We start from the raw sequence: 115,343 nt of genomic DNA, 5'->3' as shown, positions 1-115,343 counted from the left end.
AATAAAAAAGGTAACTAAACCTTATTTCTATTTATTTCACGGAGTATATTTCACTTAGCAAATTAGGCCGAAGGCATATTTCTATTTGTTCCACTCAGTATTTCAACACAGCCATATTTCAACTGTATTTCATATAGAAGTTTTCAATTAAATCACTTTGATATCTGAGAGAATACATAAAACATCTCCGAAGCAATCTGAAGGCTTCTTTCATCGTAGCGGGCCGCTTCTTCTGCTGTACCGTCAAAAGCTTTTGGATCTTCATACCGAACAGGAATTCTGGCTTCTGTTCCGGGGATAAAAGGACAATTTTCATCCGCATGGGAGCAGGTCATGACTGCTGCAAATTTGGGAGAGGCATTGATAGGGTCATCAAAAACTTTGGAAAAAGCAATGATGGGTTCTAAGTCTTCGGCAAAATATATCGAATAAGTAGGGTTTTCCGTTCCTTCCTGATTGACCCTAAAACCGGAACGCCTGATAGAAGCAACAGCCCGCTCATTAAAGGCCGTTACTTCGACACCGCCTGAAAAAGAACTGATCGGAATGTCATGATATGTAGCAGCCACTTTTCCCCAAATCTGTGAAAACTGGCTTCTCCTGCTGTTGTGGGTGCAGATAAAATTCAGGTTCACAGGCTCTTTTTTGTTCAGTTTCTGCTGAATGTATTTTATCAATTCCTGAAGAACATGCTTTCTTTCATCAGGGATTTCTAGCGTAAGGGCCTTATCAATACCGGATAAGACTTCAGGATAAAATGTAACCATAAAAGGAATGAAATAATTGGAATAGAATGCAAAAGGAAAATAACAGGTCAGAAATGCGCATAAATTTGATTTAGCAGCAACCTGATCCAGGTTCACAGGCATTGGCTGTGGCTAGGTTTGCCAAAGAAACCCTGACTTTAGCTTTGGAGGCAGGTCCGCAACAGGCTGCGGCTTTTTCTTCAGGAGTAGTGGCCCTGTCTTTCGCCTTGCAGGTCGTTTGGTCTGGGGTCAGCTGGACAATCAAGGCATTTCCTGTGTCTTTGATGTCATGTATCGGCAATACAGCTGTTGGAAATGAGCTATTGCCGTACTCAAATTTGATCTCAGTATCAGGATAAGTAGCCCTCACTTTGTTAACCACTTCAAAAATCTTTAACGCTTTTTTTGAATCGACCTGATGATCTGGCTCAGGAATTTCATTTTCCCATAATTGCACATGGACTTCCGTCCATTGATTTCTGATGCCACCACAATCCACCGTGTCATAGCTGACGTTTTTGATTTCGGTGATGTGGTAATCTGTCCGGACAAACTGACCGGTTTGATACTCAAAGAAAAGGGCTTTTTCTGAGTTGTCCTGTAAGATTTGGGTAAATGCTGATGTTTTCATGTTTTTTCTAGTGTAGGCGTCGAGACGCCATGTTTTTATGGTTTTGCTAACCTTTTAGGTCTTCGGGAAGGTTTCAATTAGATTCCCTCCTGCTTAAAACCGTCGAGGTTTTTTGAAACCTCAAGGGTTTCAGCATTTTCAACAACAATCTTTACCGGCGATTTTTGGAAAGCCGGCGAAGAGGGATGAAAACTGTTGCTGAACTTCCACCCATTTGGTAGGATCAATGCAATAGCAGACTGAAACCCCCTCAATGCTGCCTTTGATCAACCCGATTTCCTTAAGCTCACGGAGGTGCTGTGAAATGGTGGCCTGAGCCAAACCCAACTCCTGAACCAAGTCCCCGTTGATGCAGGTAGTGGATTGGATCAAATATTCAAGAATGGCAATCCTTGCAGGGTGGGCAAACACTTTTGCGGCTTTGGCCAGTTCATTTTGCTTTTCTGTGAAGAGATCTGATTTGGTTACTCCCATGGGTTTACATCATTTGTTTGAAATGAGCTAATTTCATTAATCTACCAAGTAAGCTAGCCCAATTTCGGCTGAGTGAAATACTATATTGCAATATTACGATAAATATACCCGCTAGTCAAGAAAGATTTGCAAAAAGGTCAAAAAAAATTCCCATGGTCACTGACCATGGGAATTGAATCCATTTAAATTTGGTAAGTATCTTTTGCTTAATTCCTTTGGATCACCCCTTCCTCCGCCATTCTATCAATGACCACCTTGGCAAATTCCGCAGAAAATTTTTCTAGAGACCTTGGATTTAGGGTTTTGGACTGGGCAGACCAGACCAATAATTCTGAACCCACATCATACATGTTAATTTCAATAAAATACCTGCGGTCATTGACCATATGGCCCGGAGTCATCATCATGCCATGGTTCATGCCCCAAAATCCTCCAAAATTAGCGCCCATGCCCCAACCCGGTCCCATCATAGGTCCGCCCATCATCATCGGACCACCCATCATTGCTCCTGGAATGTAACGCTGTTCATCCTGTACATCCACCAAAGTCATGGTCAAAATGCCATCGTGTCCATTGCTGCCAATGACCCGCATCATTTCATTTTTGTCCAAATCGGTACTCATCCAAAAATTAGGACGAATGGTGGCATTGCTGGTTTGTGAAGCGACCCCCTTAGTTCTTAACTTTTGTTGCACATCGTCTTCGACAGCCTGTCTTTTTCCGACATCTCCAATGATTGCTGCAACGTAAACGTTGGAATAACCGCCTTGATCCTTGTCAGGACTGGTCCAGGATCGGGTAATTTTGGTAGATGGAGAACAGGAAGCTGCCAAGATGATGATGGCCAAGATCATAGATTTTTTCATATTAAGCTTATTTGTTAAGTACTTTTTATTAGTTGATTTGAAAAAAAGTGGCACTCCTAAACGATATTAAAATTTGGTCCATAAAAATATCAAAAACAGAGAGTATTATCTAAAATATTTGAAAAAGATTGCGAATTCATATTGAATTCATCATTGAAACTTTCAATTTATTTTGATGCTAGCAGTTTAAAAATTTTAAATCTTAAAATGGAACAGGTAGAAACCTTTTTGTGTATTGCCTTGAATTTATTCAAGTTAGTGGGTTGAAAGAGATTTCAATCTTTTGGTTGGTTTGAAAATAGATTTAGCACATATAGTGTATAGTTCAAACGGATTACATACGGAGTTAATACCGATTATATACGGATTTAATAATTTGATATTAAGCTTCCAGTCAAAATAATGATTATGATGTATCTAAAGAAAAGTGCAATTATGCCTAGGCATCCAGCAGGATTTATTAAAATTCAAGGTCAGTAAATTTTGGAAAAGAAAATATTTTAGCTTCCATGTAAATCCATCGCGGTACTACCCGAAATTTACAACCCAATTAGAAATTTATGCTTACTTTATCAACTTAAGAATCATAAAATGAACATTGCATTTCAAATTTTAAATTCTTGGGAAGAAAATGCTGAAGCTTGGATACAGGCTTTGGAAAAATCCGATATACTTTCCAGGAAAATCACCAATCAGGCCATTTTAGTTGCCATACAATCGCATCTTTCAGCTTCAGTGCTAGATCTAGGTTGTGGTGAAGGATGGTTATGCAGGGCTTTGATGGAGTCAGGTTATGATGCTTACGGAGTTGACGCTACGGCAAAACTAATAGAAACAGCCAAAAAGAAAGGCAACAAAGGGTCATTTGCACGCCTTACTTTTCAAGAATTGACCGAATGGTTTCATTCAAAATTGGAATCGGAACTACTTGGAAATCTTGCTAAAAGTCCAAAGGACGGGGCAGTTTTTAATTTTTGTCTATACGAAAAAGAAGGACTTAAAGAACTTCTGATGGCTGCTGCCAAGTTGATAAAACCCAAAGGAAAAATATTGATCCAAACCATCCATCCTTTCACCATGCAATTGTTGGAATTGCCCTACCAAAGCCAATGGATGGAGGATGCCTGGATAGGATTAAAGGGAGAGTTCAGAAATGGGCATCCTTGGTATTTTAGAACGTTTGAAGATTGGATATCCGAGTTTACCACTTCGGGACTCAAGGTAGAAAACATCTATGAACCAACCGCTCCAATGGCCAAAAATCCTTCAAGTGTGATATTTGTTTTAAGTATGTAGTCCTGTATTGTTGGTTGAAAAAGTGAAACTGAGATCGTTATTTTAGACCTGCTCTTCCAAAAACCTTTTGCATGCAAGTACCTAAAACATCATTGAAGAAATTTAAGTTGGTATATTTGAGTTGATTTGTGCTAAACAAACCGGGTCTTTTTCTTACACCATTGACATTTTCCAACATCTTCAAAATTGAATCTACTCTATGAACCAAGAAACAAAATTCCTTTACCAGTATCTAAACAATGCATCTCCAACCGGATTTGAAGCGTCTGGGCAACAGATTTGGCTGGATTACATCAAACCTTTTGTAGACAACTATTTTACAGATAATTATGGAACTGCAGTAGGCGTCATCAATCCCGACGCCCCTTACAAAGTGGTCATCGAAGCCCACGCGGATGAAATCAGCTGGTTTGTGAATTACATCACACCAGAAGGGTACATTTATGTTTGTAGGAATGGAGGATCCGATCACATGATTGCACCCTCCATGCGGGTGAATATCCATACCGATAAAAAAATTGTCCAAGGGGTATTTGGTTGGCCGGCCATTCATGTGCGTGATAAAGCCAAAGAAGAAGCACCAAAACTGGAGAACATCTTTATTGATGTAGGGGCCAGAACCAAAGAAGAAGTGGAAGAGATGGGTATCCATGTGGGTTGCGTAGTGACTTTTCAGGATGAACTCTTGGATCTGAACGGAAAATTTTACTCGGGAAGGGCTTTGGATAACCGAATAGGAGGGTACATGATTGCAGAAGTGGCCAGGCAGCTGAAAGAAGAAAAAGTGGAATTGCCTTTTTGCCTCTACATCGTCAATGCGGTCCAAGAGGAAATCGGCTTGCGCGGCGCGGAAATGATCGCTGCCAAAATTAAACCGAACCTGGCCATCATCACAGACGTCTGTCATGATACCACTGCCCCGATGTACAACAAGATCAATAGTGGCGAACAAATTGCCGGTAAAGGACCTGTGTTAACCTATGGTGCCTCTGTGCACAAAAAACTACTGGATCTGATCATTGAATCTGCCAAGAAGAGAGATATTGCATTTCAGCGGTCTGCAGCTTCCAGGACCACGGGAACCGATACGGATGCCTTCGCCTATTCCAATGAAGGAGTTCCTTCTGCCTTGATTTCTTTGCCGTTGAAGTACATGCACACCACGGTGGAGACTGCAAGTAAAGAGGATATCAATCAGGTAATTGCCCTCATCAAAGGGTTTTTGATTGATTTTCAACCGGATTACGATTTTAAATACATCAGTTGATCCTGCTTATTTCAGGCGGTATTAGATGCGCTAAGGTTTCGGAAGCTGTTGAATTTCCGGCTATTCTTCGCTGAGTTCCCAATGTGCAGGAAACCGCCTGATTTCCAAGAGGTTTTCAGGGATCAATAGGTTCTTCGCTGCTTCTTGAATGCTTTCTGTTGTGACCGCATCGATTCTTTCCCTAGCGCTTAGCAGGGTTTCCAGTGGCCTTTCATTGCTGACAGCTGCGGAAAGTTGTGCGTTCCAAAATTGGTTTCTTTTCAGGTTTTCTTCTAATGCAATCCTTTTCGATTCCCGAACCTTTGCAAGGTCAGCTTCTGTAGGCCCATTTTCTTGGATTTTATGGATTTCAGCCCATGCCGCTGCGATGAGTTTATCCACATTTTCTGGACTGCATGGAAAAGATACCGAAAAGCTGAACCTGTGACTCGGTACAGTTGAGAGGCCTCCTGAAGCACCTACGCCATATACCCCTCCAATTTCTTCCCGTAAGCTTTCTATCAATTTGATGGTGAGAATTTCTCCCAAAAATGAAATGGGTTGCACTTTATTTATATCATAATCTTCATCTCCGGTAAAAAGAAGGATGACTTGACTTTTTTCGTCCGTGCCCACCAAAATGTTTTCTGTCAAACCAACAGGGGGTCTGATTCCTAGGTCCTTGAATGCTGCCTTCTGAGTTGGATCGCCCGGTAAACTCCCCAGATACCTTTCAAATAAGGGTATGGCCGATTCCAGATCTATGTTGCCCGTAAAATTGAATACAAAATCTGCTGCATTGCTGAATCGTTCCCGGTATATTTCAAGGCCTCTGTCTATGTCTATCAATTCTAACTTTTTGGGGTCATAAATACCTTTTCCTCTCACATGATCTTGGCTGATGATTTGATTTAAGGCCATGGAAAATTGGTAATCCGGATTGCTCAGGGCACTTTCCATCTGGCTTTTAGAATTGCTCAGGTAAACTTCAAACAGCTCCTCATCCTTGCGTGGAGCAGTGAAGTAGAGGTGGATCAGTTGAAGGGCCATCTCTAAGTTTTCAGGTGAAGTACTTCCGGAAATGTTTTGCTCGTAAAGCCCTATGTTTGGAGTGACAAAAACGTTTTTGCCCACCAGGATTTTCCGGATATCAGAAGGGGAATAATTTCCAGTTCCCATCACATTGACCATTACTCCTGCATAACTTGCCGAGAAATGGTCCTCATCTGGATAGATGGATGCACCTCCTTTGGCGCTTCCAGAGAAGACAATCTCATCATTTTTAAAATCAGTTGGTTTCAGGTGGATGGTTAGGCCGTTCTCGAAAGTTATGGAAGTGACCTCGATTTCATCATGAAACCTGCTTTCTTGTACCTTGCCGGCAGCAGGCCAATGGTGCATCAGCACATCATCCAGCAATTTATCGGTAAAAGGTTCCAAGCTAATTTCTTTCACCTGGTCCATTAAGGCCAAAATTTCATTTTCACTTGGCAAAAATGGTTTTTCACTTTCGGGAGCAGTGATGATGACCACTCGATTTTCCTCAGTTACCAATTCTTTTCCAAGTTGGTTGATTTCCTCAAGTTGAATATCTGGTATAAGTTGCTCATAGAGCAAATGGCGGTATTTTTCTCCTCCGGCAAAAGTACCGTTGAGAAAATGGGAAACATACCTGCTGACCAAAGATTGGGATTCTGTTTTTTCCATTTCTTTGAAGCCCCTCTCTGCGCTGTTGAGCAGAGCGCGTTGCACCCGTTCCAGTTCGCTAGATGAAAACCCATGTTGCAGCACCCTTTCATTTTCTACCAACAAAGACCTTAAGGCATCCATGGTATTTTGAGTGGATACAGCCCCGAAAGTGGTGTAATAATCCAAGGTTCTGACAAAATTTCCATATCGGGCCCCTGCATATATAAATGGAGCATCGGGTTTTTGCCTAAGGTCATCCAGTCGCTGGGTGAGCATACCCCCATACATGGTCCGGATCAGCCGGTCCCTGTAACTTTTGACCGAATGATCCTTAATGGGTTTATGTTTGTAATATACCTGCACCTGAATACCCGGTGACTCTAGGTCAGTAACTATACTGACAAGTGTTTTTTGGTGCGTTGGAAAGGGGAATTCCTTTCTTTCTCTAGGCTGTTCCGGATTTTCAAGTTCAGCAAAATTCTGAACAACCATATCTTCCAAATCCTCCACCGAAACATTTCCAATGGCAACAATTGCCATGTTGTCGGGTCTATACCATTCCCGGTAAAAACGGCGCAGACTTTCATGATCGAAGTTTCGGATCAAATCCATGTCTCCAATTGGCAATCTTTCTGCATATTGGCTTTGATAAAACAGCTGGGGGAGGTACTCATCGCGCATGCGTTGGTCGGTTCCCTGCCCGGTGCGCCACTCCTCCACAATGATGTCCCTTTCGGCATCTATGTCTTCTGCCAGCATGGAAACCCCAGCTGCCCAATCTCTTAACACCAGAAAACCGGTTTCAATTTTTTCAGGGTTCTCAATTGGGATGGGCAGTTTATAGACTGTTTCATCGAAGCTCGTGTAGGCATTCAGGTCACTGCCAAATTTTACACCAATGGATTGTAGATAGGAAATGAGTTCGTTTTTTTCGAAATGGGTGGAGCCATTGAAGGCCATGTGTTCAGTAAAATGGGCCAGCCCTAACTGGTCTTCATCTTCCAAAACAGAGCCCGCATTGATGACCAACCTGAGTTCCAGTTTATTTTCAGGCTTGGGGTTATGCTGCAGGTAGTAGACAAGACCATTGGCCAACTGTCCAATTTTGACCCGGTCATCTATTGGCAATGGGTCATCTAAGGCAAATTGGCCAAAGACAATAAAGGGATGGTAGAGAGAAAGAAGCAGAAATAGGGTAAAGTATTTTTTCACAGCATGAGCGATTTTCGATGCTTCCAATTTAGGTGCATTATTCCAATTGGCAAAAGAATGCGCAGTTATATCCAAGATGTTGGGATTAATCGTGTTATGCCAATATAGATGGCCTATTTATGTTGTAACTTTGTGATCGATTCTTTTCTTGTAGCCTAACCAAAAATTTTCTACACACGTTTTGAATTACATCCAGTTTTTGCGGCAAAACCGAATCATGGTGCTATTTGGGATCATGATGACTGCTTTGTCCAGTTTTGGGCAGACCTTTTTATTGGCCTTGTATGTGCCTTTTCTGATGGAGGAATTTACCCTTTCCAATGGGTTGATTTCTACCTTCTACGGCGTGGCTACCATTGTCAGTGCGGCTGTTTTGCCAAAATTGGGGAAATTGATTGATACTGTACCATTGAAGCAATTTACCCTTGCTACCACAGCACTATTTGTAATTTCCTTGCTTTTTTTCAGTTTTTCCCAGGCATGGTGGTATGTACCTATTGCTTTTTTTGGGTTGAGGTTAGCGGGTCAGGGGCTTTTTTCGCACATTTCCATCACTTCCATGTCTCGCTATTTTGAGGCAAACAGGGGGAAGGCCATCAGTTTGGCCAGTTTGGGTCACCCCTTAGGGCAGGCCATCCTGCCAGCCTTGATTTTGATTGTGATCGGGAAAATTGGTTGGAGGGAATCACTATGGCTCAATGCAGCACTGGTTTCCGTGATTGTTACCTTATTTACCATTTTTGTCCTTCAGCCTAAACATCTGGTGATGGAAAAAAGTACAAAGCCAGAGGCAGGGGACGGTGGTGGAGGTTTGGATAAGATGAGGCAAAGGGATATCCTGAAATCAAAAGCTTTTTGGTTGCTTGCTCCCAATATTTTTTTCATTCCTTTCGCCATTACGGGTTTGTTTTTTTATCAGTTTCCGATTGTGGAGTTTAAAGGTTGGAATGAAGGGGTGATTGCAGGTGGATTGACAGCCTATGCTTTAGCAAGTTCACTCAGTATCCTTACCTCTGGCCCAATGATAGACAAATATAGTGCGAAGACCTTTTTTCCCTTCTATCTAATACCCTATTTTATGGCGCTTTTGGTTATTTGGTTGGTCCCTCAATCTTGGGGGATGTATTTGTATATGGTGTTGATGGGATTATCGGTCGGGTTTGGAAGCGCTACTGTGGCTGCACTTCAGGTTGAATTTTTCGGCAAGAAATACATTGGGACTGTTCGAAGCCTGTTTACCTCTATCATGGTTTTGAGTTCCGCGGTCGGCCCGGCTTTGTTTGGGGTGATCTTGGATGCTGGACTGGGATTTGATACGGTTTTTCCAGTTACTTTGGTGATGTTGCTATTGGTGATTCTGCAATCATTTAGAGCCATTCCGAGGCATTCCAGAGCCAAATGGAAGTACAAATTCAGGAGATCGAGGAAACAATAGAAAGGGTTTGGGATGAAGGCTGGAATAGGTTTTTTCCTTGACTTAAACATGGAAGTTTAATCCTTCCAAAGCTGGGTAAAATAAAGTTGAAGCAATTTCCAAAACACCCATTGCTCATCCTTTTTTCATCCTCAAAAGGATAACCGCTGCTGATACAATGGTCAGGATGGCGATGGTCGAAATGGATGCCTCAATGCCCAATGCATCAGCTATCAATCCAGTAAGAATGGCGCCAATGGCATACCCCATATCCCTCCAAAGTCTGAAAACTCCTACTGAATTTGCCCTGTCTTTAGGATGTGTGTTTTCTGCCACAGTTGCCAAAAATGTGGGATAAACCATGGCTGTTCCCAATCCCAAAATAGCTGAAAGCACAATGTAATGGATAAGGGATTCTGCCCATGGGAACCATAACAATGCAATGCCTTGCAATGCCATTCCCATGAACAACAGCATTTTTTTGGAATACAGATCAGCCATTTTTCCGGTAAAGAGCTGTCCAAATCCCCATACCGCCGGGTATACAGCCGTCACGACACCGATGGCCTCTAAGGTAAACCCTTTGCTGGCCAACAAAATAGGGAATAAGCCCTAAGCCATACCGTCATTCAGATTGTTGACCAATCCTGCCTGAGTGACAGCACCTAGATTGGGATGTTTCCAGGTGGTTTCCCAGAAGATGTTTTTGAGTATGGGTGTATCCGAAAAACTATTTTCAGCAGCAACATGCTTTCTGGTATCTTTGATCAAGAAAATACTGCCCAACAAACCCAAAACCTCAAGTCCGATTCCAAGAATAAATGGGTAAGGCCTCAAGCCATATTCTGCTGCAATATATCCAGTCAGAAAAGCCACTCCTGCCACCGCCAGATATCCGGCAAATTCATTCAGCCCCATGGCAAAACCCCGTTGCTTTTCGCCAACCAGGTCAATTTTCATCACCACCGTACTGCTCCAGGCCAAACCCTGATTGATTCCCAATAACACATTGGCAGCTACTATCCAGTCCCAAGATGGTGCAAACATCAATACAAAAGGCACAGGAAGACCAAATAGCCAACCGATGACCAGCAGATTTTTCCGACCCAATTTATTGGCAAATGCACCTGCAAAATAATTCGTAATGGCTTTGACAATCCCAAAAACAATGATAAATGAAAGAATAGCAGTCTTGGCAGCAATGGCAAATTCCACCTCTGCAATCTGAGGCAGAATACTCCTTTCCAATCCGACCATGCCCCCCACGAAGGCATTTATGATCACCAAAAGGGTAAATTGCTTCCAGTTTTCTTTTAATCCTAATTCTATTATTTCCATCAATAATAAATCTGAACACAAAATTCAGCATTTGAGAAAGGGAATCCTTTTACATATGTTAAAAAGGACTGGCGACCTTAACTTTTGAGGTCTTTTTTGAGAGCTCGAAGGTTTTTAGTTGGTTATGCGTTTAAAATTCCTACCCCCTGATGAGAATAAAAGACCTTCGGGATTTGTGGAAACCCCAAAGGCCGGGCGTCAATACTTGGCCCTAATTCTACTGAGACTAACCTGAGTAATGCCCAAATAGGAAGCGATATGTTTGAGTGGAACGCGCTGTAAAAGGTCAGGCGAATTTTTAATCAGGTCATTGTACCTTTCCTCGGCGGTATGAAACTGGATGTTTTCTATTCTATGGACAGTTTCCACATAGGCCGCTTCAAAGATTTTTCTGAAAAGCCGCTCAATCTCCGGAAATTGATCATACAGATCAAAAAGTGCAGGGGAAGCGATTCCGATAAATTCCGAATCTTCGAGGGTTTGTATCCCTTTTTTGCTTGGTTTACCTGTAAAAAGACTTTCCACCCTGGCGATCAACGAATTTTCCAAAGCAAATGACTCCGTGATGTCTACCCCTTTTTTGTAGTAATATACCCGGCATAATCCTTTTCTGACAAAGTAAATCGTCCGGCAGGTGTGCCCAATTGATTGCAGGTCTTTGTTTTTGGGGATTTGGACAGTTGAACAAATTGATGCCATCCTATCCTTGGAATCCGAAGATAGGTTTTGAAATGTCTCAAAGTATTGAAAAAGGGGTTGTAAGTTTGTATGAAAAGGAGCCTCAGGATTCATCTTCTCAGTATTTGTTTCTTTTTAAATATACTTCGAAAAAAAATCAAATCCACCCCGCCCCCAAAGCCACCGAAATCACAATCAGCATGATGGCAACAGTGACCTGTAAAAATTTCAAGGTCACTTTTTTCAATAGCTTATTGCCCAAATAAGCCCCTGCTATTGCAGAAAGGGTGGCAATCGTAACAAGTTGGATATTGTCAATGAGGTCCGTTTGGGCAAAGCGGGTCGCGTAGACACTCAATCTGGTAAAATCCACAAAGGTCGACACCACCACAGCTGTTCCTATAAAAGCCTCTTTGGACAATCCGGCCTTGATCAGAAATGCGGAACGCAAAGCGCCTTGATTCCCGGAAAGCCCTCCAAAAAATCCGCTCAAGGCGCCACCTATCGGGAGTTTTTCTTTGCCGAAGGTTAGGTTTTGGAAATAGGGAATCAAATCCATCGATGCAAAAATGATAAGCAAGATCGAAATGATAAATTTCACAGGCTCTACTTCAAAGCTTCTTCCAAACATTTCATAACTGAAGAGTGGCTCTAAATCAGTGATATTCAGCAAGACCCAAGAACCCGCAAATGCAGCAATCACAGCCGGAATCCCAAATCGGATCAAAACCTGCTTGTCCCCATTCCTTCCGACCAGAAAAAGCTTGAAAATATTATTGAAGAAATGCACCACCCCGGTCAGGGCTATGGCCAAGTCTACCGGAAAGAAAATCATAAAAACCGGCGTCAATATCGTCCCCAAGCCAAATCCCGAAAAGAAAGTCAGGATGGCGACCAGGAATGCGGTAAGGGAGATGATGAATATTTCCATAGTAATATGGTTTAACCTTTGGGGTCTTTTTTTGACCCCGAAGGTTTTTTAGATTCCAAATATAATCCAGCAACCGCATCCTTACCCGAACATTACAAGCAAAAATTGAATCGACTGAATATATTTAAAAATATCAACCCAAAAATCCGGATTAAATGTAAAAATATTTGCACAGGTACAAATACAAAAAAGCATAACTACTTGTCATAAATTGAAGATTTATTACAGAAGGCAGGATCATCATAAGAGTGATTGACATTAATTATCTTTCCCGAATTTGTCAACAGCAACCCGGTTCTGAGCAAGAGATGAACAAAAAGTTTATTATTTTTCTTTGATCCGGGAATTTCCTGCTTGGAAAATGCCTTCTGCTTTGCAATCTCATCAAAAGTTACCCCCCTCTTTGTTACAAAACATCTTGAATGTTTCTTTCAAAACCATGATTAGACCACACAGACACTTTTGGTTCTATGTAATCTTTCCAATAATCATCCTATCACTTTATCTTCTTCCAAAATAATCTTAAATGCAGGATCATCATCCGTATAGTTGATATTGATGATTTTTTCTGCTTTTTCCAGGAGGACCCTACTGCTGCTGTTCAGGTGTTTGATATAGACCGTTTTTCCTAACTTGTGATACCTCTCTGTCACTTTGTGGACGGCGTCAATACCCGAATGATCTACAATTCTACTTTCTGCAAAATCAATCACGATTTCCTCAGGGTCATGGATGGGATCAAATTTCTGCCCGAAAGTCATGGCTGATGCAAAGAACAAAGGGCCGAAGATTTCATAATGCTTTACCCCATTTTCATCCATAAATTTCCTTGCCCGGATCATTTTGGCATTTTGCCAGGCAAATACCAATGCGGAAATGATCACCCCAATCAACACTGCTAAGGCAAGATTGTGGAGGAATACTGTCACCAAGGTTACGGTCACCATCACCAATACATCATGGAAAGGGACTTTTCTGAACACTTTCAATGAAGCCCACTCGAATGTGCCAATGGCCACCATAAACATCAGCCCTACCAAGGCGGCCATAGGTACCATTTCTATGTAACTCGATAAGAAAAGGATGAACATCAGCAAGCCCACAGCAGCGACTATACCTGAAAGCCTGTTTCGACCTCCTGCATTTACGTTGATCAAAGACTGCCCGATCATCGCACAACCACCCATACCGCCAAAAAAACCTGTGGTCAGATTGGCCACTCCCTGAGCAACGCACTCTTTGTTTCCATGGCCTCGGGTTTCAGTGATTTCGTCGATCAAGGTCAAAGTCAACAGGCTTTCTATCAAACCTACTCCGGCCATAATGGCCGAATAGGGAAGGATGATCATAAAAGTTTCCCAATTCATTGGAACCATGGGAAGGTGGAATTCCGGCAATCCACCACTGATGGAAGCCAAATCACCGACGGTCCTTGTATCAATACCTCCAAAAATAACGATTAGGGAAATAGTCAGAATAGCTACCAAAGCGGAAGGTACTGCAGTGGTGATTTTTGGCAAGAATTTGATGATCACCATCGTCAGCACAACAAATCCAATCATGATGTAGAGGGGACTTCCTGTCATCCATGCTACACCACCGGCTGCTGTGGTAAATTTAAACTGGTCAAATTGTGCCATGGCAATGACAATAGCCAAGCCATTGACAAAGCCGAACATCACCGGATGCGGTACCAGCCGGATCAATTTGCCCAATTTCAGAACTCCAACCAATATTTGGATCAATCCCATTAGGACCACTGCGGCAAAAAGATATTCTACACCATGAGAGACTACCAAAGCCACAATTACCACGGCAATCGCACCCGTAGCACCTGAAATCATACCCGGCCTTCCTCCTAAAATGGAGGTGATCAGACCAATGATAAAAGCAGTGTACAGACCAACCAAAGGACTTACCCCTGCGATCAAAGAAAAAGCAACCGCTTCAGGCACCAAGGCCAGCGCTACGGTAAGACCCGATAAAACCTCATCCTTTATATTGGCCTGAGTAGGTTTGAACAGCCGGTAAATCATCTGCGTCATAGTACTGTATTTGAATGATAAATGTGTTGATATTGTATTTTCTTTCCGAAAGTGGAAGCAGTTATAGCGCGTTAGGGGAGACGGAAGGCTTAAGTATTATCATTGAAAGGAACCCCTCATTCAGCTTCCAAAATTATTAAAAATTATAAATAAATCAGAATAATAGTTTAATAAATGCTGGATTTAATTGAAAAATTGAAATTTTTAATACCTGAAAACGATTGAAAAGGTATAAAATTCCAAAAATTTGAAGTTTATATTTTAGTTGATTTTGCAAAAAAAAGCGCCTAATGGATCAGAAAGAGCAAGCGCATTTAAGAAAGATCATGGTAGACAAAATTGCATCTTTAGAAGAAGAATGGACTGATTTAAAATCAATGAGTAAACCTCAAGGCTTTGATTCTGCGATAGGTAGAAAAAGCCGAATGGACCATATCAACAAAAAATCAATCAATGAGCACAAATGTAAAAATCGAATAAAAGATCACGGGGCTTAAAAATTGGCTTTCAAATTTGGGATCCAGAGATTTTGGAAAATGTATTGGTTGTCGCCATAAAATCAACCGCAACCGACTGATATTTTTACCCAAAAGTAATTTTTGTATAATTTGTGTGGGAAAGGTTTGATTTTTCTTATGTAAAAACGATTATCAGCATAAGTGACATTCATTCCGTAAGGGTGCTTTATTTGGTTTTAAATCAAACTAAAAAATAAACCCAAAGCCAAATTCCAATCTATTTCCCTCCTCAAGAGCAAAAATGCCTTCATTGAGGTTTTTTCTGAATTGATAATTGGTTTTCAATACGATATTTTCCTTGGTATTGAAGTTGAGACCCAAAGTCCAAATCCTCAAGTTGTTTTGCACCAAGGCAAAAGGGAATGGAAGGCAAGTAGGACAGGTAGGAGGTATAAGCCGATCATCAAGCCTCAGGTGGGTATTCAGTCTTTCATACCTTACAAAAACCGGTAATTTAAATTCACCTGTATTATGTAGAAATCCTTCTGAAGCAGTTTTTCTTTTCTTGAAATAAGAAAGCAGGTCATGTCCCAACTCAAAAAGATAGCCCATAGTCCTGTCACCCATAATTTGCCGAATTCCTTGTTCAGTACCAGTCAGGGCCGCAATTTCCTGTGTTTCATGGAGTGCACCATAAGTGCCCACTGTCACAAACCTCCAATTGCCTTTTTCATATTTGGCATAACCTGTTCCTATCCGCACAGGAGCCTTGACTTCCTGTGGGCCTTCATTGCCGATGATGGTTTGTTCCTGACCAGAATTTCCAAAGAAACCTGAAATACTCAGGTTAAGGTTATCGATTCCGGAGTAATTGAGTTGTGGGGTAAAGGAAAGGGTTTTGGGCAATCCCCAGGTAATGACCCTGCCCTGACGGATCCAGCTGCCACTCAAGTATTCTGCCGCATTCAATCCCTGGGATACTCCAAGCGCATAGCTAAGGTCTTCAGTGATTGTCCCATAAAACATGGCGCCAAATTCGATCCAGGTGGTCGGTGTTATCAATCTTTCCACCTCGGATCTATTCACGGAATAAAACATGATGGGTTCGTCATTGTTGTTGACATAACCGATCGGTAAAGGAAAATATCCGACCCGTGCTTTGAAAGAATCATGAACCAAAAAATCGACAAATGCCTCAAACAAGAATTCGGTTTTACTTTCATTGTTTCCGTCATGAAGGTATTCAATCTGCAATTCCGAGTTCCAGATGATCTTGTCTGTGATCCGATAACCAAAAAAAGTAGCAAACCTATAAAGGTTGGTGTAGTATAGTTCCAGGTCCCCTGATTCCGTATTTTTAGGACCCCGATAATTGACAAAAGAAGCTTCTCCAAAGCCAGAAATAGAATATCTTCGGTCAGAAAAGAAAATTTTGGAGGCAGCTAGGGCTAATCCAGGTTGCTGCTTGTATTTTAATTTTTCTACTGCAACTTTTTCCTCGGGTATCGTGTCATGGGAAGACTGGGATTTAGCCGGAGCAAAAAATATTAAACTGAATTGTAAAGTTAAAAGATACTTAAAATGTAGAGGCATCGGAAATGACCTTTTGAGGTTATTTGGTTGCTGAATTTTTCAAAGTCAATCGAAGATGGATAGTAAAATTATGTTAATTTACATAACTATGGAAGGAAGATTTGATAAATGGATATTTCCGAACCTTGAAATAAATCAGTTATCTACCCCTACATTCGAAAACAAAAAAATGACGTTTTAGGGGTTTGAAAAAGTAATGGAACTGTTTGTTTATAAAATAATTCGTTTTTTTAATCAATCTGCATACAATGGTGGACACTGAAGATTCATAAAAAAAAGCGGGACTTACTTAATAACTTATTTTGTCTATTTTTGAATGAGCTTCACACTTTATAGGATCTCCCCCGGTTTAAATCCCATGTGTGAAACATAGCTTGATTTAAAAATGTTGTTCACTTGACTTTATGTACCGGATATTTTGGATTTTAGATCAAATTTCTAATTCTAAATTGTCAGATGCTTTAGATTTAATTTGAAAATCATAAAAGATGAAAAATATTTTGATCACAGGAGGCTCGGGTTTAGTGGGCCAAGTCATCACCCAAACCTTGGAAAGGAATGGATATCAAGTGGCTTGGTTGAGCCGCAACCCGGAAGAATATGACCAAAAAGCCTTTAAATGGGACATAGCTAACAATTATCTGGATCAAGCTGCATTAGATTGGGCCGATGGCATTATCCATTTGGCAGGAGCAGGGGTAGCGGATGAACGTTGGACTGAGGAAAGAAAAAAGACCATCCTTGAAAGTAGAACCCAGTCCACCCAATTGATTTTCGATCAGCTGAGAACAATTGAGCGAAGACCATCTGCTTTTGTTTCAGCAAGCGCCATCGGGATATATGGCTTTGACACAGGTGATGATTTGGTGAATGAGGCCTCTGATCCAGGTGATGATTTTTTGGCGGGTGTGGTCAAAGCCTGGGAAAAATCAGTGGATCAAATCAATACTTTGGGAATACGGACAGTAAAACTTAGGATTGGTATCGTACTTTCCAAAGATGGGGGTGCATTGAAAGAAATGCTTAAACCACCTGTAGCCGCTCCATTGGGTTCTGGGAATCAATACATGAGTTGGATCCATATCCAAGACCTTGCAGACCTATTCGTATTCGCTTTGGAAAATCAACACATGAGTGGAGTCTTCAATGCAGTGGGTCCTAAACCTGTCTCGAATAGTGTCCTCACTAAGGCAGCAGCCGAGGCAAAAGGAAAAATATACATTGGTATCCCCGTGCCTTCCTTTGCTTTGAAGATGGCTTTGGGAGAATTGGCCAATGTGGTGATAGGGGGCAATCGGGTCTCCCATGATAAAATAAAGAGTGCTGGCTTCAAATTTCATTTTACTACCATTGAGGCAGCAGTCAAAGATATTTTTAGGTAAATTCAGGTAAAATTAAAGCCTTTTTTTCCTTCCTACGAAAAACCATAATAATGTTCCGATCAATGGCAACAGTACAACTATAACAATCCAGATCAGTTTATTTTTGCTGTCACGAAATTCACATCGAATCACATCCACCAATGTAAAAAAGTAGATGAGGGTGCCAATTAAGCCTAATCCAAACATAAATAGGAATTTAAATTTTGGAAATCTTTTGTTCCTTGCTTAAAACCCAATAAATGATGGGCCCCAAAACCTGGGCAAACAAAACGATCAGAATCCAAATAATTTTCATTTTTTCATCTTTAAATTCTGACTGGATGATATCTACTAGGGTAAATACCCAAAAAGTGAAATATACAATTCCGAAGAAAACAAATAGCCAAGTCCCAAAATTATTGATAAAAAGCAGGTACATGATTTTTCGGTTTAGATTGTTTATTTTTGGACAGCTCAATCAGTATTAAACCTGCTTGCAGCTATAAGTTGGAGAAATTGATCTGTTTTCTTAAAGGTGAATTCTTGAAATTCTATCTAGCTTGTTCCCAACGAAACCCATATTGCTTCTTTGGTTTAAATAGTTCTTTTCAATCAGGTATTTCAACCATTTAAACGAAATTAATTAATTTATCGCGTACATATGCGCTTATTTGAAAAATAATCAAAGTTTACCATGCTGCTACTCAGAATATTGAAGAAGTATTTGTTTTTACATTGTTTTCTGCTGGCTTTTGGGGTGCAAGCCCAAGTGGGCCTGGATTATTTTCTTCCACCAGGGTATACTTATGATGAAGCCATTCCTACCCCTGCGTCCATACTGGGTTATGAAGTGGGAGAGTGGCATGTGAGCTATGACCAACTAGTCAGCTACATGAAAACTTTGGCAGATGCCTCAGATAGAATTACGCTTGAAATCCACGGGCAAAGTTATGAAAAGCGGCCTTTGATGATGTTGACGATCACAGCGCCATCCAACTTTTCAAGGCTAGAGGAAATAAAAACCGAACGAAGCCGATTGCGAACTGGAGTTGGTAATATTGATATCCAAAACATGCCGATTGTGATGTACATGGGATATTCTGTCCATGGCAATGAGCCCAGTGGTGTCAATGCTTCCCTGCTGGCCGCTTACCATTTTGCCGCAGCCAATGAGGTCCTTGATGACCTTAAGGACATGGTGATCATCATGGAACCAGGTATCAACCCTGATGGCATCAACCGGTTTGCCTCATGGGTAAATACCCACAAAAGCTACCACATGAACGGTGACCCCAACAACCGGGAGTTCAACGAAGCATGGCCAAGGGGAAGGACCAACCATTATTGGTTTGATCTCAACCGGGATTGGATGCCTGTGCAGCACCCAGAGTCTAGAGGAAGAATTGCAAAAATACAAGAATGGAAACCCAATATTGTCTTGGATTTCCATGAAATGGGGACCAACAGCACCTATTTTTTCCAGCCTGGGATTCCTAGCAGGAGCCATCCTCTAACTCCCAAAAGAAATTTTGAGCTAACTGAAAAAATCGCTCAATTTCATGCCAAACACTTGGATCGGATAGGTTCTCTTTATTATACCCAAGAAAGTTTTGATGATTTTTATTACGGGAAAGGATCCACTTATCCTGATGTTCAGGGTGCGGTGGGGATTCTTTTCGAACAGGCATCATCCAGAGGCCATCTGCAGGAAAGCATTTATGGACCCTTAAGTTTTCCATTTACCATTAGAAATCAGTTTACCGGTTCCCTTTCTTCATTTGAGGCAGCCAAAGAAATGCGGGTGGAAATGAACCAATACATGCTGGATTTTTACAAAGAATCAAAATCTGAGGCAGATGCCGACAACAACAAAGCTTATATATTTGGTGCCAGGAATGACAAAGCAAGAGCTTTTCATCTGGCTGAGATGATATTGCACCATGAAATTCTTGTTTATAGCCTGAAGGAAAACATCACGGTAAACAGTGTGGAATTTGATGCAGATCATGCTTTTATAGTGCCAGCAAACCAGCCCCAATACCGTTTGATCAAAGGAATGTTTGAAACCAGAACAGATTTTCAGGACAGCCTTTTCTACGATGTTTCCGCATGGACTCTTCCCATGGCTTTCAACTTGGATTACATGGCCCTAAACAGCCGTATTTTAAATTTAGCCAAGGTGGAAGAGGTGGAAAAAGGATTGGAAATGCATGAGGGAACATTGATAGGTGATCCTGGGGCTTACTCTTATGCATTTAACTGGCAGGAGTATTATGCGCCTAAAGCAGCCTACAAATTATTGGACAAGGGGTATATGGTCCGGGTAAGTCACAAGGATTTTAATTCTCCTGAGGGGAAGGGATTTTCCATGGGAAGTATCATTGTGGACAAAGGGCAGGCAGAGGTGAGTGACCAAGTCTTCTTTGGCGATTTAAAAGAGGTGGCCAGACAATCTGGAGTGGATATCCACGCCATTAGCAGTGGCTACACCTCTGGAATAAATTTAGGATCCCCCAGCATCAGCGTGTTGGAAAAACCTTCCCTGGCCTTATTGGTGGATGGTGGTGTTTACAGCAATGAGGCTGGAGAAATCTGGCATTTGCTGGATCAGCGCTTTGAGATGCCGATCACCTTGTTGCCTGTCGACAGAATCAATGCTGCAGACTTAAAACGCTACAATGTTATTGTGATGTCCAATGGGAATTACAACAGTTTGGGAAATGGGGAAACCGAGAAAATCAAATCATGGGTAAGAGAAGGCGGCACCTTGATTGCCAGAGGTAATGCGATGACCTGGTTGGATAAAAACGAAATCGGCAAATTCAAATTCAAAGAGGAGCCGGAGAAAACCGGTGGTAGCCAGAAGCCATATGAAGAATATGCCAATGCTACCGGAGCCAAGGTCACTGGTGGTGCCATTTTTAATGCACGTTTGGATCTGACACACCCCATCGGTTATGGTTATACCAAGCCTGAGATGTTTACTTTCCGAAGTAGCAATCAATTTCTGCTCCCCTCAGAAAATCCCTATGCGAACCCTATGATGTATACGTCCAATCCCTTGGCCAGTGGCTATGTGCATCCCAGCAATCTGGAGCAGATGAAAGAAACCGGTGCGATACAGATTTCCGCTTTGGGCCGGGGGAAGGTAATTGGGTTTGTTGATAATCCCAATTTCCGGGCTTTCTGGTTTGGTACCAATAAATTGTTTATGAACGCCATATTTTTTGGCCAAACCATAACCGCTGGAACCGCAAGGTGATCAAGTGAAATGAATTGAATGGAATATATAGCAAAAGGTGGATAAACGCTTAGTTGCTTTTTGTAAAAATCAAAAAACATATAGGTGGCTCAAGAATTCAGAAGTCAACTAAAATTAGCAGACAGAAAAAAGCATCTTGTATTTCCATTTTTGCTTTGTAAATCAGACGCTGAAAAATGTTTGTTTTTCTGATTCTATATGGTTAGAATTGTTTAGAAATCATGGGTTTAGGTAGCATTTTATTCCCAATATAATGTTAATCTTTCATGAAGATTTGGATATTAAAACGAGCATCTGAACCCATCAGTTTTTTCTTACCGTCAGAAAAACTAAATTTGTGAAAAATTCAAAGTACCCCATGATCCAAAAATTGTTCCCTCTGGACAAGAATTACATCTTGCGTCAAGCGCAGTCTGCCATGCAGGAGGATTTGTTGGATTTGATGGCTTTTGAATTGAAACGGTCTTATACGATTTTTTACAATCCATTGCGCCTGATGGATGAGACCTATGCCCAGATACTGGATACCATGGAATTTCCTAGGGAGCGTGCAAGGATGATATATCAGCAATTGGCAGGCATCTACCGCTTTATATACGGCTCCAATCAGCTCGAATTGCTTTTTGATGGAAGGAGCCATTTCGAAAAATTCCAGGAAGATTGGAGAAAACACTTTTTAATTTGGATCCGTGAGCTGGGGCAGCATGAGTCATACGTCAAAACGATGTTGCGGATGACTTTGCTTTTTGATTCTGAACCCAGAGCGGAATGGTCCGAAAACAGGTGCAAAGCTTTTATCAACGCCCATTTCGACCTACAGGTGGTCAAAAGAAATGGGGAATTGAAGTTGAAGTCGGCCTAGTAGGCAAGTGCTTTATTGTCTTAATCCTTTGACTGATCCATCACTTTATTAATTGTTATGCATTTATTTCAGTTGAGGTAATCCCCTACTATTTGCTTGATGGGTTGCTATTTTTTTCAATATATGGATTGCCGTTTCCATTTATCAAAATGTTCCTTTTCTGCCACCTCAATTTAATTATCTTTGCCCCCGTATAAATAAGTTGAATGATGATTACAAAGCGAAATTTAAGCTTACCCACTGGGATTTTAATTTTGTTGATGCTATGCTGCACTGCTGTTCTGGCTCAGAAAAAGATCAGCATGGAAGATGTGTTCAAAAACGGAGCCTTCAGCCAGAAGACCATTTCAGGCATCAACTGGATGAATGATGGGCGTTACTATTCCACCCTGATCACGGATGGCAATGGCCCAAAAGTGGTCAAAATGAACATTTCAACCGGACAGCAGGAGGCTATATTGGTGGATGGTGCCAAGTTGGAGATCAATTTTACCGAATATGCCTTTAACCAAGAGGAAACCAAAGCGCTGATCGGGTCGCAAAAAGAAAGCATTTACCGCAGGTCTTCCAAAGGCGTTTTTCATGTAGTGGATCTCAATAGCGGTAACTCACAGGTACTGATGAACGGGGAGAAAATCTCCTATGCCACTTTGTCTCCTGATAATTTAAAAGTGGCATTTGTTCAAAACAATGATCTGTATTTTACAGACCTAGCTTCCAATCAGGTCACCCGTGTAACCTATGATGGGGAATTCAACAAAATCATCAATGGTGCGGCCGACTGGGTGTATGAAGAAGAGTTTTCCATGGCGCAGGCATTTTCATGGTCCCCGGATGGAAAAAAACTCGCTTTTATCCGATTTGATGAAACAGAAGTGCCGGTGTACAACATGCAGGTATGGAGAGGACTCTACCCGGAGGATTACAGGTTTAAATATCCTAAGGCAGGTGAAAAGAATTCCGAAGTGAGCATCCATGTATTTGATCTTCTCGGAAAGAAAACGGTGCAAATAGAGACAGGCAGTGAAAAGGATATTTACCTACCCAGAATATACTGGACAGGTGATGCCGGTACTTTGGCTTTTATCAAGCTCAACCGACTTCAGAATCAAATGGATCTTTATTACGCCAATACCAACAGTGGAAGAAGCAGATTGGTGCTGGCTGAAAAATCCGAGACCTATGTAGATTTGGATTATAATGACAATTTACATTTTCTGGAAGGGAACAAGGGTTTTATTCGTACCAGTGAACAGGATGGTTTCAAACACATTTACCACCATGATCAGCAGGGGAAATTGATCAGTCAAGTCACTTCTGGAAATTGGGAAGTCACGGAATTGGTCGGGGTAGATGAAAACAAAAAGGACATCTATTTTATCTCGACTGAGGTTTCAACGTTAGACCGGAATCTCTTTGTCATCAATTTCAATGGGAGGGGTAAAAAAAACCTGACCAGCCAGCCTGGCACCCACCGAATTAACATGAGTCCTGATTTCAAGTATTTTATAGACAACCATTCCACAGCCAATACCCCGCTAGAAGTCACTTTAAAGGAATCGGATGGCAAACTGGTCAAAGTGCTGGAAAACAACCGGGAACTCAAAGAAAGGGTCAGTCGAATGGCATTTTCGCCAAAAGAATTTTTTGAGTTCAAAACCCAAAGCAATGTTTCCTTAAACGCATACATGATAAAACCTCCTCAATTTGATGCAGGGAAAAAATATCCAGTGCTCATGTACGTGTATGGAGGGCCAGGTTCGCAAAACGTTACCAACAGTTGGGGTAGCTTAAGGGATTTTTGGCACCAACATTTGGCCTCAGAGGGATACATTGTGGTTTGTGTGGACAATAGAGGTACAGGCGGGAAAGGACGTGATTTTAAACATGGCACTTATGCCAACCTGGGGAAGCTAGAGACAGAAGATCAAATGGCAGGTGCCCGGCATTTAGCCACCTTACCTTTTGTAGACAGCAAGCGCATCGGTATCTGGGGCTGGTCTTATGGGGGTTACATGTCTTCTTTGGCCTTGATGCTCGGACATGATTTGTTCAAAACTGCGATCGCAGTCGCGCCGGTTACCAATTGGCGCTTTTATGACACCATCTACACAGAGCGATACCTCAAAACACCGCAATTGAACCCTTCCGGTTATGATGATTACAGTCCTATTACCCATGTCAATAAATTGAAGGGCAATTATCTCCTTATTCATGGTACCGGAGACGATAATGTACATTTCCAAAACAGTGTGGATTTGGTCGATGCGTTGATTCGGGCAGACAAGCAGTTTGAAACTTTTTACTACCCCAACAGAAATCATGGGATCTATGGAGGAAATACTACTTGGCATTTGTATCATATGATGACCGATTATATCAAAAGAAACCTATAAATCCCGACAACAATTATGGATCACAACAGGTAATTATGTTTTCGGTTTGCCTTCTTCCTGCATTTTTTGATAGACAACCTGAGTGGGTAGCCAATGGCTCCTTAATCCCATAACAATGAGCAGTTGGGCAAGGATATAGGTACCCATGATCATGATACCTCCATCCTGTATGGGCTGGAAAAACAGATTGAGTGCCAAAATTCCATCGGAAATATAAAAAAGGCTTGCACCGACCATGACTTGCCAAAAACTGGATGTATTGGTTCTTTTGAATCGCTCTCTCGCGGTAGTTACCATGGTCAGAATGACAATGATGTAAAGGATGACCGGAATTTTCATTTGCTGCAGATTATTTCGAATCAAGAAATAAACGAAAGCCGCCGGAATATAAAAGACAAGGTTGTAAAAAAACAATTTGATAAAATTAACTCCCTTCAAAATATTGGTCTGGGCCTGGCAAATTTTAAAGGCAATGATGTAACAGATATGTGCCATAAAGAAAGCTCCTAATCCATAAAGAAATAAATTGGGAAAAAGGAGTAAAATATCACCCATCAAAGAAAACAAAAGTGCAGCTAAAATACTTTTTCTCAGGGTGGTGTTCTGAATCGGGGAGGAATTGAAATAGAAATAACTGATCAGTGTAATTAGGATCAAAGGCTTGGTCAAGTAGCGCCAATTTTCTATTTGCTGGGCAATCAATAACATGTCTGCAATTCCTGCAATCAGATATGCATAGAGCCAATATATTCCTTTTTTAGCCATCTCTAACGGTTGCAATGATAGTGAAACCTAAATATAACCCATTTATGGTGTCAAATGAGCATATCTCAAGGATGCAAAAGGACTTAATATTACGGTAATGATTTCTTAACATCAATTAAATGATTCTGATTTAATTTGGCCATTACCATTAAAAAACGCAAAAAACATCCTTTATCCTTCAAAAAAGAAGGGATAAAAAAATTTAATTCCAAAGTCAATGTTAACAAATTGTTAAGTATTATTGTGAAGAAATGTTAAAACTTAACAATTACAAAAAAAAATTCTTGCATATCTCCTATACATTTGCGTCAAGGAAAAAGATAAAACCAACAAACAAATCTTAATATTCCAACAAAAACTAAAATTATGAGGCAACTATTACAAAAAGGAATGCTTGCGTTGAGTTTACTTGTCCTTCTGGCAAGTGGAGCTTTTGCGCAAGGGGTGACAACGGCCAGTTTGCAGGGCAATGTAACTGACCCATCAGGGGAAACCCTCCCTGGTGCGAATGTGGTAGCCATACACGTACCATCAGGTACCAGATATGGAAGTGTGACCAATATGGACGGTCGGTTTGTGATACCGAATGTAAGGGTGGGTGGCCCTTATTCAGTAACAATAACTTTCGTAGGGTTTGAAGACAGAACTTATGAAGGTATTACACTTTCTTTAGGCCAGAATTTTACCATTAATGCAGTTCTTTCTGACGGTTTGGAACTTGAAGCCGTAGAAATAAGTGCTTCCAAAGATGCGGTCATGAATTCAGACCGTACTGGTGCTGCAACCAACCTTTCCAATGAAAGGATCAATAATTTGCCTACTATCAGCCGGGGAATCAATGATTTTACCAGGATGACACCCCAGTCCAACGGGACTTCTTTTGCTGGTCGGGACAACCGATTCAACAATTATACCATAGATGGAAACATCTACAACAACAACTTCGGATTAGGTTCGGACCAATTTGCTGGTGGCAATCCACTGTCTTTGGATGCCATTGAAGAAGTTCAGATTAACTTGGCTCCATTTGATGTAAGACAAAATGGATTTACAGGTGGTAATGTGAATGCCATCACCCGATCAGGAACCAATGAATTTTCCGGTTCAGTGTATTACCTCACCAGAAATCAGGATTATCAGGGAAGCCGAATAGGCGACAATGATCTTTCTGCACAGGAGTTTGATTCCAAAATCTTTGGTGTAAGAGTAGGTGGACCTATCATCAAGAACAAAGTGTTCTTTTTTGCGAGTGTGGAAAGTGAACAATCCACTAGACCGGGTCAGCAAAATTTAGCGGCAAGACCTGGACTTACCGGTGATAACGTGACCAGGGTACCTGCATCAGAACTGGATGATATCCGCAACAATCTGATCAACCTTTACGATTATGATCCAGGAGCCTACGAGGGCTATGGTTTTGGAACGGATGTCTTGAGATTGAACTTCAGGGTGGATTTTAATTTGAGCGACAGAAGTAAACTTGCCCTAAGGTACAACCAATATACCAGTCAAGATGATTCCTTTATCAATGGCAGCAGTACATCAGGTGCGCTTCCGGGCGGATTTGGAAACCGTTCTTCCTTGAATTCCATGCACTTTTCAAATACCAATTATACTGTGGATCAATTGACTCAATCCGTTGTTGCGGAACTTACTACAAGGATCAGCAATACCGCCACCAACAGTTTGAACATAGGATTCACCAACTTTGTCCAGGAGAGGGGAATACCAGGAGGCCAAAACTTCCCGATGATCGAGGTTATAGAAGGTGGTCAATATTACACTGCGATGGGTAACGAATTGTTTTCTATTGCCAATCAGGTTAAAAACAGAACCTTCAATATCACCAACAATTTCACTTATTTCAAGGGCAAGCATACCTACACAGCAGGCTTGAACCTGGAATATATGGAGTTTGAAAACGCTTTCAATAGGTTTTTCAATGGGGTTTATCGGTATGGAAGCCTTGAAGATTTCAGAAGTGCTGTGATTGACAGAAATCCAGCTACTCAGCCTATCGGCTTTATCCAAGGTTTTGCTTTTGGAGATGATCCATCAAGACCTGCAGTTGATGAGACTGCCTTTGGACAATTCGGACTTTATTTCCAGGATGAGTGGCAGGCGACTGAGCGATTGAAATTGACTTTCGGGATTAGAGGTGATATCCAGTTCTATCCAATTACGCTTCAGTCAAATCCAGCTATAGAAGAGTTTACTTTTAGAGACCCAAGAGATTTCAGCCCACTAAACATTGATGTTGCCAAGTTACCTTCTGCAAGACCTTTGTGGTCGCCAAGAATCGGATTCAACTGGGATGTTAATGGAGACCGTACGCTTCAGTTAAGGGGTGGTACAGGTATCTTTACAGGAAGGATCCCTTTCGTGTGGATATCCAACCAAGTCAATAACAATGGGGTATTGAGAGGTTTCGAGGTCATCCAGGGAGATGGTTTCATAGACAATCCCAGGCCTTTCAATCCGGATGTAAATGCCTACAGACCTGAAAATCCAACCCCTGATGCGCCATCCGGCGATGTAGCAGGTACTTCTCCGGATTTTAGATTTCCTCAGGTATGGAGAACAAACATCGCAGTTGATAAAGTATTTGGTGGAGGATGGATTGGTACATTGGAAGGAATTTTTACCCAAGACATCAACAATGTACTTCCTTTGAATGTCAACTTGCCACAACCATCAGGCACTTTTAATGGCCCTGATCAGAGGCCTTATTGGGAAACCAACAGGATCAATGAACCTTTCTCTCAGGCGATCTATCTTGCCAATACCAACCAAGGTTTGTACGGTTCTCTTATGGCGCAAGTACAAAGAACTTGGGAAAATGGCATGTACTTTATGGTAGCCTACACTCGCTCTGTTGCTAGGGATCAAGGGCTTACAGGCGGATCCACAGCTGGATCTTTGTGGACTAACCCTGTTATTTTCAATAGAAATGCTCCAGAAATGGGCTTTACCAGATTTGATCAACCTAACCGGATCATTGGAAATATTGCCAAAAGCTTTAGCTATGGACAATATTTTAAAACTACTTTGAGTATTTTCTATGAGGGTGGAGAACAAGGAAGGTTTAACTATGTAACTGGTGGAAACATGGTTGGTGATTTTGGAACCCCATTGATCTACGTACCGAATAACCCTTCTGAAATCAATTTCTTACCCATCACTTCTGGTTCAGGTGCCGAGCAAGTAGTGAGGTTTACTGCAGAACAGCAATCCCAAGCTTTCTTCAATTATATCGAACAAGATGATTATTTGAGAAACAGAAGAGGTCAATATGTAGAAAGATTCGGTCCTAAATTACCTTGGGTACACCGTTTTGATTTCAGGTTGTTGCAAGACATCACCATCGATGTAGGAGGCAAAGCCAATACCATTCAGGTCAGTTTAGATATCCTAAATTTCGGAAACATGATCAACAACGAATGGGGTGTTCAAAGATTAGTTAACCAACCTCAGTTGCTTAACTATGCAGGAAGAAATGCGGCAGGTGAGCCTCAGTACAGAATAAATCTTGACAGGAACAACTTGCCTACCGAAACATTCAGGCCAAATGTAAACTTAAGCCAGGTTTGGCAGATGCAATTTGGGGTAAGGTATATCTTTAACTAAGCTATAATTTAAATATCAAATGCGATAAATCCCCGGAGGTCAATATCTCCGGGGATTTTTTTATGGTGATACGGGTACCCTAATTGGATAGATAAATGCACGCCAAGTCGCAAAGGAAATAGGTGATTCTAGTTATTGATAGGTGGGAATTTTTTGATAAACTTTTTAATATTTTGATATAAAAAACCTTTTCGATTACATCTCTTTGATAGAGAAAAAAAATTGCACGCCAAGACGCAAAGTCGCAAAGGGAAAAAGGAAATTCCGGTCATTGAAAGGTGGAAAATTATTGAAGTGCTTTTTAATGATTTGCTTTGCATCTCTGTCGTTAAGAGAATAAATATATACTGCACTATCAGGCGCAAAGCCGCCATGGAAATAGGTGATATTGGTTATGAATAGGTGGATAATTTTTAAGAAGCATTTTTAAGAGTTAAAGAAAAAACTTTGCGTCTCGGCGCCTTTGCGAGAAAAATATCAACCACCGAATCCCGTGCATCTTCTGAGAGAAAAAATTTTGCATGCTGAGGAGAGATAATCATTTAAAACATCCTAAATCCAACGGAAACAATCAGCATATTTTGCCTTTGGTCGGTATCTAATCCTGCAATTCTATCGGCCATTTTGCTTAATCCGCCTTCGTATTTGAAATCAAGGATAACGTTTTTTATGTCAAATCCAATTCCGGCCTGAAAACCCAAAGTGGCACTGTTGTAATCTGGAATGATGCCTTGTTGCAATTTATCCGTAAATTCAGAATTCAAAATAAAACTGGCGATTGGGCCTCCTTGAACGCGAAAGAAATTCGCCAATTTGACACCTGCCATCAGGGGAATATCAAATCTGTCAAAGGACACAGTGTACGTATTTTCATTGACCGCATCATTGGTGCTGATAAAGGATCCCCCAGTATTGGAATACAGAAACTCGGGTTGGACAAAAATGGAATTACCGCCCATTCGCACAAATAAACCTACATGGTAGCCATTAGCCGGATCTTGGCTTTGGAAATTGTCTCCATTAACGGAAATACTGCCTTGTGTAAAACCTACTTTAGGCCCGATAGAAAAGTCCTGGGCCCAAAGATGACCTATGGTAAAGAATGCCAGGATGAAAGTGGTAATTTTGGGAAAGCTCATGTTCTGTTATTTATTTGGGGATTCGGCAACAAGTATTCTGCCAACTTGACAAATAAGATAACGAATTTTATATCTAAAAAGGTGTATTATGTCCCAAAATGTCTCAAAAAAATAGAAAACCCAGCAGCTTTGTGTAAAACTGCTGGGTTTCCATAATTAGTCAAGAAAATATCATCCGCCTTCTCCAGGTTCCCCAAAAATACCCAAAAGGTTAAGCAATACGAGTGCAATTACAATGGGACATACCCATTTGATAAAAAATTTCCAAGCCGTGGCAGGGAAACCAACAAACCGTGGAGCTCCCAAACTCAATTCACTCATGTAATCATTGATTTTTTTAGCCCATCCGGTATACAAACTCAACATCAGGCAAATGACAACCACTGCAAAAGTACCGAAAGTAAAGTCCATGATGTCAAAAAAACCGGTTTTGGTATTGCCGAGGAAGGTTATTGATATTCTTTTGAATATACTCCCGTCAATGGAAGACAAGGCAGAGGGTATGGAAAGGGCCATGGCTGCTATGCCGATGGTCCACGCTGCTTTTTTCCTGGACCATTTTTTTTCATCAATAAAATAAGCCACTGGAACTTCAAGCATAGAGATACTTGAGGTTAAAGCAGCCACGAGCAGCAAAAGGAAAAACAAAGCACCAATGAAATTGCCTCCTGGCATGGCATCAAAGACTTTAGGAAGCACATCAAATACCAAAGCGGGTCCTCCTGCGGGATCTTTTCCAGGTAACAAGGCAAAAAGAGCAGGGAATACCATCAAACCACCCAGTAAGGCCACCATGCTATCCATGCCCGCAATCCAACCTGATGAGGTGACAATGTTGCTGTTTTTTGGCAAATAAGAACCAAAGGTGATCATCAAACCCCATCCTACTGACATGGAAAAGAAAGCCTGTCCCAGAGCCTGAAGAATTACCCCCGCATTGATTTTTGAAAAATCCGGATACAAATAGTATTCAATTCCTGCTTGTGCGCCTTCTAATGTCACGCTGCGGGCTGCGATAAATACAACGATGATCAACAGCACCGGCATCAGAAATTTGGCTGCCTTTTCTATTCCACCTGATACTCCTCCCAAGACGACCCCTATGGTCATCAAAATAAAAATAAAGCAAAGGGGGATGACATACATCGGAGTCTGTTGGAAATCCTCAAAATCAACCGGTATATTGATCAATTCTGTAAAAATATATCCAATGGTCCAACCTGCAATCACAGAATAGTAACTCAACACACAAAAACAGACGACGATACAAAGGACCCCTGCGATTTGCCAAAAGCCATTTCCTCCTGTTTCCTTGATGGCTCCCACAGGATTTTTGCCTGATTTTCTTCCCAAGGCGATTTCATTCATCAAGAGAGGCAAACCTATCAAAAGCACACAGATCATGTATACAAACACAAAGGCACCGCCTCCATTTTCACCTGTGATGTAGGGGAATCTCCAGATGTTTCCCAGGCCAACTGCCGATCCGGCTGCTGCCATGATAAAACCTAAACTGGAGCCCCATTGGCCTCTGCCTTCAGTATTGGAACTTACTGCCATGTTGAATGATTTATGTTTAAATGAAGTGTTATGAAAATGTTATGAACGGGCTAATTTAATTTGTTTTGCTAAAATACCAATTCCTTCTTTGAAACTTTTGGGTGAATAGCCCAGCATTTTTTTGGCCTTTTCTATATCAAATCCGGTTATCATTGGTCTTTTGGCATCTTGGGTGAAAGTAGTTGAATCAACTTTTTTGATGTTTTCCTCAGGCAACTTAAAGTATCGCGCAGTGGCAATGGCCATATCATAGGGTGTCATGGTTTCTTCGCCGGAGATGTTGTAAATTCCCTTGGCCTTATTCTTTGCAATCAAAAGGCAACCTGCTGCAAGATCTCCTGCGAAAGTCGGGGTCCGTACGTGGTCATTGACCATGGTAAGGGTTTTTCCAGCCTCCAAGGAACTCTTGATCCAGGTAATAAAATTTCCCTTTTCGCCATTCATCAAAGCCCCATATACCAGTACTGTCCTTACAATTGCCCAATCAAGTTTTGCATTTTGGACAAGCCTTTCAGCTTCCCATTTTGTCTCTCCATAATAGTTGACAGGATTGGGGGAGGCCTCCTCCAGATACGGCCCTGATTCACCGTCAAAAATAAAATCGGTACTCAGGTGGATCAAAAAGCTGCTTTCCAGTTCACAAGCCTTAATCAAGTTCTGAACAGCAACCACATTTTGTTGGTAACATTCCTCCTGATTCAGTTCACATTGATCAACATGGGTCATGGCTGCTGCATGGATGACTATATCTGGTTTCTCTTCTCCAAATACTCGCCGTATAGCCTTGTGATCTACAAGGTCCATTTCCCTGTAGGTGAAGTGATTCCATGCATCGGGTAGCCTGCTGCCGCCTCTGCCTGTTGCAATGATGCGATAAGGGCTATCTTCCAACAATTGAAGTAGAAGATTCTGACCCAGAAGTCCATTGGCTCCTGTAATCAATAAGGTAGGTTTATCACTTTTCTGGATAGGCATATCCATATTTTTTACTGATTCGTCCTTTTTCCATTTGCTCAACTTTCACCTTCATGAATACAGGATCTTTGGGTTTGTCCTGAGCGTCGGTTTCACTTTTAGCGATCTTTTCCATGACTTCAATTCCTTCCAGAACTTTACCAAAGACCGTGTACCCATCATCCAAATGAGGGGTGCCTCCTTCAGTGGTATAAGTCATGATTTGTTGTGGTCTGAGTTTTTTATCCAGATTCAAATTGTAAAAATTTTCCAATTCCTTTTTCTTGGATAGCATCAATCTATTTAGACCAGTGTTGTCCCCAAATTCATACAGCTCAGTATATTGTTGTTTGAGTGCTTGATTGCTTTCCAGAGTAATAAATTTCATGAAACTCTCCTGAAGTCTTTTTATATCAGTTACCAGTTCTGTTTCATCATAGACCCTTCCCTGAACAATATAGAATTGGCAGCCGCTTGATCTCTTTTCAGGATTTTCCCTATCTCCTTTTCGGGCTGCTGCCAAAACCCCTTTTTGATGAATCAGCTCGGGATGAAATTCTGCAGGAAGGGTATAAGGTTCCTCCGATAGACCCTCCTTTCCAAAAACGTCCCCACCTTGTATCATGAAATTTTCAATTACCCGATGGAATTCAGTGGAATCAAATCGACCAGCCTCGGCTAGTTTGATGAAATTTTCTTTGTGTTTTGGCGTTTCATCAAAAAGGATGACGACCATTTTACCATGCTTGGTTTCTATGGTGATCAGCTGATCGGTCTCTTTCCCACAGCCCACCAGGCAGAGTAGGGAAAAAATAAAAAGGGCATATTGATTACTTACCTTCATGCTTTATTTAATTGGCTTTTGATGTTGTCCAAGATGTGTTTTCCTCCCGCATCCAAAACCTCCCCAGCCAAACTTTCCCCCAGGTTGACTGCTTCTTGGACAGGTCCTTTTTTGGTTCGGATGAGTCTTTCTTGCCCATCCAAGCTCACAAGGCCACCTTTAATTGTCAATTCCCCATCTTCAACCGTGGCCAATGCAAAAACAGGAATGCTACAACCTCCTTCCAATACCCTGAGGTAGCTCCGCTCTGCTTCTAAGCGGAATGCGGTATTTGGATGATTTGTGGCATTTTTAATGGCATTCTTGATTGTATCATCCAGGGTTTCATGGGCCTCAATGGCAATACTGCCCTGTCCAACTGCCGGAGTGAATTCTTCAACTGAAAGTTCATGCCGTATAAGATGATCATAATTCATCCTGTGGGCGCCTGCATAAGCCAAAAGCAAAGCATCACAGAGCCCTCCCTCCATTTTTGCTATTCGGGTTTGTAAATTCCCCCTTACTTCCACTGTTTTGATGTGGGGGTAATAATGCCTGAGAGTGGCTACCCTTCGGGTAGAAGAGGTGCCCAATACCAAGGGGAAACTTGGATCCTGATATGGGATGTCTTTTTTATGGCTCAAAATGATGTCATTGACTTTTTCTCTTTCGGTAAAGGCAATCAATTCAAAGCCTTCAGGCAGGCTGGATTGCATGTCTTTGGCACTGTGTACTGCTATATCGATTTTGCCTTCCTCCAATTGCACTTCAAGCTCCTCGGTGAAAACACCCTTGCTGCCGATTTTAGCGATAGAGACATCCAGGATTTTGTCCCCTTTGGTATCAATGATAACAATCTCAGTTGCCAAGCCTTCCTTTTGTAAGAGATCCGCCACATAATAGGCCTGATATAGTGCCAACTTGCTTCCTCTTGTTCCGATTTTGATGGGACTGGTCATTCTTTGATCTTTCTTATGGCTGTTTTCTTGCCAACAGCATTTTCAATGTATTGTACTATTTCTCCTGCGATGTTGATGCCTGTTGCTTTTTCAATGCCTTCCAGACCAGGGGAACTGTTTACTTCCAAAATAAGGGGCCCTCTGGAGGATTGTAATAAGTCCACACCGGCAATATTTAGTCCCAATGCCTTGGCGGCACCCAGTGCGGCTTGTTTTTCCAATCGGCTTAGCTTTATTATTTCCGCTTTACCTCCACGATGTAAGTTGGATCTGAATTCCCCTTCGGCACCTTGACGTTTCATGGCACCTACCACTCTTCCATTAACTACAAATGCCCGTATATCCGCACCTTTGGCTTCTTTGATAAATTCCTGGACGATGATCCTTGCCCGTAAGCCATGAAAAGCCTCGATCACAGACTGTCCTGCTTTCTTGGTCTCCGCCAATACTACCCCCAATCCTTGGGTGCCCTCAAGGAGCTTGATTATTAGAGGTGCGCCTCCTACGTGCTCGATCAATTGTTTTTCTCCGCCTTTGGAAAAATTGGTAAAAGCCGTTTTGGGCATGCCCAGACCTGCTTTAGAGAGAATTTGAAGGCTTCGGAGTTTGTCTCGACTCCTGACAATAGCTTGTGACTCTATGGCTGAAAAGATACCCATCAATTCGAATTGTCTTACTACTGCTGTACCGTAAAAGGTGACTGAGGCGCCGATTCTTGGGATAATGGCATCTATTCCATGGAGCTTTTCCCCTTTGTAAATGATGGAAGGACCTTCCTGTTCTATGACAAGGTCACAAATGGAATGATCTACGATCATGGCTTCGTGTCCTGCTTCTAAAATTGCCTGATATAGCCGTTTAGTTGAATACAAATGCGAATTTCTGGATAAAACGGCGATTTTCATTTGGGAGTGGGTTTATGTTTTCTGGATAAATTGACCTGATCTACGTCGACCAAAAACCTTTCTTTCAATAGTTTTCTGCCGATCAGGATGGCATTCCTCATTTTGGACCGGTCGGTGAGGGTGAATTCTGCTTCGAATTCTTCTCCAAACATAGTGACTTTTGTGCTCACTTTATACCTGAGTTCTGTTTGACCGAAAGAATTTTTGACTTTTTTTTGAGAATAGTCTTTGGTCCTGATCCACTCATCCTTGAACAGCCGGTGGGTTTTGGGCAGTACTTTAAATTCCAGTATTTTCTCTCCGTTGGTTTCTTTTTCTACCACTTCCTCACAATGTATGGCACTTGTGTACGCGCCTGTATCTACTTTGGCGGAAACCAGCCTCAATCCCCAAGGTTTGATACTTATTTTTTCTCTTCTGCCTATGACGTGTTTTTCCATGGTTATCTAATTTTGGGGGTTTAGCACTTCCTCTTTTCTCCTCAATACTTTGGCTATGCTGAAAGAAAGGTCTGTAAAAAGGATTTTGGCATTGGCATTTCTTTCCAAATGATAATGGGCCTCATTGAGGAGTTGATAAAGGTCAAACAATTTTGTTTCGGTCATGGCCTTAAGGGCAAAATCGCTCACAAACATTCGGTCTGAAGCCGGCGTCCGCATCAGTTGGTCCAATTGACTTCTCTTGAGCAGGGACTCACGCAGCACATTTAGCCCCGTCAGCAATAGGGCCTTCTGGCCTTCTTTGTCCTTGGCTTGGAAGCCATCAGCATCCGCTATTATTTGTACAATTTCCAACCCAAAACAATTCCTCATCCAATCCCTGAACTTAGCTGTATTTTCATCTACTACCTGTTCGATAAGTCGATATGCCTCCCTCAAGTTGCCATCAGCCAAAGGCGCAATCTGATCAGCGGCTTGTGCAGTACACAACCCTCCCTCAACAATATGGTCTTTGATTTCCTGGTCTGTAAAGGCCCGGATGAGCACTTTTTGAGTTCTGGAAAGGATGGTGGTCAACAATTGTTCCGGCTGGGAACACACCATAAAGAAGAGCGTTTTTTCCGGCGGTTCTTCCAGTATTTTAAGCAGGGTATTGGCTGCTGCAATATTCAGGTATTCCGGATTCCAAATCAAGACAATTTTAAAACCTCCCTCAAATGATTTTAAAGAGAGTGCCTGTATGATGGATCGGGCAGCCCCTTTGGAAATATTAAGTTGTTTCTTTTCAAATCCGTTATGGTAAATCCAATCATGGACATTGCTGTATGGGCTACTCAACACAAAATCCCTCCATGAGGACAAAACATCTGTTTTTTTACCAGCCCCTTCTTTTTCTGCTTCATTTGCGGCACCGGGAACCGGAAAACAAAAATTTAGGTCCGGATGGATGAGTTTTCCCATTTTTTGACAACTTGCGCATTTCCCACAAGCATCCTCAGGTTCTGGATTCTCGCAGTTAAGAAATGTGGCTAAAGCCAAAGCCATGGTAAGGTTGGGAGCACCTTCAGGACCATGAAAAAGAAGGGCGTGGGCAAGGTGATTGTTTTTCACCGCCTGGATCAATCTGCTCTTGGTTTCTTCTAGTCCGGGAATGGATGAAAATAACATGATGGGGTTTACTTATGATTCCTTGTCCCAAATACGGTAATGCTTGGTGATTTCGAAAACCTTTTGTAGGATATTTTTTTCTGTTTCGTCAAAGTCCAACCCTCTTCTCTTCATCACCACCTCTGCCGTTTCTTCGAATTTTCTTGATTGAAAGGTACTGAACCCGGCTGCGCCACCCCAAGAAAAAGAAGGGATGAAGTTGCGTGGAAATCCATCCCCGAATACATTGGCTCCCACGCCAACCACGGTACCGGTATTGAACATGGTATTGATGCCACATTTGGCATGGTCGCCCATCATCAGGCCACAAAACTGGAGTCCAGTATTGGAAAATCCGCCTTTGGTATAATCCCAGATTTTTACAGGGGCATAATTGTTTTTCAAGTTTGAGTTGTTGGAGTCCGCGCCGATGTTACACCATTCTCCTATAACACTGTTGCCGAGGAAGCCATCGTGTCCTTTGTTGCTATAACCAAAAATCACCGAATTGGAAACTTCACCACCTATTTTGGAATGTGGTCCTACGGTTGTGTCTCCGCGCATTTTGGCTCCCATGTTCACCGTGGATTCTTCACAAAGGGCAAATGGACCTCTGATCAGGGCTCCCTCCTGCACTTCGGCGTTTTTACCGATATAGATGGGGCCTCCTGAAGCATTGAGCACCGCAGCTTTGATTTTAGCGCCCTCCTCTATGAAAATCTGTTCAAGATGATAGCAGATCGTATGGGGGTCAGAAAGGCCTTGGGAGGTGCGGTTTTTGGTAATCAGATTAAAATCTTTTTGGATTTCTGAGGCATTGTGTTGGAAAATATGCCAGGTTTTTTGAATCAGGGTAATGGGGTGTTCATATTCTATTGAAATTTTTCCCTCTGCTTGATCTATGGTGAAACTACCTGGGGAGTCGGTGTGGCTGGCCAATAGGAGACCTGCTTTCCACAATGCTTCGCCCACTTTTAATCCAAGGATGGTTTCGGTTAAATGATCATTAGGACAAAGGCCCCCATTGATCATTAGCGCTGATCCATCCTGAAAGGTGTATTTTTTTCTTAGATAGTCTTGGGTTAAAAATCCCCCCTTGAGCTGAAAATGCTTTTCCCATTTTTCCCGAATGGTAAGGATGCCTACCCGAATATCGGCAACTGGTCTGGTAAAAGTGAAGGGTAAAAGTGAACCCCGATAACCGGGATCATCAAATAAAATGAAATTATCCATATACAAAAATAAAAAAGTCTTCCGGATAAGCACCCGGAAGACCTGAATCTCTTTTTGAGGCAATAAGAATTAATTCTTTTTGTACCTTCTGTTGAATTTCTCCACACGCCCTGCAGTATCCAACAACATCTTTTTACCGGTATAAAAAGGGTGGGAATTGGAACTAACCTCTATTTTGTATAAAGGGTATTCCTTACCGTCTTCCCAAGTGATGGTCTCAGATGTTTCAATAGTAGACTTGGTCAGAAACGAATAGTCGCTGGATGTGTCAAAGAAAACTACTTCTCTATAATTGGGATGAATTTCTTTTTTCATGATATTGCCTTTATAATTGCTCGCTTTTCCAAATGAGGCACAAAGTTATCCTTTTTTGTAAAACTGTCCAAATGTTTGTCTATGAATTATTCTTCTTTGTTCAATTCTTGGGCAAGCAAATCGTAAAATTGCAAAAATTACTTACTTTCCCCAAAATTTAGAATCAGACATTTGATTCTGAACGCTTTAAACAAAGCCATTTATTGAACTCATGAGAAAATTTTTATTTAGTTTGTGGTTTATGGGAGCACTATTTTTTGATCTCTATGGACAAGGTGCCTATATACCCTTTAATCGGGAGTATTATCACCTTATTGAACGGTACGAGATACTTCAAGGTGATTTCAACCCAAATTTTCATACCGGATTTAAACCATACAGGAGGGATCATGTGCTTCAGTATGTGGACAGTTTGCAGTCCAAACAAACCTTTGGCGGCAGGGTGGATCAGTTTAATCTTAACTACCTCACAAATGACAGCTGGGAATTTTCCAGTTTTGAAACCCAGGATTCTGAAAAGCCATTATGGAATAGCCTGTATCGAAAACCATCTGATTTTTATCATTATCGAGACAGCGTGTTTGATTTGCATGTCAATCCTGTTTTATACCTAAGCGGAGGATTAGAGGGAGGCATGGATGAATTCAGGTTCCGGAATTCCAGAGGGGTGGAGGTCCGGGGAAGCATAGATCGCAAAGTGGGTTTTTATACCTTTCTGACCACCACCCAAACGGTTTTCCCCTCTTGGGTGGAACAATATGCAGCCCACAATGGAGCAGTGCCTGGAGAGGGCTTTTGGAAACCTTACCGAGATAATGGATACGGCTTTTTCTCTGCCATGGGGCATGTGTCTTTCCAGTTGACCAAACACATAGCCGCCCAAGTGGGACACGACCGAAATTTTGTCGGGGAAGGTTTCAGGTCCATGGTTCTCTCAGATTTTTCTAATCCATTTATGTTTGTCAAGATCAATACCCAGCTAGGGAAGTTTCAGATGACCAACCTTTGGGGGCAGATGACGGCAGACATAGAATTTGACAATGTGGGTCGGCCTACGGATGGCAGGTATCCTCAGAAATTCTTTAGTCATCACCGAATAGGAATCAATCTGGGCAAGAAACTGAATGTAGGGGTATACGAATCCATCATGGCCAATCAAATTGACTGGAATTATTTAAATCCAGTCATTTTTTACCGCTGGGTAGAACATCAGCTTGGAAGCCCGGACAAAGTCATGATTGGTACTGATTTTAAATGGCATCCCGTCCCAGGCATGCAGTTTTACGGTCAATTTGTTTTGGATGAGTTTGTATTCAATGAATTTTTTGGCATTGACGGAAAGAATTCAAGTAGAAACAAACACAGTCTTCAGATTGGATACAAGTACATCAATGTGTTTAAAGTGTACAACTTGGATTTACAGTTGGAATACAACCAATCAAGGCCTTACACCTATCAGGAGAAATTTGAATACCAATCTTTTTCCAATTACAGGACACCTTTGACACATCCCCTAGGGGCAAATTTTAGAGAGCTGGTCGGTCTGATGCGGTACCAGCCTCTACCTAGGCTAAGCCTTAACCTGACAGGACTGTATCAGTTTTTTGGTACAGATCCATCTGAAACCGTGAATTTTGGTGGAGACGTGCTGAAAAGCAGGGAAATTGATGGAACAGGTTTAGGACTTTATGGCCATACCATAGGGCAAGGCGTTGCTAATGATGTGGTAATGACAAATATAAATGCCTCCTACATGCTCAAACACAACCTCTTTTTGGATTTTGGTCATTATTATAGGTGGCAACTCACACAAGAACGAGTGGCAGTGGAAGAGAATAGCCATTTCCTCCATTTGGCTGTCCGTATGAACTTGGTTAGACAGAACTTCAGTTACTAAACCCATAGAGGAATCCCGCTTAGGGATATTTATGTAAATTGCAGACCAAATTCATCTGAACCGCTGAATGAACACCTATTTACGCATTTTATCTTATGCCAAACCACTGAGCCGATACATCCCTTTGTATGTGATTTATGCGCTGTTGGCTATTATTTTTGGTTTGTTGAATTTCACTTTGCTCAAACCTCTCTTCGATGTGATTTTCGAACAAGTGGACCCAAGTGAAATGGCCAAATACATGGATAAGCCTACCTTTTCCTTTACTTTGGATTACTTTTTTCACGTCTTCAATTATTACTTTTTAAGCATTTCAGAAACTTATGGGAAGTTTGGTACTTTGGTTTATGTCTGTATCATCATAGTGGTTTCAGTATTCCTATCCAACCTTTTTGCCTACCTCTCTGGGGTGGTCTTGGCGAAGGTTAGGGCAGATGTGATAAAAAAAATGAGGCTTCATATATTTGACCAAGTCAGTCAGATGCACATCGGGTATTTTTCCAGTGAAAGGAAGGGGGACTTGATGTCCAAAATGACCAATGATGTCCAAGAGGTGGAGAACAGCATTGTTCAGTCTCTGAGAGTCGTTTTCAAAGAGCCTGCTACGATCATCCTCTATTTTGCTGTGTTGTTTTTCATGTCTGTTCAATTGACTCTTTTTACCATATTGGTCATCCCTATATCAGGATTGGTCATAGGAGGCATCACCAAAAGACTCAAAAAAACAGCCATCCAAAGCCAGGAATCTCTTGGTAGGATCGTGAATATTCTGGATGAAACCATTGGTGGCATGCGTGTGGTTAAAGCTTTTGGTGCGACACCATATGTACATGAGAAATTTGACGAAGAAACAGATTTTTACTCCAGGGTAAATGTCAGTATGGCGCGAAAAAATGAATTGGCCTCTCCGGTTTCTCAATTTCTCGGAGTCAGTGTGGTAGCTGGCATTTTGCTCTATGGTGGGTATTTGGTATTGAACAATACCTCCTCTTTGACTGCTAGTGAGTTCATTGCATACATCATTATATTTACCCAGGTTTTAAACCCCGCCAAGGAAATTTCCCGGGCCATGAGCAGCATTCAGCGGGGTTTGGCATCTGCAGACCGAATTTTCAAGGTTATAGATACCCCATCTGACATACAAAACCCTCCTCATCCTGTTCCTTTGAAGGGCTTTGAAAAAGCCATTACCTTTGAAGGGGTGAGTTTTGGCTATGAACAGGAACTTGTCCTGAAGGATATCAATTTTACCCTAAAAAAGGGCAAAACCATAGCGCTCGTCGGCCCATCCGGTGGTGGAAAGTCTACCATTGCTGACCTTGTGCCACGGTTTTATGATCCTACTGCCGGTGCCGTTTTATTGGATGGGACAAACCTTAAGGCTTACCAGATGGAAGAACTGTTGGGTTTGATGGGCATTGTGACCCAAGAATCCATTCTTTTCAATGATACCGTTTGGAACAACATTGCTTTCGGCTTAAAGCATGTTTCTGAAGAGGCTGTGATTGAGGCAGCAAAAATTGCCAACGCACATGATTTTATCACTCAACTTGAAAAAGGCTACCAAACCAACATTGGAGAAAGAGGAGGGAAACTGTCCGGCGGTCAGCGGCAAAGGATCAGCATAGCAAGGGCAGTGCTGAAAAATCCTCCCATTTTGATTTTGGATGAGGCGACTTCAGCTTTGGATTCTGAATCAGAAAGGCTGGTCCAGGAGGCTTTGACCAACCTGATGGCCAACAGAACCACCTTGGTCATTGCCCATAGATTGAGCACCATACAGCATGCGGATGAGATTTTGGTGATCCAACAAGGGGAGATTGTTGAGAAAGGGACTCATCTGGAGTTGATGGGCCAAGAAGGATTATACAAGAAACTTTCCTCAATGCAGTCAGTTTAGTATATTTAGAGATACAAACTTAAACGATATCTCCCATGAAAAAAGCGAATAGCATTTTCCACCTTTTATTGGCACTCTTTTTCGGGATCAGTCTGGTGTTTTTCCTTGCATTTGACAATGTCAAAGGGATCTTTGGTACTGAAGAACTGACCACAAAGACAGTGGTGTCATTCCTCATTGTTGGGCTTATTATATTTTTGGCCTCTTTGGGCTTCGAATATTTTCAAAAAAGTAAATTAGAAACCAAAATCCAGAAAATCGAAGCAGAAAATATTCAGCTTAAAGCCAAATTATATGATCTGGACCCCAAAAACCAGCCTCAGGTAATTGATAAAAGAAGTTCTGAAAGTCAGACCTTACCCCCTTCAGAGGAAGACAAGGATGGTTCTGGGATCAGACCTCGCCAAAATATCAAGTAGGTTTTTATTCCTAAAACTTTATTTATTATATTGAGAAATCTCTATCGGGGATTTCTTTTTTTTATCATAAATTTTGGATCATGGTAGCAAAAACTTTTGGAAGTGCCGTATCCGGCGTTGATGCCAAGCTGATCACCATCGAGGTGAATGTAGGACAAGGCACCAGTTTTTACATGGTGGGATTACCCGACTCCGCTGTCAAGGAAAGTCAGCAAAGGGTGGAATCAGCTTTGAAGTATTATGGCTATAGGATGCCCAGGCAAAAAGTAGTAGTCAACCTTGCTCCAGCTGATATCCGGAAAGAGGGCTCCTCCTACGACCTCCCGATCGCCATGGGAATTCTCAAAGGGTCTGAGCAGGTGGCTTTCCCTGAGCTCGAACAATACATCATCATGGGAGAACTTTCCCTGGATGGCAGGTTGAGGCCGATTAAAGGCGCCTTGCCGATTGCTATTGAAGCGAGAAAAAGGGGCTTTAAGGGATTTGTCCTACCAAAAGAAAATGCCGCAGAAGCCTCCATTGTCAATAACCTGGATATCATTGGTGTTGATCACCTGGAAGAGGCCATCGGTTTTATGGAAGGGGAACTGGATATCGCTCCTACGGTGACGGATACCAGGGATATTTTTTACCATTCCATTGAAAGCTATGAATTTGATTTTTCGGATGTTCAAGGACAGGAAAATATCAAAAGAGCCATGGAAATCGCTGCTGCCGGTGGTCACAATGTCATCATGATCGGGCCTCCTGGAGCAGGAAAAACCATGCTTGCCAAACGCTTGCCATCAATTTTGCCTCCTCTATCACTGCAGGAAGCTTTGGAAACCACCAAAATCCACTCGGTGGCAGGTAAACTTGGAGGGAATGCCTCTTTGATTGCACGGCGGCCATTTCGTTCTCCACACCACACCATCAGTGATGTGGCATTGGTAGGGGGTGGAGGCAATCCACAACCAGGCGAGATCTCTCTTTCCCACAATGGGGTGCTTTTTCTGGATGAACTACCTGAATTCAAAAGGACAGTACTGGAAGTCATGCGGCAGCCTTTGGAAGAAAGAAAAGTCACCATATCCCGGGCAAAAGTCTCAGTAGACTATCCGGCTAATTTTATGTTGATTGCCAGTATGAACCCTTGCCCATGTGGCTATTACAACCATCCTGAAAAAGAGTGTGTTTGCGGTCCGGGTATTGTTCAGCGGTATTTGAACAAAGTGAGCGGTCCACTTTTGGACAGAATAGACCTTCATGTGGAAGTGACGCCTGTGAAATTTGATGAAATGACCTCCAATCGAAAGTCTGAAAACAGCAAAAGCATCAGGGATAGGGTGATTTTAGGAAGACAAAAGCAGGTGGAAAGATTTGCTGGAAACCCGGACATTTACTGCAATGCCATGATGCCTTCTCATTTGGTCAAAGAAGTCTGTCAGATCAATGAAGCCGGAAAGGTTCTTTTGAAAACAGCCATGGAAAAACTGGGTCTATCCGCCAGAGCCTATGACCGGATCCTCAAGGTGGCCAGAACCATCTCTGATCTTTCCCAGTGTGAAGACATCAAGGTAGAACATTTGGCAGAAGCAATTCAATACCGAAGTTTGGACAGAGAAGGGTGGGCCGGATAGTGAAAGATCTTACAATCAGGGGAAAAATAAATTTTTATTTCAATTTTTAGTCTTTTTGTACACAAATTCTTGTCAATTAACTAATTCCTACCTACATTTAATATGTGAAAAGGTTGCTTTCACCAATTTAAGAATTGTTGTGACGTTTTGTTGGTATTTTCACAACTCTTTCGGAATCTATGGATAAAGATACCGCCATCACCCAGGCGGTTTCTTTTTTACTTAAGGGCTTGTTCTAAATCCTGCTTCAAATCCTCAACATTTTCTAATCCAACAGAAACCCGGATGAGATTGGCTGGGGTCGTACTATCCGGTCCTTCTGAGGCTGCCCTTCGTTCTATCAGGCTTTCCACACCTCCCAAACTTGTGGCATTGGAAAAGTAATGAAGCTTTTTGATCATTGTATCCGCTTCTTCTGCCCCTCCTTGAATCAAAAATGAGAGCATCCCACCAAAGCCACTCATTTGTTTTGTGGCGATGGCATGTCCAGTATGGTTCTTTAGACCGGGATAATATACTTTTTCCACTTTTTCCGAGCTGTTTAAATAATGGGCAAGTTCTAAGGCATTGTTTTGATGCCCTGCCATTCTATAAGGAAGGGTTTTGATGCTTCTGACAAGATAATAGCAATCAAAAGGTGCCGGGACAGCACCTCCCGTAGTTTGAATTAGTCTGATCCGTTTCCAAAAATCATCATTTGTTTTAGTTATCAAGGCTCCTCCCAGTATATCACTGTGACCGCCCAGGTATTTAGTACTGCTGTGCATGACCAAGTCAGCACCCAGTTCAAGTGGATTTTGGAATACAGGAGTGGCAAAAGTATTGTCACAAGCCACACGGATACCATGTTTTTTTGCAATGGCACTCAAAACCTTGATGTCACTTATTTTCAACAGGGGATTGGAAGGTGTCTCTATCCAAAGTAACTTGGTGTTGGGAAGAACAAGTGACTCCAGGTTCTCAGGTTGGGTGAGGTCCACAAAGCTGACACTGAATTGATCTTTAAAGATTTCCTGAAGCTGATACCTTAATCCGTGGTACATGTCATCAGGGGCTATGATATGGCTGCCTTTTGGGAGCGCCTGAAAAACAGCCATACCAGCAGCATTACCAGAAGAAAAGGCAGCGGCTTCATCCCCATTTTCCAACCGAGCCAATAATTTTTCCAAGGCATCTCTGTTGGGATTGCTAGCTCTGGAATAAACGGGAGAGTTTTCCTGATGGCTAAATGTAGTGGATAGGGTAATGGGTTGGATAACAGGCTTCAGGTTATCGGTAATGATATTGCCTCCGTGAATGGCTAAGGTTTCCAGTTTCATATCAAAATTTATTTTGCTATAAGATAGGGTTTATTTCCCAAGCTTAATAAGCGAAAATCAATAAAACGGAATTTCTTGGAACAGTCAAAGTTGCAGGTATTCTTGGAATATTGTGGCAGGTGATTAACTGAATGTGCTACTTAAAATTACAACCCCAAAAACTTCAGCTCTTCTTCAAGGCTCATTTCCAAGTGCTTGATTTTTTGCCTTTCAATGATGTTTTTTTCCAGAGAAAGTCTATTCAAGCTGACAGAATGGGCATGGTATTGGTCTTCCCATTGGAAATCTTTTGCTTCATCGAAATAGTTCTTGATGCGATCCTCTATGAGTTTTTGAATTTGATAGGTAAGTCCTTTTATGGATAATTCTTCGGGCAATTTGACCAAAAAGTGGATGTGATCAGGAAGAATGCAAAACGTGCCCTGATTGTCCGGGATCTGTGATATAAAATCCTCTAAAGCAACCCTGATTACGGGCACCCAACTGTCTTTGAGGAGTGGCTGATGGTTCTTGGTACCTAAGACCAAGTGGGTCCATATCTCCGAGTGTGAATGTCTCATTTGGTATTGTGAATAGGTTAAATTTAGACACAAATGTTTAAAATAAAAAGAATTGTTCAGTCTAATTATAGTGTATTTTGCTAAAAAATTTGGATTTTATCAATAAAAATTCGATTCATAAATTTTGAATAACAAAGAAAAACCCTGCATCCTTAAGGTATGCAGGGCACTGTAATTTTATTTATGATTTTATAAAGGGTTCAATTATTTTTCAAAAATTTCAAAAATAGGTTGTCCTGTGGCTCCATTAGGTAGTCTGGTTTTGAGCAACATGGCCAAAGTGGGTGCAATATCCGTGATGGTGGCATAGCGTACGCTTTCGCCATGAGGGATATTCCAGCCATAAAATATAATAGGAACATGGGTATCATAGGTATAGCCGGTTCCATGGGTAGTGCCCCTGTAGGAATTACTCAGCCAGGCAGGTTCGTAGATCAAAAGCACATCTCCTGAGGCCTTGTGGTTATAACCCATTTGGAGAAGATTTCTTCTGCCAAAATTGTATTCTTGGCGCTGCATTGCTGTTCCGGTGTGGGCTTCTTTTATGCCGTCAAATCGCAAAACAAAGGCAGCGATTTTATTTTGAACCTCTTCCAGGCTTAATCCTTTTTCCTGAATGAGCTCTCGATTCAGGAAAATTTGTTCATTGGAGAAATTTTGTATCCAATTGCCTTCTCCGAATTGTTGTTGCGTAAAACCCCGTATTTGGGTTAACACAAATCTTGTATCCAAGTTTCCGGTAGGTACCTTTTCACTTTCCATGTAGGTGATAATATCAGCTACCCCATGGTCTGCGGTTAAAAAAATTAGATACTCACCTTTACCTATTTCCCTGTCCAAGTACTTTAGGAATTCCGCCATTTCCCGATCCAGCCTGAGGTAATTGTCTTCCACTTCTGCCGAAGAAGGTCCAAATTTGTGTCCAATGTAATCAGGGGAGGAAAAACTGATGGCCAAAAAATCAGTTTCTCCTCTTTTCCCAAGCTGTTCACCTTCTAGTGCTGCATAGGCCATATCAAAAGTAAGTGTGTTTCCAAAAGGGGTAGTTGAAATTAAGCCCAACCCATCATTGTCCTTTTTTAGACTGGGAAGGTCATAAGGAAAACTAGTGGTTTCCCGCCCGATGAATAGTCCTTCAAAAGAATTGTCGTCAGCTATACTTTGCTTATAGGTATCGATCGGGAACAAAGGTTCCCAACTTTTTTCCAGGTATTTTTCCGCCAGTTTTCTTTGATTGAAGGCTTTCACCCATTCTGGCAATATCTCATGATAATATGTAGAGGTCATGAAGTCGCCTGTATACTTGTCAAACCAATAGGCATCACCTAGATGTCCTGCGGGCAAAGCGGCACCCCTGTCCTTGATGGCTATCCCCACCACTTTGGATCTTTTGTTACTGGCAAATCGCAGTTCATCCGTAATGGTAGTCGTTAAGAGATTTCTGGGAGAAATTTTACCGTTTTTATCCGTTCCACCCAAATGGGTAACTGTGCTGTCCCCGGCACAATAAATTGATTTTCCTAACTTCCTGACATACCAGTTGTTGCCTATGATACCATGGGTGGAAGGGGTTGCTCCTGAGTAAATAGAAGCATGACCAGGACCAGTATAAGTAGGAATATAATTGTAATGTCCATTTTTCATCAAATACCCTTCCCCCATCAATCTTTTAAATCCGTCCTCGACGTAGCGGTCCTGGTATTTATACAGGTATTCTTGGCGCATTTGATCAACTACTATGCCTATTACCAATTTAGGTTTATCTGGAGAGGCAGTTTGGGCAAAGGTTATTGAGAAACATAAAGAACTGAAGAATAATAGGGTGACGATGTAAACAACTCGCATGAAGGACTTATTTTAGATTTGGCACAAAGATATAAAATGATTGTTACCTGCATGTGAAGTGAAAATGAAGAATCCAAGCTTTCCTTTGAATGGCAAATAAGGCACTTTAGTGGTTCCAAAGTTTGGATTTGTTGGTATAGGAAATTAAACTAAAAATTGACTGTCCATTCCATATCATTAACCAAGAGCGTTTAAAACTCATCCCCATATTTCCCTACCTTGTAAAAAACAAGTTGAGATAACCGCAAAAATTAGGTTAATTGTGATTTAAATAATGATCATATCCTATTTTATCATGAGCAAGAAGAGCCTCCTAAGTATAGTAATACTGCTTTCTGTTTTCCTCATACATTCCAATATAGCCCAGTCCCATTTTGAGGATGGTCTTGGGGGTGAATTTCACAAGAAAAGAAGAAAGGCACTGAGGGAAATGATGCCACCAAACAGTATGGCAGTGATTTTTACATCTCCTGTAAAAAACCGTTCCAACGATGTGGACTTCATTTTCCATCCTAACACAGACTTTTTTTACCTAACAGGGTTTAGAGAACCCAATGCAGTTTTGCTGGTCTTCAGTGAAAAAAGGTCCATCAATAATAAAATGGTGGAAGAATTGATTTTTGTACAGAACAGAGACGAATTAGCCGAAATGTGGAATGGAAAAAGATTGGGTGTAGAAGGGGTGAAGGAGCAACTGGATTTTGAAGAAGTATTCCTTAACAGCCGGTTTGGTGAGGATGGGCTAGTAGATTTTGCTGAATTTGATAAAATTTTAACCTTTAACCTGACCCAAGACATTGAAGAAAGCAAAACCAACAAGGAAATGTTGGACATGGTAACCCATTTTAAAGCTGCTACGGGATTTCCAGAGGTTTACTCAGAAGTCAAAGATCAGATGTATGAACTTATCAGAACCACAGACATAGCAAACGCCGCCAATGTAGCCCAAATAATCGGACGATACAGGCCGTATTATACAGAAATTGAAGAAGATAAACTCTTGAATGCTTTTTTGGATGCAGATTCCCCAGAGAAAAGATTGGCATTGAAAGCTGATATTCCTGATGAGCGATTGGATATATCAAACCTTACAAAAATGATGACCGTGCTGCGTGAGGTAAAAATGGAAGAGGAAATTGAATTGTTAAAAAAGGCAGTCAAAATTTCGGCTATAGGTCAAGTCGAAGTAATGAAGGCGATGAAGCCAGGCATGTCAGAGCGTGAAATCCAAGGAATTCATGAATTTATATACAAAAGATACGGGGCTGAGGGTTTGGGATATCCATCGATTGTTGGTGGTGGAAACAATGGGTGCATCCTTCATTATATAGAAAATGACAAACAAAACCTCAGTGAGCGGTTGGTGTTGATGGACTTGGGAGCAGAGTGGAGAGGCTACACAGCCGATGTTACCAGGACCATACCGGTAAGCGGAAAATTCACACAAGAAGAAAAAGCGATTTATGATTTGGTTTTTAAAGCTCAGGAAGCGGGTATTTCCCTTTGCCTTCCAGGAACAGAATTTTCAGACATTGGAAAGGAAGCCCAAAGGATCATTAATGAAGGATTGGTGGAATTGGGTATCATAAAAAGGGGGCAGCGTCACAAGTATTTCCCTCATGGCACCAGTCACCATTTAGGGCTTGATGTGCATGACCGAGGCAGTTATGGGGCTTTGAAAGTGGGTATGGTCCTTACGGTAGAACCGGGGATTTATATTCCTGAAGGAAGTGACTGTGATCCAAAGTGGTGGGGTATAGCGGTCAGGATCGAAGACGATATTTTAGTCACAGCAAACGGGCCAGAAAATCTATCAGAATTTGCCCCAAGAAAAAGTGAAGAAATAGAAAAGATGATGGCCCAACCCAGTGTGTTGGAAAATTGGGTATTGCCGGAATTGTAACCGATCACTCAATCCTTACTTTTCAGATCACCCCTTTTGATGGATTTGATAAATTCTGACCAAGCAAATGGATTCAGCAATTGAAATGACCTTGGCCCGTACCGGTCTTGGGTTTGTTGCATCTGTCCGGATTGAAAATAACGGAAGTTTTCATTGCCCGAAGCAGGCATCTGTTCGGCATAACGGAGTAATAGCTGAGGACTGAGATTTCCTCTATCCAATGTCATGGGATCCTCAAGGTTAAGCGCTAGTACGGCCCGTTTAAATTCCTCTTCGGTAGGGAAGGGCATGACCTCTACCTGACCGAGCGTGATTTCATCTTCCATCATGGTCAGGATCAAACTTACTTTCCCGTCTTCATCCCCACTAGGGACCACAAAAGTCTGTCGCTGTAAACCTATATAGGTAAAAACAACTGTATCTCCTTCCAATACTGGCATAGAGAAAAATCCAAATAGGTTAGAGGTAGTGCCTCTGCCTTTTTTTGGAACATAAATGTTCACATTGGGCACAGCATCCGTACTGTCTGCATTCAAAACAATACCAGACAACTGGATTACTTTTTTGTCCTGATCCTGCGCCTGGGCATTTTCACCTCTCCCCAACAGGAAAAACGCCAGCAAACCCAAACTTAAAAGATATGTGTACTTCTTTTTCAAAACCTGCTTTTCTTATTGAAACGATCTGCTGAACAATTGGTTTTTTAGATCTTAACTTTCATTTAATGATGCTATATTAGTCTTTTTTCAGTGAATTTGCTTTATTTACTTTCAACTTTCTTGGTTAAATTTTCCAAAATGCGACTCAAAAACATCAGTTTGAATTATGGCATGCGCATCTTTAAAGCCCTTTCAGAAGAACCAAGGGTAAGGATCATCCACTTGCTGGTCAACAACAAAGAATTGTGCATATCTGATTTGGAACACATTTTGGATTTCACCCAAACCAAGACCAGCAGACACCTCGCTTACCTAAAAAATGCGGGTTTGGTAGGCAGCCGGAGAATAGATCAGTGGACTTTTTATTATATCCTAGAGGAGGCGATAGAAATCATTTTACAGGTTTTGAAGTTTATACAGAAGGATCCAAATTTGATCAAAGACCAAGAAATCTTTCACATCCTTTATTCCAACAGAGAATTGGCCATCAATAAGATCCAAAACAATCCTTACCGTAAATGAAAGACGTTGAAAAAGTATAGACACCTTTTTTTTGATTTGGACCATACGCTCTGGGATTACGATAAAAATGTCAGGGAGTCTCTTTCCGAATTGTACGAAAATTATCAGTTGGTCAATTTAGGTATCGGATCCTTCCAGATTTTTTTGGAGGCTTTTTATGCCATCAATTTCCAGTTGTGGAAAATGTATGACAGCGGTGAAATGGACAAAAGCCTGTTGAGGCTTGAAAGATTCAAGCGAATTTTTCACAAGGCCGGTGCCGATGGGAATGCTGTTCCCGTGACCTTTGAAGAAGATTTTATGTTTCGGACCTCTTCCAAACCTCACCTATTGCCCTATTCCAAAGAGATACTGGATTATCTAAGGCCAAATTATGACCTGCATATCATCACCAATGGATTTGATGAAAGCCAGGCTTTGAAGATGAAGGCATCCGGTCTCACGGATTATTTTCATTTGGTGGTCACTTCTGAAACAACAGGTCACAAAAAACCAGATCCCAGGATTTTTCAATATGCCATGCAACAGGCAGGGGCCTTTCATAGGGATTCCCTGATGATTGGAGACAACCCTGTGTCTGACATCTTTGGTGCTCAACAGGTAGCCATGGATCAGGTCTATTTTGATCCACACCAAAATCCTATACAGATGAAGCCTACTTATACGATCCGACATTTGAAAGAATTGGAAGATTTGTTGTAAGGGGGGCATTTGTATGGGAAATCACAGGCTATGTGGCGGTGAATCTTTATATTTGCGGCAAACAAAACATATAAACGCCAAATATCATGCTTAAAGGTTTTTTCAAAGTCCCGGAACCCAAAAATGAACCGGTGAAAAGTTATGCTCCCGGATCCCCGGAGAGGTCTGAATTACAGAAGGCCATTCAAGATGCCAGATCAAAGGAAATTGAAGTTCCCATGTACATCGGAAGTGAAAAGGTAACAACGGGAAACAAGAAACCTTTAAGTCCGCCGCATGACCATCGGCACATCCTAGGGTATTTTCATGAAGGAGACAAATCCCATGTAGAACAGGCCATCAATGCAGCACTTGGGGCAAAAACGGCTTGGGAAAACATGCAGTGGGAGCAAAGAGCAGCCATTTTTCTGAAAGCGGCAGATTTGATCGCTGGACCTTACAGGGCCAAATTGAATGCCGCCACCATGCTCGGCCAGTCCAAAAATGCCTATCAGGCTGAAATTGACGCCGCCTGCGAATTCATTGATTTTCTACGGTTCAATGTGAAATACATGTGTGAGATTTATGAACAGCAGCCTCCCGTGTCGGGTGACGGCGTTTGGAATCGCTTGGAGCAACGTCCTTTGGAAGGATTTGTCTTTGCTTTGACCCCGTTCAATTTTACGGCTATAGCTGGAAATCTGCCTACTTCTGCGGCTTTGATGGGCAATACAGTGGTTTGGAAACCTGCCTATACCCAAATTTACTCTGCAAATGTTTTAATGGAGGTTTTCCGGGAAGCAGGTGTACCTGATGGGGTCATCAACCTGATCTATGTAGACGGCCCGGCTACTGGAGAGGTAATCTTCAATCATCCGGATTTCGGAGGGATTCATTTCACTGGCTCTACCGGAGTTTTTCAGACCATCTGGAAAACGATTGGTCAAAATATTCATAAATATAAATCCTATCCCAGAATAGTTGGCGAAACAGGTGGTAAGGACTTTGTCATTGCCCACAAATCTGCCCATGCCAAAGCAGTGGCGGTAGGTTTGTCCAGAGGAGCTTTTGAATACCAAGGGCAAAAGTGTTCCGCCGCTTCAAGGGCCTACATTCCTTCCAACCTTTGGGAGGAGGTGAAGCAATACCTCCTTGAAGACCTTTCGTCCATGAAAATGGGAGGAACAGAGGATTTCACCAATTTCATCAATGCGGTCATCGATGAAAAGTCTTTCGATAAAATCAGCCAATACATTGCCAATGCCAAAGAGGCAGCGGGAGTTGAAATCATAGCAGGAGGCAATTTTGATAAGTCTAAGGGGTACTTTATTGAGCCCACCGTGATTGTGACCCAAGATCCCATGTATACCACCATGTGTGAAGAGATTTTCGGCCCGGTGCTCACTATTTATGTGTACCATGCTGAGCACTTTGAAACCGCCCTTGAATTGGTAGATCAGACTTCTCCCTATGCCCTTACTGGAGCGGTTTTTTCACAGGACCGCTATGCCATAGAATTGGCCACACAAAAATTGAAAAATGCCGCCGGTAATTTCTACATCAATGACAAACCCACAGGTGCAGTGGTGGGACAGCAACCTTTTGGAGGTGCAAGAGCATCAGGGACCAATGACAAAGCCGGTTCCATGATCAATCTGCTTCGTTGGGTATCACCCAGGACCATCAAGGAAACTTTTGTTTCTCCGGTGGATTATCGGTATCCTTTTTTGGGGGAGGATAAGTAAAAATTAAAAAAGGTTATCCGCTTCTTTGCCATTAACCCAATATTCTTCTTCAAAAGGGTCGGAAGTCCGAAGTCACCCGCCTTTCGTCGGGCAGGGGCAGGGATCTAAGGGACATTTCAGTTTGGTCAAGAGATTTATATTGAATTACCATTTTACTGGCAACATTGTGTACAATCATGAAATAAAAAAAGGCCTGCTTTTCAATAAAGCAGGCCTTTTTAAAATCAATGATTTTTTTTAGTTAGCCGGTGCAGCGGGAGGGGTAATACCCAATTTGGCTAAGACCATATCGGTAAATTTGTCATCCTCTTTGGTGTATAACAACACGGGTGTTTGTCCAGCTGTTTCTGCAAACACATGGGTGTAATTGTTTTCTGCAGCTACTGCATTGATGGCGTTGAATACCTTGGTTTGAACAGGTTCAAGTAGTTCCTGAAGTTTTCTTTGATATGATGTTTGCGCATCGGTTTCAAATTTCTGGATTTCTTGCTGAAGCTTTTGAAGCTCTTGTTCTTTTTCTGTTCTTGCCTGCTCGGTCATGGATTGGGCAGCTTGCTGATAAGATTGCACCTGTCTTTGAAAACTCTGAGACTTAGTCTGAAGCTGAGTTCCCAACTGATTGCTGTAATCTTGTATATCAGCACCTATTTGTTCCATTTCAGGCATCAGATCCATGATATACTCTACATTGGTATATCCGATTTTAAGATCCTGTGCTTGGGCGACAAATCCTACGCAAAAGATGGCGATTGCTGAAAGGAAAATTTTAACTTTCATAATTCTGACTTTAGTTTATTTTTATTGTTTTCTTTTATTCTATTCCCAACTCCTCCAAAACAAATTCTGAATAATCATGCCTTGGATCCGTATAGATCATGGACAGCCCTGACGCTTTGTCAAACATGATGGCGATGTTGAACCTTCTGTTCACCTTTTCGATCGCATCAAAGATCTTGGATTGCAAAGGCTGCATGAGCTCGGCTTGTTTTTGAAAATATTGTCCATTCATTCCAAAAACACGGTTGTTGAAACTATTGGCATCTTTTTCCTTTTCTTTGATCAGTGCCATTCTTTCATCTACCATTTCCTCTGTCAGCAATACTTCTTCTGCTTTCAAGGTCCTACGGAGTTCTTTTATCTCGTTCTCCAAATTTTGTGCCTCTTTTTTCCAATTGGCTCCAATGGATGCAATTTCTTCCTGTACGATCTTATAATCAGGATGTTTGTTCAGGATAAATTCGGTATCCACATAGCCTATTTTCTGGGCCCGGCTTTCCACTATGAAAGTCCCCGTGAAAAAAAGCATTTGCAAAAGTAATAATTTCAATGATATTTTCATCACTATCTGAACTGTTGACCTATGGTAAAGTGGAATTGTGCTCCACTTGGTCGGGTCTGTCCGGGTATTGGATCAAATCCGTATCCCCAGTCTATCCCCAATAAACCAAACGCAGGCATAAAGATTCTAGCACCGAAACCTGCTGATTTTTTCAGATTGTAAGGGTTAAACTCTGCATAGGATCCCCAGTTGTTACCAGCTTCTGCAAAGGTCAATAGGAAGATGGTAGCGGAGGGATTTGGGGATACCAGAAACCTCAATTCCATCACGTGCTTGTTGTACACAATTCCGCCATATGCATCGCCCTCAGCTGTACCTCTGGTTTCTCTCCCAGGAGTGATGGATTGGTTTTCATATCCTCTCAGGCCTATGATTTCCTGACCCAAGGCAAAGTTATTGAAGGTCATTCCGTCGCCTCCCATGACAAACCTTTCAAGGGGTATGATACCTATACGGTCTCCATAAGAACCCAAAAAGCCCATGTGCGTTCGGGCACTCACTACAAATTTACTGGACCCGAACAACGGCGCATAGAAAGTACCGTCAAACATCCATTTATGGTATTCCAACCACCTGAACCTTTCCTCATCGGGAGACTCATTGTTGATATTCGGATTCAAGGAAGCATAAGGTGGTGTAAAGCTAGTGGCCAAAGATATATTGGAACCAAACCTTGGGTAAATTGGATTATCGATGTTGTTTCTCGCAATGGTGGTATTGAAGGCAAGGCTGTTGGCCCGACCCGTGGCATAACTCAATCCAAACTGACGGCCAAATTCATTGAACTCATAGATTTGAAATTGAAGGGAATTGCTGACTTGAAAATAATCATCGGGCCATGTAACCCTTTTTGCCAAACCTATTGTTGCTCCTGTGATCTTAAAATAACCAATCTCTTGACCAAAATTTTGCTGGCTGAAGAAATCAACCTGCCTTTGGACGGAGTGGTTAAAGCTTAAGGAAAGTGCATTGGGCTTTCTGCCTCCAAACCAAGGTTCTGTCAAGGAAATACTGTAGTTCTGGAAACTTCGACCATTGGCCTGTACCCTTAGCGACAATTTTTGTCCATCCCCCACGGGCAATGGACGCCATTTGTCAAAATTCCCGATGTTTTTGATGGAAAAGTTGTTGAAGACTAAGCCCACCGTGCCTACAAATCCAAAGAAACCTCCCCATCCACCGGATAATTCTATTTGGTCATTGGGTCTTTCTACCAGTTTGAAGGTAATGTCTACCGTTGCATCCTCGAAGTTTGGACGCATGTCGGGTTCAATGTTTTCTGGGTCAAAATAACCCAATTGGGAAAGTTCCCTGATGGTCCTCACTAAGGCACTTCTGTTGAATTTCTGCCCAGGCAATATCCTGATTTCCCGCATGACCACGTGATCTGAAGTCCTTTCATTGCCTTCTATGGCCACCGAATTCACCGTCACCTGAGGACCTTCAAATACCCTCATCTCAATGTCAATGGAATCGCCCTGAACATTGACTTCTACAGGGTCAATTTGGAAGAAGAGGTAGCCATCATCCTGGTATAGGGAACTAACATCATCCCCTTTCTGAGGATCATAATTAAGTCGTTTTTCCAGCCTTTCCTTATTGTAAATGTCACCTTTTAAAATCCCCAATTTATTTTGAAGCACCGCATCAGGGTGTATATAGTTACCGGTGAAGGTAATGTTTCGGTAATAATACTTTTGTCCTTCCTCTATTTTAAGGTCTATGTTGATGGTGTTGTTGTCAAAATTATAAATGGAATCCCCTATAATTTCCGCATCTCTGAAACCCCTTGTATTGTAAAATGCAACTACTTTTTCTTTGTCCTCTCTGTATTCCTTATCCACAAATTTGGAACCACTGAAAAAATTCAGTTTGAAGTTTTTGTTGATATAGGTTTTCACTTCTTCATCGGATACCGGATTTCGGTAAATCACAGCTTCCTTGGCGGTTTTTGGGGTGGTGTTGGAAAGCCTGGAAAAAATATCCCTGAAAATATGCACCCTTGCATGTTCATTGGTTTTTTTCAGCTTTCCTTTTATTTTTCCATCACTAAATTCCTCATTGCCTATGACATTGATTTGGTTGATACGTACCTTGGATTTTGTATCCACATCAAATCTCAATCGTACACTGTTGGGTAAGGTGGTGTCTCTTTCCTGGACGATTTTGACTTCTGTGTTCAGAAAGCCTTTATCAATGAAGTATTTTTGGATATTTCTTTGGGCAGTATTGAGTACATCATCCCTTACTACTCGGCCGCGGATTTTGATTTTGTCCTTCAATTCTCCTTCTTGGGTTTTGTTGACCCCTGAGAAATCGACTCTGGAAAACCTCGGCCTTTCGGTTAGGTCCAAGAGTAAATAGATGTCATCCCCCTCGATTTTTGTCACCAAAAGTTTGACATCACCAATGATCCCTTGGGCCCAAAGTTTCTTGAGGGCATTGGATGCGGCATCACCCGGAACATCAATCATGTCATCCACTTTGATCCCCGAAAGAGAAATGATGGCGTTTTCATCCAAAGTACTGAGTCCCACAGCCTTTATTTCAGCCACCCTGTATTTTTTGGGTTTGGTATAATCTAATTCCAGTATATCTACCGCCCGCTGAGTGGAATACCTGCTCTGACCCAATCGGATCTGGGCCTCGGTAATTCCTGTCATTAGGAGTAAAAGAATGACTGTTAAACTTCTTTTCATCAATTCTAAGGTTTAATCTGTTCACCTGTTTTGCCAAATCGCCTTTCCCTGTTTTGGTAGGCAATAATCGCTTCATGTAGGTGCTCTTTCCGGAAGTCCGGCCAAAGTACTTCTGTGAAGTACAATTCTGTGTAGGCCATTTGCCACAACAGAAAATTACTGATTCTCAATTCCCCACTCGTCCTGATCAACAATTCCGGATCAGGTATTCCTCCTGTATTCATGTGCCTGCCAATTTCTGATTGGTCGATGGCATCTATTTCCAGCTCTTTATTGACTACTTTATTGACAATGGCCTTTACGGCTTGTTGTATTTCCCACCTGCCACTGTAGCTGAGCGCAACGATCAGGGTCATCCCTGTGTTGGCAGCAGTGGTCCGCATGGTTTCTTTCAGGTTTTGATGGCACTTTTCCGGTAAGCTATCCACATCCCCTATGGTGATCAACCTGATGTTGTTTTTCATCATGGTTGGGGTTTCCTCACTCATGGTCTGTACCAATAGCTCCATCAAGGCTTCGATTTCGTCTTTGGGTCTGGACCAATTCTCGGTGGAAAAGGCATACAGGGTAAGAAAATCTACTCCTAATTCTGAGCAGCCTTCGATCGATTCCCGAACAGCGGTAATGGCATTTCTATGGCCAAAGACCCGCATGGCACCTTTTTTCTGTGCCCACCGGCCGTTGCCGTCCATAATAATCGCAATGTGTTTGGGGATGTTGTTCTTGTCTAGGCTTGCCTTCATTACTCGGTTCTGTCCTTTCACCAATTTTGAGGTACAAAAATGGTATTTCTTTTTCAATTATCTACCCCAAAACCAAATTAATTAATCTTGGTAGCACTTGACCTGATGAAAGGAATAACTGACGGTAATGCCTAGAAAATAGTACCAGTCCTTGTCTGATTGGGTACCGAAATTGATGGAATTGGGATTCAATGCTCCCGTATCGGGATCAAATCTTCTTATATAGGTTTCATTGTATTCGATTTTATCAAGATAATCAGAAACCGTCGCTCTTATGCCCAGTTCAAGTGAGGCAAATAACCTGTCTTTGATCTGATATTTGATACCCAAACCAAATGGAATCACAGGGGTACTTAGGGAATAGCGTCCAGGAAAAGGGTCACCTTCATATGCCTGTCCGTTTCCTGTAAATATGGTGTATCCAAATCCCATAAAACCGTAAGGAGAAAAATTGGTAGGAAAATTAGGGGACAAATAGTTTAGGAAATGGAATTCCGCAATCAAATGCCCTTCTACTGCGGTTCCACGAAAACCAGCATTTCTCAATTCAGCCACAGGATCTATAGGCCGGATGCTGTCAGCGGCGTTTAGCCTAGCGATAGCAATTCCTGCCCGGATGCTCCAAACATTGTCAAAATTTCGTCTGCCAAATAACGATCCTTGAAGGCCAACTTGGGTAGGGTCAATTCTACGGATAATGTCTCCAGTATAAGTGGCCACTCCAAGTCCCAGTCCTACTTCATGTTGTTGGGCAAATGCCAATTGATAGGTGCCTCCAGAAAATAAGGCGATCGTGAACATAAAACCTACCAGATGAAGTTTGACTTTTTTCAAGACGATGCAATTTATAAAGTACCCAACGAATAAAAAACCGCTCAAGGTATTTACAGGGTTAATTTTTGTTAATCTAAATCGGCTTTTCCACTCCATCTTAGTTCCTCATGTCAAAGCCCCAATTCAATTTCTGGCGCAAGGTATCAAAAAAACTGTAATCATGAAACTTGACCAACTTGGCCACAAAAGCCTCTTTTTTGACCTTGAGACGTACATTGCTATTTATGGCCGTCGATCTGCTGTCCAAAGATATGAGAAACTTTTTGCTGCGCCCCTCTATTTTGAAACTTATTTCACTGTCATCTGAAACAATGATAGGCCTCACATTGAGATTGTGAGGACTTACGGGTGTAAGCACAAAATTCTTTGCAAGGGGCGAAATCAATGGCCCCCCACAACTCAAGCTGTAACCTGTAGACCCAGTAGGCGTGGCTACAATCAGTCCATCTGCCCAATAACTGTTGAGGTATTCACCATCTATAAATGTATGTACGGTGATCATAGAAGAGGTATCTCGCTTATGAATCGTAAATTCATTCATGCCGTAATTAATGCCATTAAATAATGGGGTTTCTGAAACCAAGCTGATCAAGGTACGGTCTTCAATGGAAAATCGATTGTCCATTAAGGCATCAAAGGCAAATTCTGTATCCTCTTTAGCTATCGTAGCCAAAAAGCCCAACCTTCCCAAGTTGATGCCTAAAATAGGTGTTTCAAAAGCTCCTACAAATGATACTGTATCCAAGAGCGTACCATCACCACCCAAGGAGATGATAAAATCCATGTCTACAAGCATTTCTCGCATATCCAAAGGCTGACAACCTTCCAATTTGACCTGATTGGATTTGAGGGATTTTGTAAATCTGTCCGTTAAAAAAATATTGTTTTTCTGTTTGTGGAGGGTTCGAATCAAATTTTGGATAAAAGGTATACTCTCCTTGGGAAAGCCTATTCCATGGATTGCGAGGTTCATTGATGGAGGGTTAAATGTCTAAAAAGCGAAGTAAATTCCCTATTCTATCCTGTTCCCCACTGACTTCAACTTCTTCTTGGTAATGGTCTATGACTTTGTAACCAAAGCGTTCTAACGTAGCTTTAATGTGTCTTAGCTCTGTTTTGTCCAATTTTAAAGTCAGTTTGATTTTTGAATCATCTAAAGGATCATTGGTAATAAAACTGCTAAGGATCTTGGTATTTTCTGATTCAATGATTCGGGCGATTTCAAAAAGACTGTAGTCGGTCATAAACATGGATAGAATGATGACCCCTCCTTGTGAGAGAATACTGAGGCTGTCAGCAAAGGCAGCAATGGCATCTTCCAAGGTGACTACGCCATGATAAATGCCTTCCCGATCTATGACTGCCACCATATTGGTATGGTGCTCTGACGCAACCCTAAGAACATCATAAATGTGTTTGTCCCGATAAACAAAGCAAGTATCGGATTCCAGCTCAACATTTTTGATGAGCAACTGGGAGTTGTTGATTTTGTAAATCAGGTCATCATTGATCAGTCCTTTGAATCTCCCCTGATCCACTACAGGCAGAACATTCGTTCGGATTTCTTCCATCCATGACAAGGCCATCTTTACTTTATCAGTAAATTTTAATGGCGGGATCATGTTGTTGATGAATTCGTAGGCCTGCATATTTTAAAGATATTAAAAGAATTCAATTATTAAAACGCAAAACACAAAGATGTTGTTTATTTATGGTTTCCCTAAAGCTTTCACCTCGTAGTATAAAATCAAGACAAATCCACTTTGCGGTAAGTTTATTTATCTACGATTTCCAAAATCCAATGAGGATCTCAATCAGTCAATTTATCGGCCAAAGTGGAACCTGGTTTGACAAAAACGTCCAGCCAATTGCTTAAAATTTCCATTCCAAATTCTGTCAGGTAAGCCTCAGGATGATACTGAATACCTAATATAGGGAATTTTTGGTGGACCATGGCCATGATCACTCCATCAGCTGTTTCGAGGAGGGGCACAAGTGACTCGGGTAGTGCGGTTAAAATCAAGGAATGATATCGGGTCACTTCAAAAGTTTTCGGAAGGCCTTGAAGCAAGTGATGGTCACTGGTTTTACTGACCTGATGCACTTTACCATGTACAGGATTTGCACCTTTGATCAATTTTGCTCCAAAAAACTCCCCTATGGCCTGATGGCCTAAACATACCCCTAAGACTGGAATTTTGTCATGGTAGTAGGCCAGAATTTCCATCAGATTGCCAGCTTTTTCTGGTGTTTCTGGACCTGGAGAGAGGATAAGACCTGAATATTTTTCTTGCTGAATGTTAGCTAAGAGCGTATCATTTCTGACTATTTTTAACCTTACCCCTAATTGCAGGAAATAATCTGCCAAAATATGAGAGAAGGAATCGAAATTGTCAATTAATAATACCACCTGCTGTTTGGTTGATAAGGTCCCTGATGGAATTAACAGATTCCTGAATAACGGGAGAAAAAGAATCCAGAAAGGAAATGACCAAAGGGGCAATGGGTTCCACGACAGGATATAGTTTAGATTCCGATTTGTCGAGGTAAGGGATTTCAATTTGGAAAGAACCAGTAATCCAAATTAAGAGACTGACCATAAAGGCCCATTTTAGAAAACCAAGGATAGCTCCTGCAAAATTGTCAAAAGTACCTAAAATGGTTAAATCCAAGGTTTTTTTAACCAAAAATGCCAATATCCTGAGCAAAATCACCACACCCAGGAAGATGACCATAAAACTAACCAATGGCAGCATATAGGTCAGGTTTTCCACTCTTTCAGCAAGAAAAGCAGTTCCCCAATCCATAAATTTGAAAGCCAATAACAACCCTATGAAAAATGCCAATATGGATAAAACCCCAATAAAAAGGCCTTTTTGGTAGCCGCTGTAGGCACCAAGGGCCAATATGATTACGATCAGGATATCCAACATTTATCTTAAGAGAGCAATGATTTGACTTTTTGTGAAATCACTTTGCCATCTGCCTTTCCGGCAAGTGATTTGGTAGCAGCACCCATCACTTTACCCATGTCCTTGGGCCCTTCCGCACCGACTTCCTGTATGATTTGTTTCAGTGCTGCATCTAATTCCTCTTCACTGAGCTGTTTGGGTAAAAATTCATGGATAATGGTGAGTTCATCCAGTTCTATTTTTGCCAGGTCTTCTCTGTTTTGCGCCTGATAAATATCTGCTGAGTCTTTTCTTTGCTTGGCAGCTTTGGTCAGGAGTTTCATTTCATCGTCTTCTGAGAGGTTCTTGTCAGTCCCTTTTGTTTCTTCCAATAAAACAAGAGATTTGATGGCCCTGAGTGCCCTCAGCCTGTCCTTGTCTTTGGCCAGCATGGCCTGCTTAATTTCACTTTCTACCCTTAGCTTTAAACTCATTATGGTTATGTTTGTGTTATCAATTATGTGAGTCACAAAAATACCCTATAATTATTGATATGACCAAACTGAGCGTAAATATTAACAAGTTTGCCACGCTGAGGAATGCAAGGGGTGGCAACAATCCCGACCTGGTCAAAGTGGCCATGGATGCAGAGCGATTCGGTGCGGAAGGCATCACAGTTCATCCAAGACCTGATGAAAGGCACATTCGGTACCAGGATGTAATGGATCTGTACAATAAAATCACAACCGAGTTTAACATTGAAGGATATCCGGACAAAAGGTACATGGAAATTATCCAAAAAGTCAGGCCCATTCAAGCCACTTTGGTTCCAGACCCTCCAGATGTATTGACCTCTAACAATGGTTGGGACACCATCAAACACCAGGAATGGCTCAAAGACATCGTGGCAGAATTACAGGAATATGGCAGCAGGGTTTCTATCTTCATCAATCCAGAACCCAGGTTTTTTGAACCTGCAAAAAGCACGGGAACTGATCGGGTGGAGTTGTACACCGAACCTTATGCTACCCACTACCATCAAGACAGGGAGGCTGCTGTAAAGCCATATGTTATAGTTGCTAAATTGGCCTATGACTTGGGCTTGGGGCTCAATGCAGGACATGATCTGGATCTACACAACTTGAATTTTCTTGTCAAGAAAATACCCTTTCTTGAAGAGGTATCCATTGGCCATGCTTTGGTCTGTGACGCCTTGTATTTCGGACTTGAAAACACCATCCAAATGTATAGAAGGCAATTGGAGATATGATTGTCTGAAAAGAATAAATCATAGGTTTTTTTGTTTGACCCATAACTTAATACTTTAACCATTTTACATTTTTATCATCATGAAATTGAATTTTAGAAAAATAGGAGAGGGGGAACCCTTGGTGATTTTGCATGGCCTATTTGGTTCAGCTGACAATTGGTTCAGCATTGCCAGGGAATTGGAAAAGCACTACACGCTCTACCTTGTGGATCAGAGAAACCATGGGGACTCTCCCCATACAGAAGATTGGGACTATCAGCTGATGGCAGAGGACCTACTACACTGGATGGAGGAGCAGAATCTGGAAGAGATCCATCTAATGGGGCATTCCATGGGAGGAAAAACCGCCATGAACTTTGCCATTCAATATCCTGAAAAAGTCAAAAAGCTGATCGTGGTTGATATAGCACCACGGTATTATCCTGTTCACCATGAGCAAATATTGGAAGGACTGAAATCCATTCAGTTAGACGCATTGAAATCCCGTAAGGAAGCAGATGACCAACTTGCTGAGCATGTGAAAGAAGCAGGGATTAGGCAGTTTTTGTTAAAAAACCTAGGGAGGGACAAAGAGAACAAATTCATTTGGAAAATCAACCTTTCGGTCATTGATGCCAAAATCGAAAATGTAGGAGAGGCACTTGAAGCAGGAAAAAGTTTTGAGGGACCCACACTTTTTATGGGTGGAGAAAATTCAGATTATATCAAAGAGGGAGACAAAACGGACCTTGAAAGGTTTTTCCCCAATCACCACTTGATCTATATCAAAGGAGCGGGACATTGGATTCATGCCGAACAGCCCGCAGCTGTGGTAGAGACGGTCAAAGCTTTTTTGGGATAGAGAGGGGACATGGCGTTTTTGAAGCGATTTATTACAACAAACACAAGTGGATCATGAAAAAAGGCGTCCTTTATCTTATCCCCACTGTCCTGGCTGAAGGAACTGCGGAAAAAATCATTTCTACCCAAGTAAAAGAGGTGATTTTAAATACCCGCTATTTTTTGGTAGAAAACCTCAGAACTGCTAGAAGGTACATCAGCAGCCTAAAATTAGGGATTTCCATTGGGGACCTTGACTTTCAGGTTTTGGACAAAAACAGTACAGAAGGCCAAATGGCCCAACTCATGAAGCCCCTTTGGGAAGGCCATGATATAGGCGTCCTTTCTGAAGCAGGCTGTCCGGGAATAGCTGACCCTGGGTCTCTTGGGGTAGCTTATGCCCATACCAAAGGCATACAAGTAGTGCCTTTATCCGGCCCAAGTTCCATGTTTCTGGCCTTGATGGCTTCTGGATTCAATGGGCAATCTTTTGCCTTTCATGGCTACCTGCCCATTGACAAAAAGGAAAGAGCAACTGCCATCAGGGAGCTGGAAAAGGAATCCCTTCGAAAGAACCGGAGCCAGATTTTTATGGAAACGCCTTTTCGAAACAACCAACTCTTGCAGGATCTGAAGCAGCACCTGCATCCTGATACCTTGCTTTGCATAGCCAAAAATCTGACGGCCAAAGATGAAACCATTCTGACCAAAACGGCACAGTCATGGAAAAAAACCGAAATTGACCTGCACAAAATCCCGACAGTTTTTTTGATTTATGCAAGTAAAATTTAATCCTATGTCCTATTACAACAGGATTTGTGGTTATCCCCAAGATTTCAAAAATCTGATAATGTTGTTCCATGCATTTGGTTGAAGCCTTGGATGCCCTGAAGCCCTCCAGAATGAATGGCCAGGATATGTGAGCCTCTTTCAAATTTTCCTGATTGAATGGCGTCAACCAGACCAAACATCATTTTTCCTGTATAAATGGGGTCAAGTGGAATTCCAGTTTGCTTTTTAAATCTATGGATAAAACTGATCAATTCTGGTTTGAACCTGGCATAGCCCCCAAAGTGATAATCGATAAATAAATGGTATGGGGCATTTGGGGCCACTTGATAACGCTTTAAGAGTCCGTCGAACTCATCTACAATAAAAGATCCTTTGAGGGCAGAAAAGCCCCACAATTGCTGATGGGGCCATATGGAAGAAAGAATCCCAGCCATGGTACCCCCAGTACCTACCCCACATGCTATATGATCGTATTGCTTATCAGTAGCTTGTAATATCTCTGCTGTCCCCTGAATGGCCAATTGATTGGTTCCTCCCTCGGGCAACAGGTAAAAATCCCCAAAACGATGTTGCAGTTGTTCTAAAACCTCCTTTTCATTTTTCTTTCGGTAGATTTCCCGCTGCATATAAGTAAGTTTCATTCCAAGGGATGAAGCGGCCTGTAGGGTGGGGTTCATTGGATTATGCTCCTCACCACGGATGATACCTATGGATTGTAGGCCGGCCGATTTTGCTGCTTCTGCACAGGCCAAGATATGGTTAGAATAAGCCCCCCCAAAGGTAAGTATGGTTTTTTTACCTGCTCTAAGGCACGCTTCAAGGTTGTATTTCAACTTGTAAAATTTGTTCCCTGACACCAGCGGATGAATCTTGTCCAATCGGCGAATGGATAGCTGAACCCCTGAATCCTTAAGTTCTTCCAGAAAAACAGGTTCGGTTGGGGTTTCCTTTCCAGCGAGCATCATTTAAATTCATTTAGGATTAAATCCAAAATTATGGAATTCTTTTGGGTTCATGCCGTATTTTTGTGACATGAGCGAAATACCCGAGGATCTTTTTGAAGATGAGGACGAAATTTTATTTGAGCATTTAAGCATAAAAGTAGACAAAGGCCAGTCGGCTCTGCGGGTTGATAAGTTTCTTTCAGATAAGGTGGCCAATGCGACCCGGAATAAAGTCCAACAGGCCATAGATTCTGGATATGTAAAAGTCAATGACCAAAAAATTAAATCCAATTACAAAATAAAGCCAGGAGATGTCATCACCCTGCAATTGCCCCATGAACCCAGCCATACTGAAGTTATTCCGGAACAATTGCCCTTGAACATCATCTATGAGGACCCATATCTTTTGGTGGTAAACAAAGCTGCCGGCATGGTGGTACACCCTGCACATGGCAATTGGACAGGCACCCTTGTCAATGGTTTGGTTTATTATTTCAACCAATTGCCTGAAATGCCAGGCAACATAGGCAGACCTGGACTGGTCCATCGGATAGACAAAGATACCAGCGGGTTATTGGTGATTGCCAAGACGGAAAAAGCCATGACCCACTTGGCGAAGCAGTTTTTCGACCACAGCATCGAAAGGACTTATTTGGCATTGATCTGGGGTGAACCACAGGAGGATGAAGGTACAGTACATGCCCACGTGGGCCGAAGTTTTAAAAACCGAAAAGTCATGGATACCTTTCCCGATGGTGATTTTGGGAAAGAGGCAATTACCCACTGGAAAGTGTTGAAATACCTTAGATATGTAACCCTAATCCAGTGTCATTTAGAAACGGGCCGTACCCATCAGATCAGGGCACATATGAAATACATCGGTCACCCCTTGTTTAATGATGCAGTATACGGAGGAGACAAAATTCGCAAAGGGACTCAATTTTCCAAATACAAGTCGTTTGTCCACAATTGCTTTGAATTACTGCCAAGACAAGCCTTACACGCCAAATCTTTGGGATTTGTTCATCCCACTACTGGTGAAAAGATGTATTTTGAGGTAGATCTACCTGAAGATTTTAAGGCGGTGCTGGACAAGTGGGAGGGATATGTTCAGTCAGAATGAACAGTTATATTGATTTTTAAACTGTTCACCACCATATTTATACCATTCTTAATTAAAGCACCATACGCTACTTAACCATATTTTCTATGGTTTTTATTTCTTTTTTCCTTAATTATTAACAAATCATTAAATATTGATCAAAATTTTTCGATTACTGAAATTTAATCCGGACATCCCTTGAAGAATATTTAAAAAGCGGGAAATTTCAAACGTTTGAATTATTAATTATTCAATAATATAATCATTAAATTATTGATAATATAAATATTTAGCTATTAATTTAAATTATATTAAAAATACAAATAAAATCATTACATTTGAACTGTAGAAAGTATATGACTTTCTTATTTGTAGGATTTTAGAAATGTGACCAATCAATGGAAGAAGCAGTTGGATATTTTATCCATTCGCTGTTTTTCGAAGGTTCGAATCCTTCTCCTGCAACAGGTTATTTTGGGTTTATTGTTAATTGACTAAAGCTATGAGATTTTATTTCATAGCTTTTTTTATGTGTTGTAAATTCCTCAATGGAATCCTTTAATTAAAGTCTTTCATTGTTTAATTGATATAAATAAATTGATTCGTTGAATATAGTGTAAAAATTTACCTTTTTTTTTGAATATTTTTAAATATATCCCTGCTCTTGTTATATTTGGGCCATCAAAAAGCAAAAAGTGCTTTCTCTTCTTGTAGGATGATGAAACTGGCAGACATGCCCTCCTGTCTCGGGGGTGGAGTCTCAAGGATAAAGCGCACATGGAGCTCTTGTGTCGCCTAACTTCTCCGTGGAGGTTCGAATCCTTCTCCTACAGCAACTTTAATCAATCCCGGTACAAATCATTGTTCCGGGTTTTTTTTTGAACAAAAAAGAAAACCACCTACTTCTTATTCCTGAAAGAACTTGAAGCAGATGGTTTTGCTGGATAAAAGAATTGATACTGTTAAAATGTTTGATTTTTTATTTATTCATGAAGTAGGCATCGTTGAATTTACTTCTTGATAAACTATCTGCGGCATTGTTTTTATGGTCATTGACGCAATTCAAGCAAAGCAACCCATCCTCATTGAATACCCAGTGGTTACGGCTGTTGACATCTCTGATTTTATATCCATGTTTATAGATGGTATTTCTGATGATGGGAAGGATGGATTTGTCCAGCACAAAGGGTTGATCGTAAGGGATTTCTAGCGTCTGACTTAGGTTTTGCCCTCTGAATTTAGCCATGGAAGAAAAGGCGATGCTCCTGTCAAAATTGATTACAGTGTCTTGAACCCCGAAGGCATATTTAATGTCCTCAGCATTTCTAAGCGCATCATCAAAACTTCGTCCTTTGGATTTGAACCGCTGCATCAAATTGGCCTGTTCGTTGGTCGTCCCCTGAAGTGTAAGAGAAACCAAGCTAAAATCAGTAGCGTTTTTGCGGTCATAAGTAGACTTGATCAGCCATGTGCCCTCGCTTAATTCAATCCTTTCCTCATTCACATAGGTGGCTTCATTTTTAAACTGTGCAGCAGTTTTGGGAATCTGGAAGGCACAGATCATGATACTCAGGATCCAAATCCCGAATGCCACCAATCCAAACCGGGAATCAATCAGGCTTCTTTTGACCACTACACTGATACCTGAAAGGGTCAGAATGATACCCGGAATGAGGATGGCGATGGATAAAGCAATGGCCAGCCAGACAGGCATAAACTCTGCCATCATTTCCATAGGAACTGCATCCATAAATCCACTCATGCTGTCACCTACCAGCAACTCAAAGTATACGCCTAAGAATACTATAGGGACGAGTATGATGACCATTCCCAAGAAGAAAATCAAAAGTCCAAAGGCTACCCTTACCACATCCAGTAAGAACCTACCAAATGGACCCAAGGCAATGCCAATACCGTTGATCACTGCACCTAGAAAGCGAAAAGGAGCCAGTAAAATTTTTCTCAATTGGGATTCTTCCTTCTTGTAAGGAGGAGCCATGTTTTCTTTGATGGTGTTTTCAATGTTAGTCAGAGTGATTTCCCCACCTTTCATTTTGATGCGTTCAGTGATGGATTGGGCCAAAGGCGTGATGATCCAGAGAATCAGATAAATCACTATTCCGGAACCTCCAGCAAACACCAAACCGACGAATATCAGTCTGATCCAAAGCACATCGATGTTGAAATAGGCAGCTAGACCGCTGCTGACGCCGCCTAATACCCGATCGTCAGGATTTCTATACAATTTCTTGATGTTTTTGTCCTCGGGCTCTTCATGTGATACGGGAAGTATGATCCATAGCAAGATATAAGCTATGGCTGTCCAAGCTCCAAAGGAGAATTTGAAATCGAAAGCCCCGGGTAGAAAGAAGATTTCTGAGGATTTGAATGCAATTCCTCCGCTGAAAAGCAAAAGTATGGCCACCAACCTGGTCCATAGGGGGTCTATGGCAAGGTAATGGGCAAAACCTGCACAAACCCCACCCAAGATCTTTCTGTTTTCCAGCCTTGAAAGCTTCTTGTACCCTTTACCACCTTCTTGTTGGGGAGGGGTTATGTACTTGTAGAAGTCGTTTTCGACCTGCTCTTTGGCAGGCTCTTCTTGAATGAGATCTTCTTCTACTGCTTTAAAATCGGCAATGGTTCCCATCTTTTCGATGAGGTTTTCCACATTTTCAGCTGTGATGACCTGTTTGTTGTTTTTTAGGTTGCTCAAAAATATTTCAGCAATCCTGTTTTCAATGTCACTGATGATTTCATGGTTGTCCTCATAATGCGAAAAGTGCTTATTGATGGATTCCAGGTATTTTTTAAGCGAAGTATATCCGTCTTCTTCTATGTGGAAAAGGATCCCGCTGATATTGATGCTTATGGTCTTTTTCATGATCTTATTTCTTAGAGGTAATAAATTGGGTGGATTTGACCAGATCCTGCCAGGTTTCATCCAGGGAAGCAAGGAATTCATTTCCTTCTTCCGTGATGGAATAGTATTTTCTTGGAGGACCGGTTTCTGATTCTACCCACTTGTAGGAAACCAGGGAGGCAGTCTTGAGCCGGTTCAACAAGGGATACAAGGTGCCCTCTACAACGATCAATTTCGCTTCTTTCAGTTCCTCTATCATATCCGTGGCGTATACTTCCCCCCGGGCTATGATGTGGAGAATGCAAAACTCCAAGAGTCCTTTTCTCATTTGGGTTTGGGTGTTGGATACTTTCATCTCATTTTCTTTAGTAGGTACAGATGAACCATTTAAGCATTTTTGGCAGCCAACTTCGATTAAAGTGGCCTGTTTCATGTCTACCCTATCCAAAAAATAGTACCAAAATTAAAAAAGCTAGCTTGTATAACCAGTTTCCTTGTTAAAAATGTTAATTTGGGATGCCCGTATGGATGAAAAAACCTTTAAATTGGTGGATTGGAGCCGTTTATTGATGATCGGTATATTTTTGCCATTATTTTATAAGGATGACTTTCTCGCACAGAAACCAATTATGGATGTATATTGAACGAACATATATCTGTTCATATTTGGACATTTCTAAGAGAGAAAACGGATGAAATTTTGATTTTATATGAAATCCGTTGATATTTAATTTTTCATTCCACCCCATGAAAGCAATAGGTTTATTTATTTTCATTTTTTATGGCCTTGGATGCTTTATAGGTTTTGATCAAAATAGCCATGCTCAAAGCATTGCACCAAAATATTCCAATGAGTTCCTGAATATAGGCGTTGGAGCTAGAGCTTTGGGAATGGGTGGGGCTCAGGTGTCTGCTACCCGGGATGTGACGGCTGCTTACTGGAACCCTGCAGGCATCCTCGGTATTAGCCACCAATATGAATTTGCCCTGATGCATGCTGAATATTTCGCCGGTATTGCCAAATACGATTATGCAGGATTCTCTACCCCTTTGGATGAAAAAAACCAAGTAGCGGTTTCTCTGATTCGATTTGGGGTTGATGACATACCTGATACCCGTTTTCTATATGATGCCAATGGTGCCTTGAATTACAATAACATCCGGTTTTTCAACGCAGCAGATTATGCACTGATCTTATCCTATGCCAGAGATGTACATGAGAAAATCAAGGTCGGTGCCAATACCAAAATTATCCATAGAAATGTGGGAAAATTTGCCAAAGCATGGGGTTTTGGTCTTGATCTCGGAGCGATTTTTCTGCTTGACAAATGGCAACTCGGTGCCATGCTAAGGGATGTGACCACCACCTTCAATGCCTGGACCCACAATGCAGAAATGGTCAGGGACATCTATGCCCAAACCAACAACGAAGTGCCCCTCAATACCACCGAACTCACCCTACCACAAGCCATTTTGAGTGCCACCAGAAACTTCAAGCTTTCTGATGAATTTAGACTGCAGACTGTGATGGACCTTAATTTTACTTTTGATGGAAGGAGAAATACCATCGTGAATTCCGAATTAATGAGTATTGATCCCAGATTGGGTCTGGAGTTTGGCTATAAAAACACAGCCTTCCTCAGAGGTGGATTTGGCAATATCCAAAAGCTTAGAGATTTTGACCAAAGCTTTTACACTTCATTCCAGCCCAGTTTTGGAATCGGAGTCTTTTTGAATGAGCTGGTTCACATAGATTATGCCCTCAGTGATATTGGAAGCGTATCGGAAACCCCCTATTCGCATGTGTTCAGCGTCAAGGTGGCATTAAAAAAGTTGGATAAAGAATATCGTTCCTTTAAAGGTTGGCCAGGAGAATGAAGCAGGGAATCAGAAATTTTCTTGGATTTTTTTTGATGTGGTTATTTCCCTACATAGCTGGAGCTCAAGACAATTGGGTGAGTTATGGCCAGGAATATTATAAAATGAGTACGGCTGTGGATGGCATACATAGAATTCCAGCAGCAACTTTTTCTCAGGCCGGATTAAACCTATCTACGCTTGACCCGAGAGACATTCGGGTTTTTCATCGAAGTAGAGAAATAGCAGTTCACGTAGAAGGTGAAATGGATGGTCGATTGGATCCTGGAGATTTTTTGGAGTTTTGGGGCAAAAGAAATGACGGTACTCTGGATTCATTGCTGTACCAAAATCCAGGGCAAATGGCAAATCCATACTACAATACCCATTCGGATACTACAGCTTTCTTTTTGACCGTTACACCCGGCATCAGAGGGAAGCGGATGGCTGTAAGAAATGTCCCCGCCAATCCCGGAGCAGGGATATCGGTGTATGGAAGTGAAAGCATGCAGGTCTTCTCGGACCAATATAACCTAGGGCCCACTTACAATCCCGGTGTAAGGCTTTCTTCCTATGACCAAGGACAAGGATGGACCGGAACCATCATCACCTTAGGAAATAAGCGTGATTTTGTTTTTGATAATCTGGGTCAATTATCCAACGGAGGTACTTATTCTATAGAAATTGGTTTGGTAGGAAGATCTGCAGTAACCCACCTGACGGCCATTTCTGCCGGAAGCGGCGTGGGTAATCAAAGAGAACTGACCCGACTGGAGTACAATAATTTTCAAGCCAGGCAGGTTCGGGCTGACTTGGCTTTTTCTGATTTCAATCCTACGGGTAGCATAACTGTTTCGGTAAGTTCGATAGGAGGAGGCGGTACCAATGACAACATCTCAGTCAGCTATGTCAAGCTGCATTATACCAAAAATAAAGTTTCCGGTAATTTCACAAAGGAATTGCTCAAGTTGGGTCCTGGTGAAAATCTGCTGAAACTAGAAGACATAACCGAAAATTATACAGCGCTCGATATTTCCGCCCAGGATGATCCCCACAAAATGGAGCCAATTGTCGACGGCTCCAGCTTGATTTTTCCAGTAGGCAGAAATGGCAGGCAATCGGTCGTGTTCTTGCAGCAGGAAAGCCAAGTCAATGTGGTCATGGACATGGAAAGGCTTAGGTTTAGAAATCTTCTCGATCAACCCTCAGAATACTTAATGGTCGCCCACAGATTTTTGAGGAGGGCCACAACTTCTTATTCTGACCCTGTAAAGGCCTATGCTGATTACAGAGCCTCCCCTTCAGGAGGGGGATTTGATACCCTTTCTGTCCATATTGAAGAGCTGTATGACCAGTTTGCCTACGGGGAAAAAAGTCCCTTGGGTTTATACAGTTTTTTGAAGCAATACTACCCCAGACACCAACCTGATCTGTTGCTTCTGATGGGAAGATCTATCGGCATCTTTACCATCCAAAGGTCAGGAAATGTCAATTTCAACTACAGAAAAAATCCTGCAATTTTTCCGTTCCAAGACCTAATTCCACCTTTTGGATACCCCTATGCGGACAATGGCTATGGTGAGGGTTTGGATCCTGCCAATCCGGACAGTTCACCCATTGGAATCGGAAGAATTCCGGCAAGAACCGCCCAGGAACTTTCAAACTACTTGGATAAAATCATTGAAAAAGAGGATCTCGGAGTAAGTCAGCCATGGCAAAAAAACATCCTCCACCTCAGTGGGGGCATTACCGCACTTGAATTGGAGCGATATTACAATTTTCTAAACGGTTTCAAAACCACTGCTGAAGGGGTTTATCTAGGCGGAAACGTGCAAACCATCCGCAAGCGTTCAAATACCACGATTGAGGAAATAAACGTATCCACAGAGGTCAACAACGGCACCTCTTTGATCACTTTCTTTGGCCATGCTTCTGCTTCAGTAACCGACATTGAAATCGGCTTTGCCAGTGAAGATCAGCTAGGATACCGAAACAAAGGCAAGTACCCCGTTTTGTTGGTCAATGGCTGTGATTCCGGAAATGCCTTTGGTGGAGGCCTCACCTTTGGGGAAGATTGGGTCATGACTCCCGACAGAGGGGCATCCAATTTTTTTGCCCATGCCCATGTCGGGGTGGATGTTTTCCTGAGGAGGTATTCAGAATCTTTTTATGCCAACGCTTTTGCTGATTCGGCTTTGATTCACCAGCCGATCGGGAAAGTAAAAGCCGAAAGTGAGAAATTCTTTTATCGGAGATATGGAAATTCATCTGTGAATAGGTCCCATGCCCAGCAGTTTGTGCTACTTGGAGATCCTGCTGTAAGGATTTTTCCAGCCGACAAAGCGGACTATTCCATTTCCGAGGAGGAGGTTTTTCTGGAAGGGTTTGAGGGAGAGCCTTTGAACGCACTGTTAGACTCCTTAAATCTTAAGATTGTTATACGAAATCTAGGTAGAGTAGACCTGGACACAGTTGATTTGCAGGTGAGCAGGCAGATTCCTGATGGCACTGTGTTTACCTATGACCTAAGAAAACTATCCCCCATTTTTCGAAAAGACACCATTTCCTTTGCCATTCCAAATGCTGGAATCAGTGCGGCAGGGGAGAACTTTTTTACCATCGAAGTCAATAAATCCAGAGAAGTGGATGAATTGACCTTTGCCAACAACATGGTCATGGTCAACAAATTCATTCAAATGAGCGGTACTTTGAATCTGGCACCATTGGATTATGCCATTGTACATGAAAGAGAGCTTGAAATTGTCACTCAAATGGCTGGTAAATCCATTGAAGAAAGAAATATTGTGCTTCAACTTGATACCGCTGCCGATTTCAGCAGTGCTTATCGAAAAGAAATTAGGATAGCCACACCTAATCTGGCAAGATGGAAAGTCGATGTATTGGAAAACATCGGATCACAGGATACGGTCACTTATTATTGGAGGAGTAGATTTCTGGAACCTAGAGAAAATGAGATCAATGAATGGAGCACTTCAAGCTTCACCTACATTTCAGAAGGACCGGAGGGATGGATACAGCGGCAGTTGCCCCAATTGGAACAAAATAACCTTAACAATCTGGAAGCGCTTACCAGTGGGCCCAGATCATGGAAATTCCAGGATGTAAACCTCAAAGTGGATGTTTTTACCTTTGGTAGCCAAACGGAAGGGTTTTCATTTGGCCAAGTCCAAATCTATTTGAATGATATACCTTACAACTTGGACCTTGACCAAAGAAGGTGTTTTAATGGTTCTTTGGGCATCATGACTTTTGACCGAAAAACCCTACAGCCCTACCTGCCGGTTCCTTTGACAAATTTCGATGTTTTGGATGAAAAGAGTTGTGGAAAAACACCTCAGCTGATCCAAAACATCAGGAATGTGCGGATCACTGGTGCGGGTCAAACCATGTTGCTTGATTACATCAATATGGTCAAAGAGGGAGATTATGTGGTCCTGTTTTCTGTAGGTAATGTAACTTTCCAAGCCTGGCCAGATGAAGTAATACAAAGAATGAAAGAACTCGGGGCCTCAGAAACTGCCTTGAGAACTTTACAAAACGGCGACCCTTATATTCTTTTTGGGCGCAAGGGCATGCAGGAAGGGGAGGGAACAGAAGTATTGGCTGATCCCAATTTGGAAGAAAGCACCAATGGACAGATTCTGAATTTTGATACGGAATTGGCTGGTTTTGAATCCATTGGCAGTATTACCACCAGCAGAATTGGACCTGCTTCGGATTGGGTAAGGTTTTACCAAGGAGTTCAGGAAGTTCCCGATTTCAACTCAGCTTTCTCCACCTTTGACATCATCGGTATCAGAAGCAACGGGGAGGAAGTGGTCCTTTTTGAAGATGTCCAAGAAGACGAAATGGACCTTAGCAGTATCAATGCAGATAGTTTTCCATTTGTCAGATTGATGTACAAGCTTAATGATCCCGATGCGGATGAACCTGAACAGTTGATCAAATGGCAGGTGAATTATACGGGAGTTCCAGAGGGGGTTTTACTCTTGAAGTCCAAAGAGGAACAGTTTGTCTTAGAAGAAGGACAGGAAATCGAAATTGATTTTGAGTTTCTCAACATTTCCCGTTTTGATTTTCCGGATTCCGTAACGGTGGAATGGACCTTAAACAATACTAGCTCCAGGATGACAGAAACTTTTTCCAAAAAGATAGAGGCGCCAAAAGCTGGGGATAGTATCCTGTTTTCCATTCCTTTCACTTCCTTGGGAAGGACGGGAATTTTCAACTTGAATGTATTTGCTAATCCTAGGATTTTTCAAGAGCAAACTTTCAGAAACAACATTCTGGATCTACAAGATTATATATTGGTCAATCAAGACGACTTGAATCCCATATTAGATGTAAGTTTTGATGGCATTTACATCATGGATGGTGACATCGTGTCACCAGTGGTGATGATTTCTGCCCTACTCAAAGATGAAAACAAAGTGTTGTTTAAAAAAGATACGGTCGGTGTGGAAATGTATTTAAAAAGACCCTGTGATGGCTGTACTTTTGAAAGGATCAGCTTCAGTAACCCAAACTTGAGGTGGTATCCAGGTAGTGAGGACGATGATTTTAAGGTAGAGTATCAGCCTGGCCCACTGGAAGACGGTTTGTATACCTTAAGAATCAATGCCACAGATGCCTCAGGTAACCCTGCCGGTGAAAAGCCTTATGAGGTGAATTTTGAAGTGGTCAATGAATCCCAAATCACCAATTTTTACCCTTATCCCAATCCATTCAGCAGCAGTGTAAGGTTTGTGTTTACGGTGACAGGAAGCGAGGTGCCGGATCAGATCAAAATTCAGATCATGACGGTGACAGGAAAGGTAGTTAGAGAAATTTTCCAAGATGAATTGGGACCTTTACGGATAGGCAACAACATCAGTGAGTATGCTTGGGACGGTAAGGATGAATACGGGGATCAGTTGGCCAATGGGGTCTACATATATCGGGTCCTTGTACGGAAAAACGGACAGTTTATGGAACACCGGGCCACTGCCGGTGACAAGGCTTTCAGAAAAGGCTATGGGAAAATGTATTTGTTGAGGTAGGTAATTGGATAAACGGAAATCTGATAAACAGATAATCCGAAAAGCAGAAAACTGATAAACAGTCAAACTGAAAATCAGATAAACTGGGAACTCGATAACCTCAACCCAAACTCCGACAACTTGATTACTTAAAAATCTGAAAACCCTTTACTCTAATTATCTATTCATCTGACAACCTGGTACCTTGAATTCAATCTCTCATTCCCATTGGTGCGGAAGGCCCTACTTCAAAGGTTTTTTCATCTGTCACCAGTTGACCTTCATGGGAAACATAGCTGGCTCTGATCACGAATTGGCCTTCCGTGGCTGATGCTTTAAAACCGATTTTTTGATCTGAAGGAGGAACCACTTCGGGCTGCCAATACAAGACGCTTCTGAAATCAGGATAAAATCGGTCATTGAGTTTGGCTGGCCTGGGAAGGACTGGGATGCGAGCTTTTTGAGGTCCCTTATAGCTGATGTAAAGGGCATTGTTTGGTAAAGGGAACCCTCCAAAGTCGTTTTCAAAGGAGGTAAAGCTAATCACACCGGAAAAGACATCTTGGTTGATGTAGAAGTCCCTGGCCACTACATCCAGCTTTTTCATTTTGGTTGGGTCAAAATTGCCTAGTGCATCGCTATCGAATACGGGCATGGCATCAATCAACATCAGGGGCAAATCTTTGTACAGTACATTGTAAGGGGTGTTAAAAACCCTATAAATCAATTTCTTATCTTGTCTCCTGACAAAAACCTGTGGAACATATTCCCTGAGTGTGGTGGCGATGTCTTCAAATCTATTGTAATCATCCAATAAATAGCTGTGGTCGGCACTGAACCCTGTTACAATCTCATGACAGCTTTTAATTTCATCTGGTTCTAAATACCGATTACTTTCTTTTGAAAGCACCAAATTTTGGAGAAACTCCCGGTTATTTTCATCCAACACCAATTCAGGAAATTGAAAGTCAGAATCAAACGAGGTTTCCAAGAATGGATACTCTATAATAAAATTAAAGGCGGATTGCCAGTTAGAAGATTGAGCAATTAAGAAATTGTAGTCTTGAAAGGGGCCCAAATCAAAATAAACTTCACCCCTTTCATTTGCCTTGGCAGTGAAGAGCATGGACTGCTTTCCATGGGCGGAAAGGAAGTAAGTTTCTTCTTCCGAAAAATTCTCATCCAATTTTTTCCCTTTGATGATATGACCATAGATTTCAGGAAGTGGCCTGTGTTCTATTTGGCCTGATTGATAGATCGATCTGTAAAAAGGTTTAGACAAGGGGCCAATGAGAAAAGGGTTCTGCAAAGAAACCGATAGACCAAGAAATGTTCCACCTGTTTTGCTAAGGGTGAATTGCACCGAATCTTTAGCATTTACCTTGTTTCGCCCCAAAGTAATCAGGTTTTGTGTTGAAGGATTAATTATGCCTGTATTTTTCGAGGGGTCAGTTTGTCTAACTTCCCTGAGGGGGGGCTTTTTTGGATTGACTACAGTGATAAATTGGTGGAAAGGACCCTTCTCTGTATCATCGATGGGGGTCATTCGGGTATAGATCCTGATCAAATAATGGTCTGAGACCAGGTTTTCCGGAATCTCCAGATAACCGCGATTGCTGCCATTATTGAGTGGAATGATTTCCTGCGCCAAAGCTTCTCCATCACGGCTGATCAGTTCAGCATATGCGATTTTGGAAGGTGAGTTTTTTTGATCTAAAAGAGCCGAAACGAAGAAATGAAGCGTCTCGCCAGACACAAAAATGGTTTTATTCAAATGGGCAATAACCTCGTCTTTTGGACCTTTGGAAGGGGAGGTTTGAGCCACCAAAGGCTCTACCATAAGTTTAAGGAAAATAATTCCTACAAAGGAAAACAGGTAAATATTTGTTTTGGCTTTCATATCAGTCCTCCCAAAATTCAGGTCTTTCTTTGGTCCCTCTCAAGGTACAATCTGTACAGGCCCTCGGAGCACCTCTATATCCCACCATAAAACCCATATCATTGGAAATCCCTATCACAGGCACGGTACTTCCGCTACCGAATTCCCCTTGAACTTCACTGATACTTACTGTATCATTATATATCCTACAACCAGCATAGGCTGGTTCTACAACCCTCCATGGAGCGATTTCCTCAAATGAGATATAGAATCGTTTTTGAGAAGATTTCCCTGCCGATACATAGCCTATCACACTTTCGTTTGGGTCATTTTCATTAAAAACATTGCTTCTCACCAAGGAAGGCAAAGGGCTGAATATCCCCCCTAGATCATCTGAATTTTTCCTCATGATTTCCCAAAAATCAAACATTTCTCTGCTTATTGCCCTTTGTTTTACCAAAATGCTGTATCGTTGCCCTAACCTTTCGGATTGAGCGGGTATTCGGGTTATTTCTTTTCTTGGGATAAAATCATTGGAAAATCTGGAAGAAGATTCTATCAGAATGCCGGTAGATTTGGAACTCAGCCAGCAGACATCAGTCCTTTGATCTTGGTTTCTCATTACTACATTACCTACCTCAGGATCATAAATGAAACCTGAAATAATCGCAGGTCTAAACCTCCAGGTTTCTTCATAATCCCAAATGAAATATTGGTTTTCTTCGCTTCCCTGAGTACTGGCAAAAATCTCTACCCAGTCTTCTTGTTGGGTGAATCCTACCTGCTCTATTTCAGGAGTTATGATAGGTTCAAGCCATTCGGATAGATACACCTGACCTTCAAAAGGCATTGATATTCTGAGACGGTAATCTTGATTTTCCGGTAGATTCAGTTCCCCTGAATAGGAACCTGGAGAGGATTGGACAAGGCTCCAATTCTGGCCACTTATACTTTCAACAGATACCTGGGCAGCTCTCACAGGATTGACGCTATCCTGACTGCCTAAAGGAATGGTTCTGCTCAGTCTGATAAGGGTTTCCGAATCTCCGATTTCTATATGGCCTTCTACCACCAATATGGAGAAGTCAATATCGGTCACCTCCGGTTCAAAAGGCTCCCTACATGCCATCAAAAGCATGAACATTAATAAAGGCGGAATTAGTTGGTTAAACCTGAACATCAAAACTTGAAATTATAGGTGATAAAAGGAATCGGACTGGCAAAGATGGAGAGCTGATAACCTTCCAGAATGCCATTGACTGGGGTGAAATAAACGGAATAGGGGTTGCTTCTTCCCAATAGGTTATATACTCCGAAAGACCAGGAAGCATGGGCCAATTTTCTGACTTTGTGGTTGCCTTCCATGTTAAAAGCCAAGTCAATTCTGAAATAATCAGGTATGCGGTATTGGTTTCGATCAGAAAAATAAACTCGTTCTGACCCAGCATACTGGAATTTGGCTATGGGTAAGGTAATTGGTCTTCCAGTGCTGTAATTGGCATTCAGTGAGGTGTTGATTCTCTTGCTGAATTCATAATTGGCCACTACCATGATATCATGAGGTTGGTCAAAGTTGCTTGGGTAATAGGCCCCATCGTTGATTTGTTCCCCAAGTTCATCGGGAGAAGTTCTCCAAAGCGACCTTGAGAAGGTGTAGCTGACCCAGCCATTCAATTTTCCATTGTTTTTTCGGACTAGAAATTCAGCTCCATATGCTCGTCCCTCGGTATTGAGAATGTCTTGTTCTATGGTGTTATTCAGAAACAAACTTGCCCCACTTCGGTAATCAATCAGGTTCCGCATGCTTCTGTGGTACACTTCCACCGAAGTTTCCAAGTCATTGACCGAAAAGTTTTTGTAATATCCGATTGAAAACTGATTTCCCAGCTGAGGCCTAACATGAGGATCACTCAGCTTCCATACATCCGTAGGCGTGATGGCCGAAGTATTGGTCAGGAGGTGAATGTGCTGTCTCATGGTATTGAAACTGGCCTTGACGGAGGAAAAATTATCGAGAGAATACCTGGCAGATACCCTGAATTCAGGTCCGTGGTAAGAATTGATCACCTGACCTCTACCGAATTCTGATTGGTTGACCAAAGTAGATTCGGATTTGGGCTGTCCCACAGCATAATTATTGACTGTACCTGGACCTAAGTAATTGTAAAGCACATACCGAGCGCCATAATTGATGGAAAATACATCATTCACTTCAAAATTATCCCCAAAATACAAGGCAGTTTCGAGTGCCTGTTCCCGGTCCACTGATTCCGGTATGACAATCGAATTTTCTCCAAAAGGATCAAAAGTACCCGGACGAATCCCATAATAAATGCTGTTCATTCCAAAGTTAAAGGTGTGCTGATTGTCCAATTCATAGGAGAAATTGGCCCTCAAATGCTGCTGGTTGATGTTGAATCCAAAGTCGAAAGCATTTGATGGATCGTCCCTTCCAGCGATTTGGAATTGGTAATTGTCAATACCCGCCACAAATTCCCCTTCAAGCCGGTCATTGAAATAATGGACCCATGCTAAGTTGACACTTTTGTTACTGTAGGAAAAAGTGGTATCCGGATCAAACTGGAATGTATCACTGCTCAGGTAAGAAGTGAGCCTAAGGGTATTGTTGTCATCGATCTTATGTTGCACATTCAGGTTAAGGTCATAAAATGAAGCTCCCCCACCTGTGAATTCGGTATTGTCTTCCAGCAGGTTAAGCAACCAATTGGAATAGGTAGAACGTCCGGCAACGACAAAGGTGGTATTTTCTCCTATCGGACCTTCCAGCATCAATCGACTGGTCAATAGTCCAATGCCTCCGCTACCCGAAATTTTTTCCGAATTACCGAATTTTGGCTTGACGTCGAGTACTGAGGAAAGCCTTCCCCCATACTGAACTGGTACACTGCCTTTGTACAGTTCCACACCCTCGACCACATCGGAATTGAATGCAGAAAACAGTCCGAATAAATGGGATGGATTATAGATAGTTGCATTATTAAACAGAATCAGGTTTTGATCCGCAGCCCCACCTCTTACATTGAATCCCACACTGGCTTCACCCACGGTCTTTACACCCGGGAGGGTCAGTATGCCTTTGATCACATCCACTTCCCCTAAGGCAGTAGGTATTTTTCTCAAGGATTGCATGGAAATAGCCTGAACACCCATTTCCGGTCTGTTGATATTGGAAAGTTTCTCTGAACTCACTACCACCTCACCCAGAGAATAGATATTTTCCTCTAATGTGATGTCTAAAGTTCCGTCCCCTAAAAGATTGATTTGTCTTTGCTCCTGTACGCCACCCATACTTTGTACCAAAATGGTATGCCTACCTTTGGGTAGGGTCAAGGAATACCTTCCTTGATCATCTACAATGGCCTGAGTGTAATTCTTTTTTTCAAAAATAAGGGTTCCTGAAGAAGGTTTCCCAGATTCAAGACCTGTTACTATACCGGATAATACTGCTTCAGAAGCAGATTTGCTTTTTTGAGAATTCCCAATTACCCAAAGTTTGTTTCTCAGGAAAAAACGATCCAGCTCCTCACCATCTGATTCATATCGAACGGTATCCAATTCTGAACTACCCTTTTCAAAAAAGTCATCTGCCAAATTCAATTCAAGGGCTTGGTCCCTAGAAATAAAGATCCGTTTCTGTGCATCAATCGTGTATTTCCAATCTGTATTTTCAAAAATGATATCTAAAACATCTTGAATTCTGTTTTGGTCTGCACTCAGCTTGACACGCACAGCTTGTAGATTTTCAGTATCGAAGTAAAACCGAAAGGAACTATTCCTTTCCACCTGATCTGCAAAACGAGGAAATGGAATGTCCAAAAAAACCCCTGAAATTCTGTCTTCAGCCAACTCTTGAGCATCAACTGACGCAGAAAAGGTGAATAATACTAAGGCAATAAAAATGAGAGTAAAGAATTTTTTCATTGTTCTTTGTCAGTAAGGCCCTGTGCATACATTTTAGCTGCTGTTTTTAAATATTCTCTTTTCATGGTCCTGTATCGTATTCCATTTTCTTTCAGGACGGGCTTTAAGGCTTTTTTGTCCAGACCTAAAAGTTTTATCACTTGTTTTTTGCGCTTGATGGGATGGAATTCTCCATCCTTTAGAATAAAAAAGTCACTGACCTGGAAAAAAACCACACTATGCTGTCCATCATCTTTTCCTACTTTGGTATGTTTGTGGTGTTTGGCCAATACCTCAACGCCTTCTTCCCAGATCAACTCATAGATGCCATTTCTATAATAAAAGTATCCGGGATGACTAGGTTTAAAAGTAAATTCAGTACCGTCGCTTAATACAAAACGGGAGACTTTTTCAGGTTTTAAAATGATGCGTTGGTTTTGGCTGGGATGAAATGTGACCAAGTCATCCGTGAAAATATCGTAAGACAGGGGGATGTCAACATAATTGATTCCATTGATGGTTATTTTGCCAGGGGTAAGGGGGGCTTCAATAAATCGAGGATGTCCTTTGATGGTTTTGGATGGCTCCGCATAAAAACCACCCGTGGCAGTCTCCTGCAAAATCGGGACAAACTTACTATAGGTTTCAATGATTTCTTCTCTGTTAGTTCCTTCTTGTGCCAAAAGGGTGGAAATGCTCAGGGTGAGCAAACAAAACAGCAAGCTAAATTGCTTCATGAAATTGTATAGGTAAAAGTAGGATTTGATTTAAAGGTCAAAAAATACATAAAAAAATACTACATAAAAAAATAATTATATAGGAACAGCAATTTTTTCCTTTAAATGACAATACTTGGTTTGAAAGGGATATGTATTTTTACGATTCCATATTTCCATGGTATTCAATGAATTTCAGTTTCCAAAGCGATTTAAAAGCAGGGTAGGGGGTAAAAAATAACTATATAGGTTATTCTTGATTTATATACAAGAACTGATTAAGTTTCATTTTAAAAATGGAATCAAAAGGGAAAAGAAAGCCTTTTCCCTTTTGACTTTCCTAAAATTCCAGCAGAAAAAACCAAGAACCTGGATGGATTTTAGGTGGATTGATTGGGAAAGATTATTATATTGATCTTTTACCTAAAACTTATTAAAAATATCTGATTTTTCGTTCTCCTATTTTCCAATTGGTTCTTTTTTGAAATAATATGCCCTAAAGTCAGGACTAATACCAGCGTTTTTTGGGGCCATTGTACCAAAGATCCTATCCCACAAAGTGGTGCTGAAGCTAAAACAACGATCAGGATATTTCCCATGATGGTGAATATGCATATCCTGGAGATCAGGGAAAACTTTTTCGGCCCATTTTTGATGTAAAACGATATGCATAAGGGTGTAAAGCACAAAACCATTGTAAAACCCAACAAAGACCGTGAAGTATCCATTAAAAATAAAGCTTAGATAAATCAGTGTAAAACTGATTGAAACCAATCCAATTCTATGGCGGTCTGTGATCTGAATATCAGTGGGATGCTTATGGTGATTCATGTGAGAGGCATATATTTTATTGTTCATTTTGTAAATGCGATGATGCATCCAAAACCTGTGGCCCATATATTCTACTAGTGTCCAGGATAGCCATCCAGAGAAAAACCAAAGTACATATTTACCAATAGAAGAAGCAGTAAAGTCCGCCAAAGCTAGAATTGAAACAATCAGGGGTATTGCTACCAACAAACAAGTCAGAAATTGGGCGAAGCCGTCTTTTTTCCGGCTGGAGATCATGTGATTTTTCATGGTTTTAAGCATTTAAAGGTGAGTTTTGAGATAAATATTTGGTACATGAAAAGCCCTATAATGAGCCACCGATTGCTTAATCCCTTCATCGAAAGGGACTATTTCATACCCCAATTCATCTTTCGCTTTATTGCAGTTAAAAGCCAAATTTTGAGTTAGTCTTTCAATGAGGTAGGTCGGAGGTATTTTAGGAAAGAGTTTGACTAAAAAAGAATCATCTAACAGAGGGCAAAACGTTTTGATCAGACCAAGAGGGATTTTTAAATACTGTACATTAGCATTGAAATGAATTTTTAAACATTTCATCAATGTGTCATAGCCAATGTTTTCACCGCCTAAAATGTATTTTTGACCTGATTTCCCAAATGTCATTGCCAATTCAAGTCCATTTACCACATCTTGGATATAGGTATAATTTCCAATGCTGTTTACAAAATCCGGAATGGGAACAATATAATTCGACTGGATTTTTCGGATGAAATTATTCAAGCCTGAACCTTGGTGGCCTGGGGAAGGGCCATAAATTCTTGAAGGCGAAGCAATGACAGCAGGCAATCCCTTTCTTGCATAGGAGATTACCTCCCTTTCTGCCCATAATTTCGAATTTTCGTAGGGTCTTTTTTTGTGGAATAGGCATGGGCTGTTTTCATTCAGAATCTTACCATTTTGAGGTTCGTAAACTCCTGTACTGCTGCAAAAAACAATTTTTTTCAAACCCAATTGCCAAGAGGCTTTTAGCAAATTGGATGTTCCGAAAGTATTTACTTCATAAACATCCAAGTACCTTTTTGGTCTAAAATTTATCAAAGCCGCCAAGTGATACAAAACCTCACAGCCCTGAAGTGCATGCATACAGTCTTGAAAACTACGAAGATCCCCTTTGACGACATGTAGCATTTCATTTTTTGGGAAAGTGAAGCTCTTGGGTTCTCTGACCAAGACTTGGATCTGATGTCCAAGACCTAATAAATGATGAAGGAGTGCGTTACCCAAATATCCCGTGGCACCTGTGATCAAAATCTTCATAATGAAATTAAGTTAAGGTTCTAATAGAAATCTTAGTTTGTAAGCGGGTCCCTTGACGGTCACCTCCTGCAATTTTCCCTCCTTATAGAGGTACCTTTGTTGGACCTGATTAGGAAAAACTATGGCGTAAAGTCCATTATCAATTTCAGAAATAGGAAAAAATCTTCCGTAATTGTCCGAAAATACCTCAGTCAATCCTTTTGGTTCTTCAAAATAGAGACAATGTAAATTAAAGGTAACAGATGGTAATTTGATGACTTCGGTTTGGCCCTTTTCATGCATTTGATATCCCTGAGGGGTCTTTTGAATGGTTTTGTTGGCTTTTTCTTGCCCATTCCAGACACGCCATATGGCGCCATTGACCAAAACACCATTTTCAAAGGTTGACTCCTCAATTCCTATAATGATGTATTTAACAATAAAACGGGTTGAAATTTCAGATTGAAGACTGATGATTTGACGGTTTTCCGATTTGGACTTTTGCAATTTGATCCACCCGATTTTTGAGTTTTGGTGAACAATGGTAAACTGTAGATGATCAGATATGGGGTGCTCAATTTGCTTGGCAAAGAGACTTACCTCTTCTACAGAAGCCATCCACAGGATAAGCAATAAGAGGAGAGAAAGGCAAAAATCTCCTGAATTGTTTCTGGATTTAAGGGCAACTTTTTTCATGGCAAATGGCATTAAATGACAGATAAAGCACGAATCTGAGAACTAAATTAGGTTAGAACCATGTCATTCGATAATTGAAAATCTGCGCTTTGCTTAGCCCTTTGGCAAAAAATAGTAATCAGAAATGCTGGTTCGACTCTAGCTATCTGAATTGCAAACAGCTCATTTCTCCATCAATGGAATTGGGAAAAATACATAAATTAAAATTTTGAATTATTAAAAAACAATAAAATAAAAGACTGTAAATTTATTAAAATAAGAAATAATAAATTGAAATGGAGAGCTAATAATCTTTTAGGAAGAAGTGGGTTGGTGAAAAGAGTAAATTTTTTTACCTGTGTAACCTTTCAAAACCTTGAATTTGAATCCACATCTTCTTCCAAATGACTTTTTTGTTTCGAAGCAAAAGTAACCTTCGGATCAAATAATTTTTAATGATTAGGAATTGCTAATTGCGCAAAGTGAAAATCATAAAGAATCTAGAGATACAACAATACCCACAACATCACGGATACGAAAGCAGCAACAGGACCTATTAAAACAAAAAACAAACCTCCAGCTCTAAAATCCTTTTGTTCCATCAAACCCGTGGCATAGGCAATGGCATTAGAAGGAGTGGAAACCGGTAACAAAAGGGCACAAGAGCAACTAATGGCCACAATCAAGGGTACGGCGGTCCCAAATGGGGGGACAAGGGCCAAACCCAAAGGCACCAAAATGGAAGCCGCAGCGGTATTGCTCATCACATTGGAAAGCAAAACCCCTATCAGACTAAAAATCAAGGCTACTCCGATCACATGTATGGACAATCCATTGATTTTGTCCATTACAATATCCGCCAATCCCACATCCACCAATGCAATGCCCAAAGCAAGACCTCCAGCTACCAACATAAGCGTATCCCATGGGAGAGCCCTCACCTGAAGGGCATTGATCACTTGTGTCAATGTAAGCAGGACTATTGGGATAGCGGAAGTGGCTGCAATCGGAATTTGATGAAGGGGTTCAGTCAACCACATCAATACCGTGATGAAAAGTGTTACTATGACAGCTTTTCTTTTGAAAGGATCAATTTTTGGATTTTTTTGAGGAAGCTGAGAGAGATCCAACTGAACCTTAGAAAGGTCAAGTTTGTACACCAAGTACCGCCAAAACAGAAACACTAAAATTAAGGCAGTAGGAAAGCCGAACATCATCCAGTCCACAAAAGTAATGTAAATTCCTTTTTCCTGAAGAGCTCCCACAGCTATGGCATTGGGGGTACTACCTATTATGGTACCTATTCCCCCCACTGTAGCAGCAGCTGGAATGCCAACAAGCAGGGCTTTTGAATAATGGGAGTTTTTTCCTAAAATCCGAACCAAAGGAACGATGGAGGAAATCATCATGGCCGTAGTAGCCGTGTTGGACATGACCATGCTGGCCAATCCAGTAGTCATCATCAATCCAAGCAGAAGTTTTTCCGGATTTTCTCCAAACCTTTTTACTGTAAATCTGAAGAGAGACCGGTCCAATTCCACCTGACTCATGCCTTCTGCCAGAAAAAATCCACCCAGCAATAACCAAATGACATTGCTTGTCCAAGTACCTAGGTACATTTCCACCGGCGCACGGTGATCCATAATATAATCAGTTCCAAACCCCAGCAAAAGGGTGGCAATGATCAGAATGCCAACAGCAAATGGAGGAATGGCTTCCGTTACCCACAGACCAATGGCCAAAATGCTAACAAAAAAGACAAAATTCACTTCCTCCTCATATCCCAACCTTTTGAAAAAGTAACTGACCAAAAGTGCGATGATCAAATTTCCTGTAAAAGTTGAGGTGTTAAATATCCAGCCTAACCGGAGTTTACGGTACCAGCGCAGGGCTGCAAACCTGGAATCACTGTCAAACATGGTAGATTAAAGTTGAAATCGTAAATTAAATTGATAGCAAGTTAAAGAATCAACCAATGGAATACCAATCCATTTCTAGGTCCATTGGTAAAAAAAACTTATAGGGCTGCTGGGTTTTCTTTCTTTTCCAAAAGCAAAACAACCTAAGCCTACAAAGTCACCCCAATGAGCAAAAAAAGCATCTGTGGATTTGTCTGGTATAAATTTTTTATTTGTTTGAAAATGGTGGCCTTTTTTTTCATCTTTGGGACAACTATCTAGAAAATTTAAATTTTCTTTTCAATTTGAAAGGATGTGTTCTAAATTGACAGCAGATCACCATCCTGTCAAAATAATTTACCCTAACAAAAAAGAGGTAATCAACATGACTGTTCTAAAGGATAATTTCTTGGACAGACATTGTTCTGCTTAGCTGAAAGCGATAAAAAATATGAAATTTGGAACAAAAGTAATCCACGCAGGTATCAAACCTGACCCCTCTACCGGGGCTATCATGACCCCGATTTTTCAAACTTCCACGTATGTTCAGAAGTCTCCGGGAGACCATCAGGGATACGAATATTCCAGGACCCACAATCCTACTAGGACCGTCTTACAGGATAATTTGGCCGCTTTGGAAAATGGAAAACACGGGCTTTGCTTTTCCTCCGGCATGGGAGCTATCGATGCTGTCATCAAGTTATTGAATCCCGGAGATGAGGTGATCAGTACCAATGACCTTTATGGTGGATCTTACCGAATTTTCACTAAAATATTCGAGCGATATGGCATCAAGTTCCATTTTATCTCTATGGAGGAGGCCGTGAGCATTGAAAAATACATTACTGAAAAAACCGAGTTGATTTGGGTAGAGACACCAACCAATCCCATGATGAACATCATTGACATTGAGGCGGTGGTCAAGATTGCCCAAAAACATAAGGTTTTATTGGCGGTGGACAACACTTTTGCGACGCCTTATCTTCAAAATCCCCTGGATATGGGTGCTGATATTGTTATGCATTCCGTAACCAAGTACATTTCCGGGCATTCTGATGTGGTCATGGGTGCATTGGTTGTCAAGGATGATGATTTGGCTGAACAGTTAAGATTTATACAGAATTCCTGTGGCGCTACACCTGGTCCACAGGATTGTTTTTTAGTCCTAAGAGGGATCAAAACCCTTCACCTTCGAATGGAAAGGCATTGTCAAAATGGAAAAACCATAGCTGCTTACCTGAAAAATCATCCCAAGGTGGAGAAGGTCTATTGGCCAGGTTTTGAAGACCATCCCAATCATGATGTGGCGAGAAGACAAATGCGGGCTTTTGGAGGAATGATTTCCTTCACTACCGTAGGCAACAGGATAGAGGATACCAAGACAATACTAGAAAACCTTCACTATTTCACTCTGGCAGAATCTCTGGGTGGTGTAGAATCTCTTTGCGGACATCCAGCCTCTATGACCCATGCAAGCATTCCTGTAGAAGAAAGGGAAAAAGTAGGATTGGTGGATTCTTTGATCCGACTCAGTGTAGGGATAGAAGATGCTGAGGACCTTAAAAACGATATTGCTGCCGCACTTTCAAAAATATGAGCTGAACAAAATAGGATTCAAAACATTAAGAAAATCCCTTTTTTGCTACTTCTCTGGACCATGTGCCTGAATCCTATAGGATCCTTTTGAATAAGTACTTGCATTGATCGGTCACCTTCTCTGTCAATTTGCTTTTCTGGGTGCCCAAATCCAATATCAGCTGTTTATATTTGGAATTGACGTCCTCCTTTTCTGTCAAAAAGAAGCTGAGATGTTGCAGAAGTAAATGATTTTGGTACCAAAGGTAAAGGGACCTTTTTAGTTGATTCATTTTTTCATGGATACTTTCCACAAAAATTGGATTTAATCCTGACAGCATTCTAATATTTTCAAGCGCAATGATGATCTGTAAGCCTTCATGAATATCTTTGATGGTTTTTGGTTTCAAGTTGCTGTTGTTTTCTAACCTGAAATATTCCAATTCCTCATTGATGATTTGGGTAGTGGCAGTATTGATAAGCAGTGGCCGAAGATCTTGGCTGTATTGAAAAGCTTCTTTGTACAGATCTTCCCATATCCCGAAAGGCGTTGCGGTGACCTGATCATAAACCTCATTGTACAAAACTTTTTTTTCGGCCTCTATGTGCTTTTCATAAGAGTTGTAACCCATTAGCTTGAGGCTTTTTTGGTATTCCAAAGCTGTTCTGATCAGTTTAAGGTGATGGACCTTCCTTACATTTTTCAACAAGGCTTTAAACGGCTTAAATAACCTGAACTTGAAAGATTTGTCGCTGAAATGAATTTTGGCCAGTAGATCAATATAGATTTCCAGAAAAATGATTTTTTCCTCCAGCTCAATGGCTTTTTTGGATCTGAATTGTTTATTGAGGGAGGAAAAACTCTTTTTTGCCAAATCAAATTGTTGGTCAAAAAGATCAAAAATCGGAGAGGTCTTCACTTGCATGTGTTTCTATTTTATTTTCACCAAAGTAGCTCCGTAACCAAAACGGTTTTTTTGAGTATCCTGAAAGTACTTAATATTTTCAAATTGACTGAGGTATTTGTGAATTTCTTTTTTCAATATTCCGTTGCCGATGCCGTGGATAAAAGTAATTTCATCCATTCCGCTCGCTATTGCATAATTCAGATTTTTCTCAAAGGTATCCATTTGAAACTTAATGATTTCACTGTTGCTTAAAAATTCATGCTCCTTGCTCAACTTTTCGATATGAAGGTCAACTTCCTTAGGTGGCCGCTTGAATTGCGGGGCTAGGCTGACCGAGGCTTGGCCTTGAAGTTCCCGATTGAGTTTTTGGACATCAAGTGCGACATTTGCTTGGGCAATGTTGAATACATACCCATCTTTTCCCAATATTGGAGCCTTTGATTTGCTTCTGAAAAAGGTGCTGGCTTTGAATTTTATCGTTTTATTGAGTGGGGGTTGTGTTCTTTCTATGGCTCTATTGATCGGATGTAAGCTTAGCTGTAAAGGGGGCCATTGTTCGAATTCTGCCATGACGCATTCCAAGAGTTTGGTGCTCGACAGGCTTTGCAGCATTCCATGGCCAATGGTGATTGAATTTTCCCCGTATACTTGGGAAACTGAAAAATGTTGGTCCTTTTCCATTGCATTGATGAGAAAAAGGCTAAGTACTTTGTCATTATTGGGGAGATAGGCTAAGAATAAACCTTGTTCCTCGGGTTTACCTTTTTTGCTGGTAGAGGGTGAAATTTTTTTGTTTTCATCAGGTGCTTTTTTAAAATGAGCTTGTTCCGCTTCATGAATAAGCACAATCTCATTTTTCATGACAGGTATTCTGAATCCTTCCTCAATTTCAATTTCAATTCGTCCTCCTGAAGAAATTTTGGTAATAACTCCTTCCTCATTGCCATGAAGTAACCTGACTTTGTCTCCTATGTTCATTAATCCAACGCTGATTTAAATGTTTCCAATGCCCTTTCCCGTGCAAATTTATGGTCTACCATTGGGTCAGGATATTTCTCGGTACCGTATTCAGGAACCCACTTTTTAATGTATTTTTTTTCTTTGTCAAACTTTTCGGTTTGAGACTCCGGATTGAAGATTCTGAAATAGGGCTGGGCATCTGTGCCGGTTCCAGCCGCCCATTGCCAACCCCCATTGTTGGAAGATAATTCATAATCTAGAAGTTTTTTGGCAAAATAAGCTTCACCCAATCGCCAATCTATCAATAAGTGCTTGGTCAAAAAGCTGGCCACGATCATCCTAACCCTGTTGTGCATATAACCGGAATGATTGAGTTCCCTCATGCCTGCATCTACAATAGGATAACCGGTCATGCCTGCACACCACTTTTCAAAATCCTTTGGCGCATCTCTCCATGGAATTTTATCATATTGGGGCTTAAAGGCTCGGTCTACTACCTGTGGATTGTGGTAAAGGATCATCATATAAAATTCCCGCCAAATCAATTCATTCAAGTAGGTCTCATTCAGTTTGGCTGCTTCTAGGGCAAGTTTACGGATTGAAATTGTTCCAAACCTTAAATGAATACCCAATCGGCTTGTCCCATGGATAGCTGGAAAATTACGGGTTTTGTCATAGTTCTGTATCAAAGGTTTGTCAATCTCCAAAGGAGGAATCTTGATATCAGACTTTTCAAAACCAATATCCTTCAAGCTGGGAATGGGGAAGGGAGAAGTGGAGTAAAAATTATTTTTTCCTTTACTTAAGTTCAACAATTCAAAATCAGTGGATTTGAATTTCTGTAACCAAACCCTGCTGAAAGGGGTGAACACTTTGTAAAAATCCCCACTTCCGTTGGTTATTTCATCCTTTTCGTAGATGACCTGATCCTTGAAATCTAAAAAATCTACATTGTTTTTTTTCAGGAATTCTTCCACGCTTTTATCTCTTTGAATGGCGTAAGGTTCATAATCCCTGTTGGTGTAGACCGATTTCACCTCAAATTTATCCAGAAGTTCTTTGTAGATATCCAAGGGCCTGCCATACTTCACCAAAATGGATGATTTATAGGATTTCAGTTGATCGTGAAGCCTGCTCACTTGGTCGTGGATAAATTGAACTCTAGCGTCTTTTTTGTCTTCTAATTCGTCCAATATTTCCTGATCAAAAATAAATAAGGGAAGAACATTTTCTTCATTTTGGTAAGCATAATAAAGACCGGTATTGTCTTCTAGCCTTAAGTCTCTTCTAAACCAAAAAAGATTGATTTTTTCTTTCATAATGGAATGGTTTTATAAAGATATAACCCGTGAGGCTGAAAAAGTTTGGTGATTATTCCTCTTTCTCAATGGGGAGCTTAGGCTCAGCCATTTGAACTTTTATAAAATCGTTTTCTGCATCATGGAGTGGAAGATTTTCATTTTCAGGGTTTCTTCCTTCTCCATACCTAAGGAAATCATCAGTATCATTTATTCTTAGCCTTTCATTTTTGCTTTTCCGAATATTTTCAACAAGCTCTTTAAATGAATTAAAGGATATATTTTGGGAAAAAGCAACTCCGTAGGTATTGACCTGATTGGCGAGATTAAGTGAGCTCAGCACATTGTTGAAGTTGGTCCGGTTGTAGACCCTTATCCGGTAGCGACCGTCCTCTGATAGCAGGTATTCCGCCTGCCAGTCACCTGCAATGGTATTGATATTGGAATTGCCTTGTGGATCGGTGAAACCTCCATCCCTGGTTACCCTCAGCCTACCATCCAAAAAGGTATACGCCAACCTAAGTTGAAAACTTTCCAATGCTGCCTCATCTAAAGTTCCTAGGTCAAAATCTATTTCAAGGTTTTGGTCTACTTGAGCTACCAGGCTGTTTAGTTGGGAAGATACAAGTTGGCTGAGGTTGGAAAAACCTATCCCGGCCCCTGCAAACTGTCCCTCGGGGGAAAACCGCCGTAACATGATGACCGAAAAGACCTGTCTGATTTTTTCCTGTTCATCATTGGCAATCCGGTTGTTGAAAGCAGAAATGGTGGTCTGTATTTCCCCTTCCGGAAATTCACTGAAATCAAAGGCAAAACCAATGTCAGGAGATAACAGGTTTCCCCTCAAATCCATGTTGACTCTGACCGGAAATCTCCTTCGCAGATTTGGGTCTTCAAATTCAGGATTGACCTGAAGGGTTTGGAGAGAATTCAAGGCTATATTTTCCTGATAAATAGCCCTGATGTCCATAATGCCTTCATAAGGGTCTCCGAACCAAGAAATACGCCCTCCGGGTTCAATTTTAAATTCTTTTCTGACCACATTGTAAAGTGAAAAATTGTACTTGGCATCTGTGATCTCATAATTTCCGGTCATGGAAAACTCACCCTGGGTATCAATATTGAGCTTTAAAACCCCTTTCCCTCTGCCTTGAATATTTTCGCCTGTTCTGGGATCAATTTGTATTTCCACATAAGCATCGGGAGTCACATCAAGATCAAAATTCATTCGGATGTTATTGATGGCCAGTTTCTCCACCGACCTCCCTTCAACAGTAAAACTGGCGGTATCTCTTACATTTATGATGCGTATATAATCTTCCTGAGCCTGTACATCTGTGGATCCGATTGGGATATAAATCCTCGTATTGGGTTGTGAAGTGGCTTTGGCAATGATATCTAAGTTGGATGCCTCCCCTTTGATATCTAACCTTCCCGTGGCATAAGCGAGGCCATAAAAAAGTTTATTTTGTCTTAAAGTGGTATTCAGCACTTGAAAGTTGCGCATATCAGTCCCGATATTCATGACAAAGTCCCTGAAACCGGCGTGCTTGATGTCCCCTGTCATATTGGCCTGATTGCCTTGGACGTCTGTTATGGCCAAGTTTTGAAAGCTGATTTGTCCTTGGGAAAAATTAATGTTTCCATTTAGCTTATAAAGGGTATTGAGGTAGTTGATGCGGAATGTCCCTTCATCAAGTCGACCTGTACCATTGACTATCGGTCGGGTAAGGGAACCTGTGATGTCTGCACCACCACTCAGATTGCCTCCCATTTCAGTGATGTAATTTGAAAGAAAAGGCTCCAGAACCGAGAGGTTGGCCTGGTCAAATATGGCTCTTAGTTGTAGCCCCTCATCCTCTGTGGCCAAAAAGCCATTGACCTCAATCACCTTGAGGTCCTCCCTGAAATTCTCCATGGTGAGATTGATCTTGCTGTTTTCCAAATAAGTGGAAGCATTGATATCCCCAATCAGAAAATTGTTGATATAGAACTCACCCAAAGAAAGGTTTCCATTGATGATGGGTTGATCAAATAGGCTGCTGAAGGCAAACATGCCATTGGCGGTGCCGGTATAGGATTGAGGTCCCAGGGTATTGAAAAATTCCAAATTAAAATCATTGATTTCTAAAGCCAGTGCTTCTTCAGGGTCAGTGCTTACCAATCCATTTACCGAAATAAACTGATTCTCATTGTAGGCTTTTAAGTTATTGAATTCTATGCCATTTCTAGTAAAAATGGTGTAATTGTCCTCATCAAAATGCCAATACTTATCAATCAGTTTGATATCTGAAGAATCTACCAAAATGGTGATGTTGTCTTCATAAAAGAAAACGTTACTGGAGATATTGGCATAGCTTCCGGTAGCCAGTTGGTCTGTGTATATTTTTACGCCTATGCTGGATTGGTTCCAGAGTGACTCAAGGGAAAAATTGTCAAATTCAAGATTTTTTCCAAACCTTTGCTTTTTGGAATTGACATAAAAAGCAGCCAACACATCGCTGCTACTTTTCAGTTTGGCCGTATTCAAATCCACATCATTGAAAAGAAAAAGGTTGCCATTGTATATCAGGGTGTCTACACTGGAGTAAAAGTTGAGCACCGTATTGTCTGCTGTTTTGTAAAATGCGCCTTCAACTTTGGTTCCCTTGGAAATACTGGCTTTGGGTTCAATTAAGTGGATAAGCGGGTTGATATCATAGAGATTCAAGGAAATATCAATTGTATATTCCTCCGTATTTTCCTGCTCAGCTGTTCGGATGGGTGGCTCTTTATTGGTCAATATGGCTTTGTAGTCCTCAAAAAGGTTTTCCATGTCCTGTATGACATCACTGATCTTAAAGTTTCCTGAAATTCCTGCTACCAATGGATCGGAATTAAGGGAGATCATCCTAGTCCGGTCCATGGTGAACAGGGATTGAAAGAAGAAATTGTCTATGCTGAAACTTCTGTCATCATAGCCCACGGTGACGTTGCTGAATTTGGCAATACCTTCCACATCATCTACAGTGATGCCTTTGGTGTCAAGGTCAAATTTACCCGAAATACTGATGTCCCTGTCAGCAAATCCAAGCGGCTGTAAATGCAGCGTATCTACCATGGCTACAAGCTTGGTGGAATCCTTCCCGTTCCGAAGGTCCAAAGTACCTTTAAAGTTTCCATGGACATTGGGGTCTTTGATGTTCAACTCTCCACTGAATAAGTCCTTACCGTAGGTGGCATTGGTTTGTATGTTTTGATAATTGTAATCCCTAAAGCCTATGTTTCGAACATTGGCATTGACTGAAATCAGGGCAGTATTGGCTGTTAATCCTGTTCCTTGAATTCTTCCGTTGAAAGTGACCTTTTGGAATCGTTCCCGTTCTTCGGTTAAAATTCCCAAATCAAGATTTCTTACTGCCAGATTACCGCTGTAAGTAGGGACATTTCTGGCAAGCCTGAAATTGAGGTTACCCTCGATATTGCCGATGCTGGTTCTAAAGCTTCCTTTGGAAGAGAAGTTGTTTAAAAATCCTGTAAACTCCGTATCGAATCTGATATCTCTGAATTTGGACACCTCGGCTTCTGCTTCCGGAGAAATGTATGGGGTAAGGTCATCGCTTCTGAGGGTGGAATTAACCAGTGAAAGCCTAAAGAAAGTTTCCTCTAAAACAGGTAAACCTTTGATGGAAAACTTTCCAAAAAGGGCCGTCCGCTCACCAAACCGAATCAAAAGTTCTTCAGAAAACAGGTCACTCACTTTACCCAGAATTTCTCCACTCAGATAGATTCGGTCATCAAAATCCGGAATATTGCTGGAAAAAACCTTAAGGTCCTGTAAATCGAGGATTGTTTGGTCCAGGTTTGCTCTGATGTCCACCTCCTCATTGAAATTCCCCAAAGCTGCGACGTTGGCATAATCAAACCTCAGGTAATCTTTAATTCGGGTTTGGTTGGAAACCAAAAGCAGGTTGTCAAATTCCATAAAGGAATTTGAGTAAGTGAAATTGGCTTTCAATTGCTGAAAATCAAGTCCCGAGGTAGCCTCTTCCCCCCGTAGAAAATTGATCTTGAAACTGATGGTGTCAGATTTGATATAGAAATCCTCCGCATCAGCTACCAAATCTCTAAACCGTAGTTTACCATAGTCAAATCCCGTAAGGATGTCTGAAATGGTATAATTAAATACATCCACTGCTGTTTTTTCCAGGGTAATATGGCTGATATTGAAACGAAGAGGGGATTTTCTTTCTTTGGGAACTTCAGGCTTAAGCATTTCATTCAGCCTTGCAATAAAGATGGTCAGGTTGGGAGATTCCCCCAAACCATGGGTGATGATGCGTAATTCACCCTCCTTTAATTTGACCTCATCAAAGCCAGGGTTGTCCCGGTCAAACAAACCAGCCAGGGAAAAATCAATGTAGACTTCATCAAGCCGTGCCATAAGGCTGTCTTTTTGATCATATACTGTGATGCCATTGAGACTAATGGCGTCCCACCATCGGATGTTTACTTTTTCTATGGAAGTTTTAAAACCGGTTTTGTTGCTGATAGAAGTGGTCAGGTAACCCGTGACGCGGGTTTGGATAGCGGGGACCTGAAGAAGAGAAATTAGGATGATCAAAAATAAAAGAATTATCCCAAAAGCCCTTAGGCACACTTTGGAGGCTTTCCATAAAATTTCTGTAAATTTCGACTTCTTTTTCAAGGGATCATTATGAATATCAATATACTGGCAATTGAATCATCTTGCGATGAGACATCGGCTTCCATTATATCTAATGGCAAAATACTTAATAATATTGTGGCGACGCAATCCATCCATGAAAAATATGGAGGAGTGGTGCCTGAATTGGCTTCAAGGGCACATCAGCAACACCTGATCCCGGTCGTCCATGAAGCGCTTCAATCTTCAGGAATTACCAAGTCGGACCTTTCAGCAGTTGCTTTCACTCGGGGACCTGGCTTGATGGGTGCCTTGATGGTGGGAGTTTCTTTTGCCAAAGCGTTTGCCTATGCCCTTAAGATCCCTCTTATTGAAGTTAACCACATGCAGGCCCACATTCTGGCTCATTTTATAGATGAACCAGTACCCGAATTCCCGTTTCTTTGCCTTACGGTAAGCGGTGGACATACCCAGTTGGTCTTGGTAAAAGATTTTCTGAACATGGAAGTGATCGGCGAAACCCTTGATGATGCAGTAGGTGAAGCCTTTGACAAGACAGCGAAGCTTTTGGGGCTTCCTTACCCGGGTGGTCCATACTTGGACCGGTTGGCCCAGAAAGGCAATCCAAAAGCATTTTCTTTTCCAATCACAGAAATGCCGGAACTTAATTTCTCATTCAGTGGTATAAAGACCGCAGTCCTTTACTTTTTACGGGATAATCTCAAAAAAGATAATCATTTCGTTGAAAACAATCTGGAAGACATTGCCGCCTCTGTGCAGCAAAGCCTAATTAAAATGTTGATGTTGAAGCTTGAAAAGGCAGCGGCACATCATCACATAAATACCATTGCGATTGCAGGAGGAGTATCTGCCAATTCAGGACTTAGAAAAGAACTGGAAGCTGCTACTGAAAGACTGGGATGGGAGGTTTTTGTCCCAAAGCTGGAATATTGCACTGACAATGCTGCCATGATTGCTATGGCAGCCCATTACAAATTTATTAAGGGGGAATTCACAGATTTGGAAGTAACCCCCATCGCCAAAATGAAAATATAACCATGGCCCAAGCAAAAAACACACAAAAAATCATCAACATTAAAAATAAGAAAGCCAGTTTTGAATTTGAGTTTTTGGACAAATATGTTGCTGGCATAAGTCTCAAAGGTACCGAAATCAAATCTGTCAGAGAGGGTAAAGTATCTTTGGTAGAGGCTTTTTGTTATTTCAGAAGAGGTGAGCTGTATATCAAACAAATGCACATTGCCCCTTACAGTATGGCAGCCCATTTTAACCATGAGGCTACCAGAGAGAGAAAACTTCTGTTGCAAAAAAAGGAGTTGAATAAATTAGAGAGTAAATTTGATCAAAAAGGGCTTTCTATCATTCCGGTTCGTATATTTATCAATGATAGAGGTTTGGCCAAAGTGGAGATTGCGCTGGCCAAGGGCAAAAAAACCCATGACAAACGAGATGATATAAAGAAAAAAGATGCAAAACGAGAACTCGACCGAATGGCCTTCTGAAAAAAAATACGGGATATGTCAACTGCCTTTGATAGGGGTTTATTTAGAGCCCAGGCACGGCTCGGGTCTCATGACACAATTGCTATTTGGGGAAACCTACGAAGTTATCAGCAGTTCAAAAGATCTTAAATGGATGAAGATTTTTAGACCTTCACTCAATTTGACCGGCTGGATTTTTTCTGTACAATACGAATCACTTTCCTTAGATGATTATACCAATTACCAGGTCGATGATTTCAAAATCACCACCTCACCCATTACCACCATCCAATTCAAAGGCAACAGCATGTATTTGCTTCCCGGAAGCGAACTCCGGATCGGCAATAATGAATTGTTTGATTTAGAGAAGACCATTTCCCTTCAAGGCGAAACCAGGGATTTTATCAAAAAAGCCAGTAGGGAAGAATTGATGGAAATCGCCGATATCTTTGTCAATGCACCTTATCTTTCAGGTGGGAGAAGTTTGTATGGAGTAGGTACGGGGAGTTTTATACAACTGGTTTACAAAATCGGTGGGTACAGGTTACCCAAATTTATTTCCCAATTGATAGATTTGGGAAAAAGTAAATCCATTGAAGCAGGATTACCGGGAGATTTGATTATTTTTTCAAACGAAAAAGGTATACCACATCATGTTGGCCTGATATCTGGAAAAGATGAAATTATCCATGTCAGAGGGAAAGTGATGAGAGAAAAAGTTCAGTTTTCCAAGATAGGAGGCAAACAAAACAATTCACTTCTACATCAGGTTTTTGAAATCAGACGTTTAATTGAGGTATAAAATGGAAAAGAAAGTTTTGGTGCTTAACCTTGATCATACCCCCGTGGCCATCGTCACAGTGCAAAAAGCTTTGGTGCTTTCTTTTTTGGGCAAGGTTTCCTCTTTGGTGCATTATGAATACCTTAGTGTCAGAACAGTGGATAAGTCTTTCCCTTATCCTGCTGTTGTCAGGTTGCATGATTACAAAAACATTCCTTACAAAGGGGTATTGCTCAATAGAAACAACCTTTATCGAAGAGACAATCATGAATGCGTTTATTGTGGATCCAGAAAACATCTCACCATAGACCATGTTTTGCCCAGATCCAAAGGAGGTCAAACCAATTGGAAAAATCTGGTGACTGCCTGCCATCGCTGTAACACCCAAAAGGGGGACAAAACACCTGAGCAAGTAGGGTTTGTGATGAGACAACCCCCTTTCAAACCAACATTGTCTTACTTTCTTGCAGAGTATGCCGAGAGAAATGCGGAGGAATGGTTGCCATTTCTGGATTTGAAAACTGTTTGATGACAATCAAGTTGCAAAGGCGGATTAAATCTCCATATCAATTAAAATGCAATCCTGACAAACTAAATCTCATTTTGGATCGTCATTGATCAAAAGAAGACCTTCATGTTCAAATTTCCAATAATCCTTCTGTTTTGCTTTCCCCTTTTGGTCTTTGGCCAAAATGATACATCTAGTGATAAAATTGTTGGGAGTTGGCAATTGGTTACTTTTGACAACAAGGATCAGGTACTTTCATCCAAATTTTATTTAGAGGCAGAACCTTGGCAGAGAGAATTGATACAGGGACAGCTTCAGTTCAGGTTGGAAAACACTTTTTACCATTTTAAACCATCCGGTCAATTGGAATTTACAGAAGTAGATGGGAGGAATGTTTTTACCCGAAAAGCAACTTATGAAATAGATGAGGAAGCCACACTGACCATCAGAGAAACAGAAAGAGAGGTCATCAAAAAATGTTCTCTGCATGAAGTGAATGATTTTCAACTGATCTTCACCCCAATGACAGCCAATGGTCCAGCAGGAACAGGAAGGCTTATATTTGAACGGAAAATACCTTGACACGATAGAATTAAAACCAAGAATACCATCGTAGAAAGCTAGAAACACGTTTTTTAACTTTAGGTTTGGAATTTGAACCCGTTGGCAACTATAATTTTTCCTTATGGCTGTATTTCAGTTTACAAATTTATTGTACCTTTGCAGTCCGTTCAGGTGAATGGGGTCTTTGCTGCTCAATATCAAAGGCTTATCTACAACACTAAAAACCTCAGCCTCACGACTCTAGGGCTGATGATTACCAGAGTCAATTATTTATTATGCCAAATACAACAGATTTTAACTGGGACAAATTTGAAACCAAGGGTTTCGGAACAGGCTATACCAAAGAGGAAAAAGCCGAGATGGAGAAACTCTATGATCAGACTTTGAACGAAATCACTGAAAAAGAAGTGATCAAAGGTACGATCGTAGGCATCAATGACAAAGATGTGATCATCAACATCGGCTTCAAATCCGATGGGCTGGTACCAAGGAGTGAATTCCGTGACCTTGCCGAACTGAACATCGGTGACGAGGTAGAACTTTTCATTGAAGAGCAGGAAAATTCCTTGGGACAGCTGGTACTTTCCAGAAAGAAAGCCAAAATGGTGAGGGCATGGCAGGACATTGAAGATGCACTTGAGTTTGACAATGTCATCGAAGGTCTAGTCAAAAGAAGAACCAAAGGTGGTCTGATCGTAGACATCTACGGTGTTGAAGCCTTCCTTCCCGGTTCTCAGATAGATGTGAAGCCTATCAGGGATTTTGACATCTATGTAGGTAAAAAGATGGAAGTAAAAGTGGTCAAAATCAACCACGCCAATGATAACGTAGTCGTTTCTCACAAAGTCCTGATCGAAAAAGACCTAGAGAAGCAAAAAGCAGAAATCCTCAACAACCTGGAAAAAGGTCAGGTATTGGAAGGGGTGATCAAAAACATGACCAACTTCGGGGTATTCATCGATTTGGGTGGTGTAGACGGTCTGCTTCACATTACCGATATTTCCTGGGGTCGGATCAACCATCCCGAAGAAGTGCTTAACTTGGACGATAAAGTTCAGATTGTGGTTCTTGACTTCGACGATGACAAGAAAAGAATTTCATTGGGCATGAAGCAATTGACTGCTCATCCTTGGGATTCCTTGTCTGCTACTTTGGAAATTGGTTCCAAAGTGAAAGGTAAAATTGTCAATGTTGCCGATTATGGTGCTTTCCTTGAGTTGGCCCCAGGCGTAGAAGGTTTGATCCACGTATCCGAGATGTCTTGGTCACAGCATTTGAGAAATCCAGCTGATTTCGTAAAAGTGGGTGATGAGATCGAAGCGGTAGTTTTGACCTTGGACAAAGACGACAGAAAAATGTCTTTGGGCATCAAACAATTGACCGAAGATCCTTGGACCAAAGAAGACATGAACACCAAGTATGCGGTTGGTACCAAGCACAAAGGTGTCGTAAGAAACCTGACCAACTTCGGCTTGTTCCTGGAAATGGAAGAGGGTATCGATGGATTGGTACACGTATCTGACCTTTCATGGACCAAAAAAATCAAGCATCCATCCGAATTTGTGAAAGTTGGGGATGAATTGGATGTTGTTGTTTTGGAATTGGATGTGGACAACAGAAGACTGGCATTGGGACACAAACAATTGGAAGAGAATCCTTGGGATACCTTCGAATCAGTTTTCCCACTAGGGTCTGTACATAAGTGTACTGTGGTTTCCAAAAATGATAAAGGAGCTGTATTGGAGCTTCCTTACGGACTGGAAGGATTTGCCACTTCCAAAAATCTGGAAAAAGAAGACGGATCACAGGTAGAAATAGGTGATGCTGAAGATTTCAAAGTCACTGAATTCTCTAAAGACGATAAGCGAATTGTACTTTCCCATACCGCCACTTTCAAAGAGGAAGCGAATGCTCCAAAAGCAGCCAAAAAACCAGCTGCCAAAAAGCAAGCCGCCACTACAGACAACTCAGCTGAAAAGTCTACCTTAGGTGACTTGGATGCCTTGTCACAATTGAAAGAGAAAATGGAGGGCGGAAAGAAGTAATTTTCGATATTCCATAGTCTAAAACTTGAGCAATCAGTTTTAGAAAAATAACAAAAAGTGTCTGCCTTGGGTAGGCACTTTTTTTTATGGGCGGAATTTCTGAAAAAAAGCTCTCTAAATCCTTTGACTTTGATGGGCTATTGAAAATACCATACATTTGTTAAACATATATCCTCCAGAGAATAGTAGGCAGAAGAAGCGAACTTTGAGCTGTAAAAGTTTGAGGATTTGAATTGAGTAGCTTCGATTTAGCTGCATAAATACCCGATATTGGGTATTTTTAGTTTAAAAGAAAATAGATATTTTTAATCAAATTAGTGATTAGGCTGTTCTCGGATATTTTTACATTGATTGATCATGGCAAATACCTATACCCAAATTCATATACAAGTGATTTTTACAGTGAAAAACAGAGATTGCATAATCCTAAAACCCTGGAAAGAGGAATTATATAAATACATTGCTGGTATAATCAAAAACAATAACCATAAATTATTGGCCATAAATGGGATGCCGGATCATGTACATATTGATAGGTATGAGACCCAACCAATCTTTGTCGGACTTAATGCAGGATATAAAAGGAGATAGCTCCAAATGGATCAATCAAAAAGGTTTTGTGAGGGGTAAATTTTCTTGGCAAGATGGTTATGGCGCATTTTCATACAGTAAATCCCATGTAGATAAGGTAATTGACTATATTAAAAATCAAGAAACAAAGCATAGAAAAAAAAGTTTTTTGGAGGAATATCGAGAGTTTTTGGAAAAGTTTGAGGTTACATATGAGGAACGATATCTTTTTAAAGAGATCCAATACGATAGAGAAAGATAAATGGTTTTTGATGAGAATTTGAAATAAAAGGCCAGTGGGCGTTTCATTTGATGCCGTAAGGCCAACAGAAAAAGCAAAATCTTTCGTCAAATGCCTTTAGGTATTTTATGTGGGTAGCCAAGTTGCCGTGAGAGAAATCCCGTCCCGTACGGGATGGAACACCAAAAGGATTGATCGTTCTCTACCCATTTTATCCCAATAAGGTCAAAAAAAATCCCGGATGCCAGCACCCGGGATTTACTACTCACCCAAAAGATATCAAAAAATAATGTGATTCGTAATCAGCTGTAAACTTAAACCGTTGCTGTTTTCAGCCGGAGGGGTCTGAAAACCTCGGAAAACCAAAGAATAAATCCTATTACTTCTGATTTCAATGTCCTGAGCACTGACCAAAGTTTCCCCTTCTGCATTTTTTACGGTAAAAGTGTAATTTCCTTGAGGAAGGGATTCAAAGGACGAAGCCTCCATAAAATCTAGTTCCAAGGTTTCCTCAGTTTCATCTTCTGTGATCTCGAGGATTATCCCCTCAGTATCAGGGGATAGATGCACCCCTCGGAATTTGGCATTGCCCTCGGTGGGATCTGTCCAAATGTCCTCTACTACCAAGGCTTTCAAAGCGGCCACCTCATCGGCAAGAAAAATGGAATAGGCTTTATCAACCTGAAAAGTAAGCGTAGTATCCAAAAGTGTATTTACTGCATTGAATGCTGAAAAACGAAAAGCCCTGTTCCCGGTAAAAAAGCGGTTGTAGTTGATGTACTCTGTAAAATTGAAAGAATTGTTGGTTATTCGCCTGTTGTCAACCTGAATGTCCAGTCCCGGTGCATCCGGTGCACCATGATAAAATGAGACAAAAGCTGCTGGAGGTATTGGGGTACCGTCATTGTTGTTGAGGCAGGCAGTGAAAGTGAATAAGGTCACAGCCAGCAAAAGCAAGGAATTCATGGTCCTGGTCAAAGGACCTTTACAATCATTTTTCATCATGTTGGTTTAGTTTTGTTTTCTTATCCAAGACGAACCAACCTCTAAAAATGCTACAATGGGTTGTAATTTTTTACTTCAAAACAAAAATTAGGCAGGAATTCCAGCAGGATTAAAATAAGACAAAACCTTGAAAGAGAACTGAAAAAGATGAGAGTGAAGTACTTATAAGGGATGTGAAAGCATATCAATTAAATGTAAATTTTCATGTAGCCTACATGAAAATCCAACCTCTTATCTACAGAAAAAGGAATCCATGGTTTTGTTTACCTATGTTGGCCTTCGATCTAAAAAAATGGTTTGATCCATTAAACTTGATCTGGTTCAGGGTGGACCCAAGGGCTTCTATAGGGCCTTCTCAGTAGGGCAGTGGCTTCAGGATCGCCAGGAATTTCCATTTTAACAGGGTCATAGTGCAAAGGCCGACCCAATTTCATGGAAAGGTTTGCCAGAATGCAGGAGGCGGTGGAAATATGCCCTTCCATCACATCGGCAACCGGTGATTGGCCATTGGACACCGATTCCAACAAATTCTGTAGATGTCTCCTCGTTGCCGGAACGGCATGGATTTCAATACCTTCTTCCTTAGTATCTTCAGGATATTTTTCCCTTTCATAAAGGGCTTCCCAATGGATTTTTTCCTCTTTTGGATCAGTGGGAAAGAAGTCTGCCTTAAACGGGCTTCCCGCTAACATCCCCTTTTCACCATAAATCTTGAATGCCCAAGGGTATTCCGGATCCACTGGATTTCCCCAAGTCCTGTGTTGCCAAACCACATTCAATTCATTAAACTCAAAAATGGCTGTTTGGGTGTCGGAAGTGTTGGATTTACTGGCTTTTTGGACATAAATCCCTCCTGTAGAGCTGACTTGATGCGGCCAGCCCAAATCCAACATCCAGCGGACAGCATCCAGCATATGCACACACATGTCTCCCACGATGCCATTTCCATATTCCATAAATGCTCTCCACCAGCCTCTGTGAGGCAGGTCATCATAGGGACGTAAAGGAGCCGGACCAGTCCAAAAATCATAATCCAAAAAAGCCGGAACTGGCTTTTCATCCGGATTTCTATTTGCCCTCATGTGAAAGTAGCAGCAGATCTCCGCATGGGATATTTTTCCCAGCTTTCCACTGTCTATGACAGTTTTCTTGGCTTCTATCAGGTGTGGAGTGCTTCTCCGCTGTGTGCCTATCTGTACTTGTTTGTTGTATTTTTTAGCAGCCGCCACCACAGCTTCTCCTTCGATGACATCAACGCTGATTGGTTTCTGTAGATAAACATGGGCGCCTGCTTTCATAGCTGCAATGGCCTGTAGGGCATGCCAATGGTCAGGAGTACAAATCAATACTATGTCTAATTGGTGATTGGCAAGAAGTTCCCTGTAATCACTGTAAGTTTTGGGTTTTCTGCCGGAAAGGTGTCTTTTGGCAGTCATCTCAGCAGCCTCCCGAAGGTGGTTTTGATCCACATCACAAAGTGCTACCACTTCTACTTCAGCCACCTGAATCAGCCGCCAAAGATCCATTTTGCCATACCAGCCAGTTCCGATGAGCGCTACCTGAAGGGGTTGTTCAGGGCGGATATAATCCATCCCCATCAAACCCATACTAGCCAATGCTAGGGTAGCGGCACTTCCTTTTAAAAATTGTCTGCGGTCTGGCGAAAAGGTTTTCATGGAATAAGGTTTCTTAGGTTTGCTTAAAATTACCTCTCAATTTACAAAAAGCGCATATCCAAACAAATTTCTTTTGAGAAGGCTCCTGTTTAAGAGACAACTAAGCTTAGCCATTTCAAATCTCCTTAAAATTTAAGAATTAAAATACCTCAACAAATGCTAACTCTCTTTTTTAAAAACGACATAACCCCTACTTCGGTTAGTGGGCCAAACCAAAGGATTCAAAGATCCAGAAATACCCATATTCTTTATGAAGAAAAAATAAAGGATTGACTTATTTTATAACTCAATTCCAAATCGTTTACCCAGATCCCTGAGGTCAGTTTCGACAGCAGGAATCAAAGGAATCCCGTTTTTTTTCCTCTCGGCTTCCAGTTCTCGCTCCGGATCACCGGGAATCAGTACTTTTGCATGGTCAGGAGTGGTTTTTGCTGCCCTAAAGCGGCTAATCCAATTGTCCATGTGGGATTTAAATTCCTCAGCAGGCCTGAAGGCATCCACCCGCATGGCACCGAAAAAATGTCCAAGTCCAACTCCAACGGGATTGGGATCAGGCTCCAAAAATGCTACGAAGGGCGGAACCCAAGGTCCATAGTTGGCACCTGACAATACCGCCGAGAAAATATCCACCACTGCACCTAGACCATACCCTTTGTGTGAACCATGTTCACGGTCTCCACCAAGGGGGAGCAAGGCACCACCGGCTTTTACCCCTTTGGGGTCAGTAGTTGGATAGCCATTTTCATTTTGAATCCAGCCAAGGGGGGCATTTTCTCCTTTTCGCTGAAGCATTTCTAGCTTTCCGTTCGCTGCAGTGGTAGTTGCCATATCCAAGACGAATGGAGGTTGATTTTTAGCCGGAATGGCCACAGAGATGGGATTTGTACCTAAAAGTCTTTCTTTTGAAAATGTAGGGCTGACCAGAGGACTGGCATTGGTCAGGGAAATGCCGATCATGTCATGCTTTAAAGCCATCATGGCATGGTAGCCGGCAATGCCGTAGTGGTTCGAGTTTTTAACCGATACCCAGCCGGTTCCAGCAATTATTGCTTTCTCCATAGCGACTTCCATGGCAAAAGGGGCCACTACCAATCCCAAACCACCATCACCATCTATTACTGCAGTACTTGGTGTTTCGTAGCTCACATGAATATGAGGTTGGGAATTGATCCTTCCTTTTTCCCAAAGGCGTACATAACCAGAAAGACGGGCTACTCCATGGGAGTCCACACCTCTCAAATCGGCTGAAAGCAATACATCAGTAGCAAGAGCGGCATCTTTTTCAGGACAACCTATTCGAAGTAGAATTTCTTTGGTGAATTGGTAAAGGTGATCAAAAGTGAAAGTCATATCAATTTTACACAATTGGGTTGGGTCTACAATTTAAATAACCTTACAAGGCTATAAATCAGTCAGGACTGTTCACTGGGGCAATATTTTGGATCAATTGAGCAATTACCCCTTCTTTAAGTGCATAGTTAGAACAGATAATGTTGTTCACTGGAAGTTTATCAAGGATAAAGGAAATGAGGCAGGAGGCCACTACGATCATATCCACTCTCATGGCGATCATACCTGGAATCTTCAACCTTTCTGTTTTGTTTTGGGTGATTAACTTTTGATCCAGGTTTTCAAAGGCTTCTCTAGGTAAATTAAAAACTTGCTGGCCTTTTTGTTTGATTTGTTGGGTGGCAGCAAAATACATGTCGGTGAGCGTATCGAAAGTTCCAGATGCACCCACTAGTCCTGTGGGTTGAAATTGGGCAACGGCTTTGATCAAAGGACCCAACTTTTCCTGCAAATATTCATTGAGTTTTTCCACTTCTTCAGGAAGTATTGGGTCATGGTAATGAAACAAGTCCAACATCCTTTGTCCTCCTATTTCAAAGCTCTGCTTCCAAAGCACCTCTTCTTTGGTGCCAATGATAAATTCAACTGATCCACCTCCGATGTCCATCATCAAATAAGTGGCACCGTTAAGAGAACCACTCAGTTTGATTCCTTCATAAATCAATTGGGCTTCTTCTTGTCCACTGATTACCTGCACCTCAAAATCTAACTGACGTTTGACTTCCTTGACAAATTCCCGTCCGTTGCTTGCATTCCTCACCGCACTTGTCGCAAATACGAAAACCTGATTGATACCCTCTCCATCAATGAGGTGCTTAAAATGTTTCAGGGTATGGAAAGCCCTCTTTTGAGCGTCAGAAGCGATATAATTGTGGGAAATACCTCCTTGGCCAATTTTTACAGGCACTTTTTCCTTGTAGATGGTCTCAAATCCATCTTCTTTTAATTGCACCAATAATAAATGAAAAGTATTGGTGCCTAAGTCAATCACAGCTGCCTTCATATTCCTCTCTTAGGCCTAAAATTAAGATGTGCGAATATATAAAGTTTATTTAAAAACCATGCTCAAATAAGCCAAATTAAACTTTAGCCCCGTGCTACTTGATGAGGGGCATTGGAAATTAAATTAACTTACCTGGATTTGATGAATGAAATTTTTTACATACTTAGGCTATTAATGTATGAGTTAAAGAGAAATCATGCTACTTTTTATTCCAATAGTGACTTTAGAAAACCCCGAATAAAAAGCTTTACAAGGAGAAAATTTTCTCCCTTTGGGATAGCTCCTTATATTTGGAAAAACCTTCTACCAAAAATCAATGGACAGTCAGACCAAAGGCATTTATACCTTACCCGGAAATCAGGAAAAAACAGACCTGCTCAAAAAGAAAAATGAAGAGGCCCTCTTGGGTGGAGGAGAAGCCCGCATTGCATCCCAACATAAAAAAGGAAAATTGACAGCAAGGGAGCGGCTACATCTTTTATTGGATGAAGGGAGCTTTCAGGAAATCGACAAATTTGTCACCCATAGGGCGAAAGACTTTGGCTTGGACAAGGAACATTATCTGGGAGATGGAGTCGTAACAGGATATGGAGAGATCAACGGACGACTTGTCTATGTATTCTCTCAAGATTTTACAGTATTTGGGGGTTCTCTCTCTGAGACACATGCAGAAAAAATCTGTAAAATAATGGACATGGCCATGAAAAATGGCGCACCTGTCATTGGATTGAATGATTCTGGAGGAGCGAGAATCCAGGAAGGGGTGAGTTCTTTAGGGGGATACGCAGATATCTTTTACCGCAATACCCTTGCCTCCGGAGTGATTCCACAGATTTCGGCTATCATGGGGCCCTGTGCAGGTGGTGCGGTGTATTCTCCGGCGATCACTGACTTTATTTTGATGGTTGAAATCACCTCTTATATGTTTGTAACGGGTCCCAATGTAGTTAAGACCGTGACTCAGGAGCAGGTAACTGCAGAGGAACTTGGAGGCGCAAGAACACATAGTACCAAAAGCGGTGTCACCCATTTTGCCTGTCCCAATGAGTTGGAATGCATCAAACACATCAGGAACCTCCTGAGCTATATTCCTCAAAATTGTGAAGAGACAGCACCTGATTATCATTACGAGATTAAAGAGGACGAAATCAGGGATGTTTTGGATGACATCATCCCAGAAAACCCCACCCATCCCTATGACATGCGGGACGTAATCAAAGGTTTGTCAGATGAGGATTCCTTTTTGGAAGTGCATAAAGATTTTGCGGATAACATGGTGGTGGGTTTCGCAAGAATAGCTGGCCGGAGTATTGGAGTGGTGGGCAATCAACCCCAATCTCTTGCAGGGGTATTGGACAATGATGCCTCCGTGAAGGCAGCCCGTTTTGTTCGGTTTTGTGACTGTTTTAATATACCACTGCTTGTTTTGGTAGATGTTCCCGGGTTTCTTCCAGGAACAGACCAAGAATGGAACGGAATCATTTCCAATGGTGCCAAGTTACTATATGCCTTTTCGGAAGCTACCGTTCCCAGAATCACGGTCATTACACGTAAAGCCTATGGAGGGGCTTACGATGTGATGAATTCCAAACATATTGGTGCAGATCTAAACTTTGCCTGGCCTACAGCAGAGATTGCGGTGATGGGTGCAAAAGGAGCTGCTGAAATCATCTTTAAAAGAGAAATAGCCGAATCGGATGACCCTGAGGCTAAATTACAGGAAAAGGTGGATGACTATACAGCCAAATTTGCCAATCCTTATAGAGCTGCTCACCGTGGTTTTATCGATGAAGTGATCATGCCTTCCGAAACAAGGGACAAATTGATCAGGGGTTTTAAAATGTTGGAAAATAAGGTGGATAAATTGCCCAGGAAAAAGCACGGGAACATTCCTCTGTAATTCTATCTAGCTTAGAAATGGCATGTGCTGAAAAATCTTAAAAAGTTCATCGACATTTTTTGAAACATTTAGGGTCAAATGTTAAAGAATGATTGAAACAATGTGTTCCGAAAGTTTGAAGGATAATTGAACATCCATTTAAAACGATCAAAAGAAAGCCAAGTGCCAATGATTTCAAGTACCGATCAACTGAATAGAACCATTGAATTGAAGAATTATCCCCAAAGGATCATCTCCTTGGTGCCTTCTCAGACAGAGTTGTTGGTGGATTTGGGTTTGGAAGACCGGCTGGTGGGATTGACTAAGTTTTGTGTACATCCAGCTGGTCTTAAAAAAAGGAAAACCGTCATAGGGGGAACCAAAACGTTGAACTTGGATAGCATCTCTGCCTTGAAGCCTGATCTGATTATAGGCAACAAAGAAGAAAATGATTTAGAATCGATTCAAAAATTAGAAAAATCTTACCCTGTTTGGATTAGTGAGGTGAATAATCTAGAGGATGCCTACAGTTTGATCCATCATTTGGGCCAATTGCTTGATGTTTCCGAAAAAGCGAAGGCTTTGAGTGAAGCCATAAAAAAGACCTTGGAAAAGCCTAGGCCAAGATTGGGATCTGTCGTTTATCTGATCTGGCAAAACCCATTGATGGCTGCAGGTGCTGGAACCTTTATAGACCATATGCTCCATAAAGCCGGTTTTGAAAATTTAATGAGGAAAAGCAGATACCCTGTCCTGGAAATGGAAATGCTACAATCATTAAATCCAGAATACCTTTTGTTGAGTTCGGAGCCTTTTCCTTTCAAAACCAAACACCTGAGGGATTTTGAAAAAGCTTTACCCAAATCAAAAGTGCGTATGGTGGATGGGGAGGTATTTTCATGGTATGGGAGCAGTTTATTAAAGTCAGGGTCTTATTTCGAACAGCTTTCAAATATTTTGGGTTAGGTGAAAACCTATGTCATTGAGAAAAGTATACCATTTTTCTTTAGTAAAGTAGCAATTGCAGTAACTTGGATATAAGCGGAAGGACTACAACATCTTATAAGGCTTTTCGTAACTGATAAATAAATATGTAGGTATGCCTAGGATTTTGCTAATGTGTTTAATTGGAATTTGTGCTTGTAGCAGTAGTATAGGCTATTATCAGGTTAAAGAGGTTCAGATCAATCCTTTTTCTCAACCTTTAGAGATGGATCAGATTCTGCTGGTCAACCTTCCCAAAAACATTTCTTACGAAGATTTTAAGGTTTTTCAAGAGAACATTCCCGAGCAACTCAGGCACCATGGCTTCTTGGAAATCTGGGACAATGATTACCATGAACTGGAACTCAAATCCGCGGGTATCTATGATTTCACCACCGACCGGATGAAAAAGGCTTTGTATGATGCCCTGGGAGTAATCTACCTTCTAGATGTCAAAGTACTGGAAAAAAAACCATTTCGATATGGCAAACTGACTGCTTTATCCGAATACGGTAACCACCATCAAAGGAATGTAGTAGGAGGAAGTGATCCCATACAGAGTTCTCACAGAGTCACTATGGAATATACTCTCTATCGCACTGATTTTTTGGACACCGTGGCAAGGGTACAGGTTCTCGCCGAACACAAGGACAACAATACCCTTAACCCAAGAGTGCTTCAAAGGGATATCAGTTTACTTTTTCAAAAAATTTACGAATCAGAGGCTTATTAGCCCCTAAAATTGTGATTAAGGCTAATTTAATCCCAATTTCCTACTTCAATGTAATTGAAAAAGTAACATGAAGTCAAACCAAATTCAAAAATCCTAACCAAAGCCCCTGTTTATTAAATAGAAATTATCGAACTAAATGGCATACTTTATTAAAAAATTTAATTAACTTTTGCCACCCAATGCAAGATAACTCAAAATATTTCTGAACATGAAAAACAACAGAAGGCGCTTTTTGAAGCACCTAGGACTGACTGGTGCGGCTGCTGCCATGTCTCCTATGGCATTTGCCGAAGAGGGAGAAATAAAAACATGGTTAAGCAGAAATTTTCCCCACAAGGCTGATCAGCCGATCAAGTTGGGCCTGATAGGAGCAGGTATCATGGGAATAGAAGATACCAATACCGCATTAAGACATGAAAATGTCACTTTGGTAGCTGTATGTGACCTTTATCAGGGCAGATTGGAAAGTGCAAAAAAGAGATGGAATGATCAGCTTTTTTTGACCAAAGATTACCAAGAACTGCTCAGAAGAACAGATGTAGACGCCGTAATCATTGCCACCCCTGATCACTGGCACAAGCAGATCAGCATAGACGCCATGAAGGCAGGTAAGCATGTCTATTGTGAAAAACCGATGGTTCATTCCGTGGATGAAGGCATGGCTGTAATCAAAGCATGGAAGGAATCGGGGAAAATCATGCAAATAGGCAGTCAGGGGATGTCATCATTAGGAAATGAAAAAGCCAAGGAATTACTTGCGTCAGGGCTTATAGGTGATTTGGTTTATGCGGAAGGTTTTTGGGCCCGACATTCTCCTGAAGGGGCTTGGCAATATCAAATACCAGCCGATGGAAGTCCGCAAACTGTAGATTGGAAAAGGTACCTTGCCAATACCAAAAGCAGGGACTGGGATCCGCTGCGATTTTTCCGATGGAGAAATTACCTCGATTATGGAACAGGGATGTCAGGCGATTTATTTGTCCACCTGTTTTCCTCACTACATTTTATAACAAATTCTCATGGGCCCAACAAGATTGCGGCCATGGGAGGATTGCGCTACTGGAAAGATGGCAGGGAAGTGCCTGATATCCTTTTAGGCACCTTTGATTATCCATCCACAGAGCAGCATCCTGGATTTAACCTTTCGCTTCGTTGCAATTTCGTAGATGGAACGAGCGGCACCACCTATTTGAGAATTGTGGGCACCAAAGGGGCCATGGATGTGAAATGGGAAGAGGTGGTCGTCAAGCTTAACGGGAATGCGGAAGAAGATGACCCCTTTCTTCAGGAGCAGGCAAAATTGCGTGGTAACAATGTGGGTAGGGCAAAAATTCTTCCACCTAGGGAAATGACTTATGCGGCCGAAAGGGATTACAAAGGTGCCCACTATGATCATTTTGCCAATTTTTTTGACGCCATCCGCACAGGAGGCAAAGTGGTAGAAGATCCGGTATTTGGATTCAGAGCTGCCGCCCCTGCACTTTTGTGCAACGATAGTTACTTTCAAAATAAATTCATTAATTGGGACCCAGTTAACATGACCCTAACTTGATAAATAGACATGATGAAAAAATTTGTTTTGGTTTTAGCGGCAACCGGGATTTTGTTTGCCTGTGGGACGGAAACCACGGAAGAAGTGCTATATGAAGAAGAAATAATCGAGGAGGTGGGTGATAATAGGTTAACAAACGATGAAAGAAGTGAAGGGTGGATGTTGCTCTTTGATGGTGAAGATCCCCACGGATGGAGGGCCTTCAACGGGACAGCGTTTCCTGAGGGTTGGATAGTGGAAGACGGTGCTTTGAAAGCATTGGGAACGGGAGGAGACATAGGAGGTGATATTGTATTTGGTCCTATGGAGTTTGAGGAGTTTGAAATGGAGTTTACCTGGAAAATTGCCCCAGGTGGTAACAGTGGGGTATTTTACCATGTGGTGGAAGATCCCAAATATGCCGCTCCCTATGAAACCGGGCCTGAATACCAGGTATTGGACCAATTGGGTTTTCCTGAGCCTATAGAGGATTGGCAAGCCCTAGCAGCTGATTATGCCATGTATACACCGGATATTGAAGGGGCTGTCAAACCAGCTGGCGAATGGAATGAATCCAGAATAGTGTTTTCAGAACAGGGTGCAAGTTATTGGTTGAATGGAAAAAAAACGCTTGAATTCATCCCATACTCTGAGGACTGGAATGCACGTAGAAATTCTGGAAAGTGGGATGAATTTCCCGATTATGCCAAATCAAAAACCGGTCTGATTGCCCTGCAGGATCATGGCAGCGAAGTGTGGTTTAAAAACATCAAAATCAAAACCCTATGAAGAAATTAATGCGTTATTCCCTTTTCATTTTCGGTATCTTTATGATCATCAGCTGTGGTGGAAATGATGAAATCACTTTGTTCAATGGAAAAGATTTAACTGGTTGGGAAATTTACGGAACGGAAAAATGGTATGTAGAAGATGGGTTGCTGATCTCTGAAAGCGGACCAAATAAGGAATATGGCTACCTTGGAACCAAAGAAAATTACAAGGACTTTGAACTAAATCTGGAATTCAAGCAAGAGGCTGATGGGAACAGCGGTGTATTTGTCCGATCTACAGTAGATGGTACCAAAGTTTCAGGTTGGCAAGTCGAAGTAGCGCCACCTAACCTACATACAGGTGGTATATATGAGTCATATGGAAGAGGGTGGTTGATCAAGCCTGAGCCTGAAAAGGAATCAGCCCTCAAGTATGGAGATTGGAACAAAATGAAAATAATCGTAACTGGAGACCGGATCATTTCCTATCTAAATGACGTAGAGATGGTTGATTTTTCAGATGAAAAAATCGGAGAAGGTGAAGGAGGAATCCTGCTGCAAATCCATGACGGGGGAGGTATAAAGGTTTATTGGAAGAACATTGTCCTAAAACCATTGTAATATTTTGTAATCCAAGAGTACTCACTTGAATAAAGGACCCTTTTTTTAAGGGTCTATTTCTTTCAAAAATATGGTATTGATTTTCAGTTGAATAGTGAATTTTTTTAGATTTTTTTTTGAGTATCATTTTTATTTTTAAAAAAACCTTGCACCTTTGCAGGCCCAAATGAGGGAAAATAATAACCAAACATTATTCTAAATTAGATTTTCATGTTTGGTGAATTGAAATTTAATACCAGCAATCCATAGGTTTTTAAATGTTTGTTTCGAAAACCTGCTTCATCACCCAGAAGTCATACTTAGCCCTTAAAACACAAATAAGTTGAAGAGGGCTGATTGCATATCGATTAAATTTCCTTATCTTTGTCATCCCTTAACAGGGCACAGAATCCTCT

91 protein-coding genes and 2 pseudogenes are annotated in these 115,343 nt (G+C 41.5%); 37 read left to right on the top strand and 56 right to left on the bottom strand.

The window, feature by feature from the left end:
* Positions 1 to 152: 152 nt before the first annotated feature.
* The 4 genes from H1A14_RS12905 to H1A14_RS12890 form a co-directional block, all read right to left on the bottom strand.
* On the bottom strand, positions 153 to 767 hold the full coding sequence (locus tag H1A14_RS12905; protein WP_194776803.1) for a low molecular weight phosphatase family protein: 615 nt from the start codon (positions 765 to 767) through the stop codon (positions 153 to 155).
* Positions 768 to 837: 70 nt separating this feature from the next.
* Entirely contained in the window at positions 838 to 1,377 is a 540-nt protein-coding gene (locus tag H1A14_RS12900; RefSeq protein ID WP_194776680.1) for a DUF6428 family protein, read from the bottom strand.
* 138 nt (positions 1,378 to 1,515) lie between these two features.
* Positions 1,516 to 1,851 carry an ArsR/SmtB family transcription factor gene (locus H1A14_RS12895; RefSeq protein ID WP_194776679.1) on the bottom strand — a complete coding sequence of 112 codons (336 nt, stop codon included), beginning with the start codon at positions 1,849 to 1,851 and terminating at the stop codon, positions 1,516 to 1,518.
* A gap of 206 nt (positions 1,852 to 2,057) precedes the next feature.
* Positions 2,058 to 2,717: a hypothetical protein gene (locus H1A14_RS12890; protein ID WP_194776678.1), complete on the bottom strand. Its 660-nt coding sequence runs from the start codon at positions 2,715 to 2,717 to the stop codon at positions 2,058 to 2,060.
* Positions 2,718 to 3,308: 591 nt separating this feature from the next.
* Here H1A14_RS12890 and H1A14_RS12885 point away from each other — a divergent pair.
* Together H1A14_RS12885 and H1A14_RS12880 are read left to right on the top strand one after the other, a co-directional pair.
* Positions 3,309 to 4,013, top strand: coding sequence for a class I SAM-dependent methyltransferase (locus H1A14_RS12885; RefSeq protein WP_194776677.1), 705 nt, complete (start codon positions 3,309 to 3,311; stop codon positions 4,011 to 4,013).
* A gap of 199 nt (positions 4,014 to 4,212) precedes the next feature.
* Positions 4,213 to 5,280: a M42 family metallopeptidase gene (locus tag H1A14_RS12880; protein ID WP_194776676.1), complete on the top strand. Its 1,068-nt coding sequence runs from the start codon at positions 4,213 to 4,215 to the stop codon at positions 5,278 to 5,280.
* Between the two features lie 60 nt (positions 5,281 to 5,340).
* Here H1A14_RS12880 and H1A14_RS12875 read toward each other — a convergent pair whose 3' ends face one another.
* Positions 5,341 to 8,235, bottom strand: a complete 2,895-nt coding sequence (locus tag H1A14_RS12875; protein ID WP_228527767.1) for a M16 family metallopeptidase — start codon at positions 8,233 to 8,235, stop codon at positions 5,341 to 5,343.
* Between the two features lie 106 nt (positions 8,236 to 8,341).
* Here H1A14_RS12875 and H1A14_RS12870 point away from each other — a divergent pair, with 106 nt between their 5' ends.
* Entirely contained in the window at positions 8,342 to 9,595 is a 1,254-nt protein-coding gene (locus H1A14_RS12870; RefSeq protein ID WP_228527766.1) for an MFS transporter, read from the top strand.
* 114 nt (positions 9,596 to 9,709) lie between these two features.
* Here the strand turns inward: H1A14_RS12870 and H1A14_RS12865 are convergent.
* From H1A14_RS12865 to H1A14_RS12850, 4 genes and pseudogenes are all read right to left on the bottom strand, one after another.
* Positions 9,710 to 10,912 (bottom strand): annotated as a pseudogene (locus H1A14_RS12865) (MFS transporter).
* 198 nt (positions 10,913 to 11,110) lie between these two features.
* Positions 11,111 to 11,611, bottom strand: a complete 501-nt coding sequence (locus H1A14_RS12860) for a Crp/Fnr family transcriptional regulator (protein WP_228527765.1) — start codon at positions 11,609 to 11,611, stop codon at positions 11,111 to 11,113.
* Between the two features lie 136 nt (positions 11,612 to 11,747).
* Positions 11,748 to 12,521, bottom strand: coding sequence for a sulfite exporter TauE/SafE family protein (locus tag H1A14_RS12855; protein ID WP_194776674.1), 774 nt, complete (start codon positions 12,519 to 12,521; stop codon positions 11,748 to 11,750).
* Between the two features lie 488 nt (positions 12,522 to 13,009).
* On the bottom strand, positions 13,010 to 14,566 hold the full coding sequence (locus tag H1A14_RS12850) for a SulP family inorganic anion transporter (RefSeq protein ID WP_194776673.1): 1,557 nt from the start codon (positions 14,564 to 14,566) through the stop codon (positions 13,010 to 13,012).
* Positions 14,567 to 14,856: 290 nt separating this feature from the next.
* On the opposite strand from H1A14_RS12850, the gene H1A14_RS12845 reads away from it, so the two are divergent.
* Positions 14,857 to 15,063 carry a hypothetical protein gene (locus H1A14_RS12845; RefSeq protein WP_194776672.1) on the top strand — a complete coding sequence of 69 codons (207 nt, stop codon included), beginning with the start codon at positions 14,857 to 14,859 and terminating at the stop codon, positions 15,061 to 15,063.
* Between the two features lie 207 nt (positions 15,064 to 15,270).
* Here H1A14_RS12845 and H1A14_RS12840 read toward each other — a convergent pair whose 3' ends face one another.
* A complete protein-coding gene (locus tag H1A14_RS12840; RefSeq protein ID WP_194776671.1) occupies positions 15,271 to 16,617 on the bottom strand; it encodes a porin in 1,347 nt (448 codons plus the stop codon).
* 488 nt (positions 16,618 to 17,105) lie between these two features.
* Between H1A14_RS12840 and H1A14_RS12835 the strand changes: the two genes are divergently transcribed.
* Positions 17,106 to 17,999: a TIGR01777 family oxidoreductase gene (locus H1A14_RS12835; RefSeq protein WP_194776670.1), complete on the top strand. Its 894-nt coding sequence runs from the start codon at positions 17,106 to 17,108 to the stop codon at positions 17,997 to 17,999.
* Between the two features lie 12 nt (positions 18,000 to 18,011).
* Here the strand turns inward: H1A14_RS12835 and H1A14_RS12830 are convergent, their stop codons facing one another.
* Positions 18,012 to 18,185: a PLDc N-terminal domain-containing protein gene (locus tag H1A14_RS12830; protein ID WP_194776669.1), complete on the bottom strand. Its 174-nt coding sequence runs from the start codon at positions 18,183 to 18,185 to the stop codon at positions 18,012 to 18,014.
* A gap of 10 nt (positions 18,186 to 18,195) precedes the next feature.
* Complete coding sequence (locus H1A14_RS12825; protein ID WP_194776668.1) at positions 18,196 to 18,417, bottom strand: PLDc N-terminal domain-containing protein; 222 nt, start codon at positions 18,415 to 18,417, stop codon at positions 18,196 to 18,198.
* A 255-nt stretch (positions 18,418 to 18,672) separates the two neighbouring features.
* Between H1A14_RS12825 and H1A14_RS12820 the strand changes: the two genes are divergently transcribed.
* From H1A14_RS12820 to H1A14_RS12810, 3 genes are all read left to right on the top strand, one after another.
* Positions 18,673 to 21,240 (top strand): M14 family metallopeptidase, encoded by a 2,568-nt coding sequence (locus H1A14_RS12820; protein ID WP_194776667.1) that lies wholly within the window; start codon positions 18,673 to 18,675, stop codon positions 21,238 to 21,240.
* A gap of 358 nt (positions 21,241 to 21,598) precedes the next feature.
* Positions 21,599 to 22,102: a hypothetical protein gene (locus tag H1A14_RS12815; RefSeq protein ID WP_194776666.1), complete on the top strand. Its 504-nt coding sequence runs from the start codon at positions 21,599 to 21,601 to the stop codon at positions 22,100 to 22,102.
* Positions 22,103 to 22,308: 206 nt separating this feature from the next.
* The gene (locus tag H1A14_RS12810; RefSeq protein ID WP_194776665.1) at positions 22,309 to 24,498 is read left to right on the top strand and encodes a S9 family peptidase; all 2,190 of its coding nucleotides are present in this window, start codon (positions 22,309 to 22,311) and stop codon (positions 24,496 to 24,498) included.
* Positions 24,499 to 24,531: 33 nt separating this feature from the next.
* On the opposite strand, the gene H1A14_RS12805 is transcribed toward H1A14_RS12810, so the two are convergent.
* Positions 24,532 to 25,263 (bottom strand): lysoplasmalogenase, encoded by a 732-nt coding sequence (locus tag H1A14_RS12805; protein WP_194776664.1) that lies wholly within the window; start codon positions 25,261 to 25,263, stop codon positions 24,532 to 24,534.
* 366 nt (positions 25,264 to 25,629) lie between these two features.
* Here H1A14_RS12805 and H1A14_RS12800 point away from each other — a divergent pair, with 366 nt between their 5' ends.
* Complete coding sequence (locus tag H1A14_RS12800; protein WP_194776663.1) at positions 25,630 to 28,890, top strand: TonB-dependent receptor; 3,261 nt, start codon at positions 25,630 to 25,632, stop codon at positions 28,888 to 28,890.
* A gap of 542 nt (positions 28,891 to 29,432) precedes the next feature.
* Here H1A14_RS12800 and H1A14_RS12795 read toward each other — a convergent pair.
* From H1A14_RS12795 to H1A14_RS12750, 10 genes are all read right to left on the bottom strand, one after another.
* On the bottom strand, positions 29,433 to 30,029 hold the full coding sequence (locus H1A14_RS12795; protein ID WP_194776662.1) for a porin family protein: 597 nt from the start codon (positions 30,027 to 30,029) through the stop codon (positions 29,433 to 29,435).
* 171 nt (positions 30,030 to 30,200) lie between these two features.
* The gene (locus H1A14_RS12790; RefSeq protein ID WP_194776661.1) at positions 30,201 to 31,589 is read right to left on the bottom strand and encodes a sodium-dependent transporter; all 1,389 of its coding nucleotides are present in this window, start codon (positions 31,587 to 31,589) and stop codon (positions 30,201 to 30,203) included.
* A gap of 39 nt (positions 31,590 to 31,628) precedes the next feature.
* The gene (locus tag H1A14_RS12785) at positions 31,629 to 32,564 is read right to left on the bottom strand and encodes an SDR family oxidoreductase (protein WP_194776660.1); all 936 of its coding nucleotides are present in this window, start codon (positions 32,562 to 32,564) and stop codon (positions 31,629 to 31,631) included.
* Positions 32,545 to 33,387: a peptidylprolyl isomerase gene (locus tag H1A14_RS12780; RefSeq protein WP_194776659.1), complete on the bottom strand. Its 843-nt coding sequence runs from the start codon at positions 33,385 to 33,387 to the stop codon at positions 32,545 to 32,547. The genes H1A14_RS12785 and H1A14_RS12780 overlap by 20 nt, the downstream gene beginning before the upstream one ends.
* On the bottom strand, positions 33,384 to 34,325 hold the full coding sequence (hemC, locus tag H1A14_RS12775) for a hydroxymethylbilane synthase (protein WP_194776658.1): 942 nt from the start codon (positions 34,323 to 34,325) through the stop codon (positions 33,384 to 33,386). The genes H1A14_RS12780 and hemC overlap by 4 nt, the downstream gene beginning before the upstream one ends.
* Positions 34,322 to 35,230, bottom strand: coding sequence for a 30S ribosomal protein S6--L-glutamate ligase (gene rimK / locus H1A14_RS12770; protein WP_194776657.1), 909 nt, complete (start codon positions 35,228 to 35,230; stop codon positions 34,322 to 34,324). Before rimK ends, hemC begins: the two co-directional genes overlap by 4 nt.
* Entirely contained in the window at positions 35,227 to 35,670 is a 444-nt protein-coding gene (locus tag H1A14_RS12765) for an ATP-dependent zinc protease family protein (RefSeq protein ID WP_194776656.1), read from the bottom strand. Before H1A14_RS12765 ends, rimK begins: the two co-directional genes overlap by 4 nt.
* Before the next feature lie 6 nt (positions 35,671 to 35,676).
* Positions 35,677 to 36,837: a DNA polymerase III subunit gene (locus H1A14_RS12760; protein ID WP_194776655.1), complete on the bottom strand. Its 1,161-nt coding sequence runs from the start codon at positions 36,835 to 36,837 to the stop codon at positions 35,677 to 35,679.
* Positions 36,838 to 36,849: 12 nt separating this feature from the next.
* Positions 36,850 to 38,049 (bottom strand): GlmU family protein, encoded by a 1,200-nt coding sequence (locus tag H1A14_RS12755; RefSeq protein WP_194776654.1) that lies wholly within the window; start codon positions 38,047 to 38,049, stop codon positions 36,850 to 36,852.
* A gap of 69 nt (positions 38,050 to 38,118) precedes the next feature.
* On the bottom strand, positions 38,119 to 38,364 hold the full coding sequence (locus tag H1A14_RS12750) for a type B 50S ribosomal protein L31 (protein WP_194776653.1): 246 nt from the start codon (positions 38,362 to 38,364) through the stop codon (positions 38,119 to 38,121).
* Between the two features lie 211 nt (positions 38,365 to 38,575).
* Between H1A14_RS12750 and H1A14_RS12745 the strand changes: the two genes are divergently transcribed.
* The 4 genes from H1A14_RS12745 (at position 38,576) to H1A14_RS12730 (ending at position 44,199) form a co-directional block, all read left to right on the top strand.
* On the top strand, positions 38,576 to 40,261 hold the full coding sequence (locus H1A14_RS12745) for a hypothetical protein (RefSeq protein ID WP_194776652.1): 1,686 nt from the start codon (positions 38,576 to 38,578) through the stop codon (positions 40,259 to 40,261).
* A 67-nt stretch (positions 40,262 to 40,328) separates the two neighbouring features.
* Positions 40,329 to 42,161: an ABC transporter ATP-binding protein gene (locus H1A14_RS12740; RefSeq protein WP_194776651.1), complete on the top strand. Its 1,833-nt coding sequence runs from the start codon at positions 40,329 to 40,331 to the stop codon at positions 42,159 to 42,161.
* Positions 42,162 to 42,196: 35 nt separating this feature from the next.
* Positions 42,197 to 42,580 carry a hypothetical protein gene (locus H1A14_RS12735; RefSeq protein ID WP_194776650.1) on the top strand — a complete coding sequence of 128 codons (384 nt, stop codon included), beginning with the start codon at positions 42,197 to 42,199 and terminating at the stop codon, positions 42,578 to 42,580.
* 80 nt (positions 42,581 to 42,660) lie between these two features.
* Positions 42,661 to 44,199 (top strand): YifB family Mg chelatase-like AAA ATPase, encoded by a 1,539-nt coding sequence (locus H1A14_RS12730; RefSeq protein WP_194776649.1) that lies wholly within the window; start codon positions 42,661 to 42,663, stop codon positions 44,197 to 44,199.
* A 218-nt stretch (positions 44,200 to 44,417) separates the two neighbouring features.
* Here the strand turns inward: H1A14_RS12730 and H1A14_RS12725 are convergent, their stop codons facing one another.
* From H1A14_RS12725 to pafA, 3 genes are all read right to left on the bottom strand, one after another.
* Complete coding sequence (locus H1A14_RS12725; protein ID WP_194776648.1) at positions 44,418 to 45,518, bottom strand: trans-sulfuration enzyme family protein; 1,101 nt, start codon at positions 45,516 to 45,518, stop codon at positions 44,418 to 44,420.
* 146 nt (positions 45,519 to 45,664) lie between these two features.
* Entirely contained in the window at positions 45,665 to 46,078 is a 414-nt protein-coding gene (locus H1A14_RS12720; RefSeq protein ID WP_194776647.1) for a transposase, read from the bottom strand.
* 204 nt (positions 46,079 to 46,282) lie between these two features.
* Complete coding sequence (gene pafA / locus H1A14_RS12715; protein ID WP_194776646.1) at positions 46,283 to 47,923, bottom strand: alkaline phosphatase PafA; 1,641 nt, start codon at positions 47,921 to 47,923, stop codon at positions 46,283 to 46,285.
* 295 nt (positions 47,924 to 48,218) lie between these two features.
* Between pafA and H1A14_RS12710 the strand changes: the two genes are divergently transcribed.
* A complete protein-coding gene (locus H1A14_RS12710; protein ID WP_194776645.1) occupies positions 48,219 to 49,826 on the top strand; it encodes an aminopeptidase P N-terminal domain-containing protein in 1,608 nt (535 codons plus the stop codon).
* 8 nt (positions 49,827 to 49,834) lie between these two features.
* Here the strand turns inward: H1A14_RS12710 and H1A14_RS12705 are convergent, their stop codons facing one another.
* Positions 49,835 to 50,485, bottom strand: a complete 651-nt coding sequence (locus tag H1A14_RS12705; RefSeq protein WP_194776644.1) for a carboxypeptidase-like regulatory domain-containing protein — start codon at positions 50,483 to 50,485, stop codon at positions 49,835 to 49,837.
* A 138-nt stretch (positions 50,486 to 50,623) separates the two neighbouring features.
* Here H1A14_RS12705 and H1A14_RS12700 point away from each other — a divergent pair, with 138 nt between their 5' ends.
* From H1A14_RS12700 to pruA, 3 genes are all read left to right on the top strand, one after another.
* Positions 50,624 to 51,007 (top strand): ArsR/SmtB family transcription factor, encoded by a 384-nt coding sequence (locus H1A14_RS12700; protein ID WP_194776643.1) that lies wholly within the window; start codon positions 50,624 to 50,626, stop codon positions 51,005 to 51,007.
* Positions 51,008 to 51,013: 6 nt separating this feature from the next.
* Positions 51,014 to 51,709 (top strand): YjjG family noncanonical pyrimidine nucleotidase, encoded by a 696-nt coding sequence (locus H1A14_RS12695; protein WP_194776642.1) that lies wholly within the window; start codon positions 51,014 to 51,016, stop codon positions 51,707 to 51,709.
* Positions 51,710 to 51,795: 86 nt separating this feature from the next.
* Positions 51,796 to 53,433, top strand: coding sequence for an L-glutamate gamma-semialdehyde dehydrogenase (gene pruA / locus H1A14_RS12690; RefSeq protein ID WP_194776641.1), 1,638 nt, complete (start codon positions 51,796 to 51,798; stop codon positions 53,431 to 53,433).
* A 237-nt stretch (positions 53,434 to 53,670) separates the two neighbouring features.
* On the opposite strand, the gene H1A14_RS12685 is transcribed toward pruA, so the two are convergent.
* The 10 genes from H1A14_RS12685 to H1A14_RS12640 all read right to left on the bottom strand — a co-directional run bounded on the left by H1A14_RS12685 (position 53,671) and on the right by H1A14_RS12640 (position 62,433).
* The gene (locus tag H1A14_RS12685; protein WP_194776640.1) at positions 53,671 to 54,210 is read right to left on the bottom strand and encodes an OmpH family outer membrane protein; all 540 of its coding nucleotides are present in this window, start codon (positions 54,208 to 54,210) and stop codon (positions 53,671 to 53,673) included.
* Positions 54,211 to 54,244: 34 nt separating this feature from the next.
* Complete coding sequence (locus H1A14_RS12680; RefSeq protein WP_228527764.1) at positions 54,245 to 54,739, bottom strand: OmpH family outer membrane protein; 495 nt, start codon at positions 54,737 to 54,739, stop codon at positions 54,245 to 54,247.
* A 35-nt stretch (positions 54,740 to 54,774) separates the two neighbouring features.
* Entirely contained in the window at positions 54,775 to 57,471 is a 2,697-nt protein-coding gene (locus tag H1A14_RS12675) for a BamA/OMP85 family outer membrane protein (RefSeq protein WP_194776638.1), read from the bottom strand.
* A 5-nt stretch (positions 57,472 to 57,476) separates the two neighbouring features.
* The gene (locus H1A14_RS12670) at positions 57,477 to 58,235 is read right to left on the bottom strand and encodes an isoprenyl transferase (RefSeq protein ID WP_317174890.1); all 759 of its coding nucleotides are present in this window, start codon (positions 58,233 to 58,235) and stop codon (positions 57,477 to 57,479) included.
* Positions 58,236 to 58,295: 60 nt separating this feature from the next.
* Positions 58,296 to 59,048 (bottom strand): type IX secretion system protein PorG, encoded by a 753-nt coding sequence (gene porG / locus H1A14_RS12665; protein WP_228527763.1) that lies wholly within the window; start codon positions 59,046 to 59,048, stop codon positions 58,296 to 58,298.
* Between the two features lie 97 nt (positions 59,049 to 59,145).
* A complete protein-coding gene (locus H1A14_RS12660) occupies positions 59,146 to 60,021 on the bottom strand; it encodes an NAD kinase (protein ID WP_194776636.1) in 876 nt (291 codons plus the stop codon).
* Positions 60,022 to 60,031: 10 nt separating this feature from the next.
* Positions 60,032 to 60,697 (bottom strand): CBS domain-containing protein, encoded by a 666-nt coding sequence (locus tag H1A14_RS12655; RefSeq protein ID WP_194776635.1) that lies wholly within the window; start codon positions 60,695 to 60,697, stop codon positions 60,032 to 60,034.
* Positions 60,698 to 60,858: 161 nt separating this feature from the next.
* A complete protein-coding gene (locus tag H1A14_RS12650) occupies positions 60,859 to 61,458 on the bottom strand; it encodes an anthranilate synthase component II (RefSeq protein WP_194776634.1) in 600 nt (199 codons plus the stop codon).
* Entirely contained in the window at positions 61,442 to 61,981 is a 540-nt protein-coding gene (locus tag H1A14_RS12645; protein WP_194776633.1) for a CvpA family protein, read from the bottom strand. The genes H1A14_RS12650 and H1A14_RS12645 overlap by 17 nt, the downstream gene beginning before the upstream one ends.
* A 5-nt stretch (positions 61,982 to 61,986) precedes the next feature.
* Positions 61,987 to 62,433: a GatB/YqeY domain-containing protein gene (locus tag H1A14_RS12640; RefSeq protein ID WP_194776632.1), complete on the bottom strand. Its 447-nt coding sequence runs from the start codon at positions 62,431 to 62,433 to the stop codon at positions 61,987 to 61,989.
* Positions 62,434 to 62,492: 59 nt separating this feature from the next.
* Between H1A14_RS12640 and H1A14_RS12635 the strand changes: the two genes are divergently transcribed.
* The 3 genes from H1A14_RS12635 to H1A14_RS12625 all read left to right on the top strand — a co-directional run bounded on the left by H1A14_RS12635 (position 62,493) and on the right by H1A14_RS12625 (position 64,820).
* A complete protein-coding gene (locus H1A14_RS12635) occupies positions 62,493 to 63,209 on the top strand; it encodes a pyridoxine 5'-phosphate synthase (protein WP_194776631.1) in 717 nt (238 codons plus the stop codon).
* A gap of 79 nt (positions 63,210 to 63,288) precedes the next feature.
* The gene (locus H1A14_RS12630) at positions 63,289 to 64,050 is read left to right on the top strand and encodes an alpha/beta fold hydrolase (protein ID WP_194776630.1); all 762 of its coding nucleotides are present in this window, start codon (positions 63,289 to 63,291) and stop codon (positions 64,048 to 64,050) included.
* Between the two features lie 53 nt (positions 64,051 to 64,103).
* Complete coding sequence (locus tag H1A14_RS12625; RefSeq protein WP_194776629.1) at positions 64,104 to 64,820, top strand: SAM-dependent methyltransferase; 717 nt, start codon at positions 64,104 to 64,106, stop codon at positions 64,818 to 64,820.
* Positions 64,821 to 64,864: 44 nt separating this feature from the next.
* Here H1A14_RS12625 and H1A14_RS12620 read toward each other — a convergent pair whose 3' ends face one another.
* Positions 64,865 to 65,785 carry a 1-aminocyclopropane-1-carboxylate deaminase/D-cysteine desulfhydrase gene (locus tag H1A14_RS12620; protein WP_194776628.1) on the bottom strand — a complete coding sequence of 307 codons (921 nt, stop codon included), beginning with the start codon at positions 65,783 to 65,785 and terminating at the stop codon, positions 64,865 to 64,867.
* 67 nt (positions 65,786 to 65,852) lie between these two features.
* Here H1A14_RS12620 and H1A14_RS12615 point away from each other — a divergent pair, with 67 nt between their 5' ends.
* Positions 65,853 to 66,887 carry an RluA family pseudouridine synthase gene (locus tag H1A14_RS12615; protein WP_194776627.1) on the top strand — a complete coding sequence of 345 codons (1,035 nt, stop codon included), beginning with the start codon at positions 65,853 to 65,855 and terminating at the stop codon, positions 66,885 to 66,887.
* Positions 66,888 to 67,845: 958 nt separating this feature from the next.
* On the opposite strand, the gene H1A14_RS12610 is transcribed toward H1A14_RS12615, so the two are convergent.
* Both H1A14_RS12610 and H1A14_RS12605 read right to left on the bottom strand, forming a co-directional pair.
* Positions 67,846 to 69,750, bottom strand: coding sequence for a PspC domain-containing protein (locus tag H1A14_RS12610; RefSeq protein WP_194776626.1), 1,905 nt, complete (start codon positions 69,748 to 69,750; stop codon positions 67,846 to 67,848).
* A gap of 4 nt (positions 69,751 to 69,754) precedes the next feature.
* Positions 69,755 to 70,084, bottom strand: coding sequence for a PadR family transcriptional regulator (locus H1A14_RS12605; protein ID WP_194776625.1), 330 nt, complete (start codon positions 70,082 to 70,084; stop codon positions 69,755 to 69,757).
* A gap of 392 nt (positions 70,085 to 70,476) precedes the next feature.
* Between H1A14_RS12605 and H1A14_RS12600 the strand changes: the two genes are divergently transcribed.
* Together H1A14_RS12600 and porU2 are read left to right on the top strand one after the other, a co-directional pair.
* Positions 70,477 to 71,607, top strand: a complete 1,131-nt coding sequence (locus H1A14_RS12600; protein WP_194776624.1) for a putative type IX sorting system protein PorV2 — start codon at positions 70,477 to 70,479, stop codon at positions 71,605 to 71,607.
* 35 nt (positions 71,608 to 71,642) lie between these two features.
* On the top strand, positions 71,643 to 76,646 hold the full coding sequence (gene porU2, locus H1A14_RS12595) for a putative type IX secretion system sortase PorU2 (protein ID WP_228527778.1): 5,004 nt from the start codon (positions 71,643 to 71,645) through the stop codon (positions 76,644 to 76,646).
* 190 nt (positions 76,647 to 76,836) lie between these two features.
* Here the strand turns inward: porU2 and H1A14_RS12590 are convergent, their stop codons facing one another.
* The 8 genes from H1A14_RS12590 to H1A14_RS12555 form a co-directional block, all read right to left on the bottom strand.
* Positions 76,837 to 78,525 (bottom strand): hypothetical protein, encoded by a 1,689-nt coding sequence (locus tag H1A14_RS12590; protein ID WP_194776622.1) that lies wholly within the window; start codon positions 78,523 to 78,525, stop codon positions 76,837 to 76,839.
* Position 78,526: 1 nt separating this feature from the next.
* Positions 78,527 to 79,648, bottom strand: a complete 1,122-nt coding sequence (locus tag H1A14_RS12585; protein ID WP_194776621.1) for a DUF4249 domain-containing protein — start codon at positions 79,646 to 79,648, stop codon at positions 78,527 to 78,529.
* Positions 79,649 to 79,683: 35 nt separating this feature from the next.
* Positions 79,684 to 82,446 carry a TonB-dependent receptor gene (locus tag H1A14_RS12580; protein ID WP_194776620.1) on the bottom strand — a complete coding sequence of 921 codons (2,763 nt, stop codon included), beginning with the start codon at positions 82,444 to 82,446 and terminating at the stop codon, positions 79,684 to 79,686.
* Positions 82,443 to 83,162: a hypothetical protein gene (locus H1A14_RS12575; protein WP_194776619.1), complete on the bottom strand. Its 720-nt coding sequence runs from the start codon at positions 83,160 to 83,162 to the stop codon at positions 82,443 to 82,445. The genes H1A14_RS12580 and H1A14_RS12575 overlap by 4 nt, the downstream gene beginning before the upstream one ends.
* Before the next feature lie 438 nt (positions 83,163 to 83,600).
* The gene (locus tag H1A14_RS12570; protein WP_194776618.1) at positions 83,601 to 84,221 is read right to left on the bottom strand and encodes a sterol desaturase family protein; all 621 of its coding nucleotides are present in this window, start codon (positions 84,219 to 84,221) and stop codon (positions 83,601 to 83,603) included.
* Positions 84,222 to 84,233: 12 nt separating this feature from the next.
* The gene (locus H1A14_RS12565; protein ID WP_194776617.1) at positions 84,234 to 85,247 is read right to left on the bottom strand and encodes an NAD-dependent epimerase/dehydratase family protein; all 1,014 of its coding nucleotides are present in this window, start codon (positions 85,245 to 85,247) and stop codon (positions 84,234 to 84,236) included.
* Between the two features lie 12 nt (positions 85,248 to 85,259).
* Positions 85,260 to 85,922, bottom strand: coding sequence for a DUF6134 family protein (locus H1A14_RS12560; protein ID WP_194776616.1), 663 nt, complete (start codon positions 85,920 to 85,922; stop codon positions 85,260 to 85,262).
* A 479-nt stretch (positions 85,923 to 86,401) separates the two neighbouring features.
* Positions 86,402 to 87,820, bottom strand: a complete 1,419-nt coding sequence (locus H1A14_RS12555; RefSeq protein ID WP_194776615.1) for an SLC13 family permease — start codon at positions 87,818 to 87,820, stop codon at positions 86,402 to 86,404.
* Between the two features lie 430 nt (positions 87,821 to 88,250).
* Here H1A14_RS12555 and H1A14_RS12550 point away from each other — a divergent pair, with 430 nt between their 5' ends.
* On the top strand, positions 88,251 to 89,396 hold the full coding sequence (locus H1A14_RS12550) for a trans-sulfuration enzyme family protein (RefSeq protein ID WP_194776614.1): 1,146 nt from the start codon (positions 88,251 to 88,253) through the stop codon (positions 89,394 to 89,396).
* Between the two features lie 73 nt (positions 89,397 to 89,469).
* On the opposite strand, the gene H1A14_RS12545 is transcribed toward H1A14_RS12550, so the two are convergent.
* The 4 genes from H1A14_RS12545 to H1A14_RS12530 are packed head-to-tail and all read right to left on the bottom strand — an operon-like array spanning position 89,470 to position 97,143.
* Positions 89,470 to 90,300, bottom strand: a complete 831-nt coding sequence (locus tag H1A14_RS12545) for a hypothetical protein (RefSeq protein ID WP_194776613.1) — start codon at positions 90,298 to 90,300, stop codon at positions 89,470 to 89,472.
* 6 nt (positions 90,301 to 90,306) lie between these two features.
* The gene (locus H1A14_RS12540) at positions 90,307 to 91,260 is read right to left on the bottom strand and encodes a Smr/MutS family protein (protein WP_194776612.1); all 954 of its coding nucleotides are present in this window, start codon (positions 91,258 to 91,260) and stop codon (positions 90,307 to 90,309) included.
* Complete coding sequence (locus tag H1A14_RS12535; protein WP_194776611.1) at positions 91,260 to 92,561, bottom strand: cryptochrome/photolyase family protein; 1,302 nt, start codon at positions 92,559 to 92,561, stop codon at positions 91,260 to 91,262. Before H1A14_RS12535 ends, H1A14_RS12540 begins: the two co-directional genes overlap by 1 nt.
* 52 nt (positions 92,562 to 92,613) lie before the next feature.
* Positions 92,614 to 97,143: a translocation/assembly module TamB domain-containing protein gene (locus H1A14_RS12530; RefSeq protein ID WP_228527762.1), complete on the bottom strand. Its 4,530-nt coding sequence runs from the start codon at positions 97,141 to 97,143 to the stop codon at positions 92,614 to 92,616.
* 93 nt (positions 97,144 to 97,236) lie between these two features.
* Between H1A14_RS12530 and tsaD the strand changes: the two genes are divergently transcribed.
* The 7 genes and pseudogenes from tsaD (at position 97,237) to tnpA (ending at position 103,417) form a co-directional block, all read left to right on the top strand.
* The gene (gene tsaD / locus H1A14_RS12525; protein ID WP_194776609.1) at positions 97,237 to 98,241 is read left to right on the top strand and encodes a tRNA (adenosine(37)-N6)-threonylcarbamoyltransferase complex transferase subunit TsaD; all 1,005 of its coding nucleotides are present in this window, start codon (positions 97,237 to 97,239) and stop codon (positions 98,239 to 98,241) included.
* Positions 98,242 to 98,243: 2 nt separating this feature from the next.
* Positions 98,244 to 98,708 carry an SsrA-binding protein SmpB gene (smpB, locus tag H1A14_RS12520; protein WP_194776608.1) on the top strand — a complete coding sequence of 155 codons (465 nt, stop codon included), beginning with the start codon at positions 98,244 to 98,246 and terminating at the stop codon, positions 98,706 to 98,708.
* On the top strand, positions 98,674 to 99,489 hold the full coding sequence (locus tag H1A14_RS12515; protein WP_194776607.1) for a C40 family peptidase: 816 nt from the start codon (positions 98,674 to 98,676) through the stop codon (positions 99,487 to 99,489). Before smpB ends, H1A14_RS12515 begins: the two co-directional genes overlap by 35 nt.
* A 1-nt stretch (position 99,490) precedes the next feature.
* Complete coding sequence (locus H1A14_RS12510) at positions 99,491 to 99,997, top strand: HNH endonuclease (RefSeq protein WP_194776606.1); 507 nt, start codon at positions 99,491 to 99,493, stop codon at positions 99,995 to 99,997.
* A gap of 105 nt (positions 99,998 to 100,102) precedes the next feature.
* Positions 100,103 to 100,558 carry a hypothetical protein gene (locus H1A14_RS12505; protein WP_194776605.1) on the top strand — a complete coding sequence of 152 codons (456 nt, stop codon included), beginning with the start codon at positions 100,103 to 100,105 and terminating at the stop codon, positions 100,556 to 100,558.
* A gap of 257 nt (positions 100,559 to 100,815) precedes the next feature.
* Positions 100,816 to 102,585, top strand: a complete 1,770-nt coding sequence (gene rpsA / locus H1A14_RS12500; RefSeq protein ID WP_194776604.1) for a 30S ribosomal protein S1 — start codon at positions 100,816 to 100,818, stop codon at positions 102,583 to 102,585.
* A 357-nt stretch (positions 102,586 to 102,942) separates the two neighbouring features.
* Positions 102,943 to 103,417 (top strand): annotated as a pseudogene (gene tnpA, locus H1A14_RS23420) (IS200/IS605 family transposase).
* A gap of 258 nt (positions 103,418 to 103,675) precedes the next feature.
* Here tnpA and H1A14_RS12490 read toward each other — a convergent pair.
* The 4 genes from H1A14_RS12490 to H1A14_RS12475 form a co-directional block, all read right to left on the bottom strand.
* The gene (locus H1A14_RS12490; protein WP_194776603.1) at positions 103,676 to 104,401 is read right to left on the bottom strand and encodes a DUF4397 domain-containing protein; all 726 of its coding nucleotides are present in this window, start codon (positions 104,399 to 104,401) and stop codon (positions 103,676 to 103,678) included.
* A 305-nt stretch (positions 104,402 to 104,706) separates the two neighbouring features.
* Positions 104,707 to 106,077 carry a Gfo/Idh/MocA family oxidoreductase gene (locus H1A14_RS12485; RefSeq protein ID WP_194776602.1) on the bottom strand — a complete coding sequence of 457 codons (1,371 nt, stop codon included), beginning with the start codon at positions 106,075 to 106,077 and terminating at the stop codon, positions 104,707 to 104,709.
* A gap of 279 nt (positions 106,078 to 106,356) precedes the next feature.
* Positions 106,357 to 107,427: an Ldh family oxidoreductase gene (locus H1A14_RS12480; protein ID WP_194776601.1), complete on the bottom strand. Its 1,071-nt coding sequence runs from the start codon at positions 107,425 to 107,427 to the stop codon at positions 106,357 to 106,359.
* A 58-nt stretch (positions 107,428 to 107,485) separates the two neighbouring features.
* Positions 107,486 to 108,430, bottom strand: a complete 945-nt coding sequence (locus H1A14_RS12475) for a Ppx/GppA phosphatase family protein (protein WP_194776600.1) — start codon at positions 108,428 to 108,430, stop codon at positions 107,486 to 107,488.
* Positions 108,431 to 108,746: 316 nt separating this feature from the next.
* On the opposite strand from H1A14_RS12475, the gene H1A14_RS12470 reads away from it, so the two are divergent.
* The 6 genes from H1A14_RS12470 (at position 108,747) to H1A14_RS12445 (ending at position 114,948) form a co-directional block, all read left to right on the top strand.
* Positions 108,747 to 110,330, top strand: a complete 1,584-nt coding sequence (locus tag H1A14_RS12470) for an acyl-CoA carboxylase subunit beta (protein WP_194776599.1) — start codon at positions 108,747 to 108,749, stop codon at positions 110,328 to 110,330.
* Positions 110,331 to 110,498: 168 nt separating this feature from the next.
* On the top strand, positions 110,499 to 111,275 hold the full coding sequence (locus H1A14_RS12465) for an ABC transporter substrate-binding protein (protein ID WP_194776598.1): 777 nt from the start codon (positions 110,499 to 110,501) through the stop codon (positions 111,273 to 111,275).
* 244 nt (positions 111,276 to 111,519) lie between these two features.
* A complete protein-coding gene (locus tag H1A14_RS12460) occupies positions 111,520 to 112,026 on the top strand; it encodes a hypothetical protein (RefSeq protein WP_194776597.1) in 507 nt (168 codons plus the stop codon).
* Between the two features lie 208 nt (positions 112,027 to 112,234).
* On the top strand, positions 112,235 to 113,578 hold the full coding sequence (locus H1A14_RS12455; protein ID WP_194776596.1) for a Gfo/Idh/MocA family oxidoreductase: 1,344 nt from the start codon (positions 112,235 to 112,237) through the stop codon (positions 113,576 to 113,578).
* Positions 113,579 to 113,590: 12 nt separating this feature from the next.
* Entirely contained in the window at positions 113,591 to 114,346 is a 756-nt protein-coding gene (locus H1A14_RS12450) for a 3-keto-disaccharide hydrolase (RefSeq protein WP_194776799.1), read from the top strand.
* A gap of 41 nt (positions 114,347 to 114,387) precedes the next feature.
* On the top strand, positions 114,388 to 114,948 hold the full coding sequence (locus H1A14_RS12445) for a 3-keto-disaccharide hydrolase (protein WP_228527777.1): 561 nt from the start codon (positions 114,388 to 114,390) through the stop codon (positions 114,946 to 114,948).
* Positions 114,949 to 115,343 lie beyond the last annotated feature (395 nt).

Origin of the sequence: Pararhodonellum marinum, assembly GCF_015354735.1 — a bacterium.
In the GTDB taxonomy this organism is placed as follows: Bacteria; Bacteroidota; Bacteroidia; order Cytophagales; family Cyclobacteriaceae; genus Pararhodonellum; species Pararhodonellum marinum.
Note: the sequence above shows the minus strand (reverse complement) of the source record. Positions and strands in the feature narration are given on the sequence as shown.

Coding starts and splice junctions, on each gene's coding strand:
- H1A14_RS12700 (WP_194776643.1), top strand. CDS start 50,624: ATGCGACTCAAAAACATCAGTTTGAATTATGGCATGCGCATCTTTAAA.
- H1A14_RS12645 (WP_194776633.1), bottom strand. CDS start 61,981: ATGTTGGATATCCTGATCGTAATCATATTGGCCCTTGGTGCCTACAGC.
- H1A14_RS12755 (WP_194776654.1), bottom strand. CDS start 38,049: ATGGATAATTTCATTTTATTTGATGATCCCGGTTATCGGGGTTCACTT.
- H1A14_RS12735 (WP_194776650.1), top strand. CDS start 42,197: ATGAAAAAAGCGAATAGCATTTTCCACCTTTTATTGGCACTCTTTTTC.
- H1A14_RS12790 (WP_194776661.1), bottom strand. CDS start 31,589: ATGGCAGTAAGTTCCAATACTGAAGGCAGAGGCCAATGGGGCTCCAGT.
- H1A14_RS12480 (WP_194776601.1), bottom strand. CDS start 107,427: ATGACTTTCACTTTTGATCACCTTTACCAATTCACCAAAGAAATTCTA.
- rimK (WP_194776657.1), bottom strand. CDS start 35,230: ATGAAAATCGCCGTTTTATCCAGAAATTCGCATTTGTATTCAACTAAA.
- H1A14_RS12465 (WP_194776598.1), top strand. CDS start 110,499: ATGATTTCAAGTACCGATCAACTGAATAGAACCATTGAATTGAAGAAT.
- H1A14_RS12900 (WP_194776680.1), bottom strand. CDS start 1,377: ATGAAAACATCAGCATTTACCCAAATCTTACAGGACAACTCAGAAAAA.
- H1A14_RS12455 (WP_194776596.1), top strand. CDS start 112,235: ATGAAAAACAACAGAAGGCGCTTTTTGAAGCACCTAGGACTGACTGGT.
- H1A14_RS12610 (WP_194776626.1), bottom strand. CDS start 69,750: ATGAAAAAGACCATAAGCATCAATATCAGCGGGATCCTTTTCCACATA.
- H1A14_RS12550 (WP_194776614.1), top strand. CDS start 88,251: ATGAAATTTGGAACAAAAGTAATCCACGCAGGTATCAAACCTGACCCC.
- H1A14_RS12795 (WP_194776662.1), bottom strand. CDS start 30,029: ATGAGCTTTCCCAAAATTACCACTTTCATCCTGGCATTCTTTACCATA.
- H1A14_RS12850 (WP_194776673.1), bottom strand. CDS start 14,566: ATGACGCAGATGATTTACCGGCTGTTCAAACCTACTCAGGCCAATATA.
- H1A14_RS12880 (WP_194776676.1), top strand. CDS start 4,213: ATGAACCAAGAAACAAAATTCCTTTACCAGTATCTAAACAATGCATCT.
- H1A14_RS12890 (WP_194776678.1), bottom strand. CDS start 2,717: ATGAAAAAATCTATGATCTTGGCCATCATCATCTTGGCAGCTTCCTGT.
- H1A14_RS12740 (WP_194776651.1), top strand. CDS start 40,329: ATGAACACCTATTTACGCATTTTATCTTATGCCAAACCACTGAGCCGA.
- H1A14_RS12560 (WP_194776616.1), bottom strand. CDS start 85,922: ATGAAAAAAGTTGCCCTTAAATCCAGAAACAATTCAGGAGATTTTTGC.
- H1A14_RS12855 (WP_194776674.1), bottom strand. CDS start 12,521: ATGGAAATATTCATCATCTCCCTTACCGCATTCCTGGTCGCCATCCTG.
- H1A14_RS12600 (WP_194776624.1), top strand. CDS start 70,477: ATGAAAGCAATAGGTTTATTTATTTTCATTTTTTATGGCCTTGGATGC.
- H1A14_RS12460 (WP_194776597.1), top strand. CDS start 111,520: ATGGATCAGATTCTGCTGGTCAACCTTCCCAAAAACATTTCTTACGAA.
- H1A14_RS12575 (WP_194776619.1), bottom strand. CDS start 83,162: ATGAAGCAATTTAGCTTGCTGTTTTGTTTGCTCACCCTGAGCATTTCC.
- H1A14_RS12685 (WP_194776640.1), bottom strand. CDS start 54,210: ATGAAAGTTAAAATTTTCCTTTCAGCAATCGCCATCTTTTGCGTAGGA.
- H1A14_RS12485 (WP_194776602.1), bottom strand. CDS start 106,077: ATGAAAACCTTTTCGCCAGACCGCAGACAATTTTTAAAAGGAAGTGCC.
- H1A14_RS12470 (WP_194776599.1), top strand. CDS start 108,747: ATGGACAGTCAGACCAAAGGCATTTATACCTTACCCGGAAATCAGGAA.
- H1A14_RS12800 (WP_194776663.1), top strand. CDS start 25,630: ATGAGGCAACTATTACAAAAAGGAATGCTTGCGTTGAGTTTACTTGTC.
- H1A14_RS12860 (WP_228527765.1), bottom strand. CDS start 11,611: ATGGCATCAATTTGTTCAACTGTCCAAATCCCCAAAAACAAAGACCTG.
- H1A14_RS12815 (WP_194776666.1), top strand. CDS start 21,599: ATGATCCAAAAATTGTTCCCTCTGGACAAGAATTACATCTTGCGTCAA.
- H1A14_RS12845 (WP_194776672.1), top strand. CDS start 14,857: ATGGATCAGAAAGAGCAAGCGCATTTAAGAAAGATCATGGTAGACAAA.
- pruA (WP_194776641.1), top strand. CDS start 51,796: ATGCTTAAAGGTTTTTTCAAAGTCCCGGAACCCAAAAATGAACCGGTG.
- H1A14_RS12565 (WP_194776617.1), bottom strand. CDS start 85,247: ATGAAGATTTTGATCACAGGTGCCACGGGATATTTGGGTAACGCACTC.
- H1A14_RS12640 (WP_194776632.1), bottom strand. CDS start 62,433: ATGAGTTTAAAGCTAAGGGTAGAAAGTGAAATTAAGCAGGCCATGCTG.
- H1A14_RS12630 (WP_194776630.1), top strand. CDS start 63,289: ATGAAATTGAATTTTAGAAAAATAGGAGAGGGGGAACCCTTGGTGATT.
- H1A14_RS12555 (WP_194776615.1), bottom strand. CDS start 87,820: ATGTTTGACAGTGATTCCAGGTTTGCAGCCCTGCGCTGGTACCGTAAA.
- H1A14_RS12515 (WP_194776607.1), top strand. CDS start 98,674: ATGCAAAACGAGAACTCGACCGAATGGCCTTCTGAAAAAAAATACGGG.
- H1A14_RS12450 (WP_194776799.1), top strand. CDS start 113,591: ATGAAAAAATTTGTTTTGGTTTTAGCGGCAACCGGGATTTTGTTTGCC.
- rpsA (WP_194776604.1), top strand. CDS start 100,816: ATGCCAAATACAACAGATTTTAACTGGGACAAATTTGAAACCAAGGGT.
- H1A14_RS12635 (WP_194776631.1), top strand. CDS start 62,493: ATGACCAAACTGAGCGTAAATATTAACAAGTTTGCCACGCTGAGGAAT.
- H1A14_RS12885 (WP_194776677.1), top strand. CDS start 3,309: ATGAACATTGCATTTCAAATTTTAAATTCTTGGGAAGAAAATGCTGAA.
- H1A14_RS12760 (WP_194776655.1), bottom strand. CDS start 36,837: ATGTTATTTTCATCCATTCCCGGACTAGAAGAAACCAAGAGCAGATTG.
- H1A14_RS12605 (WP_194776625.1), bottom strand. CDS start 70,084: ATGAAAGTATCCAACACCCAAACCCAAATGAGAAAAGGACTCTTGGAG.
- H1A14_RS12675 (WP_194776638.1), bottom strand. CDS start 57,471: ATGAAAAGAAGTTTAACAGTCATTCTTTTACTCCTAATGACAGGAATT.
- H1A14_RS12835 (WP_194776670.1), top strand. CDS start 17,106: ATGAAAAATATTTTGATCACAGGAGGCTCGGGTTTAGTGGGCCAAGTC.
- H1A14_RS12490 (WP_194776603.1), bottom strand. CDS start 104,401: ATGATGAAAAATGATTGTAAAGGTCCTTTGACCAGGACCATGAATTCC.
- porU2 (WP_228527778.1), top strand. CDS start 71,643: ATGTGGTTATTTCCCTACATAGCTGGAGCTCAAGACAATTGGGTGAGT.
- smpB (WP_194776608.1), top strand. CDS start 98,244: ATGGCCCAAGCAAAAAACACACAAAAAATCATCAACATTAAAAATAAG.
- H1A14_RS12655 (WP_194776635.1), bottom strand. CDS start 60,697: ATGCAGGCCTACGAATTCATCAACAACATGATCCCGCCATTAAAATTT.
- H1A14_RS12535 (WP_194776611.1), bottom strand. CDS start 92,561: ATGAAAGAAAAAATCAATCTTTTTTGGTTTAGAAGAGACTTAAGGCTA.
- H1A14_RS12615 (WP_194776627.1), top strand. CDS start 65,853: ATGAGCGAAATACCCGAGGATCTTTTTGAAGATGAGGACGAAATTTTA.
- H1A14_RS12585 (WP_194776621.1), bottom strand. CDS start 79,648: ATGTTCATGCTTTTGATGGCATGTAGGGAGCCTTTTGAACCGGAGGTG.
- H1A14_RS12570 (WP_194776618.1), bottom strand. CDS start 84,221: ATGAAAAATCACATGATCTCCAGCCGGAAAAAAGACGGCTTCGCCCAA.
- H1A14_RS12730 (WP_194776649.1), top strand. CDS start 42,661: ATGGTAGCAAAAACTTTTGGAAGTGCCGTATCCGGCGTTGATGCCAAG.
- H1A14_RS12780 (WP_194776659.1), bottom strand. CDS start 33,387: ATGAAGGTAAGTAATCAATATGCCCTTTTTATTTTTTCCCTACTCTGC.
- H1A14_RS12820 (WP_194776667.1), top strand. CDS start 18,673: ATGCTGCTACTCAGAATATTGAAGAAGTATTTGTTTTTACATTGTTTT.
- H1A14_RS12805 (WP_194776664.1), bottom strand. CDS start 25,263: ATGGCTAAAAAAGGAATATATTGGCTCTATGCATATCTGATTGCAGGA.
- H1A14_RS12895 (WP_194776679.1), bottom strand. CDS start 1,851: ATGGGAGTAACCAAATCAGATCTCTTCACAGAAAAGCAAAATGAACTG.
- H1A14_RS12810 (WP_194776665.1), top strand. CDS start 22,309: ATGATGATTACAAAGCGAAATTTAAGCTTACCCACTGGGATTTTAATT.
- H1A14_RS12680 (WP_228527764.1), bottom strand. CDS start 54,739: ATGCTTTTTTTCACGGGGACTTTCATAGTGGAAAGCCGGGCCCAGAAA.
- H1A14_RS12660 (WP_194776636.1), bottom strand. CDS start 60,021: ATGAACCTCGCAATCCATGGAATAGGCTTTCCCAAGGAGAGTATACCT.
- H1A14_RS12445 (WP_228527777.1), top strand. CDS start 114,388: ATGATCATCAGCTGTGGTGGAAATGATGAAATCACTTTGTTCAATGGA.
- hemC (WP_194776658.1), bottom strand. CDS start 34,325: ATGACCAGTCCCATCAAAATCGGAACAAGAGGAAGCAAGTTGGCACTA.
- H1A14_RS12620 (WP_194776628.1), bottom strand. CDS start 65,785: ATGATGCTCGCTGGAAAGGAAACCCCAACCGAACCTGTTTTTCTGGAA.
- H1A14_RS12720 (WP_194776647.1), bottom strand. CDS start 46,078: ATGAGACATTCACACTCGGAGATATGGACCCACTTGGTCTTAGGTACC.
- H1A14_RS12765 (WP_194776656.1), bottom strand. CDS start 35,670: ATGGAAAAACACGTCATAGGCAGAAGAGAAAAAATAAGTATCAAACCT.
- H1A14_RS12540 (WP_194776612.1), bottom strand. CDS start 91,260: ATGAACATAGGAGACAAAGTCAGGTTACTTCATGGCAATGAGGAAGGA.
- H1A14_RS12840 (WP_194776671.1), bottom strand. CDS start 16,617: ATGCCTCTACATTTTAAGTATCTTTTAACTTTACAATTCAGTTTAATA.
- H1A14_RS12710 (WP_194776645.1), top strand. CDS start 48,219: ATGAGCAAGAAGAGCCTCCTAAGTATAGTAATACTGCTTTCTGTTTTC.
- H1A14_RS12745 (WP_194776652.1), top strand. CDS start 38,576: ATGAGAAAATTTTTATTTAGTTTGTGGTTTATGGGAGCACTATTTTTT.
- H1A14_RS12825 (WP_194776668.1), bottom strand. CDS start 18,417: ATGTACCTGCTTTTTATCAATAATTTTGGGACTTGGCTATTTGTTTTC.
- H1A14_RS12905 (WP_194776803.1), bottom strand. CDS start 767: ATGGTTACATTTTATCCTGAAGTCTTATCCGGTATTGATAAGGCCCTT.
- H1A14_RS12475 (WP_194776600.1), bottom strand. CDS start 108,430: ATGAAGGCAGCTGTGATTGACTTAGGCACCAATACTTTTCATTTATTA.
- H1A14_RS12625 (WP_194776629.1), top strand. CDS start 64,104: ATGAAAAAAGGCGTCCTTTATCTTATCCCCACTGTCCTGGCTGAAGGA.
- tsaD (WP_194776609.1), top strand. CDS start 97,237: ATGAATATCAATATACTGGCAATTGAATCATCTTGCGATGAGACATCG.
- pafA (WP_194776646.1), bottom strand. CDS start 47,923: ATGCGAGTTGTTTACATCGTCACCCTATTATTCTTCAGTTCTTTATGT.
- H1A14_RS12750 (WP_194776653.1), bottom strand. CDS start 38,364: ATGAAAAAAGAAATTCATCCCAATTATAGAGAAGTAGTTTTCTTTGAC.
- H1A14_RS12830 (WP_194776669.1), bottom strand. CDS start 18,185: ATGTTTGGATTAGGCTTAATTGGCACCCTCATCTACTTTTTTACATTG.
- H1A14_RS12545 (WP_194776613.1), bottom strand. CDS start 90,300: ATGCAAGTGAAGACCTCTCCGATTTTTGATCTTTTTGACCAACAATTT.
- H1A14_RS12505 (WP_194776605.1), top strand. CDS start 100,103: ATGTTCAAATTTCCAATAATCCTTCTGTTTTGCTTTCCCCTTTTGGTC.
- H1A14_RS12725 (WP_194776648.1), bottom strand. CDS start 45,518: ATGAAACTGGAAACCTTAGCCATTCACGGAGGCAATATCATTACCGAT.
- H1A14_RS12785 (WP_194776660.1), bottom strand. CDS start 32,564: ATGCCTATCCAGAAAAGTGATAAACCTACCTTATTGATTACAGGAGCC.
- H1A14_RS12580 (WP_194776620.1), bottom strand. CDS start 82,446: ATGAAAAAATTCTTTACTCTCATTTTTATTGCCTTAGTATTATTCACC.
- H1A14_RS12510 (WP_194776606.1), top strand. CDS start 99,491: ATGGAAAAGAAAGTTTTGGTGCTTAACCTTGATCATACCCCCGTGGCC.
- H1A14_RS12590 (WP_194776622.1), bottom strand. CDS start 78,525: ATGAAAGCCAAAACAAATATTTACCTGTTTTCCTTTGTAGGAATTATT.